Below are 111813 nucleotides of genomic sequence, written 5' to 3'. Positions count from 1 at the left end.
GATCTCGATGACGAACAGCGCGGTGTAGAACAGGATGAAGCCCGCGAGACTCAGGTACAGGTCGCTCGGCTGCAGGCTCGACGCGGACAGGTGCGTCGGCAGCACGCCCGCGATCGTCCACGGCTGGCGGCCGAGCTCGGCGACGATCCAGCCGAATTCGATCGCGATCCACGGCAGCGGGATCGCCCACACCGCATAGCGGAGGAACCAGCGGCGGTTGTCCTGCAGCAGTTCGCGGCGCGCGCAGAACCAGAACGCGGCGATGAACGTGGCAACGAACAGGAAGCCGAGGAACACCATGATCCGGAACGAGAAGAACACGGGCGCGACCGGCGGGATCGTCTTCTTCGCGGCGGCCTTGATCTGCTCCGGCGTCGCATCGACCACGTTCGGCGTGAACTGCTTGAGCATCAGCCCGTAGCCGAGATACTGCTTGTGCTGGTCGAACAGCGCGCGGGTTGCGTCGCTCGTGTCGCCTTCCTTGATCTTCTGCAGTGCGCCGTACGCGACCATCCCGCTCTGGATGTGCTCCTCGCTGTGCTTTGCGAGATCGCGCAGGCCGATCACCGGTTCGTCGATCGAGCGTGTCGCGATCAGGCCGAGCGCATACGGGATCTTGATCGCGTAGTCGGTGCGCTGTTCTTCCTGGTTCGGAATGCCGATCAGCGTGAACGATGCGGGTGCCGGCTGCGTTTCCCATTCGGATTCGATCGCGGCGAGCTTCATCTTCTGCACTTCGCCGGTCGTATAGCCCGATTCGTCGCCGAGTACGATCACGCAGAGCGTCGCCGCGAGGCCGAAGCCGGCCGCGACCGCGAACGAGCGCAGTGCGAAGTCGACGTCGCGCTTCTTCAGCAGGTACCACGACGACACGCCGAGCACGAACATCGCCGCCGACACATAGCCGGCCGACACCGTGTGTACGAACTTCACCTGCGCGACGGGGTTGAACAGCACGTCGAACAGGCTCGTCATTTCCATACGCATCGTCTGGTAGTTGAACTCGGCGCCGACCGGGTTGTTCATCCAGCCGTTCGCGACGAGGATCCACAGCGCGGACAGGTTCGAGCCCAGCGCGACGAGGAACGTGACCATCAGGTGCTTGACCTTCGACAGGCGGTTCCAGCCGAAGAAGAACAGGCCGACGAACGTCGATTCGAGGAAGAACGCCATCAGGCCTTCGACCGCGAGCGGTACGCCGAAGATGTCGCCGACATAGTGCGAGTAGTACGACCAGTTCGTGCCGAACTGGAATTCGAGCGTGATGCCGGTGGTCACGCCCATCGCGAAGTTGATCCCGAACAGCTTGCCCCAGAACTGGGTCATGTCCTTGTAGACCTGTTTGCCGGTCATCACGTAGACGGCTTCCATGATGACGAGCAGCCAGGACAGGCCGAGCGTCAGCGGCACGAACAGGAAGTGGTAGAGCGCCGTGATGCCGAACTGCAGACGCGACAGATCGACGACTTCACTACTTATCATGGTGGTCTCCCTCGGTGGGTACAGGCGCCGGTACCGAGAGCAGCTTCTCGGCGACGGCGGCAGGCGGCAACGACATGTGCTCGGCCTGCGGATGATTGAAAAATGCGTATTTGAGCGACATCAGGAGGATCAGCTTGACGATCAGCACCAGGGTGATGTCGCGGGCGAGGGTCGGTCCGCGTGCCCACGCGGCGATGCGCGCGCGCCAGCCGATCGTACCGGCCGGCCGCGAGGGAGGCGGCGCAGGCTCTTTATTGATCGAGATCAAGGCGATTATCCTGAATCGATTTAGAACGGATTTGGGGCGACTTTACGTCGGATTTATGACGGCCGTGAAGCTGTTTTAATCCTTTTGCGCCTGACATGCCAATTTTAAAAGGACGGCTTTCCGATGCCGAGTGTTGCGCTGCGGCAGACCGTCGCGAAACACGGGCCGAAACTTGAGGCAGATCAAGGTTATGCGGAAGGGGCCCGCAAACTGCCTATTTCCTGACGAATCAGGTCAATTAATCGGCGCAGAAACGAGTGAGGAAAGTAGCGGCGAAGCGAATGAAAATCAGCGGAAAAGACGGACGAAAAAAAACCGCTGCCGGTCGGGCAGCGGTTTTCGATGAGGCGCTCTAAATCGCCGGGATTTATGCGTATTCGGCGAGGGCAGTGCGCATCTTTTTCATCGCGCTCGCTTCGATCTGGCGGATGCGTTCCGCCGACACGCCGAACTCGGCGGCGAGATCGTGCAGCGTCGAGCCGCCCGAGCCGTCGTCGTCGACGTGCAGCCAGCGCGCCTCGATGATGCGGCGGCTGCGCGCGTCGAGCGCGTCGAGTGCCTGCGCGATGCCGTCCGTCTGCAGTGTGTCGCGCTGACGCGCGGCGAGCACGGCGGTCGGTTCGTTGTGCGAGTCGGCCAGGTAGGCGATCGGCGCGTACGACTCCTCGCCGTCTTCGACCTGCCCTTCGAGCGCGATATCGCCGCCCGACAGGCGCGTTTCCATTTCGGTCACGTCTTCGCGCTTGACGTTGAGTTCCTTCGCGAGGCCGTCGATTTCCTCGGGCGTCATCGCCTGCAGGCCCTTCTTGTGGCTGCGCAGGTTGAAGAACAGCTTGCGCTGCGCCTTCGTCGTCGCGACCTTCACCGTGCGCCAGTTGCGCAGGATGTACTCGTGAATCTCGGCCTTGATCCAGTGGATCGCGTACGACACGAGACGCACGTTCTGGGCCGGATCGAAGCGCTTCACGGCCTTCATCAGGCCGATGTTGCCTTCCTGGATCAGGTCGCCGTGCGGCAGGCCGTAGCCGAGATAGTTGCGCGCGATCGACACGACGAGCCGCAGGTGCGACAGCACGAGGCGGCGTGCCGAGTCGAGATTGTTGCCTTCACGGAATTCGGTTGCGTACTGGCGTTCCTCTTCGGCCGTCAGCAGCGGAATGCGATTCACGGCCTGGATATACGCGTCGATGTTGCCAAGCTGGCCCGGCAACATCGATTGGGCTGCGAGCGCCAGCGAGCCTGCCGATTCGGCCTTGGCCGGCGTCGGGCTCAGGGTGTTCGGGAGGGTCAGGGCGTTGCTCACTAAAAAACTCCTTTGGAATCAGGGACAAACCCCCGGTCTCGAATGAAATTCCGTGGGCCATCTTAGCACTCCCGCAAGCCGAGTGCTAATTCCTTAGAGCAAGCGTGGGCATCGGAGTTCCCGTTTTTCTATCGAGTTAGTCGAGTCGATAGTCTAATCTGCGACAACGGAGGCAAAGCGAAGTTCCGTAAGCCGTTGTTTCTGATGGTAATCAGTAGACGATTTTAATTTTTGTCGTTTTGGAAGGAAGTCATTTCGCTTTGTGATGCCGATCCGAAAAGTCCTTTACCATACCATTCAGTTCGCTCGAGCCGGCCGAAGCGGCAGGCTCCATTCAACCCACAAAGTTGGAGTGTCAGATGAACAATAAGAAGAATCGCCGGCCCCGCAGCCGGCTTGCGCTGCACGCGATGCTGGCGGCGTCCCTTCTGGGCGGATCGGGTGCGGCATGCGCGGATCGATGGGGGATTCAGGCGGGCGGCGGTTTTTCGGATCGCCACGGGGTCGACAAGGGCGATCTCGGCGTGGTGTGGGATCCGGGCTGGAACTGGTGGGAAATTGGCGGCTGGCACTTCGCGTTCGTTGTGGAAGGGCACGCCGGCTACTGGCACACAGGCGGCAACGTCCACAGCAGCATCGGCGAATTCGGCGTGACGCCGATGTTCCGTTTCATCAAGAGCGCCGGGGAGATCCGCCCGTTCATCGAGGCCGGCGGCGGCGTCCGGCTGCTGACGCATCCGACGATCTCGGATCGTTTCTCGATGGGGACCGCGTTCCAGTTCGCGCCGACTGCCGGGGTAGGCGTGCAGTTCGGCCAACGGCAACAGTATCAGGTCGGCTACCGTTTTGAACATGTGTCTAACGCGGGTATCAAAGAGCCGAATCCTGGTATAAATTTCCACCAGTTCTACGTGCAGTACAACTTCTGATCCGCACGCCCGCGCACGGCGTGCGCGTTGCCGAGGAGTCAGGCGATGACGAAGGTGGTCGATGCGATCCGCGCGCTCGAGCGCGATCGGTTCCGGGCGATGGTGGACGGGGACGGCGAGGCGCTCGACGCGCTTTTGTCGGACAAGGTGTTCTTCGTGCACACCAACGGCAAACGCGAAACCAAGCAGCAGTTCATCGACGCCATCGTCGCCGGCCGCCGCCGCTATCGCCAGATCGAAATCCAGTCGCAGGACGTGCTGCCCGTCGGCGATGAAACCTGCGTCGTCACCGGGCGCGCGTTGATCGAGATGGAAACGAACAACGGCGGCCTGGTCTTTCCGATTGCGTATACCTCCGTCCATACCCACCAACAGGGCCGCTGGAGCCTGTTCGCGTGGCAGGCGACGCGGTGCGCAACCGAGACATGAGCACTTGTGGCGCTCCTTTTCATGTCTCGACCGAAGCGGCCTTCTGGGCCGCTTTTTGTCGCCTCGTGCAGCGCGGATCGCGCGGCGCACGGGCGGTCACGCCTCGCTCGCTGACGTTTGAACCCTGAATCGGAAACTGGCCGTCAGGCCGCCGCGCGGCGATCCGCGCAGTGCCAGGCCGAGCGGTTGATCGCGCTGACGAGCGCATCGAGCGCGGCGCCCGCCGCATCGGCGTGCACGCCGACACCGTGCCGCAGCGGCGCATCGCCGACCCGGCAGCCCACCGATACCGCGATCCGTCCGTCAGTCGTGCGCGCGTGTTCGCACGACGCGACGTCGATCGCGGCGCCGGCGGCCGCCGCGAATGCCGCGGCCAAACGTCGCACGACATCGTCTGGCGCCGTGTCCGCCGTGGGCGCCGCCGCGATCTCGCGGTTCTGCCAGCGCGCGCCGTTGCCGTGACGCGCGGCCGGCCCGTCGGTGTCGAAGAATTCGCGCGCGAACAGCGCGCAGATCGCGTCGCCCGTCACTTCCTCGCCGGACGCGTCGGCAAGCGTCTGTACCGCATGGCTGAATTCGATCTGCACGCGGCGCGTCGGCGTGAAGCCCATCCCGCGTTCGAGCAGGAATGTCGCGCCGCCCTTGCCGGACTGGCTGTTCACGCGGATCACCGCGTCGTAGCTGCGGCCGAGGTCGGCCGGGTCGATCGGCAGGTAAGGCACTTCCCAGGCCGCGTCGGGGCGCTGCTGCGCGAAGCCCTTGCGGATCGCGTCCTGGTGCGAGCCCGAGAACGCGGTGAACACGAGGTCGCCTGCGTACGGATGGCGCGGATGCACGGGAATCTGGTTGCAGCGTTCGACGACGCGGCGCACGGCGTCGATGTCGGAGAAATCGAGGCCCGGATCGATGCCCTGCGTGTAGAGATTCAGCGCGAGCGTGACGAGATCGACGTTGCCGGTACGCTCGCCGTTGCCGAACAGGCAACCCTCGATGCGATCGGCGCCCGCGAGCAGCGCAAGCTCGGCCGCCGCGACCGCGGTGCCGCGGTCGTTGTGCGGATGCACGGACAGCACGATGCTGTCGCGATACGCGAGGTTGCGGTCCATCCACTCGATCTGGTCGGCGAACACGTTCGGGCTCGCGGCTTCGACGGTGGCCGGCAGGTTGACGATCATCTTGTGGTCGCGGGTCGGGCGCCAGGTTTGCGCGACCGCGTCGCAGATCTCGCGCGCGAACGTCAGCTCGGTCATGCTGAAGGTTTCCGGCGAGTACTGGAAGGTCCACTGCGTGTCGGGGCGCGCGGCGGCGTGTTCCTTGATGATGCGCGTGCCCTCGACCGCGAGCGCTTTCACGTCGGCCTTCGACATCCCGAACACGATGCGGCGGAACGACGGGCAGACCGCGTTGTACAGGTGCACGATCGCGCGCGGCACGCCTTCGAGCGCGTCGAACGTGCGTGCGATCAGGTCTTCGCGCGCCTGCACGAGCACTTCGATCGTCACGTCGTCGGGAATCCGCTTGTCGTCGATCAGCTTGCGGACGAAATCGAAGTCGGTTTGCGACGCCGACGGAAAACCGACTTCGATCTCCTTGAACCCGATCGCAACCAGCATCTCGAAGAACTCGAGCTTCTGCTCGATGCTCATCGGCTCGATCAACGACTGGTTGCCGTCGCGCAGGTCGGTGCTCATCCAGACGGGCGCGCGCTCGATGGTGCGCGACGGCCATTTGCGGCCATTGAGGCGGACGGGCTCGAACGGACGGTACTTGTCTTGCGGATTGCGCTGCATCTTCTGGACCTCGGGTCTCAAGTCGCGAGCGAAGACGGGCGGCATGGGCGACGGTTGGCGCTGCCTCGCACCGCCGCGCGCAATTGCGCCGCGGATGCGGATGATCTTCGCGAATCGGCCGACGGATAGACGGACGAATGCTGACGACTTCGGTTGTAAAAACTACGAGAGGGGTACTGCGAGGAACTGCTGGGAGGGACCGTGCGGACAGCACACGGCGCTACGACAGCCTTAGGCTAGTCGTAGCGATAGCGGCCGCGCTAGGCGGCCGGAGGTAATTCGGAGGGTGTTCGGAAAGGAACGCATGAGAGCAACTCTATGCCAGGATGCGCTCGCGTGTCAAATGCACGGCATGCGGAGGCAGTTCGCGAGCGTGCCGTCAGCGCGCGATGCGGGCGATCTGCACGATCGTCGCGACCTGCCGTGCGACCGTGTCGGGCACCGGCACCTCTCCGCGCAATACGGCGTCCGTCCACGCGGCCGTCGTGGCCGCATCGCGCGATTCGGGCAGGGGGACGGGTGGCGCATCGGTCGACGAACGTTCGGCCTCGATCAGCGTGTCGCACACGCCGTCGTGCAGCCAGTCGACCTGCACCTGACGCCGCGTGTCGGCCACGGCTTCGCCCTCGGTGCCGCGTGCCAGCAGCGCGCCGCCGAGCGCGGCGTCCGGATGGTCGCGGAACAGCTGCGCGAGGCTGTCGCGGTATGGCGGGTGCGTGTAGTTGACGAGCCGCAGGCCGGCCGGCGCGAACGGCTGCAGGATCTTCACGAGCGTGTGCGTCGAATTGCGCACGCCGAGCACGCTGCGCATCGACAGCAGGTGTGCGATGCGCGGCGCCAGCACCTCGATCGATGCGAACGCGACGCGGCGCTCGGCAAGCGTGTCCTCGATCGCGTCGTGGGACGTCGATGGCGCGAGCGACAGCGCCGAGAAGATCTCCGCGCTCGTCACGCGGCCCGGATCCTGCGCGACACCATGCACGAGCACCGGCACGCCTTCGCGTGCGAGCAGCAGTGCGAGCAGCGGCACGAGGTTCGGCTGCTTGCGCGCGCCGTTGTAGCTCGGGATCGATACGGGGCGGAACGCCGCGTCCTGCACATGCACCGGTTCGAATGACGCCTGCGCGGCGGCGAGCATCGCGGCCAGCTCGTCGGCGGATTCGCCCTTCAGCCGATAGGCGATCAGGATCGCGCCGAGTTCGACGTCCGACACGCGCGCGTCGAGCATCGCGCGATAGAGTTCGAACGTGTCCTCGGCGGACAGCGCGCGCGCGCCGTGCGGGCCACGGCCGATTTCCTTGATGAAGCGGGCGCACGGGAACGGAACGGCGGCGGGATCGTGGGAAGCGGTCATCGGGGCGTGGGGCGGGCGGCCGGCATCGGGCCGCGCTGTGAGCGGTAAGGAATGCCCCGAGTATCGCACGGGCGCGGGCGGCGCAAGCGAGGTCGCGCATCGCGGCGCGCTACACTCTGGTTCCCGGCGGTGCGCGCGCCGGCTGCGCCGCGCCCGTGCCGTTGCCGGCCGAATACGACTACGAGAGACATCCCATGAAGCTCTACAGCTATTTCCGCAGTTCCGCGTCGTACCGTGTGCGGATTGCCCTGAACCTGAAGCAGCTGCCGTTCGACTATGTTCCCGTGCACATGCTGCGCGACGGGGGGGAGCAACTGAAGGACGCGTACCGCGCGCTGAATCCGGACGCGGTCGTGCCGACGCTGATCGACGGCGACGCGACGCTGCAGCAGTCGCTCGCGATCATCGAATATCTCGAGGAAACCCATCCGGAACCGGCGCTTCTGCCGAAGCAGCCGGTCGATCGCGCGTACGTGCGCGCGGTCGCGCTGCAGATCGCGTGCGAAATCCATCCACTCAACAACCTGCGCGTGCTGAAGTACCTGAAGCACACGCTGAAGGTGCCCGAAGAGGCGAAGAACGCGTGGTACCGGCACTGGATCGAGGCGGGCTTCGAATCGCTCGAGACACGTCTCGCGAGCGATCCGCGCACCGGCAAGCTGTGCTTCGGCGACACGCCGACGCTCGCCGACGTGTGCCTCGTGCCGCAGGTGTTCAACGCGAACCGCTTCTCGATCGACACGACACGCTATCCGACGATCCAGCGGATCGTCGACCATGCGGCGACGCTCGATGCGTTCAAGGCCGCCGAGCCCGGCGCGCAGCCCGACGCCGAATGAGCGCGGTGCGCCCGGCATGCACGACCGGGCGCGCATGAAAAAAGGGCGCCCGAAGGCGCCCCGTGCGATGCGTGCCGGCGGTGTTCAGCCGAGCAGCGCGTCCGCGAATTCGACCGCGCTGAACGGCTGCAGGTCCTCGACCTTCTCGCCGACGCCGATGAAGTAGACCGGCACCGGGCGCTGCCGTGCGATCGCAGCGAGAATCCCGCCCTTCGCGGTGCCGTCGAGCTTCGTGACGATGAGGCCGGTGAGGCCGAGCGCGTCGTCGAATGCCTTGACCTGCGTAAGCGCGTTCTGGCCGGTGTTCGCGTCGATCACCAGCAGTACTTCGTGCGGCGCGCCGTCGTGCGCCTTCGCGATCACGCGCTTCACCTTCTTCAGCTCTTCCATCAGGTGGAGCTGCGTCGGCAGGCGGCCGGCCGTGTCGGCCATCATCACGTCGATCTTGCGCGCACGCGCGGCGCTGACCGCGTCGAAGATCACCGCGGCCGGATCGCCGCTTTCCTGCTGCACGACCGTCACGTTGTTACGCTCGCCCCAGACCACGAGCTGCTCGCGTGCTGCTGCACGGAACGTGTCGCCCGCGGCCAGCAGCACCGACTGGTCGAAGCTCTGCAGATGCTTCGCGAGCTTGCCGATGCTGGTCGTCTTGCCCGCGCCGTTCACGCCGGTGATCATCATCACGAGCGGTTGCGCGCGGCCGAGCATCAGCGATTTCTCGAGCGGCATCAGCAGTTCGACGAGCAGGTCGTGCAGCGCGGCCTTCACTTGCTGCGGGTCGGTCAGACGGCCCACGCGCACCTTTTCGCGCAGCGCGCCGAGCAGGTACTCGGTCGCGTCGACGCCCGCGTCGGACATCAGCAGCGCGGTTTCGAGCTCCTCGTACAGATCCTCGTCGATCTTCGTGTTGACGAAGACGCCGGTGATGCTCGTACCCGTCTTGGCGAGCCCCGTTTTCAGGCGTGCGAGCCACGACTTCTTCGCGGTGGCGTCCTGCAGCGGCGGCGGAACGATTTCAACCGTCTCGACGACTTCGTCGCGGCCGTCGTTGGTCGGCGTGACCGTCATCACGACGGCCGGCGCGGCCGGTTGCGCCGGCGCTTGCGGCACTTCGGCCGCAGGCGGGGCTTCGACCGCGGGCCCATCGGACGGTTCGTCCGTTTGTTGCGCGTCGGCCGATTGCGATTCCGCCGGATCGGGCTCCTGCGTTTTCTTGAATCGTTTGAAGAAGCTGAACATGGTCTGACGTCGGGAAGAGGGCGGGCCGCCGCCAGGGGCGGGGCACCGGACGGGCCGTCCTGCGTTCGCGCGGGCGCGGCGCACGGCGGCCGAAACCGTGCATTTTATCAGTGCGGCGAGGCGCTCGCGTCAGTGTGCGCCGCCGCTGTGGTAACGTGCGCCTGTTTAGCGGTGCGCCCCTGCGCGCGCCCGGTCCCTCCGTCGTCGATATTCCGTATGTCCCGTTCCTCTCCCGGCCGCCCGGCGGCCCCTTCCGGCCGCGGCAAGCCGCACACGATCCGCATCATCGGCGGTGACTGGAAACGCACGCCGCTCGCGGTGCTCGATCTCGACGGCCTGCGGCCGACGCCCGACCGTGTGCGCGAGACGCTGTTCAACTGGCTCGGCCAGGATCTCGGAGGCTGGCGTTGCCTCGACCTGTTCGCGGGCACCGGCGCACTCGGTTTCGAGGCTGCGTCGCGCGGCGCGGCGAGCGTCGTGATGGTCGAGCGCCATCCACGCGCGGCGCAGCAGCTGCGTGCGATCAAGGACAAGCTCGGCGCCCGCTCGGTCGAGGTTGCCGAAGCCGATGCGCTGCGGCTCGCGGGCGGGCTCACGCCGGGTGCGTTCGACGTCGTGTTTCTCGATCCGCCATTCGGCGATTCCGCTGCGCTCGAGCGCGCGATCGCGCTGTCGGCGCCGCTCGTCGCGGAGGACGGTGCGCTGTACGTCGAGACGGGGGCGGAACTCGATCCGGCCGCACACGACGCGCTCGCGGGCTGGCAGGTCGTGAAGCACGGCAAGGCCGGTGCGGTTCACTATCATTTGCTGCGGCGCGAAAATGATGAATAATGCGCGTTCGATACGAGGCGGCGCGCCGCAAAGGCGACGCATGCCCATCTCGGCAGTGGCGTGCGCATCGCACGGCTGCCATCCCGTTTGCGTGATGACAGGAGGAGCGACATGGTAGTCGCCGTGTATCCCGGTACGTTCGATCCGCTGACACGCGGGCACGAAGACCTCGTGCGGCGTGCGTCGAGCATTTTTGATACGCTGGTGGTCGGTGTAGCCGACAGCCGCGCGAAAAAGCCGTTTTTCTCGCTGGAAGAACGTCTGACGATTGCGAACGAGGTGCTCGGCCATTATCCGAACGTGAAGGTGATGAGTTTCACCGGCCTCCTGAAGGACTTCGTCCGCACCAACAACGCACGCGTGATCGTGCGCGGCCTGCGCGCCGTGTCCGATTTCGAATATGAGTTCCAGATGGCGGGGATGAACCGCTACCTGTTGCCCGACGTCGAGACGATGTTCATGACGCCGTCCGATCAGTACCAGTTCATCTCGGGGACGATCGTGCGCGAAATCGCGCAGTTGGGCGGCGATGTCAGCAAGTTCGTGTTCCCGTCCGTCGAGAAGTGGCTGACCGAGAAAGTGACGGCGATGGGAGGCCCTGCCGCATGATGCGGTGCCGGCCGGTTTCGTTGCGAAGCCGGCCGCCGGCCTGAAGAAGTGAGATCAGTATGGCTTTGATGATTACCGACGAGTGCATCAATTGCGACGTGTGCGAGCCCGAGTGCCCGAACGGCGCGATTTCGATGGGCACGGACATCTACGTGATCGACCCGAACAAGTGCACCGAGTGCGTCGGCCATTTCGACGAACCGCAGTGCCAGCAGGTGTGTCCGGTCGAATGCATTCCGCGCGATCCGCAACATGACGAATCGCACGCGCAATTGATGGAGAAGTATCACGCGTTGATCGCCGTGAAGGGCGACGACGCGTCGTGACCCGTGCTGACGCGCGCGCTTGAGTTCTTCGGCGCGCACGTCACGCATCCGGATCGGCGCCGCCTGGCGCCGGTTCTTTCGTGTCAGGCCAGCAGCTCGCGCAACGCCGCGACGAGCGCATCGCATTCGGCATCGGTGCCGACGGTGATGCGCAGGTGCTGGTCGATCCGCGGCAGCGCGAAGTGCCGCACGAAAATTTCCCGTTCCTTCAGTTTCGCCGCGATCGTGCCCGCATCGTGCGCGGGATGGCGTGCGAACACGAAATTCGCGGCCGACGGCACGATGTCGAAGCCGAGCGCGCCGAGCGCATGCGTGAGCCGCGTCCGGCTGTCGATCACGCGCCGGCAGGTCGCGTCGAAATAGTCGGTGTCTTCATAGGCTGCCTGCGCGGCGACCTGCGCGAGCCGGTCGAGCGGGTACGAATTGAAGCTGTCCTTCACGCGGTTCAGCGCGTCGATCAGCGCTGCATCGCCGAATGCGAAGCCGACGCGCATGCCCGCAAGCGAGCGCGCCTTCGACGTCGTGTGCACGACGAGCAGGTTCGGGTAGCGGTCGATCAGCGCAATCGCGGACTGCGCGCCGAAGTCGACATAGGCTTCGTCGATCACGACGACCGACGACGGATTCGCGGCCGCGATCCGTTCGACGTCCGCGAGCGGCAGTGCGCGTCCGGTCGGCGCGTTCGGGTTCGGAAACAGCACGCCGCCGGCATCGTCGAGATAGTCGTCGACACGGATCGAGAAGTCGTCCGCGAGCGGCACGATCGTCGTCTCGACGCCGTACAGGCGCGCATAGGTCGGATAGAAGCTGTACGTGATGTCAGGGAAGCGCAGCGGCCGGTCGTGCTTGAGCAGCGCCTGGAATGCATGCGCGAGCACTTCGTCGGAGCCGTTGCCGACAAACACCTGTTCGCGCTTGATACGGTGATGGGCCGCGACCGTCTCGCGCAGCGCGCGGGCAACCGGATCGGGATAGCGGCGCAGCGTGTCGCCGGTCGCGCCGAGTTCGCGCGCGATCGCCGCGACGACGCGCGGTGACGGCGGATAGGGATTCTCGTTGGTGTTCAGCTTGACGGGGTGTGCGAGCGCGGGCTGCTCGCCCGGCACGTAAGGCACGAGTTGCTGAACGACGTCGCTCCAGTAACGGCTCACCGCTTGGCTCCTGTCGGGCAAAGCGACCAGATTACCGCATGTGCGCGCAGGGTGGGGCGGGCGGGGGCGCCCGGCGACGCCGGACGGCGCGATGCACCGCAGCGGTGCGCTGCGGTCAGTTGCGATGCAGCTGCATCGTCGCGCGGTCGAGTTCGCCCTTGACGACCATCGGCATCACGGCGAGCGCGCGTTCGATCGACGCGTCGATCACGTCCTGCTCTTCGCGGCGCGGCGGCTTCAACACGAAGTTCGCGACATCGGGCTTCGCGCCGGCGCGGGCGCTTTCCGGAATCAGGTCGCGCGGATGGCCGATGCCGATCCGCAGCCGCCAGTACTGCTGCGACGACAGGTGCGCGGAGATGTCCTTCAGGCCGTTGTGGCCGCCGCTGCCGCCGCCGAGTTTCAGCTTGACGGTGCCGGGCGGCAGGTCGAGCTCGTCGTGCGCGACGAGGATCTGGTCGGGCAGGATCTTGAAGAATTGCGCGAGCGCGACGACCGACTGGCCGGAGCGGTTCATGTAGGTTTGCGGCTCGAGCAGGTGGACTTCCTCGCCGTGCAGGCGCGCTTTCGCGTAGAAGCCATGGAAGCGGCGTTCGTCGCGCAGCGTCGTGCCTGCTTCGCGGGCAAGCTGGTCGATCAGCCAGAAGCCGGCATTGTGGCGCGTCGCGGTGTATTCCGCCCCGGGATTGCCGAGGCCGACGATCAGTTTGATCATGACGTTTCGAAGGCGGCAACGGCCGCCTGGGCGCAGAAAAAGAAAAACCCGCCGGGCAAGCCGCGGCGGGTTGCGTCGACCGTTTCGTGAAACGGATCGATGGGGCGCGTAGGCGGCCGCTTAGGCAGCCGGCGTTTCGCCGCCTGCGTCCGACACGGCACCAGCCGGGATCGTCGCCGATGCGACAACCGGGTTTTCTGCTTCGACGTGTGCAACCAGCGCGACGCCCTTCGGCAGCGTGATGTCCTTCGCGTGCAGCGATTGACCGGCTTCGATCTTCGACAGATCGACTTCGAGGAACTCCGGCAGGTCAGCCGGCAGGCACTCGATTTCGATTTCCGTCGCGACGTGCGAAACGATCGCGCTCGACAGCTTCACGGCCGGGCTGACTTCTGCGTTCAGGAAGTGCAGCGGTGCCTTCGTGTGCAGCTTCTTCTTCGCATCAACGCGCTGGAAGTCCACGTGCAGCACCAGTTGCTTGAACGGGTGGTATTGCACGTCGCGCAGCAGAACCTGTTGCGACGCGCCAGCCACTTCGAGGTCGAGGATCGACGAGTGGAAAGCTTCCTTCTTCAGGGCGTGCCACAGGGCGTTGTGATCGAGTTCGATCTTTTGCGGGGCTGCTTCGCCACCGTAAACGATACCCGTGGTCTTGCCAGCGTTGCGCAGGCGGCGGCTCGCACCCGTACCTTGCTCTTGGCGCTCGAAAGCGACGACTTTCATGTAATTCTCCAATAGCTGCCCGCGACCAGGCAGTAAAACGGGGCCGTCAAACAGCGGCCCCTGATGAAACGGCCGGGGTTTCGTCTATCCCGTCCGATTGTGCAAAAAGCGAAGCGTTGCCGCTTCGCTTTCTGCGCATGCTTTGTTCAGTCGATTCGCGATCAGGATTCCGCGAACAGCGACATCACCGAATCGCCGCGGCGGATCCGCGAGAATGTCTCGGCCAGCAGGCTCGCGCTCGTCAGCGCACGGATCTTCGAGCAGCCGAGCGATTCGGCGGACAGCGGGATCGTGTCGGTGACAACCAGCTCGTCGAGTGCCGACGCGGCGATGCGATCACCTGCGCCACCCGACAGCACCGGGTGCGTCGCGTATGCGAATACCTGCTTCGCGCCGCGCTCCTTCAGCACTTGCGCGGCCTTGCAGAGCGTGCCTGCCGTATCGACCATGTCGTCCATGATCACGCAGGTGCGGCCTTCGACTTCACCGATGATGTTCATCACTTCGGAGACGTTCGCCTTCGGGCGACGCTTGTCGATGATCGCGAGATCGCAGTTGAGCTGCTTCGCGAGTGCCCGGGCACGCACCACGCCGCCGACGTCCGGCGACACGACGAGCAGATCCGAGTAGTTCTGCTTGCGCAGGTCACCCAGCAGGATCGGCGTTGCGTAGATGTTGTCGACCGGGATGTCGAAGAAGCCCTGAATCTGGTCGGCGTGCAGATCCATCGTGATGATCCGCTCGACGCCGGCGATTTCCAGCATGTTCGCGACGACCTTCGCCGAGATCGCGACGCGCGCCGAACGCGGGCGGCGATCCTGACGGGCGTAGCCGAAGTAGGGGATGGCTGCAGTGATCCGGCCGGCGGATGCGCGCTTGAGCGCATCGACCATGATCATCAGTTCCATCAGGTTGTCGTTCGTCGGTGCGCACGTGGATTGCAGGACGAAGACGTCCTTGCCACGCACGTTTTCCTGGATCTCGACCTGGATCTCGCCGTCGGAGAAACGGCTGACCATTGCTTTGCCGAGGGGGATTCCAAGAATATTGACGACTTCCTGGGCGAGCGCGGGATTCGCGTTGCCAGTAAAAACCATCAGGCCGTCATGGCTGCTCATCGTGCACCTGCTTCGGGCTTAGGCGGGAAATGCGGGAAAATTTTTGGCAGGGGAGGAAGGACTCGAACCCTCGCATGCCGGAATCAAAATCCGGTGCCTTGACCAACTTGGCGACTCCCCTACACTTAACTGATAACTTCACCGGACTTGTGTAGGCCATCCGGCAAAGTAAAACTTCATGACGCGAAAGCGAAGAGCGGATGCTCGTTCAGGCTCTCGGCAACTGCACCGTTCCAACCGGTGGGCAGCTTGGCTTGCGCCGCTTCTGCCTCATGTTTGCTGCGAAACGCTGCAAACACGCTTGCTCCGGAGCCGGTCATCCTCGCGGGGGTCACATCATACAACCATTTGACCACCTGCGCAACTTCCGCGTACTTACTTGTCACAACTTGCTGCATATCGTTCCGACCGAAACTATCTGGCCATCCCGCGTCGCTGCTTTGCTGTGCAAGAAAGTCCGTAATTGTGACGCGCTTCGAATCTCTTGTCAACAACTCATCTGAAAATATTTCAGCGGTCGGGACATGAACGCGTGGCGTCACAACCAAGAACCAGCGAGTCGGCAATTGTACCTCAGCTAATTCCTCTCCGATACCCTCTGCGAACGCATTTTTTCCAAAAATAAAAAACGGAACGTCTGCGCCGAGTTTTACCGCGAGCGACTGAAGCTCGGCGCGCGGCAGGCCGAGTTGCCACAGGCGGTTCAGCGCGAGCAGTGTCGTCGCCGCGTCGGAGCTGCCGCCGCCGAGGCCTGCCCCCATCGGCAGGCACTTGTCGATCTCGATGTCGACGCCGTGTGCGGTGCCCGTATGCGCTTTCAGCAGGTTGGCCGCACGCACGACGAGGTCGCTTTCCTCGGGCACGCCGGGCACGTCGGTGACGCGCGCGACGCGACCGTCGTCGCGCAGCGTGAAGTGCAACGTGTCACCCCAGTTCAGCAACTGGAACACACTCTGCAGATCGTGATAGCCGTTCGGACGGCGGCCGGTGATGTGCAGGAACAGGTTGAGTTTCGCGGGCGCAAGGCAATTGCGCAGCGAGCGGGTCGAATCGGTCATGCGTATGTCTGGGCTGGGCCGGTGCTCACTGATCGAGCACGAGCTTGATGTCGAGCGGCGGTGTCGCGCGCACGAGGTTGACGCGTTTGACGCCCGTGGCCGGGGCATCCGCGTAGGCGAGGTAGTCGATCGTCCAGCCGTCCTGGCGGATCTGCTTGACGCGCGTGCCGTCGGCCGGATCGCGCACCGTCTCCGCGGGCGTCGCGGGCGCGGGCGTAGGCTGCAGCCAGTAGCGCAGGCCCGCGAGAGGCAGTTCGAAGCCGAGCGTTTTCTGCATCAGGTCGCCGACGTCCGGCGCATATTGCGTCGGACGGTTCGGCAATTCGAGCGATGCCGCCTGCGGCGTCGATTTCACGACCGCGAGCGTCTGGCCGAGCGGGCTGCGCAGCTCGAGCGACACGTCGTCGCCGTGCTCCTGCCAGTCGAAGTTGCCGTACACGTTCTGCTGCTTGCCGAGACGATCGTCGTACTGGACTGCGAAGCGGCCGTGGTAGGCGTGCGTTGCGGCGGTCTGCAGTGCCGCACCCGTCGGCGCGCTTGCCGACGGCGGCGTGCTCGCGCAGCCGGCGAGCGCGAGCGCCGCGCCGGCTGCGGCCAGCGTGCGCTGCGCGCGGGAGGACAGGGAAAACGTCGGGAACATCTGCATCAGAGACCGTTGACCTGCAGGCGTTTCAGCGTCTGCACGAGCGTGTCGTTGTCCGGCTCGAGCTTCTGCGCGGCACGCCACGCGGAACGTGCGTCGTCCTGCGCGCCGCTCTTCCACAGCACTTCGCCGAGATGCGCGCCGATCTCGGCGTTCGGCTGCAGTTCGTACGCACGCCGCAGCACCGTCGCCGCGCCGGCCGTATCGCCCATCCGGTACTTCACCCAGCCGAGGCTGTCCATGATGTAGGCGTCGTTCGGCGCGAGCGTCATCGCCTTGTCGATCAGCTTGCTGGCTTCGGGCAGCCGCTGGTTACGGTCGGCGAGCGAATAGCCGAGCGCGTTGTACGCCTGCGGATTGTCGGGCTGCGTGCGGATCAGCTCGCGCAACTGCTTTTCCATCGTCGTGTAGTGGCCGGTTTTTTCGGCCGCCATCGCATAGTCGTAGCGCAGGTCGGGATCGTCCGGGAAGTCCTGGACCGCCTGCCCGAGCCGTGCCTCGGCTTCCGGATAGCGCTTCGCGGTGAACAGGATCGACGCGTCGGTGCGTGCGACCACGGCCGCATCGCGCGGATCCGTGATCGGCAGGTCGTCGAGCACCTTGCGCGCCTCGTCGGTCTTGCCCTGTTTCTGCAGCAGTTGCGCGCGCGTGATCTGCGCGGGGAGGTAGTGCTGGCTCGTCTGGTCGACCTTGTCGAGCCATTGCGACGCCTGCGCGTCGTTGTCCTGGTCGATCGCGATCTGCGCGAGGTAGATGTAACCCTGGCCGACGTCGAGGTTCGGCTGCTTGTCGCCGAGCTGTACGTACTGCTTCAGGTAGGCGGTCGCTTCGTCGAGCTTCTTCTGCTGGATCTTGATCAGCGCGAGCGCCATCAGCGGCGTCGGATCCTTCGAGTCGAGCTTGCGCATCGTCTCGAACTGCTTCTGCGCGTCGTCGAGGCGATCGTCGGCGAGATAGAGCTGCGACAGCGCGAGCCGCGCATCGCGCGACTTCGGATTCTGCTGAACATACTTTTCGAACGACGCGATGCCCGCCGCGCGTTCCGCAGGCCCCATCTGCGACAGCATCAGCGCCGCCGGCAGGTAGTCGGGGCGCAGCGCCAGCGCCTGCTTCAGCGACTGCGCGGCGCCGTCCTTGTCGTCGACCGCAAGCTGCTGGCGCGCGATCGCGAGCTGTGCTTCGGGCCGGTTCAGATCGCTCTTCAGCATGTCCTTCAGCACTGCGAGGCCGCCGACGCGGTCGGGGCCGCGCACGAGCAGCGCCTGCAGCGCGAGGATCGCCGGGCCGCGCGTCTCGCCGGTTGCCCGGGCCAGCTCGCGCGCGAGCATCGGCTGTGCGTCGGCCGGCTTGCCGGCGAGCACCAGCAGCGCGGCGTCGACCTGCGACGCCCGGTTCGAATCGGGTGCGTACTGGCGCCACAGGTTCGCGGCGGACAGTGCGTCGGCGGGGCTTTGCGCGCCGAGCGCGATCTCGGTCGCGCGCTGAGCCATACGCGGATCGCGCGTGTCGCGGGCGAGCGCGAGGTAGGTCTGGTAGGCCGGCGCCGGTTGGTTGCGCTGGAGCGCGACCTCGGCGGCGAGCACCTGGTAGACGATCTGGCTCGTCAGCGGCACACCGGGGAGATTCTTCTGCTCGTCCGGTATCACATGCTCGAACGCGCCCTGCGGCTCCGCGTCGTCCGATGCCGGATCCTGCGCATGGGCCGGGAAGGCGGTGAGGGTCCAGGCGGCAAACAACGCGGCGCCGAGTGCACGGCGGACCGGGAAGGCGCGCGCGCCGCGCACGGCGGCGGGGCGCTTCTGAAGCAGCTTCGAGGGCAGGGTCATGGAAATCCGTTCGATGTTTCAACCGATTGTAACGCGCTCGCTACAATACACGCACGATCGTGAATCCAGTCTCAGACCCGCAAACAATGCCAGAGTTGCCAGAAGTCGAAGTCACGCGCCGGGGCATCGAGCCCTTTGTCGCGGGCCGCCGTGTCGAGCGTGTCGACGTCCGTACCGCGATGTTGCGCTGGCCCGTGCCGGCGGGGCTCGCCGAGCAGTTGCGCGCGCGCGAGGTGCTCGCCGTCGAGCGTCGCGGCAAGTACCTGCTGTTCGAGGTCGACGCGGGCTGGTTCATCGTCCATCTGGGCATGACGGGCACGCTGCGCGTGCTGCCCGCCGATGGCGTACCGGTCGCCGCGAAGCATGACCACATCGACTGGATCTTCGACGAATTCGTGCTGCGGTTCCGCGATCCACGCCGCTTCGGCGCGGTGCTGTGGCACCCGCGCGAAGCGGGCGACGTGCATGCGCATCCGCTCCTCGCGAGCCTCGGCGTCGAGCCGTTCTCGCCGGCGTTTACCGGCGCGCTGCTGCACGCGCGCACGCGCGGCCGCACCGTGTCGGTCAAGCAGGCGCTGCTCGCGGGCGACATGGTCGTCGGCGTCGGCAACATCTATGCGTCGGAGAGCCTGTTTCGCGCCGGCATCCGGCCGACGACGGCCGCCGGCAAGGTCTCGCTGCCGCGCTACGAGCGGCTGGCCGATGCGGTGCGCGCGACGCTCGCCGACGCGATCGAGCGTGGTGGCAGCACGTTGCGCGATTTTGTCGGCAGCAACGGCGAAAGCGGCTATTTCCAGCTCGACTGCTTCGTCTACGACCGTGCGGGCCAGCCATGCCGCGTATGCGGTACGCCGATTCGCCAGATCGTGCAGGGCCAACGGTCGACTTATTTCTGCCCGACCTGCCAGCGTTGAAACCTTTTTCCAAGATTAGATAACTTGAAGCCGCCCCGCATCGCCCCCGCTCCGTTCCCCGTCACGCCGCTGCACCGCACGTTCGCCACACGCCTGGTCGCGTGGCAGCGCGAGCATGGCCGCCACGACCTGCCGTGGCAGAACACTCGCGATCCGTACCGGATCTGGCTGTCGGAAATCATGCTGCAGCAGACGCAGGTATCGACCGTCATCCCGTATTACACGCGCTTTCTCGAGCGCTACCCGGACGTCGCCGCGCTCGCGGCCGCGCCGACCGACGACGTGATGGCGTTGTGGGCGGGGCTCGGTTACTACTCGCGCGCGCGCAACCTGCACCGCTGCGCGCAGGTCGTCGTCGCCGAGCATGGCGGCGCATTTCCTGCAACGCCCGACGCATTGGCCGAACTGCCGGGCATCGGCCGCTCGACGGCCGCCGCGATCGCGTCGTTCGCCTACGGCGCGCGCGCAACGATCCTCGACGGCAACGTGAAGCGCGTGCTCGCGCGCGTGTTCGGCGTCGAAGGGTTTCCGGGCGAGAAGCGGGTCGAGAACGACATGTGGGCGCTCGCCGAATCGCTGTTGCCCGACGCCGCGAACGCGGCCGATGTGAGCGCGTATACGCAGGGGCTGATGGATCTCGGCGCGACGCTGTGCATGCGCGGCAAGCCCGATTGCGCGCGCTGCCCGTTCGCGGGCGACTGCGTCGCGCAATCGACGGGCCGCCAGCGCGAATTGCCGGCCGCGCGGCCGAAGAAGGCCGTGCCGACGCGCAAGACCTGGATGCTCGTGCTGCGCGACGGTGACGCCGTGCTGCTCGAGCGGCGGCCGCCGACCGGCATCTGGGGCGGGCTGTGGAGCCTGCCGCAAGCGGACGGCGACGCCGCGCTCGCGGAACTCGCGCGGGGCTTCGGCGGCGGCGGCACGGTGCCGCTCGCGCCGCTCACGCACACGTTTACGCATTTCCGGCTCGAGATCGAGCCGCGGCTGAGCGACATGGTCGATGGTGATGGCCTGCCTTCGGGTGCGCGGGATGCGGACACCGCCTGGGTTCCGCTGAGCCGGCTCGACGCGTACGGCGTGCCGGCGCCCGTGCGCAAGCTGCTCGATGCGCTGAGCGGGCCGCTGCTGTAACGAAGGGGGAGGGGCGTGCATTCAAGGAAACGCGGGGCCGCCCGATGTTTTCCGCGCCGAGGAAGGTCGCTCGGAGGCCTGGCACGACGTGGCGGTCTTGGGGGCGCTCAAGACAACACACCGGCCACCGCCGGTTTTCCATCCCGAACGAAGTCCCTTGAGGGACGTCCCCCGAAGTTTCGCGCGAAGCGACAGGTCCGGGGCGCGCTATAGCCAGCCGTGCCGGTCGAGCACGTGGTGCACGGCATCGATGCGCGCGCCGACGTCCGGAAACTCCATCAGCTTCTGCCGCGCGCGCAGGTCGAGCGGTAGCAGCTCCGCGAGGCGGTTCGACACCCAGCTTGGATCGTCGAGGCGGAACGGTTCGCCGAACGGCATTTTCTCCGGATCGGACTTCTTCAGCGCATTGATGATGCGCTCGAGCACTTCGGCGCACGAGCCGAATTGAGCGAGCGTCTGCTCGCCTTCGAGCGGGATGTCGTCAGGCAGCGGCTCCGCGATGCCGACCAGCAGCCCGTTGCCTTCGACGCGATACGACAGCAGCTCGAAACGCTGCGTGCCGATTGCTTGCAGATAGAGCATGCCGAATTCGCCGGTATCGCACTCGGTGATGCGCGCCATGCAGCCGATGGTCTCGGGCACGGACACCGCACCGTCCTGCGCGACTTCGGGCCCGCTCTTCAGCAGGCACACGCCGAACGGCGCGTCATCGCGCAGGCACGCGCGGGACATGTCGAGATAGCGCGCCTCGAACACCTTGAGCGGGAGCAGGCCCCCCGGAAACAGCACCGTGTGCAGCGGAAACAGCGGCAGGTCGATCAGGGTGGTCGATAGGGAGGACATGGCGCGCGGGCGTTGGGGCGTGCGTCTCTAGGGTCGGTCGACCTCGGAGACGAGCCGCGACGACGCGTCGACATCCACTGGCGCGTCACGATGCCGCACGATCACGTTCGCCTCGCGCGCAAGGCGCGCGGCGAGCGTTTCCGCGATGAACACCGAACGATGCTGCCCGCCCGTGCAGCCGATGGCGACGGTCAGGTAGCTGCGGTTGTCATCGCGGAAGTGCGGCAGCCATTTCATCAGGAACGCATGGATGTCGTCGATCATCTGGTGGACGATCGGCAGTGCGTCGAGAAAGGCGATGACCGGTTGGTCGAGCCCGGTGAGCGGGCGCAACTCGTGGTCGTAGTACGGATTCGGCAGCGCGCGCACGTCGAACATCAGGTCGGCGTCGAGCGGCACGCCGCGCTTGAAGCCGAACGATTCGAACATCACCATCAGGTCGTTGTTCTTCTGCTCGATGAAGCGCTTGACCCACGTACGCAGCGCGTTCGCGCGCAGCGTGCTCGTGTCGATCTGGTGGCCGAATTCGGCAAGCGGCGCGACGAGGTCGCGTTCGCGCTCGATCGCTTCCTCGAGCGACGACAGCAGGCCGACGTCCGCATCGTGCGACAGCGAGCCGGACAGCGGATGGCGGCGGCGCGTTTCGGAGAAGCGCTGGATCAGCGACTGGGTGCTCGCGTTGAGGAACAGCACGCGCACGTCGTGCTCGCGCGACAGCTCGCGGATCAGGCCGGGCATTTCGTCGAGCGAGGCGCTCGAGCGCGCGTCGATCGCGACCGCGAGCCGGTGCTGGCCATCCTCGGCGAGGTAGCGGGCAAGTTCGGGGAGCACGTGCGGCGGCAGGTTGTCGACGCAGTAATAGCCTGCGTCTTCGAGCGCGTTCAGCGCGACGGACTTGCCTGAGCCGGAGATGCCGGTGATGAGGACGATGCGCATGGGAAGCAGAGAATCCTGACGTTTCATCATAGCACCGGCTCGACGCGTCGGCGTTGCGTGGCCGGCGCGTGCGGGTTACACCAGTTTGCCGGGGAATTGACTGTCGGGGTCTTGCATCGCGAGTCGTTGCCGATCCATGAAATCGCGCAACGTGTCGATTCCTCGCAACTGCAGGATCGTGTTCCGGACGGCCGCCTCGACGAGTACCGCGAGGTTGCGGCCGGCCGCGACCTGGATGGTGACCTTGCTGATCGGCAAACCGAGCACGTCGACGGTCTGGCTTTCGAGCGGCAGGCGCTGGAATTCGCCGTCGGGGCGCCGCACGAGCTGGACGATCAGCTTCAGCTTCATTTTCCGCCGCACGGCAGTTTCACCGAAGATGGTCTTGATGTCGAGCAGGCCGAGGCCGCGCACTTCGAGCAGGTTCTGCAGCAGCGGCGGGCAGCGCCCTTCGACGAAATCGGGGCCAAGTCGGACGAAATCGACCGCGTCGTCGGCGACGAGGCCGTGGCCGCGGCTGATCAGCTCGAGGCCGAGTTCGCTCTTGCCGAGGCCCGAATCGCCGGTCAGCAGCACGCCCATCCCGAGGATGTCGATGAACACGCCGTGCAGCGTCGCGCGCGGCGCGAGGATCCGCGACATGTAGAGCCGCAGGCTGTCGATCACCGCGGCGGCCGACATCGGCGTCGTGAACAGCGGGGTCGACGAGCGCGTGCAGCGCAGCACGAGTTCGGGCGGGGCGGCAGCGCCGCCGGCGACGACGAGGAACGGCGGTTCGAGGGCGATCAGCTCGGCCATGTGGCGCGAGCGGTCTTCGTCGGTCTGGCGCTGGTAGTAGTCGATTTCGGCTTCGCCGAGCACCTGGATCCGGTTCGGGTGGATCAGGTTCAGGTGGCCGACGAGGTCGGCGCTCGAGGTTGCATTGCCGACGGTGTCGGCCGAAAAGCCGCGTTCCCAGCCTTCATGCCCCGTCAGCCAGCTCAGTTTCAGCGTGGCCGCGTTGTCGTCGAAGATGCTCTGGGCGTTGATGCTGGACGTATCCATGACTACTCCGTCACTCCAATGGGCCGGTGCATGCGCGCGGCGACGGACGTCGCCATGCCGGGCCGGCGCCGGGCGGCCCTGGACGGCGGCGCATGCCGCGTCGTACGGGAAAATAATCCGCCCGGATCAACTCAAGGTTGCCACTGAGTGAGCAGGCGATGCAACTCGGCGATATCCGTTTCGTTGTGCAGACGCTCACGCGCGTCGCGATCGGACAGCAGTTGCGCGATTTCCGACAGGATCTCGAGGTGCTGCTGGGTGGCTTGCTCGGGCACGAGCAGGAAAATCAGGAGGCCGACCGGCTGGCCGTCGGGGGCTTCGAACGGGATCGCATCGGCGAGCCGGACGAACGCGGCGAGCGGGTGCTTGAGACCCTTGATGCGCCCGTGCGGAATCGCGACACCTTCGCCGAGCCCGGTCGAGCCGAGGCGCTCGCGCGCGAACAGGTTGTCCGTGACGGTGCTGCGGGCGATGCCGTTCTGATTCTCGAACATCAGCCCGGCTTGTTCGAACACGCGTTTCTTGCTGGTGACTGAGAGGTCGATGACGACGTTCTCTATGGGCAGGATTTTGGCTAGGCGATTCATGTTGGCAGGCGATTGGGCGGCCTGGGGTCTCCTTGCGGCGGCAGACTGATTATCCATGTTCGGCGATATCAAGGCGTTCGGCATCGGCAACCTGCAAGGCAGCTACCGCATCCAGCGCCCCCCCGGCGATAACCGGAACATTATAGAGCACAGCCGCGTGCGTGGCGCAGTGCGGACGGACCGGTTGCACCACGGGCGCGGAGTCGCAAAAAAAACGCCCGGCGAACCGGGCGACGTGTGTGTTGCGGTGAAGGTTACTGCGGCGGCAGTTCGATCTGGTCGATCGACGGTTGAAGCTTGATCGGGTCGTGCGCGTGCGTTTGCAGGCGCTCCATGTGCTTGACGACCTGGCGATCCAGCTTGTCGATCAGCAAATCGATCGCGGCGTACAGGTTGCCGTTCGCGCTTTCGACGAAGATGTCCTTGCCCTTCAGGTGCAGGTTGATTTCCGCGCGCTGCTGCTTGTCCTTTTCCTTGTGATTGTCGACCGAGAGGATCACAGTGCCATCGATCACCTGATCGCTATGCCGTAGCACCCGGTCCAGCTTGGTGATCACGTATTCGCGAATTGCAGGCGTGACTTCGAGATGATGTCCACTGATCTTCAGGTTCATAGTGCTTCTCCAAGCGAGTGACCACCCGGCCGCATCGAGGCGGCGCTCCGGTCGACTTGCCCGTGCCGCACGTGGCGGCGTATCGCTGACAAGTCGCCCGGCCTGTTCCCCGTGTGCGCGGTGGCCGGAACACGCCTGCCGCCGGGCAGGCAGCAGGCCTAAAGAGACTTTCGCAGATTGACTGCCGGGATCTTGAGGGCTTCGCGATATTTCGCAACCGTGCGGCGCGCGACCACGAACCCCTGTTCTGCCAGCAGCTCGGCAATGCGGCTATCCGAAAGTGGCGATTTTGGGTCTTCAGCTCCTATCAGTTGCTTGATCAGGGCTCGGATGGCGGTCGACGAGGCGGCGCCACCGGTGTCGGTCGAGACGTGAGATCCGAAGAAGTACTTAAATTCAAGCGTCCCGAACGGGGTCAGCATGTACTTCCCGGTTGTCACACGGCTGACAGTCGACTCGTGTAGGCCCAGCGTATCAGCTATTTCCCGCAAAACCAAGGGGCGCATGGCAATTTCACCGTGCGCAAAGAAGTTCTTTTGACGCTCGACAATAGCCTGCGCGACACGCAGGATCGTGTCGAATCGCTGCTGAATGTTTTTGATCAGCCAGCGTGCTTCCTGGAGCTGCTGCTTGAGCGAACCGGCCGACGGATCGCCGCGGCTGTTGCGCAAGATGTTCGCGTAGAGGTTGTTGATCCGCAGGCGCGGCACGACCTCCGGATTGAGTTCCGCGAGCCATCCCTGGCCGGCCTTCTTCACCATGATGTCGGGCACGACGTAGTCGGCCTCGGCCCTGCCGTATGCGGCGCCGGGGAACGGCTCCAGCGAGCGGATCAGCGTGTGTGCGTCGCGCAGCGCGTCGTCGCTCGCCTTCAGGTGCTTGCGCAACCGCGTGAAGTCGCGGGCGGCGAGCAGTTCGAGATGCTGCGACACGATCTCGAGCGCGAGCGTGCGTGTCGGGGACGGATCGAGGCGCAGCAACTGCAGCTTCAGGCATTCGGATGCGGAGCGGGCGCCGACCCCGGCCGGGTCGAAGCTGTGCAGCAGCGCGAGCGCCGCGTTCAGTTCGTCGCAGTCGATCTCCAGCTCGGGCGGCAGGTCGGCGAGCACTTCGTCGAGCGTGGCGGTCAGGTAGCCGTCGTCGTCGAGCGATTCGATCAGGAACATCACGAGCGCGCGATCGCGCGGGCCGGCCTGCGTGACGCGCAACTGCGCGGACAGGTGGTCGCGCAGCGACGTCGCCGCCTCCTGCACCTGCAGCGGCGGGAGATCGTCGTCGTCGGACGCGCCGCTCGAGCGGCCGAATTCGTCGAGATTCCACTGCGGGCCGTCGTTGCCGTCGCCGGATGCATAACCGTCGTATTCGTCCGCGCCGGCCGGCTCGTCACGTTCGGCGCGATCGCTCGACGAACTGCTGCTTGTCGAAGTGGGTTCGGTGTTCTGGGCGGGAGGCGTCTGCGCAATCAACGATCCGTCCGCTGCGACACGCAGCGGGCTCGCGATCCATTCGTCGTCGTTCTCGAGCAGCGGGTTCTGCGCGACGGCCATCGCGACTTCCTGCTGCAATTCGAGCGTCGACAACTGCAGGAGCCGGATCGACTGCTGTAGCTGGGGTGTCAGCGCCAGATGTTGCGACAGGCGGAGTTGAAGGCTGGCTTTCATGGCGAGGAGGGAGTCATACCGGCAGTTTGCCACGACCCAGGCGCGTTGAGCCATCCGCGATTACGCGCGGCGCGCCGCCCGGCCGCGGGCATGGCCGCGAAGCAGGGCGCGGCCCCGCGCGGCGACGCCGGGCGGGGTGCAGCCAGCCACGAGGAGGGAGTTACATCCGGAAGTGTTCGCCGAGGTACACGCGGCGCACGCTTTCGTTTTCGATGATTTCGCTCGGCGCACCGGCGGCGAGCACCGAGCCGTCGCTGATGATGTAGGCGTGATCGCAGATGCCGAGCGTTTCGCGGACGTTGTGATCGGTAATCAGCACGCCGATGTTGCGCTGCTTCAGGAACTTGACGATCTTCTGGATCTCGAGCACCGCGATCGGGTCGACGCCGGCGAACGGTTCGTCGAGCAGGATGAAGTTCGGGTTGGTCGCGAGCGCGCGCGCGATTTCGACCCGACGCCGCTCGCCGCCCGACAGCGACAGTGCGGGGTTCTCGCGCAGGTGGCCGATCTGCAGCTCGTCGAGCAGCGCTTCGGTGCGCGACGAGATCGCGTCCTTCGACAGCCGCTTGCCGTCTTCGCCGTGCTGCAGCTCGAGCACCGCGCGGATGTTTTCCTCGACGGTCAGCTTGCGGAACACGGACGCTTCCTGCGGCAGGTACGACAGGCCGAGCGACGCGCGCTTGTGGATCGGCAGCAGGCTGATCGAGCTGCCGTTCAGCGAGATCTCGCCCGCGTCGAGCGGCACGAGGCCGACGATCATGTAGAACGACGTGGTCTTGCCGGCGCCGTTCGGGCCGAGCAGGCCGACGACTTCGCCGCTCTTCACGTCGAGCGACACGTCCTTGACGACCGTGCGCGTGCCGTAGCGCTTCTTCAGGTTTCGGACCACGAGCGAACTCGTGGTGCCGGCCGGCTGACGGTTCGGTAGCGCGTTCATTGGCCCGGCGCTCCCTGGATCGTGGTCGACGGCGACAGCTTCGCCGGCGCGCCGTTCAGCGGCGCGGGGCCGCCGTTCTTCGGCGACAGCATCGCGCGCACGCGGCCGTTCGGGTTGCCCGGTGCGGCGACGTCCTTGCCGCCCTTCGCGGTGTAGAAGTCGCGCTGGCCGTCGTACGTGATCACGCTGCCGTGCACGGTATCGGCGATAGTCGACGTGCCCTGCAGGCGGCGCACGGTCGCGGCGGTGGTCAGGGTGGTGAGATCCTGCTTGCCGTCGTAGTCGATGCGCTCGGCGTCGCCGTCGATGTATTCGTCGAGGCCTTCGCGCTTCTGGCGGAACGTCGCGTGCTTCTTGCCGCTGCCGAACGAAGTGGCGTACTGATAGCCTTCCGGGTCCTGGCGCACTTCGACGCGATCGCCCTTGATGATGATCGTGCCCTTCGTGATCACGACGTTGCCGGTCGCGACCGTGACCTGCTTCAGGTCGTCATAGGTCAGGTTGTCTGCCTCGACGTTGATCGGCTTGCTCTGGTCGGCCTTCTCGGCATGGGCGAGCGGCGCCAGCCCGACCAGCGGGAGCGCCACGAGCGTCGCGGCGAGCGCGGCGCGGACGGCGCGCGCAGCGCCGCCGGAAATCTGTCGAGGGAACGGTTCGTTCATGCAGTCACGTGAGGGATGCGTCACTTGGGTTGACCTTTCGAGCCGCCGGACGTGTCCGCGGCGGCGATCGTGCCGCGCACGTTGCCGTAAAGCTCGATGACCCGGGTGACGTTGTTGTACTTCATGCCGTCGGTCGCATTGACGAGCGACAGGCCGCGCTGAAGTTTAACCGGCTTTTCGGTCTGGATCACATCGTCATTGACGAAGATCCGGAAATGCTGGGAATCGGCCTGCATCTGCGGATCGCCGCCGCCGGCCGCACGGAGGATGCGCGCATTGTCGTACAAATCGACGATCGACACGTCGCCGTTGACGGTGCCGCGCTTCGCGGTGGTCGTCACGACGGGCTTGCCGGGCTGGAACGCGCGCATGGCCGGATCGGTCAGGTCGCTGTCTTCAGTGTCTTCGTAATGGATCAGCTTCGCGGCCGTCAGCCGGTACTGGGTCGAGCCGGACTGGTCGAGCTCGGTGACCGAGAAGTTGTCCGCGAAATAGTCGGGCGTGTGGCGCTTCGGTTGCACGGTGCCTTCGCCGGGCGGCGGCAGCGTGGCCTGCAGCAGCCACCACGTGATGCCCGCGAGCGCGGCGACCGCGACGAGCGGCAGCAGCTGGGTCCAGCGGAAATGCGTGTTCATCCGTCAGGCTCCGCAGGCGGCCGCGAGCAGCGCGTCGTAACGGCGCTGCGCGCGCAGGATCGCGTCGCAGACTTCGCGCACGGCGCCTTGGCCGCCGCGGGCCTCGGCCACCCAGTGCGCGCGGGCGATCACCTCGGGGTGCGCATTCGCGGGGGCCGTCGCGAAGCCGCAGCGCAGCATCACGGGCAGGTCGGGCCAGTCGTCGCCCATGTAGCCGCACTGGTCGGCGGTGAGGCCGAGCGATGCGATCAGGTCGGTGAATACGGTGAGCTTGTTCTCGACGCCCTGGAACAGGTGCGCGATCTTCATTTCCTTCGCGCGTGCCGCGACGATTTCCGAGCGGCGGCCCGTGATGATCGCGGTTGCGATGCCGGCTTCGCCGAGCAGCTTCACGCCGTGGCCGTCGAGCGAATTGAACGACTTCATCGTGTCACCGGCCGCTGTAAACAGCAGGCCGCCGTCGGTCAGCACGCCGTCGACGTCGAAAATCATCAGCTTCACGCGGCTCGCGCGTTCGGCCGCAGTCAGCGCTGCGCTCATCAGATCACCTTCTTCGAAAACAGGTCGTGCATGTTCAGCGCGCCGATCAGCGCGCCGTCGGCATCGACCACCAGCATCTGGTTGATCCGATAGCGCTCCATCAGTTCCACGGCCTCGACTGCCAGGTGATCCGGTGCGATCGTGCGCGGGTCGCGCGTCATCACGTCGGTGATCGACAGCGTGCGGAAGTCGTCGTCGCGCGCGAGCACGCGGCGCAGGTCGCCGTCCGTGAAGATGCCGACGACCTTGCCGCCGGCGTCGACCACGGCGGTCATGCCGAGGCGCTTCGCGGTGATCTGGAACAGCGCATCCGACAGCGTTGCGTCGAGCCCGACGGACGGGACGTCGTCGCCCGAGCGCATCACGTCGCGCACGTAGGTGAGCAGGCGCCGGCCGAGTGCGCCGCCCGGGTGCGAGCGCGCGAAATCTTCCGAACCGAAGCCGCGTGCATCGAGCACGGCAACGGCGAGCGCGTCGCCGAGCGCGAGCGCGGCGGTCGTGCTCGCGGTGGGCGCAAGGTTCAGCGGGCAGGCCTCTTTCGAGACCGCGGCGTTCAGGTTCACGTCGGCGAGCGTGCCGAGGCTCGACTCCGCGCGGCCCGTGATCGCGATCAGCTTCGCGCCGATCCGCTTCACGAGCGGCAGGATCGCGACGAGTTCTTCGGATTCGCCGGAATAGGAGATGCCGATGAAGACGTCGTCGGAGGTGACCATCCCGAGGTCGCCGTGGCTGGCCTCGGCGGGATGCACGAAGAAGGCCGGCGTGCCGGTGCTCGCCAGCGTTGCTGCGATCTTGCGGGCGATATGCCCCGATTTGCCGATTCCGGAAACCACCACGCGGCCGCGGCAGCCGAGCAGCAGCGCGACGGCCTGGACGAAGTCGCCGTCGAGCTGGTCGCGCAGCGCGCGCACGGCGTCCGCCTCGATGTCGAGCACGTCGCGGGCGAGCGCGAGCGCGCGGTTGTCATTGATTTTCGCTATCATGCGCGGAGTATAGCAAAGGCGTTTGTTCGCCGCGCCGGGCCTTCGGACTCGTCCGAAGTTGCCTATCCCACGCTACGCCACCGTGTCCGCTTTGCGGTGGCCCCGACGAACGAGGACGCTTTGCCCGTGATTTCCCCGCTCGAAATGACGCTCATGCTGCTGCTGGCTTCAGTGGTGGGCGTCGTCGTGTTCCGTTCGCTGAACCTCCCGCCGATGCTCGGCTACCTGACCGTCGGCATCCTGGTCGGCCCGCATGCGCTCGGGATCGCGGCGGATCTCGAACGCGCCGAGCACCTCGCGGAATTCGGCGTCGTGTTCCTGATGTTCTCGATCGGCCTCGAATTCTCCCTTGCGAAGCTGAGGTCGATGCAGCGGCTCGTGTTCGGGCTCGGGCTGCTGCAGGTGGTCGCGACGCTGGTGCTCGCGCTCGTGCTCGGCATACTGTTCGAGCACTGGGTGCACATCACGTGGCAGGGCAGCATCGCGCTCGGCGGCGCGCTCGCGATGTCGTCGACGGCGATCGTGTCGAAGATGCTCGCCGAGCGGCTCGAGATCGAGACCGAGCACGGCCGCAACATCTTCGGCGTGCTGCTGTTCCAGGATCTCGCGGTGGTGCCGCTGCTGATCGTGATCGCCGCGTTCGGCGCCGAATCGTCGAAGGACCTCGCGATCACGCTCGGCTTCGCGGCCGTGAAGATCGTGATCGCGCTCACGCTGCTGCTGGTCATCGGGCAGCGCTTCATGACGCGCTGGCTCAACGTCGTCGCGCGGCGCCGCTCGCAGGAGCTGTTCGTGCTGAACCTGCTGCTCGTCACGCTCGGCGCCGCGTTCATCACCGACAAGTTCGGCCTGTCGCTCGCGCTCGGCGCGTTCATCGCGGGGATGCTGATCTCCGAGACGCCGTTCCGCCACCAGGTGGAGGAGGACATCAAGCCGTTCCGCGACGTGCTGCTCGGCCTGTTCTTCGTGACGACCGGGATGCTGCTCGATCCGCGCGTGATCTGGGAGCATCCGTTGCTCGTGCTCGGCTTCTTCGTCGGCCAGGTGCTGTTCAAGGCCACGATGATCACCGGGCTCGCGCGGCTGTTCGGCGCGACGCCGGGTGTCGCGATGCGCACCGGCATCGGGCTCGCGCAGGCCGGCGAATTCGGCTTCGTGCTGCTGAACCTGATCCTCGACCGGCACCTCGTCGATTCGACGCTGCTGCAGGCGATCCTCGCGTCGATGCTGCTGTCGATGCTCGCCGCGCCGTTCCTGATCCAGAACGCCGACCGGATCGTGATGCGGCTGTCGTCGACGGAATGGATGCAGCAGTCGCTGCAGATGACGCGGATCGCGACGCAAAGCCTCAAGCAGCGCGGCCACGTGATCATCTGCGGCTACGGCCGCGCGGGCCAGAACCTGGCGCGGATGCTCGAACAGGAAGGCATTTCGTACGTCGCGCTCGACCTCGACCCCGATCGCGTGAGTGCGGCCGCGGCGGCCGGCGAATCGGTCGTGTTCGGCGACGCGGCGCGCCGCGAGTCGCTGCTCGCGGCCGGTATCCACCGCGCGGCGGCTGTGGCGATCACCTATGCGAACACGCCGTCCGCGCTGCGCGTGCTGCATCACGTACACGAACTCGAGCCGACGCTGCCCGCGATCGTGCGCACCGTCGACGATGCCGATCTCGAAAAACTGCTCGCGGCCGGCGCGACCGAGGTGATCCCGGAGATCGTCGAGGGCAGCCTGATGCTTGCGTCGCACACGCTGGTGCTGGTGGGCGTACCGATGCGCAAGGTCGTGCGGCGCGTCGAGGAAATGCGCGACGCGCGCTACAGCTTGCTGCGCGGCTATTTCCGCGGCGCGGACGACACGGACGACGACGACCACGAGCAGGTGCGGCTACAATCGGTGCCGGTCGATGCGCGCGCGGACGCGGTCGGGCGTTCGCTGGAAGAACTCGGGCTGTATGCACTCGGGCTCGAAGTCACGGCGATCCGCCGGCACGGCATCCGCGGCGTCGAACCCGATCCGCAGACCAAGCTGCGCGCGAGCGACATCGTCGTGCTGCGCGGGCTGCCCGAGGCGCTCGCGCTCGCGGAGGAGCGGTTGTCGCGCCATCGGCGCGATCCGCCTGCCGCGGCTGCCTGAGCCGGGCTTGGATTGATAACCTGACCCGTATTTATTCGAAACGGTGCCCGATCTTCGCGCACCGTTTTTTTCGGAGAGTTTCATGCCGCATTCGTCGTCGGGCGCACCGCTCGATCCGGTCGCCTTCATCCACAGCCAGATCCGCACGGTGCCCGACTGGCCGCAGCCGGGCGTGATGTTCCGCGACATTACGACGCTGCTGCAGAGCCCGAAGGCGCTGCGCATCCTCGTCGACCTGTTCGTCGAGCGCTATGTCGATGCGAAGCTCGACTATGTCGCGGGCCTCGACGCGCGCGGCTTCATCATCGCGCCGATCGTCGCGTACGAGCTGAGCGTCGGCTTCGTGCCGATCCGCAAGGTGGGCAAGCTGCCGTACAAGACGCGCTCGGAATCGTACGACCTCGAATACGGCAGCGCGACGGTCGAGATCCATGAAGATGCGTGCCGCCCCGGCGACCGCGTGATCATCATGGACGACCTGATCGCGACCGGCGGCACGATGATGGCGGGGCGCAACCTGCTGCAGCGGCTCGGCGCGGAGGTCGTCGAAGGTGCGGCGATCATCGACCTGCCCGATCTCGGCGGCTCGGCGCTGCTGCGCAATGCGGGATTGCCGGTCTACACCGTCACCGAATTCGCCGGCCACTGAACGCCGGCCCGCCTGAATCCACGTTACACAGCGAGGTCACGATGCCCAACTTCATGCTGTTTCTCGCCACGTCGATCGCGATCACGTTCGCGCCGGGTCCCGACAACCTGCAGGTGCTCGCACGCGGCATCTCGCAGGGCCGCGCGGCCGGTTTCGTCGCCGCGCTCGGCTTCACCGCCGGGATCCTGTTCCACACGACGCTCGCGGCGCTCGGCGTCGCGGCCGTGCTGCGTTCGTCGCCGGTCGCGTTCGAGATCCTGAAGCTCGCGGGCGCCGCGTACCTCGTGTGGATCGGCATCAAGGCGCTGCGCAGCCAGGGCCTCGCGAATGCGCATGAGCGTCCGCCGCAGCCGCTCGGCACGATCTTCCGGCAGAGCGTGGTCGGCAACCTGATGAACCCGAAGGTCACGCTGTTCTTCGTCGTGTTCCTGCCGCAGTTCGTCGATCCGCACGGCGGCCAGAGCGTGACGCTGCAGATGTTTGAACTCGGCGCGCTGTTCATGCTGCAGACGGCCGCGGTCTTTTCGCTGTTCGGCGTCGGCGCGGGCATGATCGGCGCGTGGCTCAAGCGCCGCCCGAAGGCCGGCGTGTGGCTCGACCGGATCGCCGGTGTGACGTTCATCGCGATCGGCATCCGCGTGGCGCTGAAGGACTGATGGCGATGACGTTTCCGTGCATTGCGGCCGCGCGCCGTTTCGATCCGGCCGCGCACCTGCGTTTCGAGATTGCCGGCCAGGCGGTCGGCTGGGTGCGCCGCCAGGACGTCGCGATGCTCGCCCGCTGGCCCGACGTGTTCGAGTTGACCGATGAGCGCGTCGTGCTGTCGGCGCGCTACGACTCGGTCGACGCGCGCAGCATGGCACTGGCGAGCGCGATCGGCGCGCTCGCGGCCGAAGGCGCGATTCCCGGCTGGCGCGACGAGATCTACGCGATCCGCAACCGCTTCGACGATCCGCCGCTCGCGTACATCGAGCGCGCCGCGTCGCGCTTCTTTGGCACGCAGACTTACGCGGTGCATCTGAACGGCATCGTAGAATATGCGGTTGCGCCGGGCGAGCCGCCCGCCGCGGCCGCCCCGCAGATGTGGCTCGGCCGCCGCAGCGAGACCAAGGCAACCGACCCCGGCATGCTCGACAACGTCGTCGCGGGCGGGATCGGCTGGGGCCTGGGCGTTCACGAGACGCTCGCGAAGGAGTGCTGGGAAGAAGCCGGCATTCCCGCCGAACTGGCCGCGCGCGCGATCGCGGGCCGCGCGGTGCAGGTACTGTGCTCGCTGCCGGAAGGCACGCAGTCCGAACTGATCTTCGTGTACGACCTGCCGCTGCCGCGCGACTTCGCGCCGCGCAACCAGGACGGCGAAGTGGCCGAGCACCTGCTGGCCGGCGTGCCCGAGGTGATCGGTTGGCTGCGCGCCGGCCGCGCGACGATGGATGCGAGCCTCGCGACGCTCGATACGCTGCTGCGCCACCGCTGGATCCCGGCGGCCGACGCGGCCGGCATCGACGCACTGTTCGCACCGGCCGCGTGACGCGTGCCGCGCATGCAGTCCGGCGGCGCGAACGGGCAATTTGACGAATACGGAAACAAAGGGAGTAGCGGTCATGCCGACCGATCACAGCTTTATCTTGAAACTGTCGTGCCCCGACCGGCACGGCATCGTCCATGCGGTCTCGGGCTTCCTGTTCGAGCGCAGCAACAACATCCTCGATTCGGCGCAGTTCGGCGACAGCCGCACCAGCGAGTTCTTCATGCGCGTGCACTTCGAGCAGGACGGTGGCGGTGCGGATGCCGCGACGGCGCTCGACACGCTTCGCAAGGAATTTGCCCCGCTCGCCGAGCAGTTCTCGATGCGCTGGGAACTGCATGACGCGGCCGTGAAGCCGCGCGTCGTGATCATGGTGTCGAAGATCGGCCACTGCCTGAACGACCTGCTGTTCCGCTATCGCACCGGCCAGCTGCCGATCGAGATCCCGGCGATCGTGTCGAACCACAAGGAGTTCTACCAGCTCGCCGCGAGCTACAACATCCCGTTCCATCACTTCCCGCTGATCGGCGGTTCGACCGATGCCGCGAAGGCCGCGCAGGAAGCGCGCGTGCTGGAAGTGATCGACGAGCACCAGGCCGATCTCGTCGTGCTCGCGCGCTACATGCAGATCCTGTCGCCGAACATGTGCGAGCAGCTCACCGGGCGCGCGATCAACATCCACCATTCGTTCCTGCCGAGCTTCAAGGGCGCGAAGCCCTACTACCAGGCGTTCGACCGCGGCGTGAAGCTGATCGGTGCGACCGCGCACTATGTGACGACCGATCTCGACGAAGGCCCGATCATCGAGCAGGAAGTCGAGCGCGTCGATCACAGCATGACGCCCGACCAACTGACCGCGATCGGCCGCGACGTCGAATGCGTGACGCTTGCGCGTGCGGTGAAGTGGCACGTCGAGCACCGGATCGTGCTGAACGGGACGAAGACGGTCGTGTTCCGCTGATTCGTCCGCGGGGCACGGCGATCCGGCCGCCGGACGGCCGGCCCCCGGATCGCCGGCCGCCGGATCGCCGGCCGCCGGATGGCCGGCCCCCACAAACAAAAACGCCGCGCCCTTCACGGGACGCGGCGTTTTTTTCGCTTTCGACGCGCGGGCTGCTTCAGATCAGCCGCAGCAGGTACAACTCGCGCTTCAGGTACGCATAGAAGATCGGCGCGGCGATCACGCCCGGCAGCCCGAACGCGGCTTCCATGATCAGCATCGCGAGCAGCAGCTCCCACGCGCGCGACTCGATCTGGCCGCCGATGATCTTCGCGTTCAGGAAGTATTCGAGCTTGTGGATGATCACGAGGAACGCAAGCGACGCGATCGCGGTGCCCATGCTGACCGACAGCGACACGGCGACGATCAGCGTGTTCGAAATCAGGTTGCCGATCACGGGCAGCAGGCCGACGATGAACGTGACGAGCACGAGCGTTTTCGACAGCGGCAGCCGCTGGTGGAAGATCGGCAGTGCGACGAGCAGGTAGATGCCCGTGAACGCGGCGTTGATCGCCGAGATCTTGATCTGCGCGAACACGATCCGGCGGAATGCGTCGGCGAAGCGCGACACGCGCGTGACGAGCGCGGTCGACAGCGGCCGGCGCACCTTGCCGTGCTCGACGCCGATCGCGATCATCGCGCCGATGATCATCCCGAACAGCACGTGGCCGAAGCCGCGCGCGACGCTCTTGCCGCTTTGCTGGAGCTGGTCCATGTGCGAGTGCATCAGCACGGCGGCCTTCGTCTTCATCTGCTCGACGTCGACGGGCAGCAGGTTCGCGATCCAGGCCGGCGTGCGTGCGCGGGTCCGCTCGACGATCTGCATCAGCTGGTCGAGCAGGCTTTGCAGGTTCGGTACAGTGCGTTCGAAGTGTTCGATGATGCCGATCGTCAGGCCTGTCAGCCCGCCGACGATCACGATGGCCAGCAGCACGACGGCGACCCAGCGCGCGCGCATGCTCGTGGTGTGACGCTCGATCACGGGGGCGATCGTGTGGATCAGCTGGTAGACCAGCAGGCCGGCCAGCAGCCCGCCGAGCAGCTTGAGCTCGATCACGAGCCACATGGCGACGATCGCAAACACATAGCTGCCGATCTCGAGTGCCGACAGCTTCGGCAGGCTGAAGTCGCTCGTCAGCCGCACACTGCGCAGGTGCGGTTCGCGATTCTGCGCATCGCGAGACGAGTCTGGTTGCTTCTCCATCGTGGATTCCTGTCGTTCGTGTGTCATGCCGCGGAATGCGCGGCAGAGCCGTGTTCGCCCGACACCGCACCGGATTGGTGCGTACGGCGAACCTTACGACCGTAAAGTATAGCCGCCATTATGGTCCGCAACGGGGCCGTTTGGCGCATGGTGTAAACGCAGAAGGGAAAACGAGAGGAGGCCGGTTGCGCGGTGCAAAGGGACGCGCGCGGCCGGGCGGCCGCGCGCGGGAGGGGAGGGACGGCGGAAGCGTCAGCCCGCCGCGACCTTGCGGGTCGCGCGCTTGAGCAGCGGCGCGAGGTACTTGCCGGTAAAGCTCGCCTTCGTCTTCGCGACCTGCTCGGGCGTGCCCTGCGCGATGATCTGGCCGCCGCCGGCGCCGCCTTCGGGGCCGAGGTCGATCACCCAGTCGGCCGTCTTGATCACGTCGAGGTTGTGCTCGATGATCACGACGGTGTTGCCCTGGTCGCGCAGCCGGTGGATCACTTCCAGCAGCAGCGCGATATCGTGGAAGTGCAGGCCGGTGGTCGGCTCGTCGAGGATGTACAGCGTACGGCCGGTGTCGCGCTTGGAGAGTTCGAGCGACAGCTTCACGCGCTGTGCCTCGCCGCCCGACAGCGTCGTGGCCGACTGGCCGAGGCGGATGTAGCCGAGGCCGACGTCGAGCAGCGTCTTCAGCTTGCGCGCAATGACCGGCACCGCGCTGAAGAACGCGTACGCGTGCTCGACGGTCATGTCGAGCACTTCGCTGATGTTCTTGCCCTTGTACTGCACTTCGAGCGTTTCGCGGTTGTAGCGCTTGCCGTGGCACACGTCGCACGGCACGTAGACGTCCGGCAGGAAGTGCATCTCGACCTTCAGCACGCCGTCGCCCTGGCACGATTCGCAGCGGCCGCCCTTCACGTTGAACGAGAAGCGGCCCGGATCGTAGCCGCGCTCCTTCGACGTCGGCACGCCCGAGAACAGTTCTCGGATCGGCGTGAACAGGCCCGTGTAGGTGGCCGGGTTCGAGCGCGGCGTGCGGCCGATCGGCGACTGGTCGACGTTGATCACCTTGTCGAAGTGCTCGAGGCCCTCGATCGCCTCGTGCGGCGCCGGCTCGGCCGACGAGCCGTACAGGTGGCGCGCGACCGCGTGATACAGCGTGTCGTTGATCAGCGTCGACTTGCCGGAGCCCGATACGCCGGTGATGCAGGTAAGGAGGCCGACCGGCAGTTCGAGATCGACGTGCTTCAGGTTGTTGCCGTACGCGTCGACAATGCGCAGCATCCGCTCGGGATCGGGCGCGAGCCGTTCGTCCGGATACTCGATCGTGCGCTTGCCGAGCAGGTACTGGCCGGTGAGCGACTGCGGGTTCGACTGCACCTGCTTGGGCGTGCCTTCGGCCACCACCACGCCGCCGTGCTCGCCGGCGCCCGGGCCCATGTCGACGACGTAGTCGGCCGTACGGATCATGTCCTCGTCGTGCTCGACGACGATCACCGAATTGCCGAGGTCGCGCAGGTGCTTGAGCGTCGAGATCAGGCGATCGTTGTCGCGCTGGTGCAGGCCGATCGACGGCTCGTCGAGCACGTACATCACACCCGTGAGGCCCGAGCCGATCTGCGACGCGAGCCGGATGCGCTGCGCCTCGCCGCCCGACAAGGTTTCCGCGCTGCGCTCGAGCGACAGGTAGTCGAGGCCGACGTTGTTCAGGAACGTCAGGCGCGCGACGATTTCCTTGATCACCTTGTCGGCGATCTCGCGCTTCGCGCCTTCGAGCGACAGGCCGTCGAAATAGCCGAGCGCGTCGCGCAGCGGCCAGCCGCTGATTTCATAGATGCCGCGCGCGTAATCGCCCGTGCCGATGCGCACGTGGCGCGCCTCGCGGCGCAGGCGCGTGCCTTCGCACGACGGGCACGGCTGGTTGTTCTGGTACTTCGACAGCTCTTCGCGCACCGCGACCGAATCGGTCTCGCGGTAGCGGCGCTCGAGGTTCGGGATGATCCCCTCGAACACGTGCTCGCGGATCGTCGTGCGGCCGCGCTCGTTGATGTACGAGAACGGGATCGTCTGCTTGCCCGAGCCGAACAGCAGCACCTTGCGGATCTTTTCCGGCAGGTCCTCGAATGCGGCGTCGATGTCGAATTCGTAGAACGCCGCGAGACTCTGCAGCATCTGGAAGTAGAACTGGTTGCGGCGGTCCCAGCCTTTCACGGCGCCGGCGGCGAGCGACAGCGACGGGTGCGCGACGACCCGCTTCGGGTCGAAGAACGTGATCTGGCCGAGGCCGTCGCATTCCGGGCACGCGCCCATCGGGTTGTTGAACGAGAACAGGCGCGGCTCGAGTTCCTGCAGCGAGTACGAGCAGATCGGGCACGCGAACTTCGAGCTGAACAGGTGCTCGTGGTCGGTATCCATCTCGAGCGCGATCGCGCGACCGTCGGCGAGGCGCAGCGCCGTCTCGAACGATTCGGCGAGGCGCTGCTTCATGTCCGGGCGCACCTTCAGGCGGTCGACGACGACGTCGATCGTGTGCTTGTCGTTCTTCTTCAGCTTCGGCAGCGACTCGACCTCGTAGATCTTCGCGACGCCTTCGTTCGCGGTGCCGCCGCCCGAGCGCACGCGAAAGCGCACGAAACCCTGCGCCTGCATGTCCTCGAACAGCTCGGCGTGTTCGCCCTTGCGGTTCGCGACGACGGGCGCGAGGATCATCAGCTTGGTTTCCTCGGGCAGCGCGAGCGCCGCGTCGACCATCTGCGACACGCTCTGCGCTTCCAGCGGGATGTCGTGGTCGGGGCAGTACGGCGTGCCGACACGTGCGTACAAAAGTCGCAGGTAGTCGTGGATTTCCGTGACCGTGCCGACGGTCGAACGCGGGTTGTGGGACGTCGCCTTCTGCTCGATCGAGATCGCGGGCGACAGACCCTCGATCAGATCGACGTCGGGTTTCTCCATCAACTGCAGGAACTGGCGGGCATATGCGGACAGGCTTTCGACGTAGCGGCGCTGACCCTCGGCATAAAGGGTATCGAACGCGAGCGACGACTTGCCCGACCCGGACAACCCGGTAATCACGACCAGCTTGTGGCGCGGCAGGTCGAGATTGACGTTTTTCAGGTTGTGGGTGCGTGCCCCACGGATACGGATCTGTTCCATGAACCTGGCGAAAATGGAGGGAACCAAACCTGCTACTATAACGGCTTTTCGAGGCCGTCGTTTGGGGCCCCCAGCCTTAGCAGCAGGTGGCAGCAGGGCGGCGCCTGCGCCGGGAATGCGGCCGCGCCGCGCGGTTCCGGGTGGCCTGCGGGCTGCCTGAATCCTGCCCCGACGTGTCGCCCGCCAAGCCTCCCGGGCCGCTGGTCCTGATCTTCCGCCGCCCGGTGTCGGGCGGACATTCCGATCATTCGAAATTCATTCCCGATGTCCAATCCGTCTGCCACGTCTTCCCGCATGACCGCGCCCGAATTGCGCGCGACCACGTCGCTCGCGGCGATCTTCGCGCTGCGCATGCTCGGCCTGTTCATGATCATGCCGGTGTTCTCGGTCTACGCGAAAACCATCCCGGGCGGCGACAACGTGCTGCTCGTCGGCCTCGCGCTCGGGGCCTACGGCGTCACGCAGTCGCTGTTCTACATCTTCTACGGCTGGGCGTCCGACAAGTTCGGCCGCAAGCCGGTGATCGCCACGGGCCTCGTGATCTTCGCGATCGGCAGCTTCGTCGCCGCGTCCGCGCACGACATCACGTGGATCATCGTCGGCCGCGTGATCCAGGGGATGGGCGCGGTGTCGTCCGCGGTGCTGGCGTTCATCGCCGACCTGACCTCCGAGCAAAACCGCACGAAGGCGATGGCGATGGTCGGCGGCTCGATCGGCGTGTCGTTCGCGGTCGCGATCGTCGGTGCACCGATCGTGTTCCACTGGGTCGGGATGAGCGGGCTGTTCGCGATCGTCGGCGTGCTGTCGATCCTCGCGATCGGCGTCGTGCTGTGGATCGTGCCCGACGCGGCGAAGCCCGTACACGTGCCCGCGCCGTTCGCCGAGGTGCTGCACAACGTCGAGCTGCTGCGCCTGAACTTCGGCGTGCTGGTGCTGCACGCGACGCAGACGGCGCTGTTCCTCGTCGTGCCGCGCCTGCTTGTCGACGGCGGCCTGCCGGTCGCCGCGCACTGGAAGGTCTACCTGCCGGTGATGGGGCTCGCGTTCGTGATGATGGTCCCGGCGATCATCGTCGCGGAAAAACGGGGCAAGATGAAGCCGGTGCTGCTCGGCGGCATTCTGGCTATCCTGATCGGCCAATTGCTGCTGGGCAGCGCGCCGCATACCATCCTGATTGTGGCTGCGGTTCTTTTCGTCTACTTCCTCGGTTTCAACATCCTGGAAGCGTCGCAGCCGTCGCTCGTGTCGAAGCTCGCGCCCGGTTCGCGCAAGGGCGCGGCCACGGGTGTCTACAACACCACGCAGTCGATCGGGCTCGCGCTCGGCGGCATCGTGGGCGGCTGGCTGCTGAAGCACGGGGGCGCCAACACGGTGTTCTACACGTGCTCGGGGCTCGTTGCCGCGTGGCTTATAATCGCGGCCAGCATGAAAGCGCCGCCGCGCAAGGCCTGAACTCACTTCGGGCAGGCACCGGCGGCGTTCGCCGGCTTGCCCGGCGGGCCGTCCCGGCAATATGCGCCGGCGGCCCGGCATCGAATTTACTGGAGAAACACATGGCATCCGTCAACAAGGTCATCCTCGTCGGCAATCTCGGCGCCGATCCTGAAGTCCGTTACCTGCCGAGCGGCGACGCGGTTGCGAACATCCGTCTCGCGACGACCGACCGCTACAAGGACAAGGCAAGCGGCGATTTCAAGGAAATGACCGAGTGGCACCGCGTCGCGTTCTTCGGCCGTCTGGCTGAAATCGTCAGCGAATACCTGAAGAAGGGTTCGTCGGTCTATATCGAAGGCCGCATCCGTACGCGCAAGTGGCAGGGCCAGGACGGCCAGGATCGTTACTCGACCGAAATCGTCGCCGACCAGATGCAGATGCTCGGCGGTCGCGGTGCGGGCGGCGGCGGTGGTGGTGGTGGTGACGAAGGCGGTTACGGCGGCGGCTATGGTGGTGGTGGCGGCGGTGGTCGCGGCGAGCAGATGGAGCGCGGCGGTGGCGGCGGTGGCCGTGCCGGCGGCGCGGCGCGTGGCGGTGCAGGCGGCGGCGCGCAGAGCCGTCCGAGCGCACCGGCAGGCGGCGGCTTCGACGAGATGGACGACGATATCCCGTTCTGATCGGCAAATCGGTACCCTGCATCGCGATGGGCCCGAATGTCCGAGTCAAGCCGGTTGCTTGGCCCGGGTCTTCGGGCCTTCTTTCGTTTACGTCGATGTTCCTTGCGCGCCAGGCAAAACGTGGCTGACGAACTTCCCGACCTCATCGCAGAACATCTCGACGTGCTGTTCTGCGGGATCAACCCCGGCCTGACCGCGGCGGCGACCGGGCATCACTTCGCCGGGAGAAACAACCGCTTCTGGCGCGTGATCCATCTCGCGGGCTTCACGCCGGCGGAAATTTCCCCGCAGGACGATCGCGCGATACTCCGCCATGGCTGCGGCCTGACGGCGGTGGTGAAGCGGCCGACCGCGAGTGCCGATCAGCTTTCGCGCGCGGAATTCATTGCCGCGGCCGCGGAGTTCGACCAAAAGGTGGCGCGTTATGGGCCACGCTTCGTCGCTTTTCTCGGCAAGGCGGCGTACTCGGCGCTTTCCGGTCAGCGAGAAGTCCGGTGGGGGTTGCAACCGGCCCGCATGCAGGGGGCGAGCGTCTGGGTGCTGCCCAATCCCAGCGGGAGAAATCTCGCGTTCGGCCTCGACGATCTGGTCGACGCGTACCGTCAGCTGCGCCTGCACACGAAGGCCGTTTCCAGTCTTCAACCGGAGAGACGGGATGCGGCGCAGTAAAACCGCGCTTCCGTGGCCCGGCACCGTGCTGCCCCGCGCGTTCTTCGACCGCTTGGCCACCGACGTCGCGCCGCAACTGCTCAACAAGATCCTCGCGACCGCGGACGGCCGGGCAGGGCGGATCGTCGAAGTGGAAGCCTATGCCGGTGCGATCGACCCGGCCGCGCGTACCTATCGCGGCAAGACGCCGCGCAATGCGACGATGTTCGGGCCGCCGGGGCACCTGTACGTCTATTTCACCTACGGCATGCACTGGTGCTGCAACTGCGTGTGTGGCCCGGATGGCACGGGAACGGGGGTGCTGATCCGTGCGCTCGAACCGCTGCACGGGCTCGAACGGATGCGCGCGGTACGGCCGCCGCAGACGCGCGATCGCGACCTGTGCCGGGGGCCGGCGCGGCTGACCCAGGCGATGGGGATCGGCGGGGCGCAGGATGGCGTCGACCTGATCGGCGCGCACGAAGGATTCGCGATCGTCGACGACGGCGTCGCGCCGCCGGCCGGTCTGGCGGGCGGGCCGCGCATCGGCATTCGCGTCGGCACGGATCTGCCGTGGCGGTGGAGCGTGCCGGGCAACCGGTATGTATCGGGGCCGGTGTCGCGCCGCTGATATGCACCGTGCCCGGTCGCACACAATTCGACCTGCGTCACGCGGTCGCCACAATTGACCGGCTAAGCTGCTCCTTTCGACGTTTTCGATCGAGGAGACACCATGCGGCGGGTCGTATTCAACCAGAAGGGCGGCGTGGGCAAATCGACGATCGTCTGCAACCTGGCGGCGATCAGCGCAAGCGAAGGGCTGCGCACGCTCGTCATCGACCTCGATGCGCAGGCGAACTCCACGCGCTACCTGCTCGGCGACGCCGCGCCCGACGCGCAGCCGGGTGTCGCCGATTTCTTCGAAACCGCCCTGACGTTCAACTTCCGTCCGGTCGACGTCGCGTCGTTCATCCATCCGACCCCGTTCGAAGGGCTCGACGTGATGCCCGCGCATCCGGATCTCGACACGCTGCACGGCAAGCTCGAATCGCGTTACAAGATCTACAAGCTGCGCGACGCACTGAACGAGCTCGACACGTACGACGCCGTGTACATCGACACGCCGCCCGCGCTGAATTTCTATACGCGCTCGGCGCTGATCGCGGTCGAGCGCTGCCTGATCCCGTTCGACTGCGACGATTTCTCGCGCCGCGCGCTGTACACGCTGCTCGAGAACGTGAAGGAAATCCAGCAGGACCACAACGCGGCGCTCGAGGTGGAAGGGATCGTGATCAACCAGTTCCAGCCGCGAGCGAGCCTGCCGCAGCGGCTGGTCGACGAACTCGTCGAAGAAGGGTTGCCGGTGCTCGCGTCGCGGCTGTCGGCATCGGTGAAGATCCGCGAGTCGCATCAGCAGTCCAAGCCGGTGATCCATCTGGAACCCGGGCACAAGCTCGCGCAGGAGTTCCTCGCACTGCATCGCGAACTGGCCGGTTGATCCCGCGCCTGCCCGACGAAACGGCCGCATCATGCGGCCATTTTTTATTTCGACCCGCAATTCATCCGATCATTGATTCCATCATTAATAATCCCGGAAACGATTTCATAATAAATCCAGAAAAAACGATTACATGGATGACCGCTCCATTTTCAATGTGCCCCGGTTTTCTAATAAACGGAATAATGGATTGGTAAATGTTGCGTGAGGTCATCATCCGCTATCCTGTAAAAAGGTAAAAATACATTGCGGGACAGAGCGACATGCGGCCTCGTCTGCGATGTCGGCGCAACAAGGGCTCCAGCGGTTGTCATGGATCAAGATAAGGGTTTACACCTACTATTAATGCCATTTAATTGACAATTAATCGATCTAGAATGGGCTCCTTCATCTTCCCGTTCTCAAATAAGTAGCGGGTTGTCAATAAGGAAGTCTGCTGTTGTTCCGGCTTCCAATTTTCCTTACGTCGTCTCTCGCATTGCTAACAGGAGCGTGCCCGATGTCCGTATTTGCCCCCGAAAAACTCAACGCCGATTATCAGTCCGGTATCGCCGCGTGGTTTGCGATCGCCCGTCCGGCGATCCAAGGTTTCGAGGCTGTCGTCGAACTCAACCTGCAAGCGGCCCGGACGGCGCTCGAGGAATACGAGGACAAGCTGAAGAACGCGTTCAACAGCAGCAACCCGGCCGCGGGTTTCGCGCAGCAGGTCGCCGCGCCGCAGGAAGCGGCCGGCAAGGCCGTCTCGTACGGCCGTCATCTGTTCGACATCGCCGTGTCGACGCAGTCCGAATGGGCGAAGGTCGCGCAAGCGCAATACGAACAGAACGACAAGCGCCTGAAAGACGTGCTGGGCGAACTGTCGAAGCACGCACCGGCCGGCTCGGCGCCGGTGGTGGCCGCGCTGAACTCGGCGCTGTCCGCGGCGACCGCCGCGGCCGACTCCGTGCGCGCAGCGACGGGGCAGGCGATCGAAGCCGCACAGAGCGGTTTCGATGCGGTCAGCGAAACGGCAACGCGTGGTGCGAAGCAAACGGCTGCCGCCGCGCGCAAGGACACCGCGGCCGCACGCGAATCGGCTGCGTAACCCGCGTAGCCGCGCAAGCACGTGTCGCGCACCGGCGCGACACGATTGATCGGCGCCGGATGGCGCCGGACGCCGCGTGTGCCGCGCGGTGTCCGGCGCACGTCCGGTTTGCCGCAAGGCGCCGGTGACCCGGCGAGCCGTACTGGTGCGCCGCCCGTGCGAACGGGTGCTGTCCGCCGTACGCAGGCATGCGACCGCTATCGCGCCGGATGGCCCGAGGAGCGCGATCGCCAGCCGAGACCGGCTCGCGCCGGCGTCAGAACGACGAACTGATTTCGATGCAGGAACTGGACATGACGGATGTAGTGATCGTATCGGCCGCGCGTACCGCGGTCGGCAAATTCGGCGGTTCGCTTGCGAAGATTGCGGCGCCGGAGCTGGGCGCGACGGTGATCCGCGCGGTGCTGGAGCGTGCGGGCGTGAAGCCCGAGCAGGTCAGCGAAGTGATCATGGGCCAGGTGCTGACGGCCGGTTCCGGGCAGAACCCGGCGCGGCAGTCGCTGATCAAGGCCGGGCTGCCGGTGGCAGTGCCGGGGATGACGATCAACAAGGTGTGCGGCTCGGGCCTGAAGGCCGTGATGCTGGCGGCGAACGCGATCGTCGCGGGCGACGCGGAGATTGTGATCGCGGGCGGCCAGGAGAACATGAGCGCATCGCCGCACGTGCTGCCGGGCTCGCGTGATGGTTTCCGGATGGGTGATGCGAAGCTGGTCGACACGATGATCGTCGACGGCCTGTGGGACGTGTACAACCAGTACCACATGGGCATCACGGCGGAGAACGTCGCGAAGGAATACGGGATCACGCGCGAAGAGCAGGACGCATTCGCGGCGCTGTCGCAGAACAAGGCGGAAGCCGCGCAGAAGGCCGGCCGCTTCAACGACGAGATCGTGCCGGTGTCGATCCCGCAACGCAAGGGCGAGCCGCTGCAGTTCGCGACTGACGAGTTCGTGCGTCACGGCGTGACGGCGGAATCGCTGGCGGGGCTGAAGCCGGCGTTCTCGAAGGACGGCTCGGTGACGGCGGCAAACGCGTCGGGGCTGAACGACGGCGCGGCGGCGGTGCTGGTGATGTCGGCGCAGAAGGCGGCGGCGCTGGGTCTGACGCCGCTGGCGCGGATCAAGGCGTACGCGAACGCGGGCGTGGATCCGAGCGTGATGGGGATGGGCCCGGTGCCGGCATCGCGCCGGTGCCTGGAGCGCGCGGGCTGGACGCCGGGCGATCTGGACCTGATGGAGATCAACGAGGCGTTCGCGGCGCAGGCGCTGGCGGTGCACAAGCAGATGGGCTGGGACACGTCGAAGGTGAACGTGAACGGCGGGGCGATCGCGATCGGTCATCCGATCGGCGCGTCGGGCTGCCGGATCCTGGTGACGCTGCTGCACGAGATGGCCAAGCGCGACGCGAAGCGCGGGCTGGCATCGCTGTGCATCGGCGGCGGGATGGGCGTCGCGCTCGCGGTCGAGCGCGCCTGAGCGGGGTCTGACGATTCGTCCCACGTGCGGCGCCGGCCGGCGCCGCGCGTGGGTGAAGCGGTTTTCGCGCACGACAAGCAGTCAAGAACAAGCGCGAGGTGCCGGTGCGTGCTGCGTCCGCGACGCGGGCGGCTGCGCATCGAAGCGGTGGGGCGGCAGCATGTGTGATGCCGTCGCCCCGCCTTCATCGATTACTTTTTTGTCGGTAATTTATAGGATGACTAAGCGAATTGCAGTTGTGACTGGTGGAATGGGCGGCCTCGGCGAAGCGGTCAGCATCAGGTTGAACGACGCGGGCCACCGGGTAGTCGTCACGTATTCGCCGAACAACACCGGCGCGGACCGCTGGCTGACCGAGATGCATGCGGCCGGCCGCGAGTTCCACGCGTATCCGGTGGACGTGGCCGATCACGATTCGTGCCAGCAATGCATCGAGAAGATCGCCCGGGATGTCGGCCCGGTCGACATTCTCGTGAACAACGCGGGCATCACGCGCGACATGACGCTGCGCAAGCTCGACAAGGTCAACTGGGATGCGGTGATCCGCACGAACCTCGATTCCGTGTTCAACATGACGAAGCCGGTCTGCGAAAGCATGATCGAGCGCGGCTGGGGCCGCATCGTCAACATCTCGTCGGTGAACGGCTCGAAGGGTTCGGTCGGCCAGACCAACTACGCGGCCGCGAAGGCCGGCATGCACGGCTTCACGAAATCGCTCGCGCTCGAGATCGCGCGCAAGGGCGTGACGGTGAACACGGTGTCGCCGGGCTACCTCGCGACGAAGATGGTCACGGCGATCCCGCAGGACATCCTCGACTCGAAGATCCTCCCGCAGATTCCGGCGGGCCGACTCGGCAAGCCCGAGGAAGTCGCGGCGCTGGTGGCGTACCTGTGCTCGGAGGAGGCCGGCTTCGTGACGGGTTCCAACATCGCGATCAACGGCGGGCAGCACATGCACTGACGCGCGGCGGCCCGGATGGTGTGCGCGCACGTGCCGGGCCGTGATTCGCTGGTTCCAAGTGCCGCAGCGGCGCAGGTGTGCCGATGCGGCCCCGCATTCCGGAGAAGGCATGAGCGACACCTGGATGGGACTCGCGATCGGCGGCGCGGCACTGGCCGTCGCGCTGACGATGGCGATCTCGCTCTACTGGCTCGAGCGGCGCCGTGCGCGGCTGCTGCGGAACTTCGATCATCGCGATTGCTGGCTCGTCGCGTACGGCAAGTGCTTCGCGCGCGTGCGGGCAAGGCCGGCACGCCGCATGCGCGGCGCGCGTTGACGGCGGCGACATGGCGGCAGTCACGTATCATCGTTGAGAGCGGTCACGCATCGCGCGCATGCCACCGGCGATGCGCGCGATGCCCGTGCTCAATCGCTCTTTTCGCTTTTTCCACCCGACTCGCCTGAGTCGTTCTTGTGGAAGATCCGCTTCGTCGTGCGCTTGGTGGCGTCCCAGCCTTCGCGCGACACGTGTGCGACCCCGTGCCCGACCGCCTTCGCGGCGCTCGCGGTCGCGTGGCCGAAGCTGCGGGCCGCCTCGCCGGTCTTGTGCGCGGCTTCCTTCGAATCGCGCTTGATGTCCTGCTTCACTTCCGACATGTCCGCGTGCGCGATCGGGCTGATCAGCGCCAGAACGAGCGCGGTGCCAATGAACTGACGAACTTTCACGACCTGGTTTCCTTCCGTTGGGTAAGCCTCTTCATCGAGGATTCGCATGGCCGGCGGGTGCCGGCACGAAACGTGCCGGGCGCCGATGCATCGAGCATCACCGCGGCGCGGCCGGACAGCAGCACGCGCTCGCCGCAGCGCAGCGCGAAGCCGTACAGCACCGAGCGGGCGTCGCCGCTCACGCGTTCCGCCTCGACGACGAGCGGCTGCGCGAACGTGTCGAGCCGGTCGACGAACGCGTCGACGTTGCGCACGCTCGCCAGATAACCGACGCGCGGACGCGCTTCCTGCGCACCGAGCAGCGCGCCGTGCACGGCCATCGCCTGCGCCGCGTATTCGATTCCGCAGACGGATGCGAGCCGGCCGTGCGAGCGCAGCGGGTTGTGCGGATCGCGGTGGCTCGTCGCGGTGCAGCGGATGCGGGCGGCATCCCACGCATCGACCGTATCGAGCAGGCACATCGCGCCGTCGTGCGGAATGTGCGCGGCGATCCACGTGTGGTCGAGCGGCGGCGCGAGCGGGGTCGTCGCGGTCATCACGCGCGCTCCGCGAACGTATCCGGCATCGCGACATCGACCTGCACGCGGGTATCGGCCAGGTAGTCGAGCACGATGCGCGTCGAACGCCGCGCGGCGAGCGCCTCGAGCAGCGGCAGCACGCGCGCGGCCGGATTGCCGGCACGCAGTGCGTCGAGTTCAGCATGCGCGAGCGTCGTCGCGGGTGCGTCGGTGAGTTGCACGTCGATGCGGGCGAGCACGCGTTCGCTTGCTTCCGGCGCGAGCACGAGTGCCACACCGAATGCGTCGCCGATCGGCCGCACCGCGCGCAGCGGTTCCGGATAGTCGGTGTCGTACGCGATCAGCAGCGTCGGCACGTGATCGACCACGACCTGGCACAGGCTTTCGAGCAGCCCGGCGGCGAAGCTGCCGTCGTGCGCGCAGAGCACGTTCGACGTCGCCATCGCGCGGGTCGCGATGCTCCAGTAGCCGGCCGGTGCGTTGTGCACGGAGTTGTGGAAGCGCGTCGGCGACAGCTGGCGATCGTCGCCGGCCAGCGTTTCGCAGATCGCGTGGCAATTCTGGCCGTCGCCGCCCGATGCGCTGAACACGGTCGCGAGCGCCGCGGCGTCGCGTCCGCTTGCGGCCACAGCTTCGTGGCCGGCCGCGAGCGCCACGCGCACGACGGGGCCCGTGCGGCGCCGCTCGGCAGACGGCAGGCCAGCCGGCGGCGGCAGCTCGGTGCGGGCCGGCGCATATGGCGCGCGTCCCGCGAGCACGTCGGCCGCGTGCGGCCAGTCGTTCAATCCGGGCCCGACGAGGCCGATGCTTTCGATGAAGGCGGTCAGTGTCATGGCGGGCCTCAACGGCGTGCGGGGTCGGCGCGGCCGAGGATCAGGCTGCAATTCGTGCCGCCGAAGCCGAACGAATTGGAGAGGACGGTGCGCACGCGCGCATCGCGGCTCGCGAGCACGTAGTCGGCGACGAGTGCCGGGTCGGGTTGCGTCGTGTTGACGCCGGCCGGCACGAACTGCTCGCGCAGCGCGAGCGCGGCGACGACCGCCTCCAGCGCGCCCGCCGCGCCGAGCGTATGGCCGGTTGCGCCCTTCGTCGAGCTGGACGGCGTGCTGGCGAACAGCGCGCCGATCGCGCGGCTTTCGGCCGCGTCGTTGCTGGGCGTCGCGGTGCCGTGCAGGTTCACGTAGTCGATGTCGTTCGCGCGGAGGCCGGCGGACGCGAGCGCCAGCTCGATGGCGACGCGTGCGCCGAGCCCGTCCGGATGCGGCGACGACATGTGATGCGCATCGCTCGATTCGCCGATGCCGAGCAGCAGGATCGCATCGGCGTCGAGCGTGGCGGGCGGGTCGGGCACGCGTTCGACGAGCGCGAACGCGGCGGCCTCGCCGATCGAGATGCCGTCGCGCGCGACGTCGAACGGACGGCACGGCCGGCGCGACAGCAGTTCGAGCGAATTGAAACCGTACAGCGTCGTCAGGCACAGCGAATCGACGCCGCCGACGACGGCCGCATCGATCAATCCCGCCTCGATCATGCGGCGCGCGGAGCCGAACACTTTCGCGCCGGACGAGCATGCGGACGAGATCGCCATCGCCGGCCCGCGCAGCGCGAAAAACGCGCGCACGAACGCGGCCGGCGAATACGGGTTGTGCGTGTGGGCGTAGCGGAAGTCGGCGGCCAGTGCGCCGTTTGCCGGATCGCGGCGCTGGTATGCGTGCTCGGTCTCGAGGATGCCGGCCGTGCTCGTGCCGACGAACACGCCGACGCGCGCCGCGCCATGGCGCGCCACGGCCGCCGCGACGCGTGCGTCGAAGCCGTCCTGCGTGAGGCCGAGCTGTGCGAGGCGGTTGTTGCGGCACTCGAAATCGGCGAGGTCGGCACGCACGGGCTGCGCATCGACGCCGTCCACCGCGCCGATCCACGTGTCGAGATCCGCCCGCTCGAAGTCGCAGGGCGTGAGCCCGCCGCGCGCGTGGCGCAGCGCATCGAGGGTCGCGTCGAGGCCGCGGCCGATGCAGCTGGTGGCGGTGAAGTGCGAGAGCAGGAGAGGTTTCACGAGGGTCGCATCCGGTGGCCGGAACGGGCGCCGCAGCGGGGCTGGCGGGCGCGCCGTTCGAGGTCAGATTTTATCAAACGGGGGTGCCGAACCGGCCGGCTCGCCTGGCCCGGCGGGCGGTTCGGGCGTGAGCGCCGCGCGCAGCGTGGTCCAGTGCAGCAGCGCGTCGTCGGCCGCGCGCAGCACCGCTTGCAACACGTCGAGCACGACCGGTTCGCCGCGCGCGTCGCGCGCCGCGTGGCCGTCGTGCACGAGCAGGATGTCGCGCGGCGCGAGACCGTGCAGCAGGCGGCGCGTGACGGTCGCGGCATCGCGTGCGCGCGTGTCGAAGCCGCGCCGCGTCCAGCTCGCAAGCTGCAGGCCGAGTTCGCACAGCACGGGTTCGAGAAACGGATTGCGCAGGCCGGCGGGCGTGCGGAAGAACAGCGGGCGCGTACCGGCGATCTCGGTCAGCGTCTCTTGCGCGGCGACGATCTCACGCCGCAGCGCGGCGGGCCCCGACAGCGAGAACGTGTGCCGGTGCCGCTGGCTGTGATTCTCGATCGCGTGACCGCGCGCGACGATCGCCTCGATCCAGCGCGGATGACGGCGCGCGAGATCGCCGATGCAGAAGAACGTCGCGCGCGCGTCGTAACGGTCGAGCAGGTCGAGCACGCGCGGCGTGACGTCCGGGTCCGGGCCGTCGTCGATCGTCAAGGCGATCCGGCGGCCGGCACCGGGCGGCAGGCGCGTCCAGTTCGGCCCGAGCAGCGTGCTGCGCGGCCACAGGCCGGCGGCGGTCAGCGCGAGATGCGACGCGACCACGCCGCCGACCGCCCACGGCCACGCGGCCGGCTGCGCGACGACGGCGGCTGCCGCGCCCGCATGCAGCGCGGCAGTGCCCGCGATCAGCGGCGTGGGCTTCCAGCGGCGCGCATCGCCGGGCTGTCGCGACGGAACGGACGACGGTGCATTCATGCGGGGCTTCCTAGCTGACGGTTGCCGGCTGCGGCCGTGCGCGGCGCGAGAATCGCCGCGAACGCGAGCGCGAGCATCGCACCCGGGCCGACGGTCAGCCCGAAGGTTTCGAGCAACGGCACGCGCGACAGCGCCAGCAGCCCGAAGCCGGCGACCGTCGCGAGGTTCGCGATCAGCAGCGACACGAGCGTGTGGGGCGTAACGGGCTGCGCGTCGTCGCGCTTGCAGAAGAACAGCGCATAGTTCGAGCCGACCGCCACGATCAGCAGCATCCCGACCAGATGCAGGATCGTCAGTTGCACGCCGGCGAGCGCGAAGCCGGCCGTCACGACCAGCACGGCCGCGACGAGCGGTGCGAGCGCGCGCGCGACACGGCGCGGCGAGCGCAGTGCGATCAGCAGCAGCACGGTGATCGCGACAAAACCCGCGAGCGACAGCCGGATGTCTTCGTGCACATAGCTCACGTACAGGCGATCGGCTTCGGCCTTCATGTCGACGAACAGCGCATCGGGCACGCCCGCGCGTCCGACGGCCGCACGAATCGTCGTTGCATCGAGACTCGATGCCGGTTGCGCGGCGCGGGCGGCATCCGGCGCGCGCAGCGGCAGCATCGCGCTCCAGCGGCCGTCACGTTCGGTCAGCAGCGCATCGACGGCGAGCGCCATCGACGTGCCGCGCAGGTCCGCGCGCGTCAGCAGCGGCGCGTGGCGTGCTGCCTCGACGTCGGCGATGAACGGCGCGAACAGGTCGGGCTTGACCGATATCGGCTGGTTCGCGACGGCGTCGCGCATCCGCGCGGCGAGCACGTTGGCATCCGGCAGGCTCGCCAGGCGCGCGCGCTGCGCCGCGTCGCTCGGCAGGTAGCGCGCGGGGCTTTCGAAACCCGCGAGCGCGCCCTGGTCGACGAGCGGTTGCAACTGCGCGGCGACCTGTTCAGCGCGTTTGAGTGCGGCCTGTTCGGTCGGTGCGGCAATCACGACGAGGTAGCGCACGTCGGGCGCACCGACGTCGGCGCGCAGGCGTGCGTCGAGCGCCTGCGCTTGCGCCGGCACGGGGCTCAGCGCGGCGAGCTCGCGGCTCCACAGGCTGTCGCGATGCAGCACGAGCGTCGCGCCCGCGGCGACCACGAGCACGGCGAGCGGCCAGCGCAGCCGCGGCGCGGCATTGGCCGCGCGCGCGAGCACGGCGCCGACGCGCGACACGTCGCGGATCGCGACATGCTCGCCGCGCAGGTGCGGCAGCACGAAGCGCGTGACGAGCGCGGCGGCCGCCAGTCCGACGATCGAATACAGCCCGAGTTGCACGAGGCCCGGGAACCCGGAGAACAGCATCGACGCGAAACCGCACACGGACGTCAGCACGCCGAGCCGGATCGTCGGCCAGTACGCGGCGATCCATGCGCGTGTCGCGTCGGCCGGGCGCCCCGTGCCGCGCGTGCCGGCCTGCGCCGATTGCACGAACAGGTAGATCGAATAGTCGACGGCTTCGCCGATCAGTGTCGTACCGAAGCCGAGCGTCAGCCCGTGGACCGTGCCGAACACGACGCTGACCGCCGCGATTCCCGCAGCGACGCCCGTCAGCACCGGCAGCAAGCCGAGCGCGAGCGTGCGCGGCGAGCGGTACAGCGTCAGCAGCAGCGCGACGATCAGCACGACGCTCGCCGTCGACAGCCGTTCGACGTCGTGCCGGATCGTGTCGCGCGTGTCGACCGAGAACACGCCGGGGCCCGTCATCGCGAGCGTGGCCGCGGCGGCGTTCGGCACGGCCTGCTTTGCGGCGGCGAACGCACGGCGCACCGTGTCGATCGCGCGGGCCTGGGCGTCGGTATCGGAACCGGCGGCGGCCGTCTGCACGACGAGCACCGCGCGCGTACCGTCGCGCGACGCCCACACGCCGTCGCGGCTCGCCGGTTCAGCAGCACTGTCGAGCTGGTCGACGAGCGTGGCGACTTCGCCGGTCGGGTCGCGCGGCAGCATCGCCTTGGCCACGAGGCCGGCCGACGAGCTCAGCAGGTCGAGGCTCTCGCCGAGTGCCTGGTGCAGGCCGGCGGTGCTGAAGTGCTGCGGCGTGACGGCCGGGCTCAGCAGGTAGCGGTGATCGAAGATGAACTGCCGGTCGCGCGCGTCGTTCGCGGCTTCGCCGTTGTGCACGGCCGCGAATTGCGGGTCGGTGCGCAGTGCGGCGGCAACGCGCCGCGACAGTGCGGCGCGCGTGGCCGCATCGCCGCCGTCGATCGCGACGAGGATCAGCCGTGACACGATGCCGTCGCGCAACTGGTCGACGAGCACGCGCTGCCCGGCGCTCGGCGAACTCGGCAGGAATGCGGACAGGTCGGCCGTGAAGTGCGCGCGCCCGATCGCGACGCCGCACGCGAGCAGCGCGAGCAGCCACACGAGCACCGCGCGCTGACGCAGCGCGTGCAGGCGGCGGGCGACCGGCGACGAAGGGGGCCGGGTGCGCTCGTCCATCAGTTCGGGTTCGCCGGAACGGGTTGCAGGCGCATCACCGAACGGTCGCCGTCGGCCTGCCGGATCGCGACACTGCGCAACAGGTCGCGCGAGCCGTCGAGCGTGATCGTGCTGACAACCTTCAGCATCCGCGAGTCGAGCGGCGTGAGCGTCAGCGTCCAGTCGTCGCCGCGCCCGGCGAGCGCGACCTTGTAGACCTGTTCGAGCGCGAAGCGATTGCCGGCGAGCGTCGCGCGGATGCTGTCGATGAACGCGCCGAGTTCCGGATAGCGCGCGAGTGCGAGCGTGTACTTGCGGTTGTTGCGCTCGACGGTGAGCATGTCGCCGTCGACGACGAGGTGTTCGGGCTTCGGGCTCAGCGTGTGTTTCTCGAGATGGTCGGGCGCGACGAACACGAGTTCGCCGGACGATTCGACCGGCTGCGTCGCGATCGACAGGTACTTCGTCTCGGTGAACGTCGCACGCCCCGACTTGTGCTGCGCGAGCGTCGACATCAGCCGGTCGAGAGTCCACGCCGGCGTGGTGTCGGCCGCCTGCGCGGGCGTGGCGGCCAGCACGATCGCGGCGGTGCTGGCAGCGATGGCGGCGGCCAGCGTGCGGACGGCGCGATGCAGCGCGGGCGTGAGCGTGGGCAGGCGGCGGCGAACGGCGGTCATGCGTCGGAATCCTTCGTGGCGGACAGGCCGGCACCGGCGCGTGCGGCGTCGCGGTGCGCGGTCGCGGCATCGCTGCCGTGCCAGAAATCGAAATAGTTGAACCAGTTGTACGGTGCCTCGCGGCAGTACTTGTCGAGCAGCGCGACGTAGCGCGCGAGTGCCGCGTCGACGGCCGCCGCACGCGCGTCGCGCCGCACGTCGGAGAAATCGGCGAGCGTCTCGAAGTGCACATCGTAGCGGTTGCCGTCGCGATAGAGGCCCGTCATGAAGATCACCGGCCGCTTCAACATCGCGGCCATGTAGAGCGGCCCGAGCGGGAACGCGGCCGGTGCGCCGAGCAGCGGCAGCCGCCGCAGCGACGCGGCCGCGTCGTCGAGCAGCGTGCGGTCGGCGAGCATGCCGACCATGCAGTTCGCGTCGAGGCGCTCGCGCACCTTCAGCATCGAGTCGACTTGCCCGAGCGGAATCACTTCCGGCTGCGCGGCGGGATTCACCGCGGCGAGCGTCGCGTTGATCTTGCGCGCGTTCTTCTCGTACATCGTCACGACGACGCGCAGGTCCGGATGCGTGCGGCCGATTGCGCGCACGACCTCGAAGCTGCCGAGATGCGCGCCCATCAGGAACGCGCCGCGTCCGCCCGCGAGCGCGTCATCGACGAGCGTTTCGCCGTGCAGCCGGATGTCGAACAGGTCGAAGCGCCCGTTCATCAGGTAGATGCGGTCGTGGATCGTTGCCGCGAACGTGAACACGTGCCGGTACACGTCGCGCCAGCGCGCGGGGTGGCCGAGCACGCGGCGCAGGTAGTCGCGCGACGCGGCGCACGCGACCGGCGAGAACAGCACGAAGTACGTCGCGATCAGGTGCAGCACGACGCGCGCGCGCTGCCGGCCGAAGCGCAGCGAGATCCACGTCATCGTGCGCAGCAGACCGGCGTTGCTGCGTTCCTGGCGCTCGGCCCACGCGGTGCGCTTCATGGCTGCACGCCATCCTGCGCGGCCGGCGGCGCGGACAGCACGCCGCTCGCGACCTCGCGCGACCCGGCACGCAGCGTGAAGCGGATCGCGCCGCTGGGCGCGGCGTCGTACGCGAGATCGAGCGGTTCGCCCGGCGCGACCGGGCTCAGGAATTTCGCGGACCCGAGCCGCCACGTGTGCAGCGGGCGCTTCAGCGCCGTGCCGATCGCATGGACTGCGTGATCGAGCAGCACGACGCCCGGCACCACCGGATGGTCGGGGAAGTGGCCGGGTAGTGCCGGGTGATCGACGGGAATCGTGAACCCGAGCGCGGGTGTGTCGGCCGGATCGGGCGCGGGCGCGGGCGCGGGCACTGGCACGGCCGCCGCGCGCGCATGCTGCGCAACGAGTGCGGCGAGCACGTCGCGCGGCAGCTTGCCGGTTTCGTTGCGCGGCAGCGCATCGACGAACACGAGCGGGCGCGGCATGAACGCGGGATCGATCCGCTCGCGCAGCGCGCGCTGCAGATCGGCTGCCGCGAGCGTCGGCGCGACAACCAGCGCGACGAGGCGCGTGACCGGTTCGAGGCCCGCGTCGGCGTGCGCCGGCGCGGCTTCGTCGGGCATGAAGAACACGCCGTCGATCACCTGCGGAATCGCATTGAGCTGATGGTTCAGGTAAGCGAGCGACGTGCGCTTGCCGGCGATGTTGACGAGGTCGGCCTTGCGGCCGTGCAGCAGGAACCGGCCGTCGCCGAGCGGTTCGAGCGCATCGCCCATCGGCACGGGCGCCTCGACGTGCCCGCCCGATACCCAGATCGTCGGCTCGCCGTCGTCGCTTTCCGGTTCGTCGCGCGCGTCGAGCCGGATATCCGGGAACAGCCCCCACGTCGCGCCTTGCGACGTGCGACGGGTGGCGATCTGGCCGGTTTCGGTGCTGCCGTAGATCTCGACGAGCGGCGCGTCGAGCGCGGCCTCGGCTTCGCACGCGAGCTTTTCCGACAGCGGGGCGGTGGCCGACAGCACGAGCGCCGCGCGCGGCAGCGCATGGCCGGCCGCCAGCAGCGCCCGCAGGTGGATGGGCGACGTGACGAGCACGCGCGGCTGCGGGATCGCGTCGAGTTCGTCGCGAATGTCGACCGGGTAGAACGGCTGGCGGTTGCTGAACGCGAGGCCGCCGATCAGCGCGAGCAGCACCGTCGACTCGAAGCCGTACATGTGCTGCGCGGGCACCGTGCCGATCAGCGTGGCCGCGCGGCCGTCGAGCAGCCCGAGGCGGTCGGCCGCTGCGCGCACGCAGCCGACCAGGAAGCCCCAGGTCTTGCGGTGCGGCACCGGCGCACCGGTCGAGCCGGACGTGAATACGTAGGCCATGATCCGCGCCGCATCGATCTGCGGTACGGCGAACGGCGCATCGCTCGCAAGCTCGCCGGGGGCGGCATCGGGGTACGCGAAGCGCGGCAGGTCGATCGTGCAGTCGGGCGCGTCGTGCAGGCAGAACGCGTCGGGCGCGAACGAGGCGAGCTGGCGGACCATTTCCGGGGTGTGCGTCGACGGCAGCAGGCTGACCTTGCCGGCAACGAGCGCGGCGCACAGGCTGACCGCGAAGCGGTAGCGGTCGCGGCACACGTTGAACACGTGCGCGCCGGCGGGCAGCGCGGCGGCCACGCGCGCGACGTCGGCGACGAACGCGCGCACGGTGACGGGCACGCCGTCGCGCCAGGCGATCGTCTGGTCCGGTGACGAATGGAAAACCAGCGGGTGAGTCGGCATAAAACGGTCTAAACAGGAGCGGAAGCCGGCGCGGCCGCGTTGCGGCGGCGCGCCGGCCGTGAATTCATCGTGACGCCTGCGAGGCGTGTGTCGTCGCGCGATACGCGCGCACCGCATCGACCATGCGCGGCCGCGGTTCGTGCGGCAGTGCGAAGCGTCGGCACGCATGCTCGGCCGCGAACATCACGGCGACGAGCGGCAGCGACAGGTAGTTCGCGAACGTCGACCACGTGACGATCGGTGCGGTCGCGAACAGCAGCGTCGACACGGCGGCGATCGCGACGAAGAACAGCGTCCACGCGAGCGTGATCTGCCGCGTGTAGTGCGCAACGGCCGGCGTGATGGTGCTGTGAATCATCGTCGCGAAACGCGTGCACAGCGGCACCTTGCCGGCCGCGAGCGTGCGGCCGAACAGCAGCGCCATCGCGAGGTTGAAACTCGCGTGTTCCAGGTACAGGCCCCATTCGAAATGCCGGGCGAGCGGCACGCGCGCGGTCCACAGTGCGGCGGCGACCAGCAGCCACGCCGGCACGAACCCGATGCGAAGCGGTGAGCGCAGTGCCGCGCCGAGCGCGAGCAGCAGCGGCGGCACGAGCGCCATCGCGAGGCCGAAGCCGTGCGCGCCGGGCGTCGCGGCCGCGTAGTGCGCGCCGGCCTGGTACACCGCGACGGCGCCGACCGCGGCGACGCCGCGCGCGACAGGCAGCAGCCGGCTCATCGGTGGCCTCCACACGCACGGCGCAGGCACCCGCTACCGGCAGCCGGGCAGCAGCGGGCGGAGAGGCGAACCGGAACGGAGCGGAAGGGCGGGTGCGGCATGACTGGCGACATCGGGCGGATCGTGGCCGGACGCGAGGGTCGGGCCGTCAAACATCATATGAATGGCGGCCGGGATGCAGGTCCGGGCCGGTGGTCGGGCACGCTCATTTTAGGGCCGCGGCACCGCGTGTTCGGGGCGGGCGCGAACGGGTTTTGTAACCGATTGTATGGCGCCGGACGAACGGTTTCTCGGGGTCGGTCCATTTCCTTCCAAAGCGGCTCAAGCGTCTGGTGCATTCGGGTCCCGCAACGGGCCGCGGCGCCGGCCCGCCAGTCTGTAACCATTGGCGGTATACGGCCCGATACCCGTTCGTCTAGAATCCGCGTAACTTTTACAAACGATCCCCAAATAACGCAGGCGGGGAAGCCGGCAGACGCCGAAGGGACGGAGATTTGCACGCGCCGGGCGTGCATGGCGATTGCCGTTTCCGGGCGCCTTCCGCTGCCACGGGCCGCCTGCCCGCACGCATGATGAACGCACTGGAACAAGAGCTCGCCACGCTGATCATCGGCGAACTGAATCTCGAAGACGTCCCGCTCGAAACAGTGACGGCCGACACCCCGCTGTATGGCGAGGGGTTCGGGCTCGACTCCATCGACATCCTGGAAATCGCACTGCTGATCTCGAAGAAGTACGGCTTCGAGCTGCGTTCGGACAATCCGGACAACCAGAAGATCTTCGCGACGCTCGGTGCACTGGCTGGGTACGTCGCCGCGCACCGCACGAAGTGACGGCGTCGCGCACGGGCGCGGCGCGCAGATGATGACGGCAGGCGGCCGCGATCGGCAGACGATACGCGGCCGCGTCGATCGAGGTGAAACGCGATGAACGGAGCAATTCGATGCGGGCGCTCGTGACGGGCGGCAGCGGCGCACTCGGGCAGGCGATCTGCACGGCGCTCGCGCAGGCCGGCCATGAAGTGTGGGTGCATGCGAACCGCCATCTCGCGCAGGCGGAGGCGGTCGCGCAGCAGATCGTCGCGGCCGGCGGCACCGCGCGCGCGATCGCGTTCGACGTGACCGACGCCGATGCGACGCTCGCCGCGCTCGCGCCGCTTGCCGACGACGCGCCGGTGCAGATCCTCGTCAACAACGCGGGCATTCACGACGATGCGCCGATGGCCGGCATGTCGCGCCGGCAGTGGCACAGCGTGATCGACGTGACGCTCAACGGCTTCTTCAACGTCACGCAGCCGCTGCTGTTGCCGATGATTCGCACGCGGCGCGGACGGATCGTCAACATCGCGTCGGTGGCCGGCGTGACCGGCAATCGCGGGCAGGTCAACTACGCGGCCGCGAAGGCGGGGCTGATCGGCGCGACGAAGTCGCTGTCGCTGGAGCTCGCGTCGCGCGGCATCACCGTGAACGCGGTCGCGCCCGGCATCATCGAATCGCCGATGGCCGAACAGGCGTTTCCCGCCGAACGCATCAAGCAGCTCGTGCCCGCGCAGCGCGCGGGCCGGCCCGACGAAGTCGCGGCGATGGTCGCGTACCTGGTGTCCGACGCCGCGGCCTATGTGACGGCGCAGGTGCTGTCCGTCAACGGCGGGCTCGCATGACGAAGCGCGCAGCGTCGGCGTGACGTAACGCAACGCGGCGCATGCCGCGAAGTTGTGCGGCCAGCGCCGCATAGTGAGGAAATCGAAGTGTCCGTGCATCCAGTCGACGCCGAATGGCGTCCGTGTTCCCTGTCGTCCTCCGTCGCGCCGGTCGCAAGCGGGCAGACGGCGGGTGGGCCGGCCGCATCGCGACCCTGCGCGCCGCTCGCGCACGACAGCGACCGCGCGCTGCGGCTCGTCCGGATGAGCCATGCGCGGCTCGCCGCGTTGCTGCACGATGCATGCAGCCGCGGTGACGGGTTCGACCACGTGTTGCCCGGCGCATTGGGCGCGGTGTGCATCGGCGCGGCCGACCTGCAGCACGCATCCCGAACCGAATCGCACGCGGACGCCGCGGCGCGGATGCTGGCGGATGTCGTGCCCGACCTGCCGGTCGCGCCGGTGCCGATGGCGCTGCTCGGCGCCGGCATCGCGCCCGACGATGCCGTCTGCGAAATCTGGCAATGCAATGCGCGCGACCTGCGCAGCGAACGACGCGGCGCGCTGCACTATCGCTACAGCGAAACGGCGGGCCTCGTGTTCGGCAGCATCGTCGTGCACGAGCACGAAATGCCCGACGCGCATCACGACGGCGGCACGCCGCTCGAGCGCGCGACGCACGATGCGTACCGCGCGCTGTTCGACGTGCTCGATTCGCTCGGCATGCCGCATCCGCTGCGCATCTGGAATACCGTGCCGGCGATCAATGCGGTGCAGTTCGGGGTCGAGCGCTATCGTCAGTTCAATATCGGCCGCCAGCACGCCTTCGACGCGTGCCGCCGCGCGCTGACGGGCGGCGTGCCGGCCGCGTGCGCGCTCGGTTCGGTCGAGCCGGTCGCGGGCGATGCGTCACCGGACGCGCCGCTCGCGATCCATTTCCTCGCGAGCCGCACGCCGGCCGATCCGGTCGAGAATCCGCGTCAGGTCAGCGCGTATCACTATCCGGCGCAGTACGGCCCGCGTGCCCCGACGTTCGCGCGCGCAGCCGCATGGTCGGCGGGCGATGCCGCGCCGGTGCTGTTCGTTTCGGGCACCGCGAGCATCGTCGGGCATCGCACCGTGCATCCCGCCGACGTCGTCGCGCAAACGCGCGAGACGGTCGCGAACCTCGCGGCCGTGCTCGAGCAGGCCGCGCGCCAGGGGCACGGCCCGTTCACGCTTGCCGACCTGAGCTATCGCGTCTACGTGCGCGACGCCGGCGATGCCGCGGCGCTGGCCGCCATCGAGCACGTGCTGCGCGAGGCGGCCGGCCCCGGCGTGCGGCCGCTCGTCGTCCATGCGGACGTGTGCCGCGACGACCTGCTGGTCGAGATCGAGGCCAGTGCGGGTCATGAGGAGGCGTGGCTGTCATGAAGCGCGAGAGCCTCACGATCCGGCAGCCGGCCCCGGGCGTCGACGAAGCCTGCCGGCGGTCGCCGGCAAGTCATAAACTTTTGTCAGGATCCCTGTCTCCGCAATCGGCCGTTTCCATGTCCAAGCTGCACGCCTCGTCCACCCATCTCGTCCTGATTCCGAGCTACAACCCGGGCACCAAGGTCGACACGACCGTGCGCAATGCGCGAGCGCAGTGGAATCCGGTGTGGGTCGTCGTCGACGGCAGCACCGACGGCAGCGCCGAACGGCTGCAAGCCATGGCCGAGCGCGACCCGGGGTTGCGCGTGATCGTGCTGCCGGAGAACCGCGGCAAGGGCGCAGCGGTGCTCGCCGGGCTCGACGCGGCGGCCGCGAGCGGTTTTACGCATGTATTGACGATGGATTCCGACGGCCAGCATCCGGCCGACCTGATTCCCGCGTTCATGGCTGCGTCACAGGCCGCACCCGACGCGATGGTGCTGGGCGTGCCGAAGTTCGACGCGAGCGCGCCGCAGTTGCGCGTGCAGGGCCGCCGGCTGTCGAACGCATGGGCCGACCTCGAGACGCTGTGGGCCGGAATCGGCGATTCGCTGTACGGGTTTCGCGTGTATCCGGTCGCGCCGCTGGCCGCGATCATGCGCCGCCAGCCGTGGATGCGCGGCTTCGACTTCGATCCCGAGGCGGCCGTGCGGCTGTGCTGGGCCGGCGTGCGCCCGATCCGCATCGACGCGCCGGTGCGCTATTTCGGCCGGCACGAGGGCGGCGTCTCGCACTTCCATTACGGCCGCGACAACGCGCTGCTTGCGTGGATGCACCTGCGCCTTTTCACCGGCTTTGCGGTGCGGTTGCCGATGCTGGTCGCGCGGAAGCTGACGCGACGCCACGATCAGACGGCCTGAGCGGGCCCGATTTCCATTCGGATCGTCGCCCGGCCGCGGCGATTGCTCTATTTTTCGTCGTCAATCCCGTGCCGGCGCGCCGCTTCATTCCAATCCGCTGAGTAATGAACGTGTCATGGGATGTAAACATCTGGTAATTTTCTGCCGGATTATGCAAAATCGCCGCTCCCAAATACAACTATCGAGGGATCCGGGATGCAACTCAAGAAAGCGGTGGCAGCGTGTGGCGTGGCGTTTCTGTTGAGCGCGTGCGGTGGGGTACAGGGCCTTGACGCGAACAGCCTGACGTCGGCGGGGACGAGCCTGTACAAGGCAGCGACGCTGTCGGATGCCGACATCGCCGCGCTGTCGAACGACTCGTGCAAGTCGAGCGATGCCGAATCGAAGGTCGCGGCGGCAAACAGCGCGTACTCGAAGCGTCTGACGAAAGTGATGAAGGGCTTCGGCAACATGACGCTGAACGGCCAGCAGATCAACTACAAGGTCTACATGACCAAGGACGTCAACGCGTGGGCGATGGGCAACGGCTGCGTGCGCGTGTACAGCGGCCTGATGGACATGATGAACGACGACGAGCTGCGCGGCGTGATCGGCCATGAAATGGGCCACGTCGCACTGGGTCACTCGAAGAAGGCGATGCAGACGGCCTACGCGGTCAGCGCGGCGCGCACCGCGGCCGGCGCGGCATCGCCGGGCGTGGCAGCACTGACGAGCTCGCAGCTCGGCGACATCACCGAGAAGTTCATCAACGCGCAGTTCTCGCAGACGCAGGAAAGCGCGGCCGACGACTACTCGTTCGACCTGATGAAGCAGAAGGGCATGAGCCAGAAGGGCCTCGTCACCGCGTTCCAGAAGCTCGCGAAGCTCGATGGCGGCCAAAGCTCGATGATGAGCTCGCATCCGTCGTCGTCGAGCCGTGCGCAGCACATCGAGGATCGCATCGCGAAGGGCAGCTGATCGCGTGACGGATCGCCTGCCGAAGCGGGCGATCGAACGGCGACATAAAAAACCCCACGCCCTCGCGGGCGTGGGGTTTTGTTTTTGGGGCGTGCGCCGCTTACGGCACCATACCCGGCAGCACATACGCCTGCGCGAGCGTGATCAATCCGACGATGACCGCGAACAGCAGGCTGTGCCGCACCGTGAAGCGGAACAGCTCCGACTCCTTGCCGACGAGGCCCGTTGCCGCGCAGGCGACCGCGATCGACTGCGGCGAGATCATCTTCGCGGTCACGCCGCCCGTCGTGTTCGCGGCCACCGCGAGCGTCTCGGGTACGCCGAGCTGATGGGCCGTGGCCTGCTGCAGCGAGCAGAACAGCGCATTCGACGACGTGTCCGAGCCCGTCAGGAACACGCCGAGCCAGCCGAGGAACGGCGAGAAGAACGGGAACGCGGCGCCGGTCGCGGCCAGCATCAGCGCGAGCGTCGACGACATCCCCGAATAGTTCGCGACGAACGCGAATGCAAGCACGAGGCCGATCGACAGGATCGGGCGCGTCAGTTCCTTCAGCGTCTCGCCGAACGTGACGAGCGCGTCGCGCGGCTTCATCCGCAGCAGCGCCATCGAGATCAGCGCGGTCACGAGGATCGCGCTGCCTACCGCCGACACGAGATCGAGCTTCAGCACGGCGTCGAGCGCCTTCGGCGTCGCGGCGATCGGTGCGGTCTTCACGACGAGCTGGTCGAGCCCCGCCACGTGGAACTTCAGCACGGTCGACGCGAGCGCGCCGTGCGCGGCGAACAGCGCCTTGAACGGCGCGATGCTCCAGACGGTGACGACCGCCGTCAGGATCAGGAACGGCGACCACGCGCGCACGGTCTGCGCGAGCGTGTACGGCGATGCCTGCCGGCTCGTGCCCGTGTTGAAGCCGTTGCGCGAGCCCGCGCCGCCGAAGCCCGCGAGCGCGGCGCCGCCGCCCGATGCGACGACGCTGCCGGCCGTCTGCTGCGCGGTGCGCGGCTGCCAGACCTTCAGGAACGCGGCGAGCGCGACGAGGCTGACGAGCGACGACGTGATGTCCGGCAGTTCGGGCCCGATGTGGTTCGACGTGAAGTACTGCGTTACAGCGAAGCTGCCGCCCGCGACGAGCGCGGCGGGCCAGGTCTGCCGCACGCCGCGTAGCCCATCCATCATGAACACGAGCCAGAACGGCACCGCGAGCGACAGCAGCGGCAACTGGCGGCCGGCCATCGCGCCGATGTGGAACGGGTCGATGCCCGTCACCTGTCCGGCGACGATGATCGGGATACCCATCGCACCGAACGCGACCGGCGCGGTGTTTGCAATCAGACACAGTCCTGCCGCGTGCAGCGGCTTGAAGCCGAGCCCGACGAGCAGCGCGGCCGTGATCGCGACGGGTGCGCCGAAGCCGGCCGCGCCTTCGAGGAACGCGCCGAACGAGAAGCCGATCAGCAGCATCTGCAGGCGCTGGTCGTCGGTGATCGACAGCACGGACGCGCGGATGACGTCGAATTGGCCGGTCTTCACGACGATCTTGTACAGGAACACGGCCGCGACGATGATCCACGCGATCGGCCACAGGCCGTAGGCGAAGCCGAAGCCGGCCGCCGCGAGCGCCTGCGGCACGGGCATTCCGTACGCGAGGATCGCGACGCCGAGCGACAGCAGCAGCGTGATCGCCGCGGCGACGTGGCCCTTGAGCCGCAGCGCGGCCAGCGCGACGAAAAAGAAAATGATCGGGATTGCGGCGACGAACGCCGACAGCCCGAGGCTGCCGAGCGGGGTGTAGATCTGATGCCAGGCCTGCATGGATGTCTCCTCCATAGGTTTTTGTCGGTACGGCTTGAAAAACGAAACGGCTACTCGGGCTGGCCGCGTGCGCGCAGCAGGTCGGACAGGCTGTGCGGTGCCGGTTCGAGCGGCGTGCGGTGCTGCGTCCAGCCCATCTGTTTTGCGGGTGTCAGCGCACGCAGGCGCGTCGCGGTCCAGCGGAATGCGCGGTACGCGCGCGGATGCGCGAACGCGCCCGACCAGAAGCGCCACACGAGGTCTTCCGCGCGGTTGTAGTTCGCACCCTGTCCGCGCAGCGGATGCGCGACGGGTTCGTCGGGCTTGCGGTTCGCCTCGGTACGCAGCCGCACGAGCAGTTGCGGGATCGGGATCCGCACCGGGCACACCTCGCCGCAGGCGCCGCACAGCGTCGACGCGGTCGGCAGGTCGGCCGTCGCGTCGAGGCCGAGCAGGTGCGGCGAGATGATCTTGCCGATCGGGCCGGGATAGGTCGTGCCGTACGCGTGGCCGCCGATGCGCGTGTAGACGGGGCAGTGGTTCATGCACGCGCCGCAGCGGATGCACTGCAGCGTCGCGCGCAGCTGTTCGTCCGCATAGGCCTGCGTGCGGCCGTTGTCGAGCAGCACGAGATGCAGCTCGCGCGGGCCGTCGCGTTCGCCGTCGCGTTCGCCGTCGCGGCGCGGGCCCGAGATCAGGTTGAAGTAGGTCGTGATTGCCTGGCCGGTGGCCGAGCGCGTGAGCAGGCTCGACAGCGGCACGATGTGCTCGAGCTTCTCGACGACCTTCTCGATCCCCATGATCGCGACGTGCGTGTCGGGCACCGTCGTCGACAGGCGGCCGTTGCCTTCGTTCTCGACGAGCCACAGCGTGCCGGTGTCGGCTGCCGCGAAGTTCACGCCCGAGAGACCGATGTCCGCCTCGGCGAACGCGCGCCGCAGTGCGCGCCGGCCGGTCTGGATCAGTTCGTCGACGTCTTCCGTGTAGCGCGTGCCGGGGATGTGTTCCTCGAACAGCTCGGCAATGTCGCTACGCGTCTTGTGGATCGCCGGCATCACGATGTGCGACGGCTTCTCGCCCGCGAGTTGCACGATGAATTCGCCCATGTCGGATTCGATGCAGTCGACGCCGTGCTCCGCGAGGTAATGGTTCAGCTCGATTTCCTCGCTCGCCATCGACTTGCCCTTGATCACGCGGCGTGCCTTTTTCGCCTGCGCGATGCCGAGCACGATCGCGTTTGCGTCGGCGGCCGTCTCGGCCCAGTGCACGTGCACGCCGGCTTCGGTGAGCTTCGTTTCCAGCCGTTCGAGCAGCGCGGGCAACTGCGCGAGCGCGTGCTGCCGCACCGCTTCGCCGAGCTCGCGCAGCTGCTGCAGCTCGGCGTCGTCGGGGAACTGCGTCGCGCGCTTGCCCTGCAGGAAGTCCATCGCGCCGCGAAAGCTCTGGCGCAATGCGGGATCGTCGAGCGCGGCGCGCGCGCGGGCCTTGAAGTCGCCGGGGACGACGAATTGCAGCGTGTGGTCGCTCATTGCGGGAGGTCCTCGCCGGCGGTGGCGGCCGGCCGGGCGGCAGAATCGGTGACGATCACGACCCACAGGCGGCGCGGGCCGTGTGCGCCATAGGCGAGCGTCTGCTGGATGTCGGACGTCTTCGACGGGCCCGACACCAGCACGAGGTTGGTCGGCATGCCGGCGTGCCAGCGCTCTGCGCGTACGGCCGCGTGCAGGTCGGGATGCAGCGTGTTCGCGTGGACGAGCGCGACATGCAGCGGCGGCACCAGCGACACCGTGCGCGGCGAGCCGGCATCGGGGGCGAGCACGACGGTGCCGGTGGCCGCGATGCCCGAACGCGCGACGGTGAAGCCCGCGTCGATCGTGTCGAACAGTTCGGTCTTCCACGCGTCGATCGGCCGGTCGAACGGCACGGGCGCGATCGTGTCGGACAGCGCACGGGAGAGTGCCGCGGATTCGGCGCGGGCCGGGTCGAGCAGCAGGCGGCGCACGCCGGCTTCCGCGAGCCGCGCGGCGAGCTGGGCGGGCCATGCGTCGCCGGTCGCGCACCAGACGTCCGCGTGCGATGCGGCGAGCGCGGCCTGCATCGTGTGGGCAAGCGTGTGCGGATCGTATGCGGTCCCGGCCTGCGAGCGGCGCATGTCGTAATGCGTGTCGATACGTGCGTCGAGCGCGGGGGCGGCCGTCGCGGCGACGCCCGGCGCGGCGGCGCGCAGCCGCTTCAGGATCGCGTCGCGCGCGCTCATTGCTGGTCTCCACGCAACGACGCGGCGCCGGCCGTGCGCCGCCACAGGAAGCTGGCGAGGTGCTCGACCGGCAGCGGCGCGCCGGCCTTGGCCGCAGCGTGGCCGATGTTCAGCAGGCAGCCGCAGTCGGCGGACACGAGCCGGTCGCAGCCCGTCGCGCAGGCCGACGCGACCTTGTCGCGCACCATCGCGCCGGAGATGTCCGGATGTTTCAGCGAGAACGTGCCGCCGAAACCGCAGCACTCGGATTCGCGTTCGTGTTCGATCCGCGTGACGCCCGGCAGCGCGTCGACGAGCGCGACACCATGCACGCGCGTGCCCATCTCGCGGCGTGCCGCGCACGACGTGTGCAGCACGACGCGCTCGTCGGGCCCGGCGCTGGCCGTGGCCGCGTCGAGCTGCACATCGAGTACATGGACGAGGAATTCCGCGAGTTCGTAGGTCCGTTCGGCGATCGCGCGGGCCTTCGGGCCGTTGACGGGATCGTCGGCGAACAGCGCCGGCCAATGGTGCCGGATCATGCCCGCGCACGAGCCGGACGGCACGATCACGGGCCATGCTTCGGCGAACAGGTCGAGTTGCGCGGCCGCGACGCGGCGCGCTTCGTCGGGGTTGCCGCTGCTGTAGGCCGGCTGCCCGCAGCAGCTCTGGCCGCGCGGATAGTGGACGGTCAAACCTTCGCGCTCCAGCAGGCGGACCGCGTCGAGCCCCGCTTCGGGGACGAACAGGTCGACCAGGCAGGTCGCGAACAGATAGACGTGCGCGGGGGCGGCGGCGGGGTACTGCCTTTCGTTCATGTCTCGCTCCAGAGGCGACGGCCCGGCATGCGGGTCGACGATTTCGCTGCATAATTCCCGCGACGGCGCCGCAGCTCAAATTGGTTGGGCCAATCGGCGCGACAGGCATTCCGCGGGGAGACGCGACAATGGCAGCGATGACGGCACGAGGCCGGACCGAAGTGGTGATGCGCAAGATCGAGACGGCGCTGCTCGACGGCACCTGGCCGGCCGGCGCGCGGCTGCCGGCCGAGCGGGTGCTCGCGCAGCAGTACGGCGTCGCACGCAATACGGTGCGCGAAGCGACGCAGCGGCTCGTCGCGCGCGGGCTGCTGCTGAGCCGGCGCGGCGCGGGCGTCTACGTGACGGACCAGCTGCGCGCGGGCATCGCGTCGCCGTGGGGCCAACTGGTCGCCGATCATCCGGCGCTGCGCGACGACATCCTCGAATTCCGTCGCGTGCTCGAAGGCGCGACCGCCTATTTCGCCGCGCTGCGTGCGGATGCGAACGACCGGCGCCGGATCCGCACTCTGCTGCGCGAGCTCGAAACCGCGCACGCGAACGGCGCGGCGGCCGTCGAAGCCGCGACCGACGCGAAGCTGCACGAGGCGATCGCGCTCGCATCGCACAACACGATGTTCCTGCACCTGCATACGAGCGTGATCGGGATGCTGCGCGAACACATCTCGATCAACGTGGCGGGCATGACGACGCACGACGAGCAGGCGTCCGAGCTGCTGTTGCTGCAGCACCGCGTCGTGTGCGAAGCGATCTGCGCGCAACGGCCCGAAGAGGCGCGCACCGCGATGCAGACCCATATCGACTACGTGCGCAGCCATTTCGAGCGCAGCGGCGATGCTGCCTGAGATTGGTCGGACCGCTTCGATCCGTGGCCCGTCCGGCGGGCGCCTCCGGTGCGACGGGGCATCGATGCCCGGCAGGCGGGTGTCCATCTGCGGTCCAAAGCGGTCGGCGCCGCCCCGCGCGATTGACCCGTTCATCAGGCGCCCTCTAGAATCGGCCGGAACCGCGCGCCAGCCGCGCGTCGCGGCGCATGCGGGCCTTTTGTTCCGCCAGTCGAGGAAGCTTCCGTGTTCACGTCTTTGATCCGGCGCGCGCCGGCCGCGCTGTCGTGGCGCGCCGCATGCCGCCCGGCCCGCGCGCTGGCCGTCGGCATCCTGCTGTCGCTCGTCGCCGCGTGCGCGACGCATCCGCCCGCCACCGCGCTCGATCGCCCGGTCTCTCACGCGCTGCCGCCCGATACCGTGACACCGCTGCGCGACGCGCTGGCCGCGCCCGAGGCCGCGCATCCGGGCCAGTCGGGTTTCCGGCTGCTGCCGGAAGGCACCGAGGCACTGCAGATGCGCATTGCACTCGCGCGCGCCGCGACGAAAACGCTCGACATGCAGTACTACATCGCGACCGAGGACACGACCGGCAAGCTGCTGCTCGCCGCGGCGCTGTACGCGGCCGATCGCGGTGTGCGCGTGCGGATGCTGGTCGACGACCTGAACTTCCGCGACATCGATCGCATCATGGCCGCGCTGAACACGCACCCGAACATCGAGATCCGCGTGTTCAACCCGTTCGGCGCCTCGCGGCAGGGGATGGTCGAGCGCACGACCAACTTCTTCACGCGCATCGACAGCTTCACGCGCCGGATGCACAACAAGGCGATGATCGCGGACAACCAGATCGCGATCGTCGGCGGCCGTAACCTCGGCGACGAATACTTCAGCGCGAGCCCGACGCTGCAGTTCCGCGATCTCGACGTGCTTGCCGCGGGCCCCGTGACGAACGACGTCTCGGCGAGCTTCGATACCTACTGGTCGAGCGCGAGCAGCTATCCGCTGCGCGTGCTGAATCATCAGTCGTTCGATGCGAAGGATCTCGACGCGATGCGCGACGAGCTGCGCGACCACTGGCGCAAGAATGCCGATCCGTACAACGCGAAGCCGCTGAACGCGACGCCGCTCGCGCAGCAGATCGCGCGCGACGAGCTCGCGCTCGTGTGGGCGCCGGCCGAGTTCAAGGCCGATGCGCCCGACAAGGTCGCACAGCCGACCGACGCGTACGTGAGCCCGCCGATGCAGCGCCTCGTCGAGCTCACGCGCGGCGCGCAGCAGGAATTCCTCGTGTTCTCGCCGTATTTCGTGCCGCACGACGCGGGCGTGAAGATCCTCGGCGACACGACCGCGCGCGGCGTGCGCGTCGCGATCCTGACCAATTCGCTCGCGGCGACCGACGCGGTCGCCGTGCAGGCCGGCTACGGGCCGTACCGCGTGCCGTTGCTGCAGCACGGCGTCGAGTTGTACGAGTTCAAGGCCCAGCCGGGGCGGCAGCGCCCGCGCCTGTTCGGGTCGCGCTCGCGTGCGAGCTTGCATGCGAAGGCATACGTGATCGGCCGGCAGATTCTCGTGATCGGCTCGATGAATCTCGATCCGCGTTCCGCGCACCTGAATACCGAACTGGCGCTCGTGATCCACAGCCCGGCACTCGCGCAGCAGGTCGCGACGATCTTCGCGCGTGTGACGCAGCCGGATGACAGCTATCGCGTGAGCCTCGTGACGCCGGCGGGCGGCGGGTCGCCCGAACTCGAATGGACGGGCATCGACAACGGCCGGCCGACCACCTATCACGTCGATCCGCACGCGGGGCTGCTGCGCAACCTGATGACCGGCGTCTTCATGCTGCTGCCGGTCGACGACCAGCTTTAGAGGGACGGAAGCGCTCCGGCTAAACCCGCGTTTCCGGTGCGCGGGGAAAGGTGATATGGTTGTGCGCGCAACTAGTATGGCGCGCAAGACGATGCCGCCGGGCGGCCCGCGCCGCGCACACCCGCAACCGGAGTTCCCCCATGCAACGTGTCCCGAACCAGCCGTTCACGCGTCCCGCCCGTTTCTCCGAAGCCGAATGGCAGGCGCGCGTGCAGCTCGCGGCGGCTTACCGCATCTTCGACCATCTCGGCTGGACCGAGCTGATCTACAACCATATTTCGTTGCGCGTGCCGGGCGAGGACGGGCATTTCCTGATCAATCCGTTCGGGCTCCATTACCGCGAGGTGTGCGCGTCGAACCTCGTAAAGATCGACATCGACGGCAACGTGATCGGTCATTCCGACTGGCCGATCAATCCGGCCGGCTTCACGTTCCACAGCGCGATCCATGCGGCGCTGCCCGATGCGCACTGCGTGATGCACGTACACACGACGCCGACGATGGCCGTGTGCTGTTCGCGCGACGGGCTGTCGTTCTCGAATTTCTATTCGGCGCAGCTGTACGGGAAGATCGCGTACCACGACTTCGAGGGCATCACCGTGCATCTCGAAGAGGGGCGGCGCATCGTCGAGAGCGCGGGCGGGCGGCCCGTGCTGCTGTTGCGCAACCATGGGCCCGTGACGATCGGCGCGACGCTCGCGCAGACGTTCTCGCTGATGTGGCTGCTTAATCGCGCGTGCGAGGTGCAGGTCGCGACCCACGCGATCGGCGACGCGCTGTCGATCGCGCCGCCCGTGCTCGAAGGGTGTGTGCGCGATTCGCTGAATTTCGATCCGAAGCATGGTGCGGGGCAGGATGCGTTCGACGCGCTGCAGCGTATCGTCGATCGCATCGATCCTGGCTATCGGGCGTGACGTGCAGCGGCGTGATCGCGTCCTCAGGCTTGATACGGCGTGACCCGGATCCGGCGGCGCGCAAAAAAAACGCGGCCGGGTGGCCGCGTGAATACTCGCAGACTCCTTCGGACGAAGGAAACAAGCAACTGTGAGAAGAAGTGTAGCGAAAGGCTGCACGCGGATTCAGCCATCAGGCTGCAAAAGTCCATTCCACGCTGAGGCAGACTGGCATACCGCGCGCTGCGCGAGATAACCTGCCGCGCGCGCTGCGGCGATTCGCAGCATGGCCGTTCGACGGACTCCCGGATCGACGGCGATCGACTACCATCATGTCTGGCGCCCCCGCTCGGGCGGCGTACAACGTCGTACGAGGAGAGTCCATGCTCAAGCTGCGTTTGCTCCAGGTCGCGTTACTCGCGGGCGTGCTGGCCGCCGGCAGCGCCGCTGCCGAAACGGTGCGCCTGTCCGCCAATCTCCAGCCGTCGAGCGAAGTGCCGCCGACCGCGACCAAGGGCTCGGGCGACGTCGAGGCCACCTACGACACGGCAACGCACATGCTGCAGTGGGCGGTCACTTACGAACACCTCACGGGCCCGGCCACCGCCGCGCATTTCCACGGGCCCGCGCCGGTTGGCCAGAATGCGGGCGTGCAGGTGCCGATTCCGAAGGACGAGCTGGCGAGCCCGATCAAGGGCTCGAAGGAACTCACCGACGCGCAGGTCACCGACCTGATGGGCGGCAAGTGGTATTTCAACGTCCATACGAAGGAGCATCCGGCCGGCGAGATCCGCGGCCAGGTGATGCCGGCGAACTGAGTCCCGGCGTTTGATATAGAGGCACCTGTCGAGTGGTGCGGGAACGATCGCACGTACCATCGTCACACTGCGAATACGGAGTGCGTCCGATGAGTTGGCAAAGCAAGCTCGCCTGCTGGCTGCTGCGCTGGCAGTTCCGTCCCGAGACCACGCGCGAGGTGCTCGATCCCGCCCGCGCACGGCGCTTTACCGACTTGCGGATGGTCGTGCCGCGCCGCGCGCCCTCCGGCTACCGGCTGCGCCAGTGCTACGGCGCGGGCGACGCGCCGCTGCGTGGCGAATGGCTCGAACGCACCGACGCGCTCGCGGGTCGCGGGCCCGGCCGCACGCTGCTGTACTTCCACGGCGGCGGCTATTACTTCTGTTCGACGAAGACCCACCGTCCGCTCGTGTTCGGCCTGACGAAGCGCGCGGGTGTGCGCTCGTTCTCGCTCGACTACCGCTTGGCACCCGAAAACCGTTTCCCGGCCGCGCTCGACGATGCGCTGGCCGCGTACCGGCAACTGCTGGCGCTCGGCACGCCGCCCGAGTCGATCGTGCTCGGCGGCGATTCGGCGGGCGGCGGCCTCGCGCTCGCGACGCTCGTCGCGCTGCGCGACCGCGGCGAGCCGCTGCCGGCCGGTGCGATCCTGTTCTCGCCGTGGACCGACCTGGCCGCCACCGGCGCCACGCTGCGCACGAACGATGGCGCCGATCCGATGTTCGCGGGCGCGGCGCTGCCGAAGGCCGCGAAGCTGTACCTGGGTGACGAGCCAGGGACGAATCCGTACGCATCGCCGCTCTATGCGGATTTCGCGGGGCTCCCGCCGCTGTATATCCAGGTCGGCAGCACCGAGGTGCTGCTCGACGATTCGCGCCGCGTCGCCGAGAAGGCGAGGGCCGCCGGGGTGGCGGTGGAGATCGAGGTGTGGCCGGACATGCCGCACGTGTGGCAGCTGTACGCGCCGATGGTGCCGGAAGCCCGCGACGCGCTCGACCGCGCGGCCGCGTTCCTGCGCCGCGTTGCGGTCGAGCGTGCGGTTCAGCGCGCCGGCGAGACGTCGATCGCCTGATAGGCGGCCTTGACGGCCACCGGGCCGTACTTGCGCTCGAGTCGGCGCACCGTGAAGTGGCCGTGCGCCATCTGCTGGAAGTGGTCGATGAACAGCGTATTGACGGTCGCGCCGAGCACGGCGCCGATCGCCGGGATCGACTTCGCGGCCATCTGCTCGGTCACCTGCACCGAGAAGCGCGACGCCACCGTCTGCACGAGCTTGAACACGGCCGCCGAGCTGTGCGCGGCGATGCCCTTCGTCGTGATGTCGGACGAGGCCTTCGAGATCGCCTGCGCGAGCGCGCCGCGCAGCACGAAGTAGCCGAGATCGGCATCCTCTTCCTGCTTGTCGGGGTTGCCGCCCATGCCGAGCACGGCCAGGCATTGCAGCTGCGTGTCGACCGAGCTCAGGTCTTCACCCTCGCTGCGCGCGATGTCGCACACCGAGCGGAAGATCAGCGTCGTCGTCACCGGCAGCTCGACCGGCAGCGCGAGAAAGCCGAACGCACCGCCGGCCGCGCCGGTCGTCGCAACCGCGAGCTTGTGCAGCAGGTTGCTCGGCTTGTCGGGCTCGGCGTCCGGCGCGGGCGGCTTGCCGAGCGTGCGCAGCGCGATGTTCAGGCACTTGCGCAGCGCGAGCTGCGTCGCATCGTTGATCTTGCCGGTCGCGAAATCCGGCAGCCGGGCGATCATTTTTTCGACCGGCGCGCCAAGCATGCCCGTCAGCTTCATCGTCAGCGACGGGCTTTCCAGCACCTGCTTCGCGCGCCACAGCGCGTCCCGATCCTCCGGCGACAGCGTGGTCGCGGGGGTGATTGAAATCGGTTCCATCTTTCTCCTTGGCGGTCTGAGTCGGTTTGACCGTCGCCAGCCTAGATTACTCCGCCATGCTAGAATTTTGAAATTGTTTGACTCGTCAAAAGTTGCGCCAACAAAAAATGGCCGTCCATACTGCCGCCCACCATTCGACCGGGCAAGTCCTGCCGTTCCGCGAATCGCTGCTGGCGATGATCGGGATCTCGTTTGTCACCATGCTCGTCGCGCTCGACCAGACCGTCGTCGGCACCGCGTTGCCGACCATCGTCGCCGAGCTTCGGGGTTTCGACCTGTACGCGTGGGTCGCGACCTCGTACCTGCTCAGTTCCGTGATCACGGTGCCGATCTTCGGCCGGCTCGGCGATTATTACGGCCGCAAGCCGTTCGTCATCGTGTCGATCGTCGTGTTCACCGGCGCGTCCGTGCTGTGCGGGATGGCGAACGACATGCTGATGCTCGTGCTCGCGCGCGGGCTGCAGGGGATCGGCGGCGGGATGCTGGTCGGCACCGCGTTCGCGTGCATTCCCGACCTGTTCCCCGATTCCGTCGTGCGGCTGCGCTGGCAGGTGCTGATGAGCTCCGCGTTCGGCATCGCGAACGCGGTCGGCCCGTCGCTCGGCGGCGTGCTGACCCAGTCGTTCGGCTGGCGCTCGGTGTTCTACGTGAACCTGCCGGTCGGCCTGCTGTCGCTGCTGTTCGTGTGGCGTTACCTGCCGCACCTGCGCCACGTCGAGCACGATCGCAAGATGCGGCTCGACTGGCCGGGCGCGCTGCTGATCGCGCTGTCGCTCGGTGCGCTCCAGCTGTTCGTCGAATGGCTGCCGAAGTACGGCGTCGCGAGCTGGGCATCGCTGCTGCTCGTCGTCGCGGTCGCGGCCGGTTTCGGCCTGTGGCATTGGGAGCGGCGCTGCGCGCAGCCAATTTTGCCGTTCGACATGTTCGGCAACCGCGCGCTGTCGGCGCTCTTCGTGCTGGCGATCCTCGCCGGCTTCTCGATGTTCTCGCTGCTGTTCTACGCGCCGTTGCTGTTCCAGGGTGGATTCGGGATGTCGCCGAAGGAGGCGGGGCTCGTGATCACGCCGCTCGTCGTGTTCATCACGATCGGCAGCATCATGAACGGCCGTGTCGTCACGCGCATCCGCAATCCGAACGCGATGCTGCACGTCGGCTTCGTGCTGTTCGCGATCACGTGCGCGGGCATCGTCGTGTCGACCCACACGACGCCCAAGTGGGTGCTGATGGCGCTGATGGTCGCCGGCGGCATCGGGCTCGGCTTCGTGCTGCCGAACCTCACCGTTTTCGCGCAGCAGACTGCCGGCCGCGAGCACCTTGGCATCGCGACGGCGCTGCTGCAGTCGCTGCGGATGGTCGGCGGGATGATCGGCACCGCGCTGACCGGCACGCTCGTCAACCAGATGTACTCGGGCGGCGTGCGCGATGCGCTGTCGGCCGATCACGCAATGCAGTGGCATGCGCAGCTCGCCGATCCGCAGATCCTGATCGATCGTGCCGCGCAGGGCGGTCTCGTCGCGGAGCTGACGCGTGCCGGGCATAATGGCGCGCTGCTGCTGGAAGCGGCCCGCGAATCGCTCGTCGGCGCGATTCACCTGGGCGTCGCAATGGCGGCTGTCGTCGCCGTGGTGTCGGTGTGGCAGTGCCGCCGCGTGCCGCCGATCGCGCTGCGGCACAAGATCGAACCGCATGTCGCGGCCGATTGAACGATTGAACGAGTAGAACTGAGCGCATGGAAGAACAGGACCGCGTCGCGATCTTGCAGCAATTCGGACGCACGTATCGCGCGTTCATGACCGCGTTCGAAGCGCACGTCGGGCAACCGATGCCGCGCTGGCGCATCATGGTCGCGTTGCACACGATGGGCGGGCATTCGTCGCAGAAGAAGCTCGTCGAAGTGCTGCGCGTCGATCCGGGTGCGCTCACGCGCCAGTTGAAGTCGCTCGACGCGCTCGGCTGGATCCAGCGCGAATCCGACGCACGCGACAACCGCGTGACCAACGTGACGCTGACGGACGACGGCCGCGCCGCGTTCGACGCGTGCCTGCCGCGCCGCAAGGCGTTTCTCGAACAGACGATGGCGCAGTTGCCGGACGACGTGCTGAATGCGCTGTCGGGCGCGCTGGCGATGCTGGAGTCGCGGATCGCGGACGTCGGCTCGACGCCGGCCGCGCGCTGACGCGCGGCGCAGGTCGGCGCGAATGCGCCGCCGGCCCGTCGCCTCATCTCATCTCAATTCACTTCGGGTTCAAAGCTCGATGCGCGTGCCCAGCAGCGCGAGGAACTGCGCGAGCCAGGCCGGATGCGCGGGCCATGCGGGCGCGGTGACGAACGGCGCGTCGGTCACGGCCGCGTCGACCGGGATGTCCGCATATTCGCCGCCCGCGAGCTTCACCTCGGGCGCGCAGGCCGGGTAGGCCGAGATCCGCTTGCCGCGGATCACGTCGGCGGCCGCGAGCAGTTGTGCCGCGTGGCAGATCGCGGCGATCGGCTTGCCGGCTTCGGCGAACTCGCGCACGAGCGAGATCACCCTCGGATCGAGTCGCAGGTATTCGGGGGCACGGCCGCCCGCGATCGCGAGCGCGTCGTAGCGCGATGCGTCGACGTCGTCGAACGCCGCGTTCAGCGTGAACTGGTGGCCCGGCTTCTCGGTGTAGGTCTGGTCGCCTTCGAAATCGTGGATCGCGGTCTTGATCTTGTCGCCCGCGCGCTTGCCCGGGCAGACTGCATCGACGTGGTGGCCGACGGCCTGCAGCGCCTGGAACGGCACCATCGTTTCGTAGTCTTCGGCGAAATCGCCGGTCAGGAACAGGATCTTCTTCGCGGCCATGGCTTTCTCCAGTGGAGCTGCGTTGAGGGCCCGCGCGCGGCAGGCGCGTGCAATGCCCGCCTGGGGCCCCGAGGACGAAAGCGCAGTGTACTCCGGCCGCTTGAAGCGCGCGTGACGGCCGCCCCGCGCGAGCGGCGGGGCGGGGCGCGCGCGGTGCGTCAGAAGAAGGTTTCGACGACTTCCGTCACGCGGAACTGCGGATCGAGCACGAGCACCTGGCGCCACTTGTCGAACGTCAGGCACGGGTGCGAGATGTCGAACGCGACCATGTCGCCGACCTTCACGTCCGCGCCCGGCGGGATCTGCAGGTACGCGTGCTGGTCCATCATCCCGGTGACGGCCCAGCCTTCGGCGGCGGCGACATCGCGCGGTGCGGTGTCCCGGCCCGGGCGGAAGTGGCGTGCCGGCTCCGGCAGCCCCGCGTCGAACGCCGCGTCGCGCTTGCCGAGTGCGACGATCGCGCGATTGGCCTCCGGCACCGACTGCACGTAGGCCCACAGCTGCAGCGCGGGCAGCAGCCCTTCGCCCATCGTGCGTGCGATCGGGTTGCGCGCGAACACGTCGGTCTGCGCCTTCTTGTAGATGCCGACATCGTGCGTCAGGTAGCAGCCCGGACGCAGCACGACTTCCGCGAAGCCGGCGTTGGACGCCTTCGCGAATTCTTCCGCGACCACGTCGTACCACGCCGAACCGGCGCCGGACAGGATCGCCGGCGTACGCGCGAAGCGGCCTGCCTCGGCCAGCTCGCGCGTGAGCGCGACCGCGTCCTGCAGGAACGTGCGGATCTCGCCTTCCTCCTTCAGCACGCCTTCGTAGAGTTCGATGCCGGCCAGCTTCAGCGTGTCCGGATAGCGTGCGATCGCGGCGAGCACGGCCTCGCGCTGCGCGGCATCGCGCACGCCCGCGCGGCCGCCCGGCACGCCGAGCTCGAGCAGCACGTTCAGCGGCTTCTTCAGTGCGCCGAAGAACTGGCCGAGCTGATCGACGCTCTCCGCGGAATCGACGAGACAGAAGAACTCGAAGTCGGGATCGGAAAGCAGCCCGGCGATGATCGTCATGTTCTGGCGGCCGACCAGCTGGTTCGCGAGCAGCACGCGCCGCACGCCGCCGTGATACGCGGCCTGCGTCTGGTGCGCGGTCGCGAGCGTGATGCCCCACGCGCCGGCGTCGAGCTGGCGGCGGAACAGTTGCGGCGCCATCGTCGTCTTGCCGTGCGGCGCAAACTTGACGCCGTACTTCTGGACGAATGCCTGCATCCAGTTCAGGTTGTGTTCGATGCGGTCCTCGTAAAGCACGGCGGCCGGCAGGCTGACGTCTTCGGCAAGTAGGTTCCACTCGAGGCGGCTTGCGTCGCCGAGCGGCACGCTCGCGCTCGGCAGGTTGCCGAGGCCCTTGCCGAAAGGATCGATCGTCGCTTCCTGATAGTTTGTAACTTTCATGTCATCCCGCTCCATCATCACTATGCATTGCACTGAAGTTGACACGCAGATGGTACAGAAAGTAGCATCTGCGCGGTGATGTTATTTAGTAACATCGAGCTTCGCACCCTTTCCCGCCGATGAATACGCCCGCCACCCCGTCCGTTCCGCTCGCGGCCGAGCACCATCCGGTTCCGGCCGCTCCGCCGGTCCTCGACATCGTCGCGCGGATCGCCGAATGCGCGCCCGAGCTGCGCGAAGCCGAGCGCAAGGTCGCCGCGTTCATTCTCGCCGACCTGGCGCGCGCCGCGCATGCGAGCATCGGCGCGCTTGCGCGCGACGCGGAGGTCAGCGTCGCGACGGTCACGCGTTTCGCGAAGGCCGTCGGCTGCCGCGACGTGCGCGAACTGAAGGTGCTGGTCGCGCAGGCGGCGGCCGTCGGCCAGCGCTTTCTGGTGCCGTCCGACGATGGGCCGGCCGACGACACGAGCCCCGCGTCGATGGTCTACGACGAGATCCGCATGGCGCTCGCGCACAATCACCAGCTGCTGCGCAACACGTCGTTCGAGGAAGCGGCCGACCTGCTCGCCCGCGCGAAGATGATCTACGTGTACGGGCAGGGCGGCGGCTCGACCGCGCTCGCCGACGAGCTGCGCTTCCGGCTCGTGCGCTTCGGCCGGCCGGTCGCGAGTTACCAGGACAGCTTGCTGCAGCGGATGGTGGCCGCGACGCTGTCGCGCGACGCGGTCGTCGTCGCGTTGTCGGTGAGCGGGCGCGTGCCCGAGCTGCTCGAGAGCTGCCGGCTCGCGAAGCGCTACGGCGCGAAGCTGATCGCGATCACCGCGCCGGCTTCGCCGCTCGCGAAACTGGCTGACCACCTGATCCCGGTCGTCGCGTTCGAAACCGATTTCATTTACAAGCCGTCGACATCGCGCTACGCGATGATGATGGCGATCGACGTGCTCGTCACCGGAGTCGCGCTGCGGCTCGGCGATGCGGGCCGAGAATCGCTGCGCCGCATCAAGCATGCGCTCGATGCGCATCGCGGCGGCGGAGACCGTCAACCGGTAGGAGACTGACCATGCATTCGCATCCCGAAGCCGCCGATACGCTGATCGTCGGCGCGCAGTTGTACGACGGCACCGGCGCACCGCCCGTCACGCGCGACGTCGCGATTCGCAACGGCGTGATCGCGGCGATCGGCAACCTGTCGAACTGGCTCGCCGAGAATGTCGTCGATGCGAACGGCCGCGCGCTCGCGCCGGGCTTCGTCGACGTGCACACGCACGACGACACGCACGTGATCCGCGCGCCGGAGATGCTGCCGAAGATCTCGCAGGGCGTGACGACCGTGATCGTCGGCAACTGCGGGATCAGCGCGTCGCCGGTGACGCTCGCGGGCGATCCGCCCGACCCGATGAACCTGCTCGGCGAGCGCGCCGCGTTCCAGTACCCGACCTTCGCCGACTACGTCGCGGCCGTGAACGATGCGCGTCCGGCCGTGAATGTCGCGGCGCTCGTCGGCCACACGGCGCTGCGCAACAACCAGATGGACCGCCTCGACCGCGCGGCGACCGACGGCGAAATCGCCGGGATGCGCGCGCAGCTCGAGGAAGCGCTCGCGAACGGCGCGCTCGGCCTGTCGTCGGGCCTCGCCTATGGCTCCGCGTTCGCGGCGCCGGCCGAGGAAGTGATGGCGCTCGCCGAGCCGCTCGCGAATGCCGGCGCGCTGTACACGACGCACATGCGTACCGAATTCGACGCGATCCTCGATGCGATGGAAGAGGCGTACCAGGTCGGCCGCCATGCGCGCGTGCCGGTCGTGATCTCGCACCTGAAGTGCGCGGGCCCGTCGAACTGGGGGCGCAGCAGCGAAGTGCTCGCGTCGCTCGAGGGCGCGCGCCGCTACCAGCCGGTCGGCTGCGACTGCTATCCGTACAGCCGCAGCTCGTCGACGCTCGATCTGAAGCAGGTGACGGGCGACATCGACATCACGATCACGTGGTCGGAGCCGCACCCGGAAGTGGCGGGCAAGCTGCTGAAGGCGATCGCGTCCGACTGGGGCGTGACTGAGCAGGAAGCCGCGCAGCGCATCCGCCCGGCGGGTGCCGTGTACCACAACATGTCCGAGGACGACGTGCGCCGGATCCTGTCGCATCCCGCGACGATGGTCGGCTCCGACGGCCTGCCGAACGACCCGCTGCCGCACCCGCGGCTGTGGGGCGCGTTCCCGCGCGTGCTCGGCCATTACGTGCGCGACACGAACCTGCTGCCGCTCGAGGAGGCGATCCGCAAGATGACGTCGCTGTCCGCGCGCCGCTACGGGATCGCGCGGCGCGGCGAGGTGCATGTGGGCTACCACGCGGACCTCGTGCTGTTCGACCCGGCGCGCGTGATCGATGCCGCGACGTTCGAGAAGCCGCAGCAGCCTGCGCACGGGATCGACGCCGTGTGGGTGAACGGCGTACTGACCTACGAGAACGGCCAGCCGACCGGCGAGCGCGCCGGCGGCTTCGTCGCGCGCGGCGAACGCGTGCCGGCGAGTGCCGACGCCGCGTTCTGAACGCGGTTGTTGTTCCGATCTGCCGCGCGTGCCATCGTCGGTGCGCGCATCCGCAACCGTGCGTTGCATGGGCCGGAGCCGGCGCGGACGCGCCAGCGCCGGTCGACACACAAGGAGTGAAACGATGAAGCGATATGGCGTAGGCGAAGCGAAGGGGACGGGCGGCCAGGTGATGCCGTTTGCACGCGCGGTCGAGGCCGACGGCTGGCTGTACGTGTCGGGCCAGACGCCGATGGTGAACGGCGAGGTCGTCGAAGGCGGCATCGTCACGCAGTCGAAGCAGACGATCGAGAACGTGATCGCGATCCTGAAGGAAGCCGGCTACGGTCTCGAGCACGTCGTGCGCTGCGGCGTGTGGCTCGACGACGCGCGCGATTTCGCGTCGTTCAACAAGGTGTTCATTTCGTACTTCGGCGAGCATCCGCCGGCACGCGCATGCGTGCAGTCGAGCATGGTCATCGACTGCAAGGTCGAGGTCGACTGCATCGCGTACAAGGCGCCTGCGAAGTAACGCCGCAACGGCGAGCTGCTACGCAACGGGCCCGGCGCATTCACGTGCGCCGGGCCCGTTTTGTCATGTGCCGGGCACTGTTCGATCGTTGCTCGGCGCTCCTGCGGCGGCAACCGCCGCAACGCCATCCGCCCGTTCAGGTAATGTGCCGCATGATTGTACTGAGGGGAAATGCATGGAATGGGCTGCGCTGGTGCCGGAGCTGATCTGCTCGGACCTTGCCGGAAGCGTTCGCTTCTATCGTGACGTGCTGGGATTCCGGATTCGCTTCGAACGTCCGGAAGACGGGTTCGCTTATCTTGAGATCGGGCGTGCTCAGCTGATGCTCGAGCAGTACAGCCCGGAGGGCTGGCTGACCGGTCCGCTGGAGCGGCCGTTCGGGCGCGGGATCAATTTTCAGATCGAGGTCGATGCGCTCGATCCCATTCTCGACCGGATCCGCGCCGCGGGCGTGACGCTGTTCGTCGAGCCGCGCACGTCCTGGTATCGGGAGGACGAGATCGAGCATGGCCAGATCGAGATGCTGGTGCAGGATCCCGACGGTTACCTGCTGCGCCTGGTGGAGATCCTGCCTGAGCGGCCGGTGAGCGGGTGACCGCGGGCCGTTGGCGCTCCCACGTGCAATGAAAAACGGCCCGGCCGGTTGAATCCGGTCGGGCCGTTTTGTCTGGTGTGGCGGCCGCACGTCGCCAACTGCGGCGGCCACCCGCCGCCGTCACTGCCGCGCGTTGCGCGCGTTGTCCGGCATCGGCTGGTTGTAGTTGGTACGGAACGGGTTGATGTCGAGCCCGCCGCGGCGCGTATAGCGCGCGTACACCGCGAGCTTCACCGGTTTGCACGCTTGCAGGATGTCGAGGAAGATCCGTTCGACGCACTGCTCGTGAAAGCCCGTGTGATTGCGGAACGAGATGATGTAGCGCAGCAGGCCGGCATGATCGATCTGCGGCCCGACGTAGTGGATCTGCACGCTGCCCCAGTCGGGCTGGCCGGTGACCGGGCAGTTCGAGCGCAGCAGGTCGGACACGAGCGTCTCCTCGACCGGCGCTTCGTCCTCGGCGTCGGCCGCCGACAGCAGCGACGGATCGGGTTCGTACACGTCGGTGTCGAGGTCGAGCCGGTCGAGCGACAGCCCGTCGAGTTCGTCCATCTCGAGCTTGCCGAAATCGTGCGGCGACACGAGCTGCACGGCGACGCTCGCGCCGCACGCGGCCGACACGTCGCGCTTCAGCGTGTCGCGCACCGCGTCGATCGAGTCGAACTTGGTCTGCGCGAACGAGCCGAGATACAGCTTGAACGACTTCGATTCGACGATGGCCGGCGATTCGGCCGGCACGTAGAAGGTCGCAACCGCGATCTGCGGCTTGCCGCGCATGTTGAGCCACGACAGCTCGTACGCGTTCCAGATGTCGGTGCCGAAGAACGGCAGCGCCGACGTGATGCCGAGCTGCTCGCGCGCGCCGGCGCGCGGGATCGGGAACAGCAGCGACGCGTCGTACTGGGCCGCGTAGGCGGTGGCCTTGCCGAGCGGGGAATGTTCGGGATTCATGCGACGCCTTTACGACAGGAAGAGGCGGTAAGCCGGGTTGGCGCTCTCCTCGACATACGGATAGCCGAGTGCCGCGAGGAAGCGCTCGAATTCGGCGCGATCGGCCTGCGGCACCTGCAGGCCAACGAGGATCGAGCTGTAGTCCGCGCCCTGGTTGCGGTAGTGGAACAGGCTGATGTTCCAGTCCGGCGCCATCGACGACAGGAACTTCATCAGCGCGCCCGGCCGCTCCGGGAATTCGAAGCGGAACAGCCGCTCGTCGTGCGCGAGCGGCGAACGGCCGCCCACCATGTAGCGGATGTGTTCCTTCGACAGTTCGTCGTGCGTCAGGTCGACGCTCTTGAAGCCATGCGATTCGAAGTTCGCGGCGATCTCGGCCGATTCGCCGCGGCGCTTGATCTGCACGCCGACGAAGATGTGCGCGGCCTGCGCATCGGCGATCCGGTAGTTGAACTCGGTGACGTTGCGGTCGCCGACGAGCGAGCAGAAGCGCTTGAAGCTGCCGCGCTCCTCGGGGATCGTGACCGCGAACACGGCTTCGCGCGCTTCACCGACTTCCGCGCGCTCGGCGACGAAGCGCATCCGGTCGAAGTTCATGTTCGCGCCGGACGTGACCGCGACGAGCGTCTGGTTCTCGATGCCTTCGCGTTCCGCGTAGAGCTTCGCGCCCGCGACCGCGAGCGCGCCGGACGGCTCGAGCACGCTGCGCGTGTCCTGGAAGACGTCCTTGATCGCCGCGCACAGCGCGTCGGTGTTCACCGTCACCACGCCGTCGAGGTACTCGCTGCAGAGCCGGAAGGTTTCCTCGCCGACCAGCTTCACGGCGGTGCCGTCCGCGAACAGGCCGACCTCGCTCAGCTCGACGCGCTTGCCTGCGTCGAGCGACTGCGCCATCGCGCACGAATCCTCGGCCTGCACACCGATCACCTTGATCTCCGGCCGCACCGCCTTCACGTAGGCCGCGACGCCGGACGCGAGCCCGCCGCCGCCGATCGGCACGAAGATCGCGTGGATCGGGCCCTGGTGCTGGCGCAGGATCTCCATCGCGATCGTGCCCTGGCCGGCGATCACGTACGGATCGTCGAACGGGTGGACGAACGTGAGGCCACGCTCCTCCTGCACCTTGACCGCGTATGCGTACGCGTCGCTGTACGACTCACCGGCCTGGATCACCTCGACGCTCGGGCCGCCGTGCGCGCGCACTGCATCGACCTTCACCTGCGGCGTCGTGACGGGCACGACGATCACGGCCTTGACGCCCATCCGGGCCGCCGAGAACGCGACCCCCTGCGCGTGGTTGCCGGCCGATGCCGTAATCACGCCGCGCGCGAGCGCGTCCGCCGGAATGTGCGCCATCTTGTTGTACGCGCCGCGCAGCTTGAACGAGAACACCGGCTGGTTGTCCTCGCGCTTCAGGTAGACGGCGTTGCGCAGGCGGGCCGACAGGTTGCGGGCGGATTCGAGTTCCGTCTCGATCGCGACGTCGTAGACGCGCGCGGTGAGGATTTTCTTCAGGTAATCGTGGGATGCCATGGGCGCTCGCGTGCAGTGCGGAAGCAGACGGTAAAAGATCAATGATAGCGCCAAGGGTCCGCCCGCATGCAAGCGGCATGCCGAGCGCCCGCTCGCGAGGCCGTGCGGACGGTGCGTCGGCGGACTCGCGCGGCCTCTTTTGCCGGCTTAACCGCATGGTTACCGACCGGACGGACGGCGAATGCTCGCGCGAAATCGCGCCGAGCCAAGCCTGGCGCGGCTCGCGGCGATAGCCCCACGACCTGTCCGACGTGTCACGCGTGGCCCGATCATGGGTTAGAATTCCGTTTTGAATCAAGGATCGGAAGATGCAGAGGCACCCTCGGATCGCACCGTTGAAGCCGACGCCGCGCGCAGCCAGCCCCGCGGCGGAACGGCATGCGCGCCGCGCGCGATCGTGCTGATGATCGAGTGCCGCCAGGCCCTGTCGCCGGCCAGGAGGGGCGAGTCACCGCCCGCTCCGGCCCCATGAAGGACAGCCGCGCGCCTGGTAACAGAACAGATTTCCCCAAGATTGCGCCCACGCGCTTGCCGACGCCCGTGCACGGTGTATCGGCCCTCCGAGTCGTCCGAACATGAACGCACCACAAGTTTTCGATCCGCATGGCGCGGCCGCCGCCGTCGCCGCCGACCCCGCGCCCCGCTTGCGCGAGATTCCCTACAACTACACGTCCTTCTCGGATCGCGAGATCGTGATCCGCCTGCTCGGCGAAGAGGCGTGGTCGGTGCTCGACGAATTGCGTGCCGAGCGCCGCACGGGCCGCTCGGCACGGATGCTGTATGAAGTGCTCGGCGACATCTGGGTCGTACGCCGCAACCCGTACCTGCAGGACGACCTGCTCGACAACCCGAAGCGCCGCGCGCTGCTGATCGAGGCGTTGAACCACCGCCTCACCGAAATCGGCAAGCGCCGCAGCGCGGATCTCACCGCGCACCGCGACGACGCGGGCCGTGAGCGCGCATCGCGCGTCGAGATGCTCGAAACCGCCGCGCAGCGCGCGGTCAACGAGTTCGCCGACGAATTCGAGAAGATGGCCGACCTGCGCCGCCGCGCGACCAAGGCGCTCGGCCGCTGCACGCAGAAGGACAACATCCGTTTCGACGGGCTGTCGCGCGTGTCGCACGTGACCGACGCGACCGACTGGCGTGTCGAATACCCGTTCGTCGTGCTGACCCCCGATACCGAAGCCGAGATCGCCGGCCTCATCAAGGCCTGCTTCGAGCTCGGCCTGACCGTGATCCCGCGCGGCGGCGGCACCGGCTACACGGGCGGCGCGGTGCCGCTCACGCCGTTCTCCGCGGTGATCAATACCGAAAAGCTCGAGCAACTCGGCGCGGTCGAGCTGACCGAAATGCCGGGCGTCGCGCACAAGGTGCCGACGATCTTCTCCGGCGCGGGTGTCGTCACGCGCCGCGTGACGGAAGCGGCGGAAGCGGCCGGCTACGTGTTCGCGGTCGATCCGACCTCGCTCGACGCATCGTGCATCGGCGGCAACGTCGCGATGAACGCCGGCGGCAAGAAGGCCGTGCTGTGGGGCACCGCGCTCGACAACCTGGCCTGGTGGCGGATGGTCGACCCGGACGGCAACTGGCTCGAAGTCACGCGCCACGAGCATAACCAGGGCAAGATCCACGACATCGCGGTCGCGCGTTTCGAGCTGAAGTGGTTCGACGGCGCATACGCGCCGGGCGAGAAGCTGCTGAAGAGCGAGATGCTCGAGATCGAGGGTCGCCGCTTCCGCAAGGAAGGGCTCGGCAAGGACGTGACCGACAAGTTCCTCGCCGGCCTGCCGGGCGTGCAGAAGGAAGGCTGCGACGGGCTCATCACGTCCGCGCGCTGGGTGCTGCACAAGATGCCCGCGCACACGCGCACCGTCTGCCTCGAATTCTTCGGCCAGGCGCGCGAGGCGATCCCGAGCATCGTCGAGATCAAGGACTACCTGTTCGAGACGTCGAAGCAGGGCGGCGCGATCCTCGCGGGCCTCGAGCACCTCGACGAGCGCTACCTGCGCGCGGTCGGCTATGCGACCAAGAGCAAGCGCAATGCATTCCCCAAGATGGTGCTCATCGGCGACATCGTCGGCGACGATGCCGATGCGGTCGCGCACGCGACGTCCGAAGTGATCCGGATGGCGAACGGCAAGAGCGGCGAAGGCTTCGTCGCGATCAGCGCGGAGGCGCGCAAGCGCTTCTGGCTCGACCGCAGCCGCACGGCCGCGATCGCGAAGCACACGAACGCGTTCAAGATCAACGAAGACGTCGTCATCCCGCTGAACCGGATGGGCGAGTACACCGACGGCATCGAGCGGATCAACATCGAGCTGTCGCTGAAGAACAAGCTGCAGCTCGTCGACGCGCTGGAAGCGTTTTTCCGCGCGGGCAACCTGCCGCTCGGCAAGACCGACGACGCGAACGAGATCCCGAGCGCCGAACTGCTCGAAGACCGTGTCCAGCAGGCGCTGGAGTTGCTCAAGCGCGTGCGTGCGCGCTGGGAATTCGTGCGCGACCGGCTCGACCAGCCGCTGCGCGAGGCGCAGCACTACCTCGTGCAGCTCGGTTACGAGGCGCTGGCCGAGAAGTTCGCGGACCGCGCGGACGAACAGCCGGGCGCGAACGTGTTCCACATCACGCAGGACCGCACGGTCCGCATTTCGTGGAAGCAGGAGATCCGCGCGGAGCTGCGCGCGATCTTCAACGGCGGCGCGTTCAAGCAGATCCTCGACGAGGCGCAGGCGATCCACAAGCAGGTGCTGCGCGGCCGCGTGTTCGTCGCACTGCACATGCATGCGGGCGACGGCAACGTCCACACCAACCTGCCGGTCAACTCCGACAACTACGAGATGCTGCAGGACGCCCATGCGGCGGTTGCACGCATCATGAAACTCGCGCGCTCGCTCGACGGCGTGATTTCCGGCGAGCACGGCATCGGCATCACGAAGCTCGAGTTCCTGACCGACGACGAGATCGCCGAATTCCGCGCGTACAAGCAGCGCGTCGACCCGAACGGCCGCTTCAACAAGGGCAAGCTGCTCGAAGGCGCCGATCTGCGCAACGCCTATACGCCGAGCTTCGGGCTGATGGGGTACGAATCGCTGATCATGAAGCAGTCCGACATCGGCGCGATTGCCGATTCGGTGAAGGACTGCCTGCGCTGCGGCAAGTGCAAGCCGGTGTGCGCGACCCACGTGCCGCGCGCGAACCTGCTGTACAGCCCGCGCAACAAGATCCTCGCGACGTCGCTGCTGGTCGAGGCGTTCCTGTACGAAGAGCAGACGCGCCGCGGTGTGTCGATCAAGCACTGGGATGAATTCAACGACGTGGCCGACCACTGCACGGTGTGCCACAAGTGCGCGACGCCTTGCCCGGTGAAGATCGATTTCGGCGACGTCACGATGAACATGCGCAACCTGTTGCGCAAGATGGGCAAGAAGAAATTCAACGCCGGCAATGCGGCGGGCATGTTCTTCCTGAACGCGACCAACCCGCAGACGATCAACATCGCGCGCGGCGTGATGATGGGCGTCGGCTACAAGGTGCAGCGCTTCGCGAACGACATGCTGAAGAAGGTCGTGACGAAGCAGACGCAGCACCCGCCGGCCACGGTCGGCAAGCCGCCCGTCGTCGAGCAGGTGATCCACTTCGTCAACAAGAAGATGCCGGGCAACCTGCCGAAGAAGACGGCGCGCGCGCTGCTCGACATCGAGGACAACAAGGTCGTGCCGATCATCCGCAACCCGAAGTCGACGACCGTCGATTCGGAAGCGGTGTTCTACTTCCCGGGCTGCGGCTCCGAGCGTTTGTTCTCGCAGGTCGGCCTCGCGACGCAGGCGATGCTGTGGGAAGCCGGCGTGCAGACCGTATTGCCGCCGGGCTACCTGTGCTGCGGCTATCCGCAGCGCGGCTCGGGCCAGTACGACAAGGCCGAGAAGATCGTCACCGACAACCGCGTGCTGTTCCACCGGGTCGCGAACACGCTGAACTACCTCGATATCAAGACGGTGGTCGTGTCGTGCGGCACCTGCTACGACCAGCTCGCCGGCTACGAATTCGACAAGATCTTCCCGGGCTGCCGGATCATCGACATCCACGAATTCCTGCTCGAGAAGGGGATGAAGCTCGACGGCGTGTCGGGCACGCGCTACATGTATCACGACCCGTGCCACACGCCGATCAAGACGATGGACCCGGTGAAGCTCGTCAACGAGCTGATGGGCGCGGAGAAGGACGGCTACAAGATCGAGAAGAACGAGCGCTGCTGCGGCGAATCGGGCACGCTCGCGGTCACGCGCCCGGACGTGTCGACGCAGGTCCGCTTCCGCAAGGAAGAGGAGATCCGCAAGGGCGCCGCGAAGCTGCGCAGCATCCCGGTCGTGGCTGGCAACGCGCCGGCGCCGGCCCCCGCGGCCGCGAACGGCCCGGACGTGAAGATCCTGACGAGCTGCCCGTCGTGCCTGCAGGGCCTGTCGCGCTACAGCGAGGATGCGAACCTCGAAGCCGACTACATCGTGGTCGAAATTGCGCGTCAGGTGCTCGGCGAGAACTGGATGGCCGACTATGTCGCACGCGCGAACAATGGCGGGATCGAGCGCGTGCTGGTCTAATGCGGGCATGACGACCGCCCGACCGGGCCAGGAATGAGCGGGCGCCGGCGCAGCAATGCCGGCGCCCGTCCACATGGGAGCGACGATGGAATGCGTGTTTTGCCGTGAAGACGGCGGCGAGCTGCTCTGGCAGGACGATGCGCTGCGCGTCGTCCTCGCGACGGGCGAGCACGAGTATCCGGGCTTCTGCCGGGTGATCTGGGGCGCGCACGTGGCCGAATTCTCCGATCTCGGCGAGCCCGAGCGGGCACATCTGATGCGCGTCGTGTACGCGGTCGAGCGGGCCGTGCGCCGCGTGATGCAGCCGAACAAGGTGAATCTCGCGAGCCTCGGCAACATGGTGCCGCACGTGCACTGGCACGTGATCCCGCGCTTTTCCAACGACGCCCATTTCCCGCAGCCCGTGTGGGCGCCGCGTCAGCGCAGCGTGTCCGAGGCGCTGCTGCGCTTGCGCGCAGCGCAGGCCTCGCTGCTGCACAATGCGGTGCGCGAGGAAATTCAACGCATGACCGATTCGAGGCAGCCATGAGCGGTTTGACTTCCACGACGCCGATTCCGTCCGGCGTCGTCGTGCACGCGGTGTCGCGCGTGCTCGAATTGCAGTACCCGAACGGCGACAGTTTCCGGATTCCGTTCGAGCTGATGCGTGTGTATTCGCCGTCGGCCGAGGTGCGCGGCCACGGGCCCGGCCAGGAGACGCTGCAGACGGGCAAGCGCGAAGTGACGATCACCGCGCTCGAGGGCGTCGGCAACTATGCGTTGCAGCCGACCTTTTCCGACGGCCATTCGACCGGCATCTACTCGTGGGACCTGCTGTACGAGCTGGCCACGCAGCAGGACACGCTGTGGCGCGACTATTTCGACAAACTGAAGGCGGCGGGCGTCGAGCGCGACGCGCCGATGCCGGCGGCGAGCGCGTCGCACGGCCACTGCCACTGAAATTCGACGGCGCCCGCTCGGCGCCGTCTTGCCATTTACTGAGGATCAACGCGATGAGCAAAACCCACTTCGGCTTCGAAAGCGTCGAGGAAAACGAAAAAGCGAAGAAAGTGGCGGGTGTGTTCCATTCGGTCGCGAGCAACTACGATCTGATGAACGACCTGATGTCGGCGGGCATGCACCGCGCGTGGAAGGCGTTCACGATCGCGCAGGCGAACGTGCGCCCCGGCTTCAAGGTGCTCGACATCGCGGCCGGCACCGGCGACCTGACGAAGTCGTTCAAGAAGGCGGCCGGGCCGACGGGCGAGGTCTGGCATACGGACATCAACGAATCGATGCTGCGCGTCGGCCGCGACCGGCTGCTCGACAAGGGCATCGTGACGCCGTCGCTGCTGTGCGACGCGGAGAAAATTCCCTTTCCGGACAACTACTTCGATCTGGTCACGGTCGCGTTCGGGCTGCGCAACATGACGCACAAGGATGCCGCGCTGGCCGAGATGCGCCGCGTGACGAAGCCCGGCGGCCGCGTGATGGTGCTGGAATTCTCGAAAGTCTGGGATCCGCTGAAAAAAGCGTACGATCTGTATTCTTTCAAAGTATTACCGTGGCTTGGCGACAAGTTCGCGAAAGATGCTGAAAGTTACCGGTATCTTGCTGAATCTATCCGGATGCACCCCGATCAGGACACGCTGAAGACGATGATGGAACAAGCGGGCCTCGACGCCGTCAAATATTACAATTTGTCAGGTGGCGTGGTAGCTTTACACATGGGAGCCAAGTACTAAGGGGCTCTTTCCATACATTTGTCTTACATTTGGAGAAGCTGATGTCCGAAACGCGTTCGTTGTTCAACCGTAGCAAGCCGTCGAAGCCCTGGGCTCGACGAGTCGGCACGCTGCTGATGGTCGGCCTGCTCACGGCCGGCACGTTCGCATCGCTCGACGCTGAAGCCAAGCGCATGGGCGGCGGGCGCAGCATCGGCCGCCAGAATTCCACCGTCACGCAGCGCCAGGCCACACCGCCCGCGCAGCAGCCGATGCAGCAGGCTGCGCCGTCGCAGGCGCAGCGTGCGAACCCGGCCGCGCCCGCGCCGGCCGCGCAGCCCAACCGCTCGCGCTGGCTCGGGCCGATCGCCGGCCTCGCGGCCGGTCTCGGCATTGCGGCGCTGCTGTCGCACTTCGGCCTGGGCGGCGCGTTCGCAAGCATGATGGCGAACGTCATCGTGATCGCGCTGCTCGCAATGGTCGGCATCTGGCTGATCCGCAAGTTCATGAATCGCCGTCGTCCGCAGGAGCCGGCCTACTCGGTCGGTGGCTCGGCGTCGTCGTCGGGCGGCTACTCGCAAAGTCCGTCGTTCCAGCAGGGCAGCACCAGCGGCAACTATGCGGGCAGCGGCAGCAGCTACGCGAACGAAGCGCAAGGCGTGTTCGGCGGCGGTGCCGCGGCCGCCGGCACGGCAGCGGCTGCTGCGGCAGCACCGCTCCAGGTGCCCGCCGGCTTCGACACCGAAGCATTCCTGCGCAGCTCGAAGGTTTATTTCGTGCGCCTGCAGGCCGCGTGGGACCAGGGCAACCTGGCCGACATTCGCGAGTTCACGACGCCTGAAATGTTCGCCGAGATCAAGATTGACCTCGATTCGCGCGGCAACGAGTCGAACCAGACCGACGTCGTGCAGCTCGACGCGGAACTGGTCGCGATCGAGGATCGCGGCATCGAGCAGTCGGCGAGCGTGCGCTTCCACGGCCTGATCCGCGAATCGGCGAGTGCGTCGGCCGCGCCGTTCGACGAGGTGTGGAACCTGTCGAAGTCGGGCAGTCAGGGCTGGCTGCTCGCGGGCATCCAGCAGATCAACACGCACTGAGCGTGACCGGCGGCCGCGCCGCCGGACTCCCGGGCAACGGCCGCCGCACTGCGACCGCTTGCCGCCCGGGTGTGCGGTTGGCCGCGGCCTGCCATCGATCCGACGTTACAATAGAAACCCGCGTGGGCGCCCGGCCTGCGCGGGTTTTTTCTTTCCCAGCCCGATGACCTTTGCCGCCAAGCCTTTTGCTGCTGCTGTCAATCACCTGCTCGCCCGCGAATCGTGGGCGCGCGACCGCCTGATTCCGTATGCGGGCAAGACTGCCCGGATCGACGTGCCTCCCGTTACGCTCACGCTGCTGGTGCAGCCCGACGGTTATCTGTCGGCCGTCGACGCGCACGATGCGCAACAGGTCGACGTGTCGATCGCGCTCGCGGGCGACACGGTCGCCGCGTTCCTGCAGGGCGGCCAGGCGGCCGTGATGAAGCACGTGAAGATCGAGGGCGACGCGGAGTTCGCGACGCAGATCGCGAAGCTGGCCGAGCACCTGCGCTGGGAACCTGAAGAAGATCTCGCGAAGCTGGTCGGCGACGCGGCGGCATTCCGGATCGCGACGGTCGTGCGCGACGCTGGCGCGCGCGCACGACGCACCGGCCGCAATGTGCTTGATTCCGTCGCAGAATACTGGCTCGACGAAAACCCGCAAGTCGTCCGGCGCGCGTCGCTCGGCGGCTTCGATGCCGAACTGGCGCGCGCACGCGATGCGCTCGCACGGGTCGAAAAGCGGGTCGAGCGACTCGAACAAAAAATCGGCGCGCGCACGGGTTCCGGCCCGCGCGGCGCGCACTGAGGGCCGCAGGGCATGCGCATTTTCCGTTTCATCAAGATTGTTTACACCGTCATCCGCTTTGGTCTCGACGAAGTGATGCTGTCCCGGATCGACGACCGGCGCGTGAAGCTGCTGCTGCGGATCACGACGATCGGCCGCCGTTATTCCGATCCGCCTGCCGTGCGGCTGCGCCACGCGCTCGAAAGCCTCGGCCCGATCTTCGTGAAGTTCGGCCAGGTGCTGTCGACGCGCCGCGACCTGCTGTCGGTCGATTTCGCGAACGAACTCGCGAAGCTGCAGGACCAGGTGCCGCCGTTCGAATCGGCAGTCGCGATCGGGATCATCGAGAAGTCGCTCGGTGCGCCGGTCGACGAGCTGTTCGACGAATTCGAGCGCGAGCCGGTCGCGAGCGCGTCGATCGCGCAGGTGCATTTCGCGAAGCTCAAGCAGGGCGTGCACGCGGGCAAGGCCGTCGCCGTCAAGGTGCTGCGCCCGAACATGCTGTCCGTGATCGACTCCGACCTCGCGCTGATGCGCGACATCGCGATCTGGACCGAGCGCATGTGGGCCGACGGCCGCCGCCTGAAGCCGCGCGAGGTCGTCGCCGAATTCGACAAGTATCTGCACGACGAGCTCGACCTGATGCGCGAGGCCGCCAACGGCAGCCAGTTGCGCCGCAACTTCGCGGGCCTCGACCTGCTGCTCGTGCCCGAGATGTTCTGGGATTTCTCGACGTCGCAGGTGCTCGTGATGGAGCGCATGACCGGCGTGCCGATCAGCCAGGTCGAGACGCTGCGTTCGGCCGGTGTCGACATCAAGAAGCTCGCGCGCGAAGGCGTCGAGATCTTCTTCACGCAGGTGTTCCGCGACGGCTTCTTCCATGCGGACATGCACCCGGGCAACATCCAGGTGAGCCTCGATCCGAGCACCTTCGGCCGCTACGTCGCGCTCGACTTCGGGATCGTCGGTGCGCTGTCCGATTTCGACAAGAACTACCTCGCGCAGAACTTCCTCGCATTCTTCAAGCGCGACTACCACCGCGTCGCGACGCTTCACCTCGAATCGGGCTGGGTGCCGCCCGAGACGCGCGTCGAGGAACTCGAAAGCGCGATCCGCGCGGTGTGCGAGCCGTATTTCGACCGTGCGCTGAAAGATATTTCGCTCGGCCAGGTGCTGATGCGCCTGTTCTCGACGTCGCGCCGCTTCAACGTCGAGATCCAGCCGCAGCTCGTGCTGCTGCAGAAGACGATGCTGAACGTCGAGGGACTCGGCCGCTCGCTCGACCCCGAACTCGACCTGTGGAAGACCGCGAAGCCGTACCTCGAGCGCTGGATGACCGAGCAGATCGGCCTGCGCGGCTGGTACGAGCGCTTCAAGGTCGAGGCGCCGCAGTGGAGCAAGACGCTGCCGCAGCTGCCGCGCCTGATCCATCACGCGATGGCGGCGCGCCATGACGCGCCGCGCGCGGCGAGCGAGGACCTGATGCGCCAGATTCTCGTCGAGCAGAAACGGACGAACCGGCTGATGCAGGCGTTGCTGATCTTCGGCCTCGCCGTCGGCGTCGGAGCGCTCGTCGCGCGCGTGCTGCTCGCGCTCGCGTACGGCGGATGACCGAAAGGAGCTGGGCGATGTCCGATCCGAAACAACCGAAGCCGAATGTGCCGCCCGCCGCCGATTTCGCGACGCGTGACCCCGGTGACCCATCGTTCTGGGACGAGCGTTTCGAACGGGGCGTGACGCCATGGGAATTCGGTGGCGTACCTGACGGTTTTCGTGTGTTCGCGCACCGGCTCGAGCCGTGCGCCGTGCTGATCCCCGGCTGCGGCAGTGCGCAAGAGGCCGGGTGGCTCGCGCAGGCCGGCTGGCCCGTGCGTGCGATCGATTTCGCCGCGCAGGCGGTGGCTGCCGCGAAAGCGCAACTCGGCGCGCATGCGGACGTCGTCGAGCAGGCCGATTTCTTTGCGTACCGGCCGCCGTTCGGCGTGCAGTGGGTGTACGAGCGAGCGTTCCTGTGCGCGCTGCCGCCGGCCATGCGCGCCGGCTATGCGGCACGCATGGCCGAGCTGCTGCCCGCCGACGGATTGCTGGCCGGCTATTTCTTCCTGATGGCGAAACCGAAGGGGCCGCCGTTCGGAATCGAACGTGCCGAACTCGATGCGCTGCTCACGCCGCACTTCGAACTGATCGAGGATTTGCCGGTGGCCGATTCGCTGCCCGTGTTCGAAGGGCACGAGCGCTGGCTCACATGGCGCCGCCGCTGATGCGCGGGTGTCGCGGCCATTGCCGGAGCGCGGCAGGGTTTCGGCTATAATTCAAGGTTTTGCAAGCCGTTTCCAGTTTCCGCGGGAAAAATATCATGCCGATCTACGCCTATCGATGCGAAGCGTGTGGTTTCGCGAAGGACGTGCTCCAGAAGATGAGCGACGCGCCGCTGTCGCAGTGCCCGGAATGCGGGAAGGATGCATTTCGCAAGCAGGTCACCGCTGCGGGCTTCCAGTTGAAGGGCTCGGGGTGGTATGTCACCGATTTCCGCGGTGGTTCGGGCGGCGCAAGCGCGCCGGCGACTGCGACGGGCGATGCAGCCCCGGCCGCACCGGCGGAAGCCGCGCCTGCCGCGGCCGCGCCGGCTGCATCGAGCAGTTCCGAAAGCACGACGACGAGCGCTGCGCCCGCCCCGGCTGCAGCGCCCGCCGCCAGCAGTTGACCGTCGCGGCCCGGCCGGGCTGCGACCAACCCGCGCCGCCGGCGCGGTTCATTGACGGCAGATGATGAAAAAGACGACCCTGAAATCGGTGTTTCTGACCGGCCTGCTGGTTCTCGTCCCGCTCGCGATCACGCTGTGGGTGCTCGGTCTCATCATCGGCACGATGGACCAGACACTGCTCCTGCTGCCCGAATCGTGGCAGCCCGAGCGGCTGCTCGGCTTCCACCTGCCGGGGATCGGCGCGGTGCTGACGCTCGCGTTCATCTTCGTCGTCGGGCTGGCCACGCGGAACTTCATCGGTCAGAAGCTCGTCACGTGGTGGAACGCCGTGGTGCGTCACATCCCGGTGGTCGGGCCGATCTACACGAGCGTCAAGCAGGTGTCGGACACGCTGCTGTCGAGCAGCGGCAACGCGTTCCGCAAGGCGCTGCTGATCGAATACCCGCGTCGCGGCTCGTATACGATCGCGTTTCTGACCGGCACGCCGGGCGGCGACGTGCTCAATCATCTGACGGAAGAATACGTGAGCGTCTATATTCCGACGACACCGAACCCGACGTCGGGCTTCTTCCTGATGCTGCCGAAGAGCGAAGTCATCGAACTCGACATGTCGGTCGATGCCGCGCTGAAGTACATCGTCTCGATGGGCGTCGTGGCGCCCCCGGCGCCGGCTCCGGCGCCCGCCCGCCGCCCCGTCGAGCCGCCGCTGTAAGTAAAGAATCATCGCCCGGGCCGCGCGTTGCGGCGCCCGTTGATCAAACCGAACGAAAGCAAACATCATGTCGATGCGTACTGAATACTGCGGTCTCGTGACCGAACACCTGCTGGGCCAAACCGTGTCGCTGTGCGGCTGGGTGCAGCGCCGCCGCGATCACGGCGGTGTGATCTTCATCGACCTGCGCGATCGTGAAGGCCTCGTGCAGGTGGTGTGCGACCCGGATCGCGCGGAAATGTTCGCGACCGCCGAAGGCGTGCGCAACGAGTTCTGCGTGCAGATCAAGGGCCTCGTGCGCAACCGTCCGGAAGGCACGGTCAACGCCGGCCTGAAGAGCGGCAAGATCGAAGTGCTGTGCCACGAACTGAACGTGCTGAACGCGTCGGTCACGCCGCCGTTCCAGCTCGACGACGACAACCTGTCGGAGACGACGCGCCTCACGCACCGCGTGCTCGACCTGCGCCGTCCGCAGATGCAGCACAACCTGCGCCTGCGCTACCGCGTCGCGATCGAGGCGCGCAAGTACCTCGACGAGCAGGGCTTCATCGACATCGAAACGCCGATGCTCACGAAGAGCACGCCGGAAGGCGCGCGCGACTACCTCGTGCCGTCGCGCGTGAACGCCGGCCAGTTCTTCGCGCTGCCGCAGTCGCCGCAGCTGTTCAAGCAGCTGCTGATGGTCGCGAACTTCGACCGTTACTACCAAATCACCAAGTGCTTCCGCGACGAAGACCTTCGCGCCGACCGTCAGCCGGAATTCACGCAGATCGACTGCGAGACGTCGTTCCTCGGCGAGCAGGAAATCCGTGACCTGTTCGAAGACATGATCCGTCACATCTTCAAGACGACGATCGACGTCGAGCTCGACGCGAAATTCCCGGTGATGCCGTATTCGGAAGCGATGGCGCGTTTCGGTTCGGACAAGCCGGACCTGCGCGTGCAGCTCGAATTCACCGAGCTGACCGACGCGATGAAGGACGTCGACTTCAAGGTGTTCAGCACGCCGGCCAACGCGAAGGACGGCCGTGTCGCGGCGCTGCGCGTGCCGAAGGGCAGCGAGCTGTCGCGTGGCGACATCGACGGCTACACCGAATTCGTGCGCATCTATGGCGCGAAGGGCCTCGCATGGATCAAGGTCAACGAGAAGGCGAAGGGTCGTGACGGCCTGCAGAGCCCGATCGTCAAGAACCTGCACGACGCATCGATCGCGGCGATCCTCGAGCGCACGGGCGCAGAAGACGGCGACATCATCTTCTTCGCGGCCGACCGCGCGAAGGTCGTCAACGACAGCCTCGGCGCGCTGCGCCTGAAGATCGGTCATTCGGAATTCGGCAAGGCGAACGGTCTCGTCCAGGCCGGCTGGAAGCCGCTGTGGGTCGTCGACTTCCCGATGTTCGAATACGACGACGAAGATGCACGCTACGTGGCCGCGCACCACCCGTTCACGAGCCCGAAGGACGAGCACCTCGAGTACCTCGAGACCGACCCGGGCCGCTGCCTCGCAAAGGCATACGACATGGTGCTGAACGGCTGGGAAATCGGCGGCGGCTCGGTGCGTATCTACCAGGAGGAAGTGCAGAGCAAGGTGTTCCGCGCACTGAAGATCGGCGCGGAAGAGGCTCAGCTGAAGTTCGGCTTCCTGCTGGACGCGCTGCAGTACGGCGCGCCGCCGCATGGCGGTATCGCATTCGGTCTCGACCGCATCGTCACGATGATGGCCGGCGCCGATTCGATCCGCGACGTGATCGCGTTCCCGAAGACGCAGCGTGCGCAGGATCTGCTCACGCAAGCGCCGAGCCCGGTCGACGAGCGTCAGCTGCGCGAACTGCACATCCGCCTGCGTCAGCCGGAACAGCCGAAGGCGTAACGCGCCTCTCGCAAAACCGGTCGTGTGTGCGGCGACGCGCACACGGTACCCACGAAAAAGGCGCTGCGATGCGCCTTTTTCGTTTTTTGCGGTACAGTCGCAGCACTTGCCGCCCGTTCGGAGCCTGTGCCCGGCGCGCGGCCCTGTGCTGCATGAAACAAAGATGACGAAGCCGCCGAAAATTCCCGAATCCGTTCTTGTCGTGATCTACACGCCCGACCTCGATGTGCTCGTGATCAAGCGTGCCGACCAGCCCGATTTCTGGCAATCGGTGACCGGCTCGAAGGACGCGCTCGACGAGCCGCTCGCGCTCACCGCCGCGCGCGAAGTGGCCGAGGAAACCGGCATCGCGATCGGCACGGCGGACGTGCCGGCCAGTGCGCTCGTCGACTGGCGCCACCGGATCGAATACACGATCTATCCGCAATACCTGCACCGCTATGCACCGGGCGTCACGCGCAACACCGAGCACTGGTTCGGGCTGTGCGTGCCGCATCGCGTCAGCGTGACGCTCTCGCCGCGCGAGCATGTCGACCATGCGTGGCTGCCGTTCCGCGAGGCGGCCGCGCGCTGCTTCTCGCCGTCGAATGCCGAGGCGATCCTGCAATTGCCCGCGCGCGTGGCACTCTCGCGCGCGCCGCACGGCTCGTCCGCATGACGGCGGAAGCCCGCAAGCGCTTCGCGCAATTGCGGCAGATGTTCCTGCAGGAACGCGGTTCCGCGTCGCGGCTCGCCTTCACGTCGGGCAACACCGTGCGGCTGTGCGAGGGCGGCGGCGCATTCTTCCGGGCACTGATCGAGCGGATCGATGCCGCCCGCGAGCAGGTGATGCTCGAAACCTACATCTTCTGCGACGACGCGGCCGGCCGGCCGGTGTCGGACGCACTGATCCGCGCCGTGCAGCGCGGCGTGCGCGTGCGCGTGATCACCGACGGCATCGGCACCGCACGCCTGCCGTTGTTCGACACGTGGGTGGCGGCCGGCGTCGAGCACTGCATCTACAACCGTTTCCTGTTCGGCCGTTTCGGTTTCTCGCGCACGCATCGCAAGCTCGCGGTGATCGATCACGCGGTCGCGTTCTGCGGCGGCATCAACATCATCGACGACTACGCGCAGAACGGTACGACGCTGCCGTTTCCGCGCTGGGATTTCGCGGTCGAGATGGCGGGGCCCGCGGTATCCGACGTGCGCGCCGCATTCGAGTTGCAGTGGCACCGGATCATGTTTGGCCACAAGCCGTATGCGCAATACGCGGCCGGGCTGCATGGCGGGGAAGCGTTCCCCGACATGTTCCGGCGCTGGATGCGCAGCCATCGGTGGGTCAAGGCCGGCGCGCTGCGGGTCGTGACGGAGGCGAGCGTCGCGTTCGTCGCGCGCGACAACGTCGTGAACCGCCGCGCGATCGAGAAGGCGTATCTCGCGGCGATCGGCCAGGCGCGCCAGCGGATTCTGCTTGCCAATCCGTACTTCATGCCGGGGCGCAAGCTGCGCCGTGCGCTGACGGGCGCCGCGCGGCGCGGCGTCGACGTGCGGATCCTGATCGGCCGCAAGGAGTTCGCGGCGCTCGATACGGCCGTGCCGTTCCTGTATCACGCGCTGCTGCGCGCGGGCGTGCGTGTGGCCGAGTACGACAAGACGATGCTGCACGGCAAGGTGGCCGTGATCGACGACAACTGGGCGACGGTCGGCTCGTCGAACCTGGACGCGCTGAGCCTGATGTTGAACAATGAGGCGAATGTCGTGCTGGTGCGCTACGATGCTGTGACGAACGAACTGCGCGACGCGATCGCGGCCGCGTTCGCCGACGGCCGGGAAATCGACCCCGCCCGGTTCGCTGCGCGCCCGCGCATCGAACGCATGCTGAACTGGCTCGCCTATACGGCGTATCGCGTCGTGATGAAGGCGCTGACGGTCGGCGGTTACGACTGACGCAGACTAAGCATTCGCTTCAAAATATCTGTCCGCACGTTCGTGCGGAAAAGCCGCTCCGGTCCCGCCGGAATCGCGCAAAATAGCGGCTCGGTTAGACACCGGTTTCTAATAATTTCCTTGTTTCGCGAGCGGCCGCACTCAATAATAGTACGGCCGTTCGATTTTATTCGAACCCCCGAACGGTTACAGAAATAGCTATGCGAAAAGGCGAACAGACGCGTGCCGCGATACTTGAAGCTGCTTTGGACCTCGCCAGCCGTGACGGGCTGGAGGGGCTGACGATCGGCCTGTTGGCCGAACGCATGCAGATGAGCAAGAGCGGTGTGTTCGCGCACTTCGGATCGCGTGAAGACCTGCAGGTCGAGGTCGTCCGCGAGTATCACCATCGTTTCGAAAACGAGGTGTTCTTTCCGAGCCTGCGCGAGTCGCGAGGCTTGCCGCGCCTTCGGGCGATGCTGGCCCGCTGGACGGAGAAGCGCATCCAGGAGGTGACGACCGGATGCATCTACATCAGCGGTGCCGTCGAGTACGACGACCGGCCTGACAGCCCCGTGCGCGAGCAGTTGATCGCAAGCGTGACGGCCTGGCGTGCCGCGATGCTGCGTGCCATTTCGCAGGCGAAAGAAGAAGGCCATCTGCGTGCGGATACGGATCCGGACCTGATGCTCTTCGAGTTGTACAGCTTCACGCTCGGCCTGCATCACGACGCCCGCTTCCTGCATTCGCCGGACGCCGTGCGCCTCACGTGGGCCGCGCTGGAAAAGACGATTGTTTCGTATCAGAGCGAGAGCCGTTAGCGGCGCGTGATCCGCCCGCCAGGAGCTCGAGCCGTTTTGCCCACCTTTGGAGAGAGTCATGGGACAGTACGCCGCGCCGCTGCGCGACATGCAATTCGTGTTGCACGAGCTTCTGAACGTCGAAGCCGAAGTCAAGCAAATGCCCAAGCATGCGGACCTCGACGCCGACACGATCAACCAGGTCCTCGAGGAAGCGGGCAAGTTCTGCTCCGAGGTACTGTTCCCGCTGAACCAGGTCGGCGACCGCGAAGGTTGCACGTATGAAGGCGACGGCGTCGTGAAGACCCCGACCGGCTTCAAGGAGGCCTACCAGCAATACGTCGAGGCCGGCTGGCCGGCGCTCGGCTGCGATCCGGACTACGGCGGCCAGGGCCTGCCCGCGTTCGTGAACAACGCGCTCTACGAAATGCTGAACTCGGCGAACCAGGCATGGACGATGTATCCGGGCCTGTCGCACGGCGCCTACGAATGCCTGCACGCGCACGGCGCGCCGGAACTCCAGAAGCAATACCTGCCGAAGCTCGTGTCGGGCGAATGGACGGGCACGATGTGCCTGACCGAGCCGCATTGCGGCACCGACCTCGGCATCCTGCGCACCAAGGCTGAACCCAACGGCGACGGCTCGTACTCGATCAGCGGCACGAAGATCTTCATCTCGAGCGGCGAGCACGACATGTCGAAGAACATCATCCACCTCGTGCTCGCGCGCCTGCCGGACGCGCCGCAAGGCACGAAGGGGATCTCGCTGTTCATCGTGCCGAAGTTCGTCCCGGACGCCGCGGGCGAGCCGGGCGAGCGCAACGGCATCAAGTGCGGCTCGATCGAGCACAAGATGGGCATCCACGGCAACTCGACGTGCGTGATGAACCTCGACGGCGCGAAGGGCTGGATGGTCGGCGAGCCGAACAAGGGCTTGAACGCGATGTTCGTGATGATGAATGCCGCGCGTCTCGGCGTCGGCATGCAGGGCCTCGGCCTCACGGAAGTCGCGTACCAGAACTCGCTCACGTACGCGAAGGAGCGCCTGCAGATGCGCTCGCTGACGGGCCCGAAGGCACCGGACAAGCCGGCCGATCCGATCATCGTGCACCCGGACGTGCGTCGCATGCTGCTCACGCAGAAGGCCTATGCCGAAGGCGCGCGCGCGTTCACGTACTGGTCCGCGCTGCAGATCGACAAGGAGCTGTCGCACGGTGACGAAGCGGTGCGCAAGGAAGCGGCCGATCTGGTCGCGCTGCTCACGCCGATCATCAAGGCGTTCCTGACCGACAACGCGTTCGAGTCGACCAACCACGCGATGCAGATCTACGGCGGCCACGGCTTCATCTCCGAGTGGGGCATGGAGCAGTACGTGCGCGACGCGCGGATCAACATGATCTACGAAGGCACGAACTCGATCCAGTCGCTCGACCTGCTCGGCCGCAAGGTGCTCGGCGACATGGGCGCGAAGCTGAAGAAGTTCGGCAAGCTCGTGACGGAATTCGCGGAAGCCGAAGGCGTGAAGCCGGAGATGGCCGAGTTCATCAACCCGCTCGCCGACATCGGCGACAAGGTGCAGAAGCTGACGATGGAAATCGGCATGAAGGCGATGCAGAACCCGGACGAAGTCGGCGCTGCCGCCGTGCCGTACCTGCGCACCGTCGGCCACCTGGTGTTCTCGTACTTCTGGGCGCGCATGGCGCGCCTCGCACTCGACAACGAAGCGTCGGGCGATCCGTTCTACAAGTCGAAGCTCGCGACGGCACGCTTCTACTTCGCGCGCCTGCTGCCCGAGACGGCGTCGACGATCCGCGCCGCGCGCGCCGGTTCGAAGACGATGATGGAAGTCGACGAATCGCTGTTCTGACGCGAGTCCGGGCGGGGCGCGATGCGCGCCGCCCGGGTCCAACGGTTCCTGGTACTCACTTCGCCGTGCAGCCTCCAACCTCCGCGCTGCACGACACTATCCGGAGACATCCCGTGAGCAATTTCCTGATTCGCAAGGTCGCCGTGCTGGGCGCCGGCGTGATGGGCGCGCAGATCGCCGCGCACCTCATCAACGCACGCGTGCCGGTGCTGCTGTTCGACCTGCCGGCCAAGGAAGGCCCGAAAAACGCGATCGCGCTGAAGGCGATCGAGAACCTGAAGAAGCTGTCGCCCGCGCCGTTCGGTGTGAAGGACGACGCGAAGTACCTCGAAGCTGCGAACTACGAAGACGACATCGCGAAGCTCGCCGAGTGCGACGTCGTGATCGAGGCGATCGCCGAGCGGATGGACTGGAAGCACGACCTGTACAAGAAGGTCGCGCCGCACATCGCACCGAACGCGATCTTCGCAACCAACACGTCGGGCCTGTCGATCACCAAGCTGTCCGAAGGTTTCTCGGACGAGCTGAAGTCGCGCTTCTGCGGCGTGCACTTCTTCAACCCGCCGCGCTACATGCACCTCGTCGAACTGATCCCGACCGCGCATACGCGCCCGGAGATCCTCGACCAGCTCGAAACCTTCCTGACGAGCATCGTCGGCAAGGGCGTCGTGCGCGCGAAGGACACGCCGAACTTCATCGCGAACCGCGTCGGCATCTTCTCGATCCTCGCGGTGATCACCGAGGCCGCGAAGTTCGGCCTGCGCTTCGACGAAGTCGACGACCTGACCGGCAGCCGCCTCGGCCGCGCGAAGTCGGCGACGTTCCGCACCGCGGACGTGGTCGGCCTCGACACGATGGCGCACGTGATCAAGACGATGCAGGACAACCTCGCCGACGATCCGTTCTTCCCGGTCTATCAGACGCCCGCCGTGCTCGCCGAACTGGTGAAGCAGGGCGCGCTCGGCCAGAAGACGGGCGGCGGTTTCTACAAGAAGGAAGGCAAGGCGATCAAGGTGCTCGACGCGAAGACGGGCACCTATGTCGACTCGGGCGCGAAGGCGGACGAAACCGTCGGCCGCATCCTGAAGCGTCCGCCGGCAGAGCGCCTGAAGCTGCTGCGTGAAACGGATCATCCGCATGCGCAGTTCCTGTGGTCGATCTTCCGCGACGTGTTCCACTACATCGGTGTGCATCTCGAGTCGATCGCCGACAACGCGCGCGACGTCGACCTCGCGATCCGCTGGGGCTTCGGCTGGAACGAAGGCCCGTTCGAAGGCTGGCAGGCTGCCGGCTGGAAGCAGGTCGCCGAATGGGTGCAGGAAGACATCGCGGCCGGCAAGGCGCTCGCGAACGTGCCGCTGCCGTCGTGGGTGCTCGAAGGCGCGGTTGCAGAGAAGGGTGGCGTGCACACGGCCGAAGGCTCGTGGGCGCCGGCTGCGCAGCGCTTCGTGCCGCGTTCGGACCTCGCGGTCTACGGCAAGCAGGTATTCCGCGCGCCGCTGTTCGGCGAAGCGGGTGCCGATCCGAAGACCTACGGCAAGACGCTGTTCGAGACCGACGCGGTGCGCGCATGGGTCGACGACCGTGCGGGTGAAGACGACGTCGTGATCGTGTCGTTCAAGTCGAAGATGAACACGATCGGGCCGAGCGTGATCGACGGCCTCGTGCAGGCGATCGAGCTCGCGGAGAAGGACTACAAGGGCGTGGTGATCTGGCAGCCGACGTCGCTGAAGCTCGGCACGCCGGGCGGCCCGTTCTCGGCCGGCGCGAACCTCGAAGAGGCGATGCCCGCGTTCATGATGGGCGGCGCGAAGGGTATCGAGCCGTTCGTGAAGAAGTTCCAGGAAGGCATGCTGCGCGTGAAGTACGCGAACGTGCCGGTCGTCGCGGCCGTGTCGGGCATCGCGCTCGGCGGCGGGTGCGAGCTGATGCTGCACAGCGCGAAGCGTGTCGTGCACGTCGAGAGCTACATCGGTCTCGTCGAAGTGGGCGTCGGCCTCGTGCCGGCGGGCGGCGGCCTGAAGGAAGCGGCGCTGCGCGCAGCGGATGCCGCGACGGCCGCGAACGCGACCACCGACATCCTGAAGTTCGTCACGAAGTCGTTCGAGAACGCGGCGATGGCGAAGGTCTCGGCGTCTGCGCACGATGCACGTGCGATGGGCTACGTGAAGCCGTCCGACACGATCGTCTTCAACGTGTTCGAACTGCTCGACACCGCGAAGAAGGAAGCGCGTGCGCTGGCCGCTACCGGCTATCGCGCACCGCTGCGCGCGAAGGACGTGCCGGTCGCAGGCCGCTCGGCGATCGCGACGATCAAGGCATCGCTCGTCAACATGCGTGACGGCCGCTTCATCAGCGACCACGACTACCTGATCGCGAGCCGCATCGCCGAAGCCGTGTGCGGCGGCGACGTCGAAGCCGGCAGCCTGGTCGACGAGCAGTGGCTGCTCGCGCTGGAGCGCCGTGCGTTCGTCGAGCTGCTCGGCACGCAGAAGACGCAGGAACGGATCATGGGCATGTTGCAGACCGGCAAGCCGGTGCGTAACTGAGCGAGCGGATAAGGCAAGGAGTCTCAAATGAGCAAACAATTGCAAGACGCATACATCGTCGCCGCCAGCCGCACGCCGATCGGCAAGGCCCCGCGCGGTGTCTTCAAGAACACGCGCCCGGACGAGCTGCTGGTCCACGCGATCAAGTCGGCGGTTGCGCAGGTGCCGGGCTTCGACACGAAGCTGATCGAAGACGCGATCATCGGCTGCGCGATTCCGGAAGCCGAGCAGGGCCTGAACGTCGCGCGCATGGGCGCGCTGCTCGCCGGCCTGCCGCAGACGGTCGGCGGCGTGACGGTCAACCGCTTCTGCGCGTCGGGCATCACCGCGCTCGCAATGGCGGCCGACCGTATCCGTGTCGGCGAATCGGACGCGATCTTCGCGGGCGGCTGCGAATCGATGAGCATGGTGCCGATGATGGGCAACAAGCCGTCGATGTCGCCGCACATCTTCGATCGCAACGAAGACTTCGGCATCGCGTACGGGATGGGCCTGACGGCCGAGCGCGTCGCCGAGCAGTGGAAGGTGAGCCGCGAAGACCAGGACGCGTTCTCGGTCGAGTCGCATCGCAAGGCACTGGCCGCGCAGCAAGCCGGCGAGTTCAACGACGAGATCGCCGCGTACACGATCACCGAGCGTTTCCCGAACCTCGCGACCGGCGAAGTCGACGTGAAGACGCGCGAGATCGCGCTCGACGAAGGTCCGCGTGCGGATACGTCGATCGAAGGCCTCGCGAAGCTGCGCACGGTGTTCGCGAACAAGGGTTCGGTCACGGCCGGCAACAGCTCGCAGACGTCGGACGGCGCGGGCGCGCTGCTCGTCGTGTCGGAGAAGGTGCTCAAGGAATTCAACCTGACGCCGCTCGCGCGCTTCGTGAGCTTCGCGGTGCGCGGCGTGCCGCCGGAAATCATGGGCATCGGCCCGAAGGAAGCGATTCCGGCCGCGCTGAAGGCCGCCGGCCTGAAGCAGGACGATCTCGACTGGATCGAGCTGAACGAAGCGTTCGCCGCGCAATCGCTGGCGGTGATGCGCGACCTCGGCCTCGACCCGTCGAAGGTCAACCCGATGGGCGGCGCGATCGCACTCGGCCACCCGCTCGGCGCGACCGGCGCGATCCGCGCGGCGACCGTCGTGCACGGCCTGCGCCGTCGTAACCTGAAGTACGGGATGGTCACGATGTGTGTCGGCACCGGCATGGGCGCCGCGGGCATCATCGAACGCCTGTAAGCAGGACGCGACGAAAAGCGACGACGGTGCGCGGGCCACGAGCTCACGCACCGTTTTTCCATTCCGGTAGAGGAAAGTCAAAGGAGACGGTTGTGGCGGAAATTCAAGTGGAACGCGCCGAAGGCGTGATGACGATCACGATCGCGCGCCCGGCGAAGAAGAATGCGCTGACGGCGGCGATGTACCAGACGATGGCCGATGCGCTCGCGGACGCGCAGGAAGACAAGGCGATCCGCGTGATCCTGCTGCGCGGCAGCGACGGCAATTTCACCGCGGGGAACGATCTCGAGGATTTCCTGAAGGCGCCGCCGAAGGACGACACCGCTCCGGTGTTCCAGTTCCTTGCGCAGATCAGCAGCGCGAGCAAGCCGATCGTGGCCGCGGTGCCGGGCCTGGCGATCGGCGTCGGCGTGACGATGCTGCTGCACTGCGATCTGGTGTACGCGGCCGACACCGCGACGTTCTCGCTGCCGTTCGCGCAGCTCGGGCTGTGTCCGGAAGCCGCGTCGAGCGTGCTGTTGCCGCGCCTGGCCGGCCATCAGGTCGCGGCCGAGAAGCTGCTGCTCGGCGAGGCGTTCGACGCGCTGGAAGCGCACCGGATCGGCATCGTCAACCGCGTGCTGCCGGCTGCCGAACTCGACGCGTTCGCAGCGAAGCAGGCGGCGAAGCTCGCGGCGCTGCCGGCGGCATCGCTGCGTGTGACGAAGGCGCTGCTGAAGGATACGGGCGGTGTGGCGACGTCCGCACGGATGGCCGAGGAAGCAGGCCACTTCGCCGCGATGCTGCGCGCGCCGGAAGCGCGCGAGGCGATGACGGCGTTCTTCGAGAAGCGCAAGCCGGATTTCCGTCAGTTCGACTGACGGAGCAGGCCGCGCCGGCGGTGGACCGCCGGCGCGCTGCCGCGGACGCGATCAGGCGGTGCCGTAGTCGACGTGGCCGGTTTCGCGGCAGAAGCTGACGAGCCGCAAGCCGGCCGCCTTCGCGATTTCGATCGCGAGCGACGACGGCGCGGAGATCGTCGCCACCAGCGGGATGCCGATCCGTGCGGCCTTGCGCACGAGCTCGTAGCTCGCGCGGCTCGACAGGAACACGAAGCCGTCGGTCGCGTCGGCGCGCGACAGCACGAGCGAGCCGATCAGCTTGTCGAGCGCATTGTGGCGGCCGACGTCCTCGAACGCCATCCGGATCGCGCCTGTTGCGTCGCACCACGCGGCCGCGTGCAGGCCGCCTGTGAGTTGCGTGAGCGCCTGGTGGGCCGGCAGTGCCTGCGCCGCGCGCGTCAGCGCGTCGGGTGCCAGGCGCGCGAGAAAGCCCGTATCGGGCACGCGTTCGGGCGCGAGGTCGAGCAGGTCGATGCTTTCGATCCCGCATACGCCGCAGCCCGTGCGCCCCGCGAGCGCGCGGCGCCGGTCCTTCAGCGCGGCGAACGCCTGCTGGACGACTTCCAGGTGGACTTCCGCATGCGGGAGCGGCGCGTCGGCGTGCAGGATCACCTCGATGTCCTTGATGTCGCTGCCGCGCGCGACGATCCCTTCCGAGATCGCGAAACCGACCGCGAACGCTTCGAGGTCGCATGGCGTACACATCATCACTGCGTGCGAGATGCCGTTGAAGACGACTGCGACGGGCCATTCCTGGCCCACGTAGTCGTGCGCGGTTTCGACGGCGCCGCCGCGCGTGCGGCGCACGGACAGTTCGATCGCGCCGCGCGGTTCGTCGCGCATGTCACCGGATTCGGTCGGATTCACGAGCACTCCCGTTGATTCAGCACGCGGTCGGCGGCAATCGTATCCGCCGCCCGCGCGCAGAGGTTCTAAAATACCTCAGGCAAGCCGGCCGCGCCGGCATCCGCCACGTCAGGTAACGATCATGGGACTCAGCGACGCTCCACTGCTATTCACCTTCGAACACGAATCGTCGGAAAACTTCACGTACATCCCGATGATCGTGCGTTTCAATCTCGACCGCTTCGGTCTGCGGATTTCGCTGGAGCAGTGGCAGCTGCTGCCGCTCGAGGACCGCAAGCTGCTCGCGCGCTTTCCGGCCGACGACGACACCGCGATCGAGCCCAACTTCGATCACGCGCTGTTCGAAATGCTGCGCACGCACGCGGATCTGGAACCATCGTGGTTCCAGCCGGACGAGCGGCCGACCTGGCGTGCCACCGACATCGTGCCGGAGTCGCTCGTGCAGCAGAGCGCGCTGGCCGGGCTGATGGCGCCCGAGCTCGCGCAGTGGCAGCGGCTCGCGCCGTTCCAGCGCTACGTGCTGGTGAAGCTGTCGCGCAAGCCGAAGCTGAACCACGATTTCCTGCCCGCGATGCGGGAGTTCGGGCTGACGGCCACGCACTGAGGTGGCCGCAGGCAGATAGAGGGCGCCGTCGTGCGGCGCTTGCCCGTCAGAGCGGCGGCAGTTGCCGCGGCTTGCGGTCGGGGCCGGTCGCGACGTAGGTGAGCGTCGCTTCGGTGACCTTCACGACTTCACCCATCAGGCGCATGCGCTGGGCGTACACCTCGACGTCGACCGTGATCGACGTGTTGCCGGTGCGCGTGATGGTCGCGTAGAAGCTCAGCAGATCGCCGACGAACACCGGCTGCTTGAATACGAACGAGTTGACCGCGACCGTCGCGACGCGGCCGTTCGCGCGCTGGCTCGCGGGGATCGAGCCGGCGATGTCGACCTGCGACATGATCCAGCCGCCGAACACGTCGCCGTGGACGTTCGCGTCGTGCGGTTGCGGGACGACGCGCAGCGCGGGCTGCTTTTGCGGGAGGTCGAGGGTCGAATCGGTCATGGCGGGGCTTTCATCCTGTAATAAACATGCCGCCTTGCGCAGTCCGGCCGGCGAAGGCGCCGGCAGCGGCGCGAAGCGGCTTCTGCGACAATACAACGTTCGCAAATTGTACGAGAAAGTGAGCGAGCCGGCCGCAGATGCACGCGCCCGGCACTGCCGCCGATCCTTCCCCCCATGCGCCGATTTCCTGCTTCCGGCGAGCCCGCGCCGGCTTCGACCGGGCCCCGCAACGACTGGCAGACCATCCGGTCGCTGCTGCCGTACCTGACCACCTACAAATGGCGCGTCGCGCTCGCGCTCGCCTGCCTGATCGGCGCGAAGGTTGCGAACCTCGGCGTGCCGGTCGTGATGAAGCGCATCGTCGACCACCTGTCCTACGTCCAGCAGATCACCGCGCTCGGCCGCGCCGAACAGTCGGCCGGCATCGTGCTCGCGGGCGGCGTCGGGCTGCTGGTCGTCGCGTATGCGTTCGTGCGGCTGTCGACGTCGCTGTTCACCGAGCTGCGCGAGATCCTGTTCTCGAAGGTCACCGAGAGCGCGGTACGCCAGCTTGCGCTGCAGGTATTCCGGCACCTGCACGGACTGTCGCTGCGGTTTCACCTGGAGCGCCAGACGGGCGGCATGTCGCGAGACATCGAGCGCGGCACGCGCGGCATCCAGCAGCTGATTTCATATTCGCTGTACAGCATCCTGCCGACGCTCGTCGAAGTCGGGCTCGTGCTCGGCTTCTTCGTGGTCAAGTACGAGGCCTATTACGCGTACGTGACGTTCGCGGCGCTGGTCACGTACATCGTGTTCACGGTGAAGGTCACCAACTGGCGCACGCATTTCCGCCGCACGATGAACGAACTCGATTCGCGCGCGAACTCGCGGGCGATCGATTCGCTGATCAACTACGAGACGGTCAAGTATTTCGGCAACGAGGAGTGGGAAGCGCAGCGCTACGACGAGAACCTGAAGCGCTACCGCAAGGCCGCGATCCGTTCGCAGAATTCGCTGTCGGTGCTGAACTTCGGCCAACAGGCGATCATCGGTACGGGGCTCGTGTTCATCCTGTGGCGCGCGACGCAGGGCGTGCTCGCGGGCAAGCTGACGCTCGGCGATCTGGTGCTGATCAACACGTTCATGCTGCAGCTGTACATTCCGCTGAACTTCCTCGGCGTCGTCTATCGCGAGCTGAAGCAGAGCCTCACCGACATGGACCGGATGTTCGGGCTGCTGTCGTCCGCGAAGGAAGTGGCCGACCTGCCCGATGCTCGGCCGCTCGCGGTCGCCGGCGCGCAGGTGCGCTTCGAGCACGTGAATTTCGCCTACGAGCCGGCGCGGCAGATCCTGCACGACGTGTCGTTCACGATCGACGCGGGCACGACGACCGCGGTGGTCGGCCACAGTGGCTCGGGGAAGTCGACGCTGTCGCGGCTGCTGTTCCGTTTCTACGATCTCGACCGGCAGGCGGGCGGCGCAATCCGGATCGACGGCCAGGACATCCGCGACGTCACGCAGGACTCGCTGCGCGCTTCGATCGGGATCGTGCCGCAGGACACCGTGCTGTTCAACGACTCGATCTACTACAACATCGCGTACGGCCGGCCGACCGCGACCCGCGACGAGGTGATCGCGGCCGCGCGCGCCGCGCACATCCACGATTTCATCGAAAGCTTGCCGAAGGGTTACGACACGCCGGTCGGCGAGCGTGGGCTGAAACTGTCGGGCGGCGAGAAGCAGCGCGTCGCGATCGCGCGCACGCTGTTGAAGGATCCGCCGGTGCTGCTGTTCGACGAGGCGACGTCGGCGCTCGATTCGCGCTCGGAGCGAGCAATCCAGCATGAGCTCGACCAGATCGCGCGGCATCGCACGACGCTCGTGATCGCGCACCGGCTGTCGACGGTCGTGCACGCGCAGCAGATCCTCGTGATGGATCACGGGCGGATCGTCGAGCGCGGCACGCACGACGAACTCGTGCGCGCCGACGGGTTGTATGCGCAGATGTGGGCGCTGCAGCAGCAGCGCGCGGCGGCGGGCGGGGAAGAGGCCGAGGCCGCTTAAGCGAGGGTGCCGCCGACGCGGTGCGGTGCCGTCACGGCCGGGTGACTTGGCGGAGCGTCCGCGATATTTGATCCCGGATGGGTCCGCCGCCCAACCGCCGGGCAGTCATCGGCCTGTCAGGGCATCGGCCGCCGAACCGCCGCTCGGCCGCGACGCGATCAGCTCGCCGCGCGCAGCCGCGCGTCGAGTTCGCCGAGCTGCGCGGGCGTGCCGACGTTTTCCCAGATCCCTTCGTACAATTCGCCGGTCGCACGACCGGCTTCGATCGTCGCGCGATAGTACGGCGTCAGCGCGCGCCGCGTGCCGGGCGCGAGATCGCGGAACATCCGCGTGTCGTACAGGCCGATGTTGCCGAACGTGAAGCGCGCGGCGCCGTCGAGCGCCAGGCGGCCGTCGT

Annotated in this window: 105 protein-coding genes, 1 tRNA gene and 1 pseudogene (2 of these 107 only partly in view); 58 read left to right on the top strand and 49 right to left on the bottom strand. The window is 67.1% G+C overall.

Annotated features, from left to right (window positions below; all coding sequences use genetic code 11):
- The 3 genes from ACPTTF_RS15310 to rpoH form a co-directional block, all read right to left on the bottom strand.
- A protein-coding gene (locus tag ACPTTF_RS15310; RefSeq protein WP_423371628.1) for a cytochrome ubiquinol oxidase subunit I crosses the window boundary here: on the bottom strand, positions 1–1482 show its 5' portion. The gene continues 99 nt to the left of window position 1, outside the view; 1482 of the gene's 1581 nt are visible here — the first part of the coding sequence; it begins with the start codon at positions 1480–1482; its stop codon lies beyond the left edge, outside the window.
- Positions 1472–1750, bottom strand: a complete 279-nt coding sequence (cydP, locus tag ACPTTF_RS15305) for a cytochrome oxidase putative small subunit CydP (RefSeq protein WP_423371627.1) — start codon at positions 1748–1750, stop codon at positions 1472–1474. The genes ACPTTF_RS15310 and cydP overlap by 11 nt, the downstream gene beginning before the upstream one ends.
- 367 nt (positions 1751–2117) lie before the next feature.
- A complete protein-coding gene (gene rpoH, locus ACPTTF_RS15300) occupies positions 2118–3053 on the bottom strand; it encodes an RNA polymerase sigma factor RpoH (protein WP_423371626.1) in 936 nt (311 codons plus the stop codon).
- Between the two features lie 359 nt (positions 3054–3412).
- On the opposite strand from rpoH, the gene ACPTTF_RS15295 reads away from it, so the two are divergent.
- On the top strand, positions 3413–3982 hold the full coding sequence (locus ACPTTF_RS15295; protein WP_423371625.1) for an acyloxyacyl hydrolase: 570 nt from the start codon (positions 3413–3415) through the stop codon (positions 3980–3982).
- 45 nt (positions 3983–4027) lie between these two features.
- Positions 4028–4411 carry a nuclear transport factor 2 family protein gene (locus ACPTTF_RS15290; RefSeq protein ID WP_166965074.1) on the top strand — a complete coding sequence of 128 codons (384 nt, stop codon included), beginning with the start codon at positions 4028–4030 and terminating at the stop codon, positions 4409–4411.
- A gap of 143 nt (positions 4412–4554) precedes the next feature.
- Here ACPTTF_RS15290 and leuA read toward each other — a convergent pair whose 3' ends face one another.
- The gene (gene leuA / locus ACPTTF_RS15285) at positions 4555–6201 is read right to left on the bottom strand and encodes a 2-isopropylmalate synthase (protein WP_423371624.1); all 1647 of its coding nucleotides are present in this window, start codon (positions 6199–6201) and stop codon (positions 4555–4557) included.
- Between the two features lie 379 nt (positions 6202–6580).
- Complete coding sequence (gene ybiB, locus ACPTTF_RS15280; protein ID WP_166965070.1) at positions 6581–7555, bottom strand: DNA-binding protein YbiB; 975 nt, start codon at positions 7553–7555, stop codon at positions 6581–6583.
- A 194-nt stretch (positions 7556–7749) separates the two neighbouring features.
- On the opposite strand from ybiB, the gene maiA reads away from it, so the two are divergent.
- The gene (gene maiA / locus ACPTTF_RS15275; protein WP_423371623.1) at positions 7750–8394 is read left to right on the top strand and encodes a maleylacetoacetate isomerase; all 645 of its coding nucleotides are present in this window, start codon (positions 7750–7752) and stop codon (positions 8392–8394) included.
- Between the two features lie 84 nt (positions 8395–8478).
- Here maiA and ftsY read toward each other — a convergent pair whose 3' ends face one another.
- Complete coding sequence (gene ftsY / locus ACPTTF_RS15270; RefSeq protein ID WP_166965065.1) at positions 8479–9633, bottom strand: signal recognition particle-docking protein FtsY; 1155 nt, start codon at positions 9631–9633, stop codon at positions 8479–8481.
- 216 nt (positions 9634–9849) lie between these two features.
- Here ftsY and rsmD point away from each other — a divergent pair, with 216 nt between their 5' ends.
- The 3 genes from rsmD (at position 9850) to ACPTTF_RS15255 (ending at position 11399) form a co-directional block, all read left to right on the top strand.
- Positions 9850–10464, top strand: coding sequence for a 16S rRNA (guanine(966)-N(2))-methyltransferase RsmD (rsmD, locus tag ACPTTF_RS15265; protein ID WP_423371622.1), 615 nt, complete (start codon positions 9850–9852; stop codon positions 10462–10464).
- 111 nt (positions 10465–10575) lie between these two features.
- Positions 10576–11073, top strand: coding sequence for a pantetheine-phosphate adenylyltransferase (gene coaD, locus ACPTTF_RS15260; protein ID WP_021163047.1), 498 nt, complete (start codon positions 10576–10578; stop codon positions 11071–11073).
- 59 nt (positions 11074–11132) lie between these two features.
- On the top strand, positions 11133–11399 hold the full coding sequence (locus tag ACPTTF_RS15255; RefSeq protein ID WP_166965062.1) for a YfhL family 4Fe-4S dicluster ferredoxin: 267 nt from the start codon (positions 11133–11135) through the stop codon (positions 11397–11399).
- An 83-nt stretch (positions 11400–11482) separates the two neighbouring features.
- Here ACPTTF_RS15255 and hisC read toward each other — a convergent pair whose 3' ends face one another.
- The 8 genes from hisC to ACPTTF_RS15215 form a co-directional block, all read right to left on the bottom strand.
- On the bottom strand, positions 11483–12550 hold the full coding sequence (hisC, locus tag ACPTTF_RS15250; RefSeq protein ID WP_166965060.1) for a histidinol-phosphate transaminase: 1068 nt from the start codon (positions 12548–12550) through the stop codon (positions 11483–11485).
- Between the two features lie 115 nt (positions 12551–12665).
- A complete protein-coding gene (gene pth / locus ACPTTF_RS15245) occupies positions 12666–13265 on the bottom strand; it encodes an aminoacyl-tRNA hydrolase (RefSeq protein ID WP_048246979.1) in 600 nt (199 codons plus the stop codon).
- A gap of 120 nt (positions 13266–13385) precedes the next feature.
- Positions 13386–13988, bottom strand: a complete 603-nt coding sequence (locus ACPTTF_RS15240) for a 50S ribosomal protein L25/general stress protein Ctc (RefSeq protein ID WP_166965058.1) — start codon at positions 13986–13988, stop codon at positions 13386–13388.
- A gap of 161 nt (positions 13989–14149) precedes the next feature.
- Positions 14150–15106, bottom strand: a complete 957-nt coding sequence (locus ACPTTF_RS15235) for a ribose-phosphate pyrophosphokinase (protein ID WP_166965056.1) — start codon at positions 15104–15106, stop codon at positions 14150–14152.
- Positions 15107–15150: 44 nt separating this feature from the next.
- Positions 15151–15227, bottom strand: a tRNA-Gln gene (locus ACPTTF_RS15230).
- A 55-nt stretch (positions 15228–15282) separates the two neighbouring features.
- Positions 15283–16164, bottom strand: a complete 882-nt coding sequence (gene ispE, locus ACPTTF_RS15225) for a 4-(cytidine 5'-diphospho)-2-C-methyl-D-erythritol kinase (RefSeq protein ID WP_166965054.1) — start codon at positions 16162–16164, stop codon at positions 15283–15285.
- Between the two features lie 25 nt (positions 16165–16189).
- Entirely contained in the window at positions 16190–16810 is a 621-nt protein-coding gene (gene lolB / locus ACPTTF_RS15220; RefSeq protein WP_166965052.1) for a lipoprotein insertase outer membrane protein LolB, read from the bottom strand.
- A complete protein-coding gene (locus ACPTTF_RS15215) occupies positions 16810–18633 on the bottom strand; it encodes a tetratricopeptide repeat protein (protein ID WP_166965050.1) in 1824 nt (607 codons plus the stop codon). Before ACPTTF_RS15215 ends, lolB begins: the two co-directional genes overlap by 1 nt.
- An 86-nt stretch (positions 18634–18719) precedes the next feature.
- Here ACPTTF_RS15215 and mutM point away from each other — a divergent pair, with 86 nt between their 5' ends.
- A complete protein-coding gene (gene mutM / locus ACPTTF_RS15210; protein WP_166965048.1) occupies positions 18720–19547 on the top strand; it encodes a bifunctional DNA-formamidopyrimidine glycosylase/DNA-(apurinic or apyrimidinic site) lyase in 828 nt (275 codons plus the stop codon).
- Positions 19548–19571: 24 nt separating this feature from the next.
- Positions 19572–20678: an A/G-specific adenine glycosylase gene (gene mutY / locus ACPTTF_RS15205; RefSeq protein WP_423371621.1), complete on the top strand. Its 1107-nt coding sequence runs from the start codon at positions 19572–19574 to the stop codon at positions 20676–20678.
- Positions 20679–20885: 207 nt separating this feature from the next.
- Here the strand turns inward: mutY and ACPTTF_RS15200 are convergent, their stop codons facing one another.
- The 11 genes from ACPTTF_RS15200 to kdsD form a co-directional block, all read right to left on the bottom strand.
- Positions 20886–21521 carry an LON peptidase substrate-binding domain-containing protein gene (locus tag ACPTTF_RS15200; protein WP_166965044.1) on the bottom strand — a complete coding sequence of 212 codons (636 nt, stop codon included), beginning with the start codon at positions 21519–21521 and terminating at the stop codon, positions 20886–20888.
- 27 nt (positions 21522–21548) lie between these two features.
- Positions 21549–22457: an RNase adapter RapZ gene (rapZ, locus tag ACPTTF_RS15195; protein WP_166965042.1), complete on the bottom strand. Its 909-nt coding sequence runs from the start codon at positions 22455–22457 to the stop codon at positions 21549–21551.
- 75 nt (positions 22458–22532) lie between these two features.
- Entirely contained in the window at positions 22533–23501 is a 969-nt protein-coding gene (gene hprK, locus ACPTTF_RS15190; RefSeq protein ID WP_011353227.1) for an HPr(Ser) kinase/phosphatase, read from the bottom strand.
- A gap of 131 nt (positions 23502–23632) precedes the next feature.
- Complete coding sequence (locus tag ACPTTF_RS15185; protein ID WP_011353226.1) at positions 23633–24172, bottom strand: PTS sugar transporter subunit IIA; 540 nt, start codon at positions 24170–24172, stop codon at positions 23633–23635.
- Between the two features lie 170 nt (positions 24173–24342).
- The gene (gene hpf, locus ACPTTF_RS15180) at positions 24343–24702 is read right to left on the bottom strand and encodes a ribosome hibernation-promoting factor, HPF/YfiA family (protein WP_006477786.1); all 360 of its coding nucleotides are present in this window, start codon (positions 24700–24702) and stop codon (positions 24343–24345) included.
- Between the two features lie 158 nt (positions 24703–24860).
- Positions 24861–26363, bottom strand: a complete 1503-nt coding sequence (locus ACPTTF_RS15175; RefSeq protein ID WP_166965038.1) for an RNA polymerase factor sigma-54 — start codon at positions 26361–26363, stop codon at positions 24861–24863.
- A 160-nt stretch (positions 26364–26523) separates the two neighbouring features.
- On the bottom strand, positions 26524–27300 hold the full coding sequence (gene lptB, locus ACPTTF_RS15170; protein WP_166965036.1) for an LPS export ABC transporter ATP-binding protein: 777 nt from the start codon (positions 27298–27300) through the stop codon (positions 26524–26526).
- Complete coding sequence (gene lptA, locus ACPTTF_RS15165) at positions 27297–27962, bottom strand: lipopolysaccharide transport periplasmic protein LptA (RefSeq protein WP_166965034.1); 666 nt, start codon at positions 27960–27962, stop codon at positions 27297–27299. The genes lptB and lptA overlap by 4 nt, the downstream gene beginning before the upstream one ends.
- A 20-nt stretch (positions 27963–27982) precedes the next feature.
- Positions 27983–28597 (bottom strand): LPS export ABC transporter periplasmic protein LptC, encoded by a 615-nt coding sequence (gene lptC, locus ACPTTF_RS15160; protein WP_166965032.1) that lies wholly within the window; start codon positions 28595–28597, stop codon positions 27983–27985.
- A gap of 3 nt (positions 28598–28600) precedes the next feature.
- The gene (locus tag ACPTTF_RS15155; RefSeq protein WP_011353221.1) at positions 28601–29137 is read right to left on the bottom strand and encodes a KdsC family phosphatase; all 537 of its coding nucleotides are present in this window, start codon (positions 29135–29137) and stop codon (positions 28601–28603) included.
- Positions 29137–30120: an arabinose 5-phosphate isomerase KdsD gene (gene kdsD, locus ACPTTF_RS15150; protein WP_166965030.1), complete on the bottom strand. Its 984-nt coding sequence runs from the start codon at positions 30118–30120 to the stop codon at positions 29137–29139. The genes ACPTTF_RS15155 and kdsD overlap by 1 nt, the downstream gene beginning before the upstream one ends.
- 126 nt (positions 30121–30246) lie before the next feature.
- Here kdsD and ACPTTF_RS15145 point away from each other — a divergent pair, with 126 nt between their 5' ends.
- From ACPTTF_RS15145 to purU, 5 genes are all read left to right on the top strand, one after another.
- A complete protein-coding gene (locus ACPTTF_RS15145; RefSeq protein ID WP_423371620.1) occupies positions 30247–32253 on the top strand; it encodes a cation:proton antiporter in 2007 nt (668 codons plus the stop codon).
- A gap of 82 nt (positions 32254–32335) precedes the next feature.
- Complete coding sequence (locus tag ACPTTF_RS15140) at positions 32336–32902, top strand: adenine phosphoribosyltransferase (protein WP_011353218.1); 567 nt, start codon at positions 32336–32338, stop codon at positions 32900–32902.
- 41 nt (positions 32903–32943) lie between these two features.
- Positions 32944–33558, top strand: a complete 615-nt coding sequence (locus ACPTTF_RS15135; protein WP_166965026.1) for a LysE family translocator — start codon at positions 32944–32946, stop codon at positions 33556–33558.
- Positions 33559–33563: 5 nt separating this feature from the next.
- Positions 33564–34430, top strand: a complete 867-nt coding sequence (locus tag ACPTTF_RS15130) for an NUDIX hydrolase (protein WP_166965024.1) — start codon at positions 33564–33566, stop codon at positions 34428–34430.
- A 73-nt stretch (positions 34431–34503) separates the two neighbouring features.
- Positions 34504–35388, top strand: coding sequence for a formyltetrahydrofolate deformylase (purU, locus tag ACPTTF_RS15125; RefSeq protein WP_166965022.1), 885 nt, complete (start codon positions 34504–34506; stop codon positions 35386–35388).
- A gap of 157 nt (positions 35389–35545) precedes the next feature.
- Here the strand turns inward: purU and ACPTTF_RS15120 are convergent, their stop codons facing one another.
- Both ACPTTF_RS15120 and uvrA read right to left on the bottom strand, forming a co-directional pair.
- The gene (locus ACPTTF_RS15120) at positions 35546–36631 is read right to left on the bottom strand and encodes an AI-2E family transporter (RefSeq protein ID WP_423371619.1); all 1086 of its coding nucleotides are present in this window, start codon (positions 36629–36631) and stop codon (positions 35546–35548) included.
- 252 nt (positions 36632–36883) lie between these two features.
- Entirely contained in the window at positions 36884–39769 is a 2886-nt protein-coding gene (uvrA, locus tag ACPTTF_RS15115; protein WP_166965018.1) for an excinuclease ABC subunit UvrA, read from the bottom strand.
- A gap of 264 nt (positions 39770–40033) precedes the next feature.
- On the opposite strand from uvrA, the gene ACPTTF_RS15110 reads away from it, so the two are divergent.
- The 9 genes from ACPTTF_RS15110 (at position 40034) to ACPTTF_RS15070 (ending at position 47862) form a co-directional block, all read left to right on the top strand.
- Positions 40034–41221: an MFS transporter gene (locus tag ACPTTF_RS15110; protein WP_166965016.1), complete on the top strand. Its 1188-nt coding sequence runs from the start codon at positions 40034–40036 to the stop codon at positions 41219–41221.
- A gap of 101 nt (positions 41222–41322) precedes the next feature.
- The gene (locus ACPTTF_RS15105; RefSeq protein ID WP_059233184.1) at positions 41323–41880 is read left to right on the top strand and encodes a single-stranded DNA-binding protein; all 558 of its coding nucleotides are present in this window, start codon (positions 41323–41325) and stop codon (positions 41878–41880) included.
- A gap of 120 nt (positions 41881–42000) precedes the next feature.
- On the top strand, positions 42001–42549 hold the full coding sequence (gene mug, locus ACPTTF_RS15100; protein ID WP_423371618.1) for a G/U mismatch-specific DNA glycosylase: 549 nt from the start codon (positions 42001–42003) through the stop codon (positions 42547–42549).
- On the top strand, positions 42536–43159 hold the full coding sequence (locus ACPTTF_RS15095) for a DNA-3-methyladenine glycosylase (RefSeq protein WP_423371617.1): 624 nt from the start codon (positions 42536–42538) through the stop codon (positions 43157–43159). Before mug ends, ACPTTF_RS15095 begins: the two co-directional genes overlap by 14 nt.
- Positions 43160–43261: 102 nt before the next feature.
- Complete coding sequence (locus ACPTTF_RS15090) at positions 43262–44026, top strand: ParA family protein (protein WP_423371616.1); 765 nt, start codon at positions 43262–43264, stop codon at positions 44024–44026.
- Positions 44027–44525: 499 nt separating this feature from the next.
- Positions 44526–45110, top strand: coding sequence for a TIGR01841 family phasin (gene phaP, locus ACPTTF_RS15085; protein WP_166965006.1), 585 nt, complete (start codon positions 44526–44528; stop codon positions 45108–45110).
- 293 nt (positions 45111–45403) lie between these two features.
- A complete protein-coding gene (locus ACPTTF_RS15080; RefSeq protein ID WP_423371615.1) occupies positions 45404–46585 on the top strand; it encodes an acetyl-CoA C-acetyltransferase in 1182 nt (393 codons plus the stop codon).
- Between the two features lie 217 nt (positions 46586–46802).
- Positions 46803–47546 (top strand): acetoacetyl-CoA reductase, encoded by a 744-nt coding sequence (phbB, locus tag ACPTTF_RS15075; RefSeq protein ID WP_166963646.1) that lies wholly within the window; start codon positions 46803–46805, stop codon positions 47544–47546.
- 109 nt (positions 47547–47655) lie between these two features.
- Positions 47656–47862: a hypothetical protein gene (locus tag ACPTTF_RS15070; protein WP_166963644.1), complete on the top strand. Its 207-nt coding sequence runs from the start codon at positions 47656–47658 to the stop codon at positions 47860–47862.
- Between the two features lie 89 nt (positions 47863–47951).
- Here ACPTTF_RS15070 and ACPTTF_RS15065 read toward each other — a convergent pair whose 3' ends face one another.
- From ACPTTF_RS15065 to ACPTTF_RS15020, 10 genes and pseudogenes are all read right to left on the bottom strand, one after another.
- Positions 47952–48299, bottom strand: coding sequence for a hypothetical protein (locus ACPTTF_RS15065; RefSeq protein WP_423371614.1), 348 nt, complete (start codon positions 48297–48299; stop codon positions 47952–47954).
- Positions 48283–48787, bottom strand: a pseudogene (locus ACPTTF_RS15060) (hotdog family protein). The gene ACPTTF_RS15065 and the pseudogene ACPTTF_RS15060 overlap by 17 nt, the downstream one beginning before the upstream one ends.
- Positions 48787–49602: a beta-ketoacyl synthase chain length factor gene (locus ACPTTF_RS15055; RefSeq protein ID WP_423371613.1), complete on the bottom strand. Its 816-nt coding sequence runs from the start codon at positions 49600–49602 to the stop codon at positions 48787–48789. The pseudogene ACPTTF_RS15060 and the gene ACPTTF_RS15055 overlap by 1 nt, the downstream one beginning before the upstream one ends.
- Positions 49603–49610: 8 nt before the next feature.
- Complete coding sequence (locus tag ACPTTF_RS15050) at positions 49611–50822, bottom strand: beta-ketoacyl-[acyl-carrier-protein] synthase family protein (protein ID WP_423371612.1); 1212 nt, start codon at positions 50820–50822, stop codon at positions 49611–49613.
- Between the two features lie 63 nt (positions 50823–50885).
- Positions 50886–51779: a polysaccharide deacetylase family protein gene (locus ACPTTF_RS15045; protein ID WP_423371611.1), complete on the bottom strand. Its 894-nt coding sequence runs from the start codon at positions 51777–51779 to the stop codon at positions 50886–50888.
- Positions 51776–54247 carry an MMPL family transporter gene (locus ACPTTF_RS15040; protein WP_423371610.1) on the bottom strand — a complete coding sequence of 824 codons (2472 nt, stop codon included), beginning with the start codon at positions 54245–54247 and terminating at the stop codon, positions 51776–51778. Before ACPTTF_RS15040 ends, ACPTTF_RS15045 begins: the two co-directional genes overlap by 4 nt.
- Positions 54247–54903, bottom strand: coding sequence for an outer membrane lipoprotein carrier protein LolA (locus tag ACPTTF_RS15035; protein WP_423371609.1), 657 nt, complete (start codon positions 54901–54903; stop codon positions 54247–54249). The genes ACPTTF_RS15040 and ACPTTF_RS15035 overlap by 1 nt, the downstream gene beginning before the upstream one ends.
- Complete coding sequence (locus tag ACPTTF_RS15030) at positions 54900–55877, bottom strand: acyl-CoA synthetase (protein WP_423371608.1); 978 nt, start codon at positions 55875–55877, stop codon at positions 54900–54902. The genes ACPTTF_RS15035 and ACPTTF_RS15030 overlap by 4 nt, the downstream gene beginning before the upstream one ends.
- The gene (locus ACPTTF_RS15025) at positions 55874–57628 is read right to left on the bottom strand and encodes an AMP-binding protein (protein WP_423371607.1); all 1755 of its coding nucleotides are present in this window, start codon (positions 57626–57628) and stop codon (positions 55874–55876) included. Before ACPTTF_RS15025 ends, ACPTTF_RS15030 begins: the two co-directional genes overlap by 4 nt.
- Positions 57629–57692: 64 nt before the next feature.
- Positions 57693–58346 carry a hypothetical protein gene (locus ACPTTF_RS15020; protein WP_423371606.1) on the bottom strand — a complete coding sequence of 218 codons (654 nt, stop codon included), beginning with the start codon at positions 58344–58346 and terminating at the stop codon, positions 57693–57695.
- A 572-nt stretch (positions 58347–58918) separates the two neighbouring features.
- Here ACPTTF_RS15020 and ACPTTF_RS15015 point away from each other — a divergent pair.
- The 5 genes from ACPTTF_RS15015 to ACPTTF_RS14995 all read left to right on the top strand — a co-directional run bounded on the left by ACPTTF_RS15015 (position 58919) and on the right by ACPTTF_RS14995 (position 63254).
- Positions 58919–59179, top strand: coding sequence for a phosphopantetheine-binding protein (locus ACPTTF_RS15015; RefSeq protein WP_166963622.1), 261 nt, complete (start codon positions 58919–58921; stop codon positions 59177–59179).
- 110 nt (positions 59180–59289) lie between these two features.
- Positions 59290–60006 carry a 3-oxoacyl-ACP reductase FabG gene (gene fabG, locus ACPTTF_RS15010; RefSeq protein WP_423371605.1) on the top strand — a complete coding sequence of 239 codons (717 nt, stop codon included), beginning with the start codon at positions 59290–59292 and terminating at the stop codon, positions 60004–60006.
- Between the two features lie 87 nt (positions 60007–60093).
- Positions 60094–61398, top strand: a complete 1305-nt coding sequence (locus tag ACPTTF_RS15005; protein WP_423371604.1) for an endoribonuclease L-PSP — start codon at positions 60094–60096, stop codon at positions 61396–61398.
- Between the two features lie 116 nt (positions 61399–61514).
- On the top strand, positions 61515–62297 hold the full coding sequence (locus ACPTTF_RS15000; protein WP_208102181.1) for a glycosyltransferase family 2 protein: 783 nt from the start codon (positions 61515–61517) through the stop codon (positions 62295–62297).
- A 195-nt stretch (positions 62298–62492) separates the two neighbouring features.
- Positions 62493–63254 carry a M48 family metalloprotease gene (locus ACPTTF_RS14995; RefSeq protein ID WP_166963616.1) on the top strand — a complete coding sequence of 254 codons (762 nt, stop codon included), beginning with the start codon at positions 62493–62495 and terminating at the stop codon, positions 63252–63254.
- A 100-nt stretch (positions 63255–63354) separates the two neighbouring features.
- On the opposite strand, the gene ACPTTF_RS14990 is transcribed toward ACPTTF_RS14995, so the two are convergent.
- From ACPTTF_RS14990 to ACPTTF_RS14975, 4 genes are read right to left on the bottom strand one after another with little or no spacing between them, the layout of a single operon-like run.
- Positions 63355–65067 carry a lactate permease LctP family transporter gene (locus ACPTTF_RS14990; protein ID WP_423371603.1) on the bottom strand — a complete coding sequence of 571 codons (1713 nt, stop codon included), beginning with the start codon at positions 65065–65067 and terminating at the stop codon, positions 63355–63357.
- Positions 65068–65117: 50 nt separating this feature from the next.
- Entirely contained in the window at positions 65118–66575 is a 1458-nt protein-coding gene (locus ACPTTF_RS14985) for a LutB/LldF family L-lactate oxidation iron-sulfur protein (protein ID WP_423371602.1), read from the bottom strand.
- The gene (locus tag ACPTTF_RS14980) at positions 66572–67303 is read right to left on the bottom strand and encodes a LutC/YkgG family protein (RefSeq protein WP_423371601.1); all 732 of its coding nucleotides are present in this window, start codon (positions 67301–67303) and stop codon (positions 66572–66574) included. Before ACPTTF_RS14980 ends, ACPTTF_RS14985 begins: the two co-directional genes overlap by 4 nt.
- Positions 67300–68100: a (Fe-S)-binding protein gene (locus tag ACPTTF_RS14975; RefSeq protein ID WP_423371600.1), complete on the bottom strand. Its 801-nt coding sequence runs from the start codon at positions 68098–68100 to the stop codon at positions 67300–67302. Before ACPTTF_RS14975 ends, ACPTTF_RS14980 begins: the two co-directional genes overlap by 4 nt.
- Positions 68101–68228: 128 nt before the next feature.
- Here ACPTTF_RS14975 and ACPTTF_RS14970 point away from each other — a divergent pair, with 128 nt between their 5' ends.
- From ACPTTF_RS14970 to ACPTTF_RS14950, 5 genes are all read left to right on the top strand, one after another.
- Positions 68229–68945: a FadR/GntR family transcriptional regulator gene (locus ACPTTF_RS14970; RefSeq protein WP_423371599.1), complete on the top strand. Its 717-nt coding sequence runs from the start codon at positions 68229–68231 to the stop codon at positions 68943–68945.
- Between the two features lie 225 nt (positions 68946–69170).
- Positions 69171–70796, top strand: coding sequence for a phospholipase D family protein (locus ACPTTF_RS14965; protein WP_423391166.1), 1626 nt, complete (start codon positions 69171–69173; stop codon positions 70794–70796).
- A gap of 140 nt (positions 70797–70936) precedes the next feature.
- The gene (locus ACPTTF_RS14960) at positions 70937–71710 is read left to right on the top strand and encodes a class II aldolase/adducin family protein (RefSeq protein WP_089451259.1); all 774 of its coding nucleotides are present in this window, start codon (positions 70937–70939) and stop codon (positions 71708–71710) included.
- 362 nt (positions 71711–72072) lie between these two features.
- Positions 72073–72507, top strand: coding sequence for a CHRD domain-containing protein (locus ACPTTF_RS14955; RefSeq protein WP_166963604.1), 435 nt, complete (start codon positions 72073–72075; stop codon positions 72505–72507).
- Between the two features lie 89 nt (positions 72508–72596).
- Positions 72597–73559, top strand: a complete 963-nt coding sequence (locus tag ACPTTF_RS14950) for an alpha/beta hydrolase (RefSeq protein ID WP_423371597.1) — start codon at positions 72597–72599, stop codon at positions 73557–73559.
- On the opposite strand, the gene ACPTTF_RS14945 is transcribed toward ACPTTF_RS14950, so the two are convergent.
- Complete coding sequence (locus tag ACPTTF_RS14945; RefSeq protein WP_423371596.1) at positions 73529–74371, bottom strand: EcsC family protein; 843 nt, start codon at positions 74369–74371, stop codon at positions 73529–73531. The genes ACPTTF_RS14950 and ACPTTF_RS14945 overlap by 31 nt on opposite strands.
- 107 nt (positions 74372–74478) lie before the next feature.
- On the opposite strand from ACPTTF_RS14945, the gene ACPTTF_RS14940 reads away from it, so the two are divergent.
- Together ACPTTF_RS14940 and ACPTTF_RS14935 are read left to right on the top strand one after the other, a co-directional pair.
- Positions 74479–76074: an MDR family MFS transporter gene (locus ACPTTF_RS14940; protein ID WP_166963598.1), complete on the top strand. Its 1596-nt coding sequence runs from the start codon at positions 74479–74481 to the stop codon at positions 76072–76074.
- A 26-nt stretch (positions 76075–76100) separates the two neighbouring features.
- A complete protein-coding gene (locus tag ACPTTF_RS14935) occupies positions 76101–76547 on the top strand; it encodes a MarR family winged helix-turn-helix transcriptional regulator (protein WP_039360135.1) in 447 nt (148 codons plus the stop codon).
- Between the two features lie 69 nt (positions 76548–76616).
- On the opposite strand, the gene ACPTTF_RS14930 is transcribed toward ACPTTF_RS14935, so the two are convergent.
- Both ACPTTF_RS14930 and ACPTTF_RS14925 read right to left on the bottom strand, forming a co-directional pair.
- Positions 76617–77198 carry a DJ-1/PfpI family protein gene (locus ACPTTF_RS14930; RefSeq protein WP_166963596.1) on the bottom strand — a complete coding sequence of 194 codons (582 nt, stop codon included), beginning with the start codon at positions 77196–77198 and terminating at the stop codon, positions 76617–76619.
- 158 nt (positions 77199–77356) lie between these two features.
- Positions 77357–78637: an amino acid deaminase gene (locus ACPTTF_RS14925; protein ID WP_423371595.1), complete on the bottom strand. Its 1281-nt coding sequence runs from the start codon at positions 78635–78637 to the stop codon at positions 77357–77359.
- 119 nt (positions 78638–78756) lie between these two features.
- Here ACPTTF_RS14925 and ACPTTF_RS14920 point away from each other — a divergent pair, with 119 nt between their 5' ends.
- From ACPTTF_RS14920 to ACPTTF_RS14905, 4 genes are all read left to right on the top strand, one after another.
- Positions 78757–79695 (top strand): MurR/RpiR family transcriptional regulator, encoded by a 939-nt coding sequence (locus tag ACPTTF_RS14920; RefSeq protein WP_423371594.1) that lies wholly within the window; start codon positions 78757–78759, stop codon positions 79693–79695.
- A 2-nt stretch (positions 79696–79697) separates the two neighbouring features.
- Complete coding sequence (locus tag ACPTTF_RS14915) at positions 79698–81179, top strand: N-acyl-D-amino-acid deacylase family protein (protein ID WP_423371593.1); 1482 nt, start codon at positions 79698–79700, stop codon at positions 81177–81179.
- Positions 81180–81303: 124 nt separating this feature from the next.
- Positions 81304–81690: a RidA family protein gene (locus ACPTTF_RS14910; RefSeq protein ID WP_011353171.1), complete on the top strand. Its 387-nt coding sequence runs from the start codon at positions 81304–81306 to the stop codon at positions 81688–81690.
- A 175-nt stretch (positions 81691–81865) separates the two neighbouring features.
- Entirely contained in the window at positions 81866–82285 is a 420-nt protein-coding gene (locus ACPTTF_RS14905) for a bleomycin resistance protein (RefSeq protein ID WP_166963586.1), read from the top strand.
- 120 nt (positions 82286–82405) lie between these two features.
- On the opposite strand, the gene queF is transcribed toward ACPTTF_RS14905, so the two are convergent.
- On the bottom strand, positions 82406–83236 hold the full coding sequence (queF, locus tag ACPTTF_RS14900; protein WP_423371592.1) for an NADPH-dependent 7-cyano-7-deazaguanine reductase QueF: 831 nt from the start codon (positions 83234–83236) through the stop codon (positions 82406–82408).
- 9 nt (positions 83237–83245) lie between these two features.
- Positions 83246–84769 (bottom strand): threonine ammonia-lyase, biosynthetic, encoded by a 1524-nt coding sequence (ilvA, locus tag ACPTTF_RS14895; protein ID WP_166963582.1) that lies wholly within the window; start codon positions 84767–84769, stop codon positions 83246–83248.
- A 575-nt stretch (positions 84770–85344) separates the two neighbouring features.
- Here ilvA and ACPTTF_RS14890 point away from each other — a divergent pair.
- The 18 genes from ACPTTF_RS14890 to ACPTTF_RS14805 all read left to right on the top strand — a co-directional run bounded on the left by ACPTTF_RS14890 (position 85345) and on the right by ACPTTF_RS14805 (position 107436).
- On the top strand, positions 85345–89370 hold the full coding sequence (locus ACPTTF_RS14890; RefSeq protein ID WP_423371591.1) for a DUF3683 domain-containing protein: 4026 nt from the start codon (positions 85345–85347) through the stop codon (positions 89368–89370).
- Positions 89371–89455: 85 nt separating this feature from the next.
- A complete protein-coding gene (locus tag ACPTTF_RS14885) occupies positions 89456–89899 on the top strand; it encodes an HIT family protein (protein WP_423371590.1) in 444 nt (147 codons plus the stop codon).
- Positions 89896–90309 (top strand): gamma-butyrobetaine hydroxylase-like domain-containing protein, encoded by a 414-nt coding sequence (locus tag ACPTTF_RS14880; protein WP_423371589.1) that lies wholly within the window; start codon positions 89896–89898, stop codon positions 90307–90309. The genes ACPTTF_RS14885 and ACPTTF_RS14880 overlap by 4 nt, the downstream gene beginning before the upstream one ends.
- 53 nt (positions 90310–90362) lie before the next feature.
- Complete coding sequence (gene ubiE / locus ACPTTF_RS14875) at positions 90363–91094, top strand: bifunctional demethylmenaquinone methyltransferase/2-methoxy-6-polyprenyl-1,4-benzoquinol methylase UbiE (RefSeq protein WP_166963656.1); 732 nt, start codon at positions 90363–90365, stop codon at positions 91092–91094.
- Between the two features lie 41 nt (positions 91095–91135).
- Positions 91136–92170, top strand: coding sequence for a Tim44 domain-containing protein (locus tag ACPTTF_RS14870; protein ID WP_423371588.1), 1035 nt, complete (start codon positions 91136–91138; stop codon positions 92168–92170).
- A 163-nt stretch (positions 92171–92333) separates the two neighbouring features.
- A complete protein-coding gene (locus ACPTTF_RS14865) occupies positions 92334–92960 on the top strand; it encodes a ubiquinone biosynthesis accessory factor UbiJ (protein ID WP_423371587.1) in 627 nt (208 codons plus the stop codon).
- A gap of 12 nt (positions 92961–92972) precedes the next feature.
- Complete coding sequence (gene ubiB / locus ACPTTF_RS14860) at positions 92973–94550, top strand: ubiquinone biosynthesis regulatory protein kinase UbiB (protein ID WP_423371586.1); 1578 nt, start codon at positions 92973–92975, stop codon at positions 94548–94550.
- Between the two features lie 17 nt (positions 94551–94567).
- Complete coding sequence (locus ACPTTF_RS14855; protein WP_423371585.1) at positions 94568–95200, top strand: SAM-dependent methyltransferase; 633 nt, start codon at positions 94568–94570, stop codon at positions 95198–95200.
- A 95-nt stretch (positions 95201–95295) separates the two neighbouring features.
- On the top strand, positions 95296–95643 hold the full coding sequence (locus tag ACPTTF_RS14850) for an FmdB family zinc ribbon protein (RefSeq protein WP_166963567.1): 348 nt from the start codon (positions 95296–95298) through the stop codon (positions 95641–95643).
- A gap of 61 nt (positions 95644–95704) precedes the next feature.
- Positions 95705–96355 (top strand): DUF502 domain-containing protein, encoded by a 651-nt coding sequence (locus ACPTTF_RS14845; RefSeq protein ID WP_047898998.1) that lies wholly within the window; start codon positions 95705–95707, stop codon positions 96353–96355.
- A gap of 67 nt (positions 96356–96422) precedes the next feature.
- Positions 96423–98225, top strand: coding sequence for an aspartate--tRNA ligase (aspS, locus tag ACPTTF_RS14840; protein WP_166963565.1), 1803 nt, complete (start codon positions 96423–96425; stop codon positions 98223–98225).
- Positions 98226–98388: 163 nt separating this feature from the next.
- A complete protein-coding gene (nudB, locus tag ACPTTF_RS14835; RefSeq protein ID WP_423371584.1) occupies positions 98389–98883 on the top strand; it encodes a dihydroneopterin triphosphate diphosphatase in 495 nt (164 codons plus the stop codon).
- Positions 98880–100154 carry a cardiolipin synthase ClsB gene (clsB, locus tag ACPTTF_RS14830; RefSeq protein WP_423371583.1) on the top strand — a complete coding sequence of 425 codons (1275 nt, stop codon included), beginning with the start codon at positions 98880–98882 and terminating at the stop codon, positions 100152–100154. The genes nudB and clsB overlap by 4 nt, the downstream gene beginning before the upstream one ends.
- A gap of 200 nt (positions 100155–100354) precedes the next feature.
- Entirely contained in the window at positions 100355–100954 is a 600-nt protein-coding gene (locus ACPTTF_RS14825; protein WP_166963559.1) for a TetR/AcrR family transcriptional regulator, read from the top strand.
- Between the two features lie 58 nt (positions 100955–101012).
- Positions 101013–102800 carry an acyl-CoA dehydrogenase C-terminal domain-containing protein gene (locus ACPTTF_RS14820; RefSeq protein WP_166963557.1) on the top strand — a complete coding sequence of 596 codons (1788 nt, stop codon included), beginning with the start codon at positions 101013–101015 and terminating at the stop codon, positions 102798–102800.
- Positions 102801–102913: 113 nt separating this feature from the next.
- Positions 102914–105349, top strand: coding sequence for a 3-hydroxyacyl-CoA dehydrogenase/enoyl-CoA hydratase family protein (locus tag ACPTTF_RS14815; RefSeq protein WP_423371582.1), 2436 nt, complete (start codon positions 102914–102916; stop codon positions 105347–105349).
- Positions 105350–105376: 27 nt separating this feature from the next.
- Positions 105377–106576 carry an acetyl-CoA C-acyltransferase gene (locus ACPTTF_RS14810; protein WP_043190603.1) on the top strand — a complete coding sequence of 400 codons (1200 nt, stop codon included), beginning with the start codon at positions 105377–105379 and terminating at the stop codon, positions 106574–106576.
- A gap of 92 nt (positions 106577–106668) precedes the next feature.
- Positions 106669–107436, top strand: coding sequence for an enoyl-CoA hydratase (locus ACPTTF_RS14805; protein ID WP_423371581.1), 768 nt, complete (start codon positions 106669–106671; stop codon positions 107434–107436).
- 51 nt (positions 107437–107487) lie between these two features.
- Here ACPTTF_RS14805 and fdhD read toward each other — a convergent pair whose 3' ends face one another.
- Positions 107488–108330, bottom strand: a complete 843-nt coding sequence (gene fdhD, locus ACPTTF_RS14800; protein WP_423371580.1) for a formate dehydrogenase accessory sulfurtransferase FdhD — start codon at positions 108328–108330, stop codon at positions 107488–107490.
- Between the two features lie 115 nt (positions 108331–108445).
- Here fdhD and ACPTTF_RS14795 point away from each other — a divergent pair, with 115 nt between their 5' ends.
- Complete coding sequence (locus ACPTTF_RS14795) at positions 108446–108928, top strand: nitrate reductase associated protein (RefSeq protein ID WP_166963549.1); 483 nt, start codon at positions 108446–108448, stop codon at positions 108926–108928.
- Between the two features lie 46 nt (positions 108929–108974).
- Here ACPTTF_RS14795 and ACPTTF_RS14790 read toward each other — a convergent pair whose 3' ends face one another.
- Positions 108975–109370, bottom strand: a complete 396-nt coding sequence (locus tag ACPTTF_RS14790; RefSeq protein WP_043190612.1) for an acyl-CoA thioesterase — start codon at positions 109368–109370, stop codon at positions 108975–108977.
- A 174-nt stretch (positions 109371–109544) separates the two neighbouring features.
- Here ACPTTF_RS14790 and ACPTTF_RS14785 point away from each other — a divergent pair, with 174 nt between their 5' ends.
- Entirely contained in the window at positions 109545–111416 is a 1872-nt protein-coding gene (locus ACPTTF_RS14785; RefSeq protein ID WP_166963547.1) for an ABCB family ABC transporter ATP-binding protein/permease, read from the top strand.
- Positions 111417–111574: 158 nt separating this feature from the next.
- Here ACPTTF_RS14785 and murU read toward each other — a convergent pair whose 3' ends face one another.
- Positions 111575–111813, bottom strand: the end of a protein-coding gene (murU, locus tag ACPTTF_RS14780; protein WP_423371579.1) for an N-acetylmuramate alpha-1-phosphate uridylyltransferase MurU. The gene runs 481 nt beyond the window's last position; 239 of the gene's 720 nt are visible here — the last part of the coding sequence; its start codon lies beyond the right edge, outside the window; the stop codon is at positions 111575–111577.

The organism is Burkholderia crassaminum (assembly GCF_964265005.1).
GTDB lineage: Bacteria > Pseudomonadota > Gammaproteobacteria > Burkholderiales > Burkholderiaceae > Burkholderia.
Note: the sequence above shows the minus strand (reverse complement) of the source record. Positions and strands in the feature narration are given on the sequence as shown.

Bases quoted from the DNA above. Each gene is read 5' to 3' on its own strand.
- ACPTTF_RS15295 (WP_423371625.1), top strand. From the start codon at position 3,413: ATGAACAATAAGAAGAATCGCCGGCCCCGCAGCCGGCTTGCGCTGCAC.
- ACPTTF_RS15290 (WP_166965074.1), top strand. From the start codon at position 4,028: ATGACGAAGGTGGTCGATGCGATCCGCGCGCTCGAGCGCGATCGGTTC.
- leuA (WP_423371624.1), bottom strand. From the start codon at position 6,201: ATGCAGCGCAATCCGCAAGACAAGTACCGTCCGTTCGAGCCCGTCCGC.
- ybiB (WP_166965070.1), bottom strand. From the start codon at position 7,555: ATGACCGCTTCCCACGATCCCGCCGCCGTTCCGTTCCCGTGCGCCCGC.
- maiA (WP_423371623.1), top strand. From the start codon at position 7,750: ATGAAGCTCTACAGCTATTTCCGCAGTTCCGCGTCGTACCGTGTGCGG.
- ftsY (WP_166965065.1), bottom strand. From the start codon at position 9,633: ATGTTCAGCTTCTTCAAACGATTCAAGAAAACGCAGGAGCCCGATCCG.
- rsmD (WP_423371622.1), top strand. From the start codon at position 9,850: ATGTCCCGTTCCTCTCCCGGCCGCCCGGCGGCCCCTTCCGGCCGCGGC.
- coaD (WP_021163047.1), top strand. From the start codon at position 10,576: ATGGTAGTCGCCGTGTATCCCGGTACGTTCGATCCGCTGACACGCGGG.
- ACPTTF_RS15255 (WP_166965062.1), top strand. From the start codon at position 11,133: ATGGCTTTGATGATTACCGACGAGTGCATCAATTGCGACGTGTGCGAG.
- pth (WP_048246979.1), bottom strand. From the start codon at position 13,265: ATGATCAAACTGATCGTCGGCCTCGGCAATCCCGGGGCGGAATACACC.
- ACPTTF_RS15240 (WP_166965058.1), bottom strand. From the start codon at position 13,988: ATGAAAGTCGTCGCTTTCGAGCGCCAAGAGCAAGGTACGGGTGCGAGC.
- ACPTTF_RS15235 (WP_166965056.1), bottom strand. From the start codon at position 15,106: ATGAGCAGCCATGACGGCCTGATGGTTTTTACTGGCAACGCGAATCCC.
- ispE (WP_166965054.1), bottom strand. From the start codon at position 16,164: ATGACCGATTCGACCCGCTCGCTGCGCAATTGCCTTGCGCCCGCGAAA.
- lolB (WP_166965052.1), bottom strand. From the start codon at position 16,810: ATGCAGATGTTCCCGACGTTTTCCCTGTCCTCCCGCGCGCAGCGCACG.
- ACPTTF_RS15215 (WP_166965050.1), bottom strand. From the start codon at position 18,633: ATGACCCTGCCCTCGAAGCTGCTTCAGAAGCGCCCCGCCGCCGTGCGC.
- mutM (WP_166965048.1), top strand. From the start codon at position 18,720: ATGCCAGAGTTGCCAGAAGTCGAAGTCACGCGCCGGGGCATCGAGCCC.
- ACPTTF_RS15200 (WP_166965044.1), bottom strand. From the start codon at position 21,521: ATGTCCTCCCTATCGACCACCCTGATCGACCTGCCGCTGTTTCCGCTG.
- rapZ (WP_166965042.1), bottom strand. From the start codon at position 22,457: ATGCGCATCGTCCTCATCACCGGCATCTCCGGCTCAGGCAAGTCCGTC.
- hprK (WP_011353227.1), bottom strand. From the start codon at position 23,501: ATGGATACGTCCAGCATCAACGCCCAGAGCATCTTCGACGACAACGCG.
- ACPTTF_RS15185 (WP_011353226.1), bottom strand. From the start codon at position 24,172: ATGCCGAACGCCTTGATATCGCCGAACATGGATAATCAGTCTGCCGCC.
- hpf (WP_006477786.1), bottom strand. From the start codon at position 24,702: ATGAACCTGAAGATCAGTGGACATCATCTCGAAGTCACGCCTGCAATT.
- ACPTTF_RS15175 (WP_166965038.1), bottom strand. From the start codon at position 26,363: ATGAAAGCCAGCCTTCAACTCCGCCTGTCGCAACATCTGGCGCTGACA.
- lptB (WP_166965036.1), bottom strand. From the start codon at position 27,300: ATGAACGCGCTACCGAACCGTCAGCCGGCCGGCACCACGAGTTCGCTC.
- lptA (WP_166965034.1), bottom strand. From the start codon at position 27,962: ATGAACGAACCGTTCCCTCGACAGATTTCCGGCGGCGCTGCGCGCGCC.
- lptC (WP_166965032.1), bottom strand. From the start codon at position 28,597: ATGAACACGCATTTCCGCTGGACCCAGCTGCTGCCGCTCGTCGCGGTC.
- ACPTTF_RS15155 (WP_011353221.1), bottom strand. From the start codon at position 29,137: ATGAGCGCAGCGCTGACTGCGGCCGAACGCGCGAGCCGCGTGAAGCTG.
- kdsD (WP_166965030.1), bottom strand. From the start codon at position 30,120: ATGATAGCGAAAATCAATGACAACCGCGCGCTCGCGCTCGCCCGCGAC.
- ACPTTF_RS15140 (WP_011353218.1), top strand. From the start codon at position 32,336: ATGCCGCATTCGTCGTCGGGCGCACCGCTCGATCCGGTCGCCTTCATC.
- ACPTTF_RS15135 (WP_166965026.1), top strand. From the start codon at position 32,944: ATGCCCAACTTCATGCTGTTTCTCGCCACGTCGATCGCGATCACGTTC.
- ACPTTF_RS15130 (WP_166965024.1), top strand. From the start codon at position 33,564: ATGACGTTTCCGTGCATTGCGGCCGCGCGCCGTTTCGATCCGGCCGCG.
- purU (WP_166965022.1), top strand. From the start codon at position 34,504: ATGCCGACCGATCACAGCTTTATCTTGAAACTGTCGTGCCCCGACCGG.
- ACPTTF_RS15120 (WP_423371619.1), bottom strand. From the start codon at position 36,631: ATGGAGAAGCAACCAGACTCGTCTCGCGATGCGCAGAATCGCGAACCG.
- uvrA (WP_166965018.1), bottom strand. From the start codon at position 39,769: ATGGAACAGATCCGTATCCGTGGGGCACGCACCCACAACCTGAAAAAC.
- ACPTTF_RS15110 (WP_166965016.1), top strand. From the start codon at position 40,034: ATGTCCAATCCGTCTGCCACGTCTTCCCGCATGACCGCGCCCGAATTG.
- ACPTTF_RS15105 (WP_059233184.1), top strand. From the start codon at position 41,323: ATGGCATCCGTCAACAAGGTCATCCTCGTCGGCAATCTCGGCGCCGAT.
- ACPTTF_RS15095 (WP_423371617.1), top strand. From the start codon at position 42,536: ATGCGGCGCAGTAAAACCGCGCTTCCGTGGCCCGGCACCGTGCTGCCC.
- ACPTTF_RS15090 (WP_423371616.1), top strand. From the start codon at position 43,262: ATGCGGCGGGTCGTATTCAACCAGAAGGGCGGCGTGGGCAAATCGACG.
- phaP (WP_166965006.1), top strand. From the start codon at position 44,526: ATGTCCGTATTTGCCCCCGAAAAACTCAACGCCGATTATCAGTCCGGT.
- ACPTTF_RS15080 (WP_423371615.1), top strand. From the start codon at position 45,404: ATGACGGATGTAGTGATCGTATCGGCCGCGCGTACCGCGGTCGGCAAA.
- phbB (WP_166963646.1), top strand. From the start codon at position 46,803: ATGACTAAGCGAATTGCAGTTGTGACTGGTGGAATGGGCGGCCTCGGC.
- ACPTTF_RS15070 (WP_166963644.1), top strand. From the start codon at position 47,656: ATGAGCGACACCTGGATGGGACTCGCGATCGGCGGCGCGGCACTGGCC.
- ACPTTF_RS15065 (WP_423371614.1), bottom strand. From the start codon at position 48,299: ATGCGAATCCTCGATGAAGAGGCTTACCCAACGGAAGGAAACCAGGTC.
- ACPTTF_RS15055 (WP_423371613.1), bottom strand. From the start codon at position 49,602: ATGACACTGACCGCCTTCATCGAAAGCATCGGCCTCGTCGGGCCCGGA.
- ACPTTF_RS15045 (WP_423371611.1), bottom strand. From the start codon at position 51,779: ATGAATGCACCGTCGTCCGTTCCGTCGCGACAGCCCGGCGATGCGCGC.
- ACPTTF_RS15040 (WP_423371610.1), bottom strand. From the start codon at position 54,247: ATGGACGAGCGCACCCGGCCCCCTTCGTCGCCGGTCGCCCGCCGCCTG.
- ACPTTF_RS15035 (WP_423371609.1), bottom strand. From the start codon at position 54,903: ATGACCGCCGTTCGCCGCCGCCTGCCCACGCTCACGCCCGCGCTGCAT.
- ACPTTF_RS15030 (WP_423371608.1), bottom strand. From the start codon at position 55,877: ATGAAGCGCACCGCGTGGGCCGAGCGCCAGGAACGCAGCAACGCCGGT.
- ACPTTF_RS15025 (WP_423371607.1), bottom strand. From the start codon at position 57,628: ATGCCGACTCACCCGCTGGTTTTCCATTCGTCACCGGACCAGACGATC.
- ACPTTF_RS15020 (WP_423371606.1), bottom strand. From the start codon at position 58,346: ATGAGCCGGCTGCTGCCTGTCGCGCGCGGCGTCGCCGCGGTCGGCGCC.
- ACPTTF_RS15015 (WP_166963622.1), top strand. From the start codon at position 58,919: ATGAACGCACTGGAACAAGAGCTCGCCACGCTGATCATCGGCGAACTG.
- fabG (WP_423371605.1), top strand. From the start codon at position 59,290: ATGCGGGCGCTCGTGACGGGCGGCAGCGGCGCACTCGGGCAGGCGATC.
- ACPTTF_RS15000 (WP_208102181.1), top strand. From the start codon at position 61,515: ATGTCCAAGCTGCACGCCTCGTCCACCCATCTCGTCCTGATTCCGAGC.
- ACPTTF_RS14995 (WP_166963616.1), top strand. From the start codon at position 62,493: ATGCAACTCAAGAAAGCGGTGGCAGCGTGTGGCGTGGCGTTTCTGTTG.
- ACPTTF_RS14990 (WP_423371603.1), bottom strand. From the start codon at position 65,067: ATGCAGGCCTGGCATCAGATCTACACCCCGCTCGGCAGCCTCGGGCTG.
- ACPTTF_RS14985 (WP_423371602.1), bottom strand. From the start codon at position 66,575: ATGAGCGACCACACGCTGCAATTCGTCGTCCCCGGCGACTTCAAGGCC.
- ACPTTF_RS14980 (WP_423371601.1), bottom strand. From the start codon at position 67,303: ATGAGCGCGCGCGACGCGATCCTGAAGCGGCTGCGCGCCGCCGCGCCG.
- ACPTTF_RS14975 (WP_423371600.1), bottom strand. From the start codon at position 68,100: ATGAACGAAAGGCAGTACCCCGCCGCCGCCCCCGCGCACGTCTATCTG.
- ACPTTF_RS14970 (WP_423371599.1), top strand. From the start codon at position 68,229: ATGGCAGCGATGACGGCACGAGGCCGGACCGAAGTGGTGATGCGCAAG.
- ACPTTF_RS14960 (WP_089451259.1), top strand. From the start codon at position 70,937: ATGCAACGTGTCCCGAACCAGCCGTTCACGCGTCCCGCCCGTTTCTCC.
- ACPTTF_RS14955 (WP_166963604.1), top strand. From the start codon at position 72,073: ATGCTCAAGCTGCGTTTGCTCCAGGTCGCGTTACTCGCGGGCGTGCTG.
- ACPTTF_RS14950 (WP_423371597.1), top strand. From the start codon at position 72,597: ATGAGTTGGCAAAGCAAGCTCGCCTGCTGGCTGCTGCGCTGGCAGTTC.
- ACPTTF_RS14945 (WP_423371596.1), bottom strand. From the start codon at position 74,371: ATGGAACCGATTTCAATCACCCCCGCGACCACGCTGTCGCCGGAGGAT.
- ACPTTF_RS14940 (WP_166963598.1), top strand. From the start codon at position 74,479: ATGGCCGTCCATACTGCCGCCCACCATTCGACCGGGCAAGTCCTGCCG.
- ACPTTF_RS14935 (WP_039360135.1), top strand. From the start codon at position 76,101: ATGGAAGAACAGGACCGCGTCGCGATCTTGCAGCAATTCGGACGCACG.
- ACPTTF_RS14930 (WP_166963596.1), bottom strand. From the start codon at position 77,198: ATGGCCGCGAAGAAGATCCTGTTCCTGACCGGCGATTTCGCCGAAGAC.
- ACPTTF_RS14925 (WP_423371595.1), bottom strand. From the start codon at position 78,637: ATGAAAGTTACAAACTATCAGGAAGCGACGATCGATCCTTTCGGCAAG.
- ACPTTF_RS14920 (WP_423371594.1), top strand. From the start codon at position 78,757: ATGAATACGCCCGCCACCCCGTCCGTTCCGCTCGCGGCCGAGCACCAT.
- ACPTTF_RS14915 (WP_423371593.1), top strand. From the start codon at position 79,698: ATGCATTCGCATCCCGAAGCCGCCGATACGCTGATCGTCGGCGCGCAG.
- ACPTTF_RS14910 (WP_011353171.1), top strand. From the start codon at position 81,304: ATGAAGCGATATGGCGTAGGCGAAGCGAAGGGGACGGGCGGCCAGGTG.
- ACPTTF_RS14905 (WP_166963586.1), top strand. From the start codon at position 81,866: ATGGAATGGGCTGCGCTGGTGCCGGAGCTGATCTGCTCGGACCTTGCC.
- queF (WP_423371592.1), bottom strand. From the start codon at position 83,236: ATGAATCCCGAACATTCCCCGCTCGGCAAGGCCACCGCCTACGCGGCC.
- ilvA (WP_166963582.1), bottom strand. From the start codon at position 84,769: ATGGCATCCCACGATTACCTGAAGAAAATCCTCACCGCGCGCGTCTAC.
- ACPTTF_RS14890 (WP_423371591.1), top strand. From the start codon at position 85,345: ATGAACGCACCACAAGTTTTCGATCCGCATGGCGCGGCCGCCGCCGTC.
- ACPTTF_RS14885 (WP_423371590.1), top strand. From the start codon at position 89,456: ATGGAATGCGTGTTTTGCCGTGAAGACGGCGGCGAGCTGCTCTGGCAG.
- ACPTTF_RS14880 (WP_423371589.1), top strand. From the start codon at position 89,896: ATGAGCGGTTTGACTTCCACGACGCCGATTCCGTCCGGCGTCGTCGTG.
- ubiE (WP_166963656.1), top strand. From the start codon at position 90,363: ATGAGCAAAACCCACTTCGGCTTCGAAAGCGTCGAGGAAAACGAAAAA.
- ACPTTF_RS14870 (WP_423371588.1), top strand. From the start codon at position 91,136: ATGTCCGAAACGCGTTCGTTGTTCAACCGTAGCAAGCCGTCGAAGCCC.
- ACPTTF_RS14865 (WP_423371587.1), top strand. From the start codon at position 92,334: ATGACCTTTGCCGCCAAGCCTTTTGCTGCTGCTGTCAATCACCTGCTC.
- ubiB (WP_423371586.1), top strand. From the start codon at position 92,973: ATGCGCATTTTCCGTTTCATCAAGATTGTTTACACCGTCATCCGCTTT.
- ACPTTF_RS14855 (WP_423371585.1), top strand. From the start codon at position 94,568: ATGTCCGATCCGAAACAACCGAAGCCGAATGTGCCGCCCGCCGCCGAT.
- ACPTTF_RS14850 (WP_166963567.1), top strand. From the start codon at position 95,296: ATGCCGATCTACGCCTATCGATGCGAAGCGTGTGGTTTCGCGAAGGAC.
- ACPTTF_RS14845 (WP_047898998.1), top strand. From the start codon at position 95,705: ATGATGAAAAAGACGACCCTGAAATCGGTGTTTCTGACCGGCCTGCTG.
- aspS (WP_166963565.1), top strand. From the start codon at position 96,423: ATGTCGATGCGTACTGAATACTGCGGTCTCGTGACCGAACACCTGCTG.
- nudB (WP_423371584.1), top strand. From the start codon at position 98,389: ATGACGAAGCCGCCGAAAATTCCCGAATCCGTTCTTGTCGTGATCTAC.
- clsB (WP_423371583.1), top strand. From the start codon at position 98,880: ATGACGGCGGAAGCCCGCAAGCGCTTCGCGCAATTGCGGCAGATGTTC.
- ACPTTF_RS14825 (WP_166963559.1), top strand. From the start codon at position 100,355: ATGCGAAAAGGCGAACAGACGCGTGCCGCGATACTTGAAGCTGCTTTG.
- ACPTTF_RS14820 (WP_166963557.1), top strand. From the start codon at position 101,013: ATGGGACAGTACGCCGCGCCGCTGCGCGACATGCAATTCGTGTTGCAC.
- ACPTTF_RS14810 (WP_043190603.1), top strand. From the start codon at position 105,377: ATGAGCAAACAATTGCAAGACGCATACATCGTCGCCGCCAGCCGCACG.
- ACPTTF_RS14795 (WP_166963549.1), top strand. From the start codon at position 108,446: ATGGGACTCAGCGACGCTCCACTGCTATTCACCTTCGAACACGAATCG.
- ACPTTF_RS14790 (WP_043190612.1), bottom strand. From the start codon at position 109,370: ATGACCGATTCGACCCTCGACCTCCCGCAAAAGCAGCCCGCGCTGCGC.
- ACPTTF_RS14785 (WP_166963547.1), top strand. From the start codon at position 109,545: ATGCGCCGATTTCCTGCTTCCGGCGAGCCCGCGCCGGCTTCGACCGGG.